The sequence below is a fragment of the Protaetiibacter mangrovi genome (genome assembly GCF_024752305.1).
GTDB lineage: Bacteria > Actinomycetota > Actinomycetes > Actinomycetales > Microbacteriaceae > Homoserinibacter > Homoserinibacter mangrovi.
In genome coordinates this window covers 139,787-251,532 of the sequence record NZ_JANTHX010000005.1, presented here as the reverse complement: position 1 = coordinate 251,532, position 111,746 = coordinate 139,787, and the positions used below count along the sequence as shown (strand labels likewise).

At 73.0% G+C, this 111,746-nt stretch carries 111 protein-coding genes, 2 tRNA genes and 1 riboswitch (2 of these 114 running past the window's edge); of the genes, 64 read left to right on the top strand and 49 right to left on the bottom strand.

Going from position 1 to position 111,746, the window contains the following annotated elements; genetic code table 11:
* Positions 1 to 433: the 5' portion of a winged helix-turn-helix transcriptional regulator gene (locus NUH29_RS06075; RefSeq protein WP_258798134.1), read on the bottom strand. Its footprint begins 68 nt before the window's first position; the window shows 433 of its 501 coding nt (coding positions 1-433); its start codon is at positions 431 to 433; the stop codon falls past the left edge of the window.
* A gap of 188 nt (positions 434 to 621) precedes the next feature.
* Here NUH29_RS06075 and NUH29_RS06070 point away from each other — a divergent pair, with 188 nt between their 5' ends.
* From NUH29_RS06070 to NUH29_RS06060, 3 genes are all read left to right on the top strand, one after another.
* Entirely contained in the window at positions 622 to 1,704 is a 1,083-nt protein-coding gene (locus NUH29_RS06070; RefSeq protein WP_258798133.1) for a fatty acid desaturase family protein, read from the top strand.
* A 115-nt stretch (positions 1,705 to 1,819) separates the two neighbouring features.
* On the top strand, positions 1,820 to 2,026 hold the full coding sequence (locus NUH29_RS06065; protein WP_258798132.1) for a cold-shock protein: 207 nt from the start codon (positions 1,820 to 1,822) through the stop codon (positions 2,024 to 2,026).
* 170 nt (positions 2,027 to 2,196) lie between these two features.
* Positions 2,197 to 2,379, top strand: coding sequence for a DUF2510 domain-containing protein (locus NUH29_RS06060; protein WP_258798131.1), 183 nt, complete (start codon positions 2,197 to 2,199; stop codon positions 2,377 to 2,379).
* Positions 2,380 to 2,577: 198 nt separating this feature from the next.
* On the opposite strand, the gene NUH29_RS06055 is transcribed toward NUH29_RS06060, so the two are convergent.
* The 6 genes from NUH29_RS06055 to NUH29_RS06030 form a co-directional block, all read right to left on the bottom strand.
* Positions 2,578 to 3,216 carry a response regulator transcription factor gene (locus NUH29_RS06055; RefSeq protein ID WP_258798429.1) on the bottom strand — a complete coding sequence of 213 codons (639 nt, stop codon included), beginning with the start codon at positions 3,214 to 3,216 and terminating at the stop codon, positions 2,578 to 2,580.
* A 15-nt stretch (positions 3,217 to 3,231) separates the two neighbouring features.
* Positions 3,232 to 4,584 (bottom strand): sensor histidine kinase, encoded by a 1,353-nt coding sequence (locus tag NUH29_RS06050; protein WP_258798130.1) that lies wholly within the window; start codon positions 4,582 to 4,584, stop codon positions 3,232 to 3,234.
* A 43-nt stretch (positions 4,585 to 4,627) separates the two neighbouring features.
* A complete protein-coding gene (gene cydC / locus NUH29_RS06045) occupies positions 4,628 to 7,912 on the bottom strand; it encodes a thiol reductant ABC exporter subunit CydC (protein WP_258798129.1) in 3,285 nt (1,094 codons plus the stop codon).
* Position 7,913: 1 nt separating this feature from the next.
* Positions 7,914 to 8,963: a cytochrome d ubiquinol oxidase subunit II gene (cydB, locus tag NUH29_RS06040; protein WP_258798128.1), complete on the bottom strand. Its 1,050-nt coding sequence runs from the start codon at positions 8,961 to 8,963 to the stop codon at positions 7,914 to 7,916.
* Positions 8,964 to 8,984: 21 nt separating this feature from the next.
* Positions 8,985 to 10,571, bottom strand: coding sequence for a cytochrome ubiquinol oxidase subunit I (locus NUH29_RS06035; protein WP_258798428.1), 1,587 nt, complete (start codon positions 10,569 to 10,571; stop codon positions 8,985 to 8,987).
* Between the two features lie 102 nt (positions 10,572 to 10,673).
* On the bottom strand, positions 10,674 to 12,326 hold the full coding sequence (locus NUH29_RS06030; RefSeq protein ID WP_258798127.1) for an acyl-CoA dehydrogenase family protein: 1,653 nt from the start codon (positions 12,324 to 12,326) through the stop codon (positions 10,674 to 10,676).
* 152 nt (positions 12,327 to 12,478) lie between these two features.
* Between NUH29_RS06030 and pta the strand changes: the two genes are divergently transcribed.
* Together pta and NUH29_RS06020 are read left to right on the top strand one after the other, a co-directional pair.
* Complete coding sequence (pta, locus tag NUH29_RS06025) at positions 12,479 to 14,566, top strand: phosphate acetyltransferase (RefSeq protein ID WP_258798126.1); 2,088 nt, start codon at positions 12,479 to 12,481, stop codon at positions 14,564 to 14,566.
* Between the two features lie 5 nt (positions 14,567 to 14,571).
* Complete coding sequence (locus NUH29_RS06020) at positions 14,572 to 15,705, top strand: acetate/propionate family kinase (protein WP_258798427.1); 1,134 nt, start codon at positions 14,572 to 14,574, stop codon at positions 15,703 to 15,705.
* 3 nt (positions 15,706 to 15,708) lie between these two features.
* On the opposite strand, the gene NUH29_RS06015 is transcribed toward NUH29_RS06020, so the two are convergent.
* Positions 15,709 to 16,521, bottom strand: a complete 813-nt coding sequence (locus NUH29_RS06015) for a universal stress protein (protein ID WP_258798125.1) — start codon at positions 16,519 to 16,521, stop codon at positions 15,709 to 15,711.
* Between the two features lie 96 nt (positions 16,522 to 16,617).
* On the opposite strand from NUH29_RS06015, the gene NUH29_RS06010 reads away from it, so the two are divergent.
* The 3 genes from NUH29_RS06010 to NUH29_RS06000 all read left to right on the top strand — a co-directional run bounded on the left by NUH29_RS06010 (position 16,618) and on the right by NUH29_RS06000 (position 19,502).
* Positions 16,618 to 18,267, top strand: a complete 1,650-nt coding sequence (locus NUH29_RS06010; RefSeq protein WP_258798124.1) for a GAF domain-containing sensor histidine kinase — start codon at positions 16,618 to 16,620, stop codon at positions 18,265 to 18,267.
* Complete coding sequence (locus tag NUH29_RS06005; RefSeq protein WP_258798123.1) at positions 18,264 to 18,884, top strand: response regulator; 621 nt, start codon at positions 18,264 to 18,266, stop codon at positions 18,882 to 18,884. The genes NUH29_RS06010 and NUH29_RS06005 overlap by 4 nt, the downstream gene beginning before the upstream one ends.
* 123 nt (positions 18,885 to 19,007) lie before the next feature.
* Positions 19,008 to 19,502 (top strand): Dps family protein, encoded by a 495-nt coding sequence (locus NUH29_RS06000; RefSeq protein WP_258798122.1) that lies wholly within the window; start codon positions 19,008 to 19,010, stop codon positions 19,500 to 19,502.
* A gap of 221 nt (positions 19,503 to 19,723) precedes the next feature.
* On the opposite strand, the gene NUH29_RS05995 is transcribed toward NUH29_RS06000, so the two are convergent.
* From NUH29_RS05995 to NUH29_RS05980, 4 genes are all read right to left on the bottom strand, one after another.
* Entirely contained in the window at positions 19,724 to 21,205 is a 1,482-nt protein-coding gene (locus NUH29_RS05995) for an amidohydrolase (RefSeq protein WP_258798121.1), read from the bottom strand.
* A gap of 205 nt (positions 21,206 to 21,410) precedes the next feature.
* The gene (locus NUH29_RS05990; protein WP_258798120.1) at positions 21,411 to 22,034 is read right to left on the bottom strand and encodes an FMN-binding negative transcriptional regulator; all 624 of its coding nucleotides are present in this window, start codon (positions 22,032 to 22,034) and stop codon (positions 21,411 to 21,413) included.
* A 31-nt stretch (positions 22,035 to 22,065) separates the two neighbouring features.
* Positions 22,066 to 23,037, bottom strand: a complete 972-nt coding sequence (locus NUH29_RS05985) for an Fpg/Nei family DNA glycosylase (protein ID WP_258798119.1) — start codon at positions 23,035 to 23,037, stop codon at positions 22,066 to 22,068.
* A 2-nt stretch (positions 23,038 to 23,039) separates the two neighbouring features.
* Positions 23,040 to 23,525 carry a ribose-5-phosphate isomerase gene (locus tag NUH29_RS05980; protein WP_258798118.1) on the bottom strand — a complete coding sequence of 162 codons (486 nt, stop codon included), beginning with the start codon at positions 23,523 to 23,525 and terminating at the stop codon, positions 23,040 to 23,042.
* A gap of 90 nt (positions 23,526 to 23,615) precedes the next feature.
* Here NUH29_RS05980 and NUH29_RS05975 point away from each other — a divergent pair, with 90 nt between their 5' ends.
* From NUH29_RS05975 to NUH29_RS05930, 10 genes are all read left to right on the top strand, one after another.
* Complete coding sequence (locus NUH29_RS05975) at positions 23,616 to 24,287, top strand: hypothetical protein (RefSeq protein ID WP_258798117.1); 672 nt, start codon at positions 23,616 to 23,618, stop codon at positions 24,285 to 24,287.
* Positions 24,288 to 24,355: 68 nt separating this feature from the next.
* Positions 24,356 to 26,914: an aminopeptidase N gene (gene pepN, locus NUH29_RS05970; protein WP_258798116.1), complete on the top strand. Its 2,559-nt coding sequence runs from the start codon at positions 24,356 to 24,358 to the stop codon at positions 26,912 to 26,914.
* A 119-nt stretch (positions 26,915 to 27,033) separates the two neighbouring features.
* Positions 27,034 to 27,909: a DUF2510 domain-containing protein gene (locus tag NUH29_RS05965; RefSeq protein WP_258798115.1), complete on the top strand. Its 876-nt coding sequence runs from the start codon at positions 27,034 to 27,036 to the stop codon at positions 27,907 to 27,909.
* Positions 27,909 to 28,460, top strand: a complete 552-nt coding sequence (locus tag NUH29_RS05960) for a GTP-binding protein (protein ID WP_258798114.1) — start codon at positions 27,909 to 27,911, stop codon at positions 28,458 to 28,460. Before NUH29_RS05965 ends, NUH29_RS05960 begins: the two co-directional genes overlap by 1 nt.
* The gene (locus NUH29_RS05955; protein WP_258798113.1) at positions 28,457 to 28,861 is read left to right on the top strand and encodes a roadblock/LC7 domain-containing protein; all 405 of its coding nucleotides are present in this window, start codon (positions 28,457 to 28,459) and stop codon (positions 28,859 to 28,861) included. Before NUH29_RS05960 ends, NUH29_RS05955 begins: the two co-directional genes overlap by 4 nt.
* Before the next feature lie 152 nt (positions 28,862 to 29,013).
* Positions 29,014 to 30,039, top strand: coding sequence for a DUF2510 domain-containing protein (locus NUH29_RS05950; RefSeq protein WP_258798112.1), 1,026 nt, complete (start codon positions 29,014 to 29,016; stop codon positions 30,037 to 30,039).
* Positions 30,039 to 30,596, top strand: coding sequence for a GTP-binding protein (locus tag NUH29_RS05945; protein WP_258798111.1), 558 nt, complete (start codon positions 30,039 to 30,041; stop codon positions 30,594 to 30,596). The genes NUH29_RS05950 and NUH29_RS05945 overlap by 1 nt, the downstream gene beginning before the upstream one ends.
* Complete coding sequence (locus NUH29_RS05940; RefSeq protein WP_258798110.1) at positions 30,593 to 31,015, top strand: roadblock/LC7 domain-containing protein; 423 nt, start codon at positions 30,593 to 30,595, stop codon at positions 31,013 to 31,015. Before NUH29_RS05945 ends, NUH29_RS05940 begins: the two co-directional genes overlap by 4 nt.
* Before the next feature lie 42 nt (positions 31,016 to 31,057).
* Entirely contained in the window at positions 31,058 to 31,417 is a 360-nt protein-coding gene (locus NUH29_RS05935; RefSeq protein WP_258798109.1) for a hypothetical protein, read from the top strand.
* A gap of 155 nt (positions 31,418 to 31,572) precedes the next feature.
* Positions 31,573 to 32,373, top strand: coding sequence for a DUF2510 domain-containing protein (locus NUH29_RS05930; RefSeq protein WP_258798108.1), 801 nt, complete (start codon positions 31,573 to 31,575; stop codon positions 32,371 to 32,373).
* A gap of 13 nt (positions 32,374 to 32,386) precedes the next feature.
* On the opposite strand, the gene NUH29_RS05925 is transcribed toward NUH29_RS05930, so the two are convergent.
* Genes NUH29_RS05925 through NUH29_RS05915 form a run of 3 tightly spaced genes read right to left on the bottom strand, consistent with a single transcriptional unit; the run spans position 32,387 to position 34,669 of the window.
* A complete protein-coding gene (locus tag NUH29_RS05925) occupies positions 32,387 to 32,665 on the bottom strand; it encodes a metal-sensitive transcriptional regulator (RefSeq protein ID WP_258798107.1) in 279 nt (92 codons plus the stop codon).
* 28 nt (positions 32,666 to 32,693) lie between these two features.
* On the bottom strand, positions 32,694 to 33,002 hold the full coding sequence (locus tag NUH29_RS05920) for a rhodanese-like domain-containing protein (protein WP_258798106.1): 309 nt from the start codon (positions 33,000 to 33,002) through the stop codon (positions 32,694 to 32,696).
* An 11-nt stretch (positions 33,003 to 33,013) separates the two neighbouring features.
* Entirely contained in the window at positions 33,014 to 34,669 is a 1,656-nt protein-coding gene (locus tag NUH29_RS05915) for an FAD-dependent oxidoreductase (protein ID WP_258798105.1), read from the bottom strand.
* A 126-nt stretch (positions 34,670 to 34,795) separates the two neighbouring features.
* Here NUH29_RS05915 and NUH29_RS05910 point away from each other — a divergent pair, with 126 nt between their 5' ends.
* From NUH29_RS05910 to NUH29_RS05895, 4 genes are all read left to right on the top strand, one after another.
* Positions 34,796 to 35,257 (top strand): roadblock/LC7 domain-containing protein, encoded by a 462-nt coding sequence (locus NUH29_RS05910; RefSeq protein WP_258798104.1) that lies wholly within the window; start codon positions 34,796 to 34,798, stop codon positions 35,255 to 35,257.
* Positions 35,258 to 35,324: 67 nt separating this feature from the next.
* Positions 35,325 to 36,296, top strand: coding sequence for a mechanosensitive ion channel family protein (locus NUH29_RS05905; RefSeq protein ID WP_258798102.1), 972 nt, complete (start codon positions 35,325 to 35,327; stop codon positions 36,294 to 36,296).
* Positions 36,293 to 36,709, top strand: a complete 417-nt coding sequence (locus tag NUH29_RS05900; RefSeq protein WP_258798101.1) for a globin — start codon at positions 36,293 to 36,295, stop codon at positions 36,707 to 36,709. The genes NUH29_RS05905 and NUH29_RS05900 overlap by 4 nt, the downstream gene beginning before the upstream one ends.
* Positions 36,710 to 36,768: 59 nt before the next feature.
* Complete coding sequence (locus tag NUH29_RS05895; RefSeq protein WP_258798100.1) at positions 36,769 to 38,424, top strand: FAD-binding dehydrogenase; 1,656 nt, start codon at positions 36,769 to 36,771, stop codon at positions 38,422 to 38,424.
* Here NUH29_RS05895 and NUH29_RS05890 read toward each other — a convergent pair.
* Positions 38,421 to 39,113 carry a DUF8185 domain-containing protein gene (locus NUH29_RS05890; RefSeq protein WP_258798099.1) on the bottom strand — a complete coding sequence of 231 codons (693 nt, stop codon included), beginning with the start codon at positions 39,111 to 39,113 and terminating at the stop codon, positions 38,421 to 38,423. The genes NUH29_RS05895 and NUH29_RS05890 overlap by 4 nt on opposite strands.
* A 51-nt stretch (positions 39,114 to 39,164) precedes the next feature.
* Here NUH29_RS05890 and NUH29_RS05885 point away from each other — a divergent pair, with 51 nt between their 5' ends.
* The 4 genes from NUH29_RS05885 to NUH29_RS05870 all read left to right on the top strand — a co-directional run bounded on the left by NUH29_RS05885 (position 39,165) and on the right by NUH29_RS05870 (position 43,588).
* Positions 39,165 to 40,058 carry an acyl-CoA thioesterase gene (locus tag NUH29_RS05885; RefSeq protein WP_258798098.1) on the top strand — a complete coding sequence of 298 codons (894 nt, stop codon included), beginning with the start codon at positions 39,165 to 39,167 and terminating at the stop codon, positions 40,056 to 40,058.
* Between the two features lie 373 nt (positions 40,059 to 40,431).
* On the top strand, positions 40,432 to 41,730 hold the full coding sequence (locus NUH29_RS05880; RefSeq protein WP_258798097.1) for a quaternary amine ABC transporter ATP-binding protein: 1,299 nt from the start codon (positions 40,432 to 40,434) through the stop codon (positions 41,728 to 41,730).
* The gene (locus tag NUH29_RS05875) at positions 41,730 to 42,617 is read left to right on the top strand and encodes an ABC transporter permease (RefSeq protein WP_258798096.1); all 888 of its coding nucleotides are present in this window, start codon (positions 41,730 to 41,732) and stop codon (positions 42,615 to 42,617) included. The genes NUH29_RS05880 and NUH29_RS05875 overlap by 1 nt, the downstream gene beginning before the upstream one ends.
* 53 nt (positions 42,618 to 42,670) lie before the next feature.
* Positions 42,671 to 43,588 carry a glycine betaine ABC transporter substrate-binding protein gene (locus tag NUH29_RS05870; RefSeq protein ID WP_258798095.1) on the top strand — a complete coding sequence of 306 codons (918 nt, stop codon included), beginning with the start codon at positions 42,671 to 42,673 and terminating at the stop codon, positions 43,586 to 43,588.
* Positions 43,589 to 43,658: 70 nt separating this feature from the next.
* On the opposite strand, the gene NUH29_RS05865 is transcribed toward NUH29_RS05870, so the two are convergent.
* The 3 genes from NUH29_RS05865 to ettA form a co-directional block, all read right to left on the bottom strand.
* Positions 43,659 to 44,078, bottom strand: a complete 420-nt coding sequence (locus NUH29_RS05865; RefSeq protein ID WP_258798094.1) for a hypothetical protein — start codon at positions 44,076 to 44,078, stop codon at positions 43,659 to 43,661.
* 108 nt (positions 44,079 to 44,186) lie between these two features.
* A complete protein-coding gene (locus NUH29_RS05860; RefSeq protein WP_258798093.1) occupies positions 44,187 to 44,660 on the bottom strand; it encodes an acyl-CoA thioesterase in 474 nt (157 codons plus the stop codon).
* 10 nt (positions 44,661 to 44,670) lie between these two features.
* Positions 44,671 to 46,350: an energy-dependent translational throttle protein EttA gene (gene ettA / locus NUH29_RS05855; RefSeq protein WP_258798092.1), complete on the bottom strand. Its 1,680-nt coding sequence runs from the start codon at positions 46,348 to 46,350 to the stop codon at positions 44,671 to 44,673.
* A gap of 87 nt (positions 46,351 to 46,437) precedes the next feature.
* Between ettA and NUH29_RS05850 the strand changes: the two genes are divergently transcribed.
* The gene (locus tag NUH29_RS05850) at positions 46,438 to 46,734 is read left to right on the top strand and encodes a hypothetical protein (RefSeq protein ID WP_258798091.1); all 297 of its coding nucleotides are present in this window, start codon (positions 46,438 to 46,440) and stop codon (positions 46,732 to 46,734) included.
* A 47-nt stretch (positions 46,735 to 46,781) separates the two neighbouring features.
* Here the strand turns inward: NUH29_RS05850 and NUH29_RS05845 are convergent, their stop codons facing one another.
* A complete protein-coding gene (locus NUH29_RS05845; protein ID WP_258798090.1) occupies positions 46,782 to 46,994 on the bottom strand; it encodes a hypothetical protein in 213 nt (70 codons plus the stop codon).
* A 77-nt stretch (positions 46,995 to 47,071) separates the two neighbouring features.
* Between NUH29_RS05845 and NUH29_RS05840 the strand changes: the two genes are divergently transcribed.
* Positions 47,072 to 47,641, top strand: coding sequence for a GNAT family N-acetyltransferase (locus NUH29_RS05840; protein WP_258798089.1), 570 nt, complete (start codon positions 47,072 to 47,074; stop codon positions 47,639 to 47,641).
* Between the two features lie 13 nt (positions 47,642 to 47,654).
* On the opposite strand, the gene NUH29_RS05835 is transcribed toward NUH29_RS05840, so the two are convergent.
* From NUH29_RS05835 to modA, 4 genes are all read right to left on the bottom strand, one after another.
* Positions 47,655 to 50,012, bottom strand: a complete 2,358-nt coding sequence (locus NUH29_RS05835; RefSeq protein ID WP_258798088.1) for an arylsulfatase — start codon at positions 50,010 to 50,012, stop codon at positions 47,655 to 47,657.
* 97 nt (positions 50,013 to 50,109) lie between these two features.
* Complete coding sequence (locus NUH29_RS05830; RefSeq protein ID WP_373317437.1) at positions 50,110 to 50,832, bottom strand: sulfate/molybdate ABC transporter ATP-binding protein; 723 nt, start codon at positions 50,830 to 50,832, stop codon at positions 50,110 to 50,112.
* A complete protein-coding gene (locus NUH29_RS05825; RefSeq protein WP_258798087.1) occupies positions 50,829 to 51,626 on the bottom strand; it encodes an ABC transporter permease in 798 nt (265 codons plus the stop codon). Before NUH29_RS05825 ends, NUH29_RS05830 begins: the two co-directional genes overlap by 4 nt.
* Position 51,627: 1 nt before the next feature.
* Entirely contained in the window at positions 51,628 to 52,443 is an 816-nt protein-coding gene (gene modA / locus NUH29_RS05820) for a molybdate ABC transporter substrate-binding protein (protein WP_258798086.1), read from the bottom strand.
* A 53-nt stretch (positions 52,444 to 52,496) separates the two neighbouring features.
* Here modA and NUH29_RS05815 point away from each other — a divergent pair, with 53 nt between their 5' ends.
* From NUH29_RS05815 to NUH29_RS05800, 4 genes are read left to right on the top strand one after another with little or no spacing between them, the layout of a single operon-like run.
* Positions 52,497 to 53,570 carry a HesA/MoeB/ThiF family protein gene (locus tag NUH29_RS05815; RefSeq protein WP_258798085.1) on the top strand — a complete coding sequence of 358 codons (1,074 nt, stop codon included), beginning with the start codon at positions 52,497 to 52,499 and terminating at the stop codon, positions 53,568 to 53,570.
* A 4-nt stretch (positions 53,571 to 53,574) separates the two neighbouring features.
* On the top strand, positions 53,575 to 54,762 hold the full coding sequence (locus tag NUH29_RS05810) for a molybdopterin molybdotransferase MoeA (protein WP_258798084.1): 1,188 nt from the start codon (positions 53,575 to 53,577) through the stop codon (positions 54,760 to 54,762).
* The gene (gene moaCB, locus NUH29_RS05805) at positions 54,759 to 55,736 is read left to right on the top strand and encodes a bifunctional molybdenum cofactor biosynthesis protein MoaC/MoaB (protein ID WP_258798083.1); all 978 of its coding nucleotides are present in this window, start codon (positions 54,759 to 54,761) and stop codon (positions 55,734 to 55,736) included. The genes NUH29_RS05810 and moaCB overlap by 4 nt, the downstream gene beginning before the upstream one ends.
* Entirely contained in the window at positions 55,729 to 56,163 is a 435-nt protein-coding gene (locus NUH29_RS05800) for a molybdopterin synthase catalytic subunit (protein WP_258798082.1), read from the top strand. The genes moaCB and NUH29_RS05800 overlap by 8 nt, the downstream gene beginning before the upstream one ends.
* 1 nt (position 56,164) lies before the next feature.
* Here the strand turns inward: NUH29_RS05800 and NUH29_RS05795 are convergent, their stop codons facing one another.
* Together NUH29_RS05795 and moaA are read right to left on the bottom strand one after the other, a co-directional pair.
* A complete protein-coding gene (locus tag NUH29_RS05795) occupies positions 56,165 to 56,404 on the bottom strand; it encodes a MoaD/ThiS family protein (RefSeq protein WP_258798081.1) in 240 nt (79 codons plus the stop codon).
* On the bottom strand, positions 56,397 to 57,461 hold the full coding sequence (gene moaA, locus NUH29_RS05790; RefSeq protein WP_308445750.1) for a GTP 3',8-cyclase MoaA: 1,065 nt from the start codon (positions 57,459 to 57,461) through the stop codon (positions 56,397 to 56,399). Before moaA ends, NUH29_RS05795 begins: the two co-directional genes overlap by 8 nt.
* Positions 57,462 to 57,529: 68 nt before the next feature.
* On the opposite strand from moaA, the gene NUH29_RS05785 reads away from it, so the two are divergent.
* Genes NUH29_RS05785 through NUH29_RS05775 form a run of 3 tightly spaced genes read left to right on the top strand, consistent with a single transcriptional unit; the run spans position 57,530 to position 59,116 of the window.
* The gene (locus NUH29_RS05785; protein ID WP_258798080.1) at positions 57,530 to 58,120 is read left to right on the top strand and encodes a molybdopterin-dependent oxidoreductase; all 591 of its coding nucleotides are present in this window, start codon (positions 57,530 to 57,532) and stop codon (positions 58,118 to 58,120) included.
* Complete coding sequence (locus tag NUH29_RS05780) at positions 58,117 to 58,851, top strand: FAD-binding oxidoreductase (protein WP_258798079.1); 735 nt, start codon at positions 58,117 to 58,119, stop codon at positions 58,849 to 58,851. Before NUH29_RS05785 ends, NUH29_RS05780 begins: the two co-directional genes overlap by 4 nt.
* A gap of 1 nt (position 58,852) precedes the next feature.
* Positions 58,853 to 59,116, top strand: coding sequence for a DUF6510 family protein (locus NUH29_RS05775; RefSeq protein WP_258798425.1), 264 nt, complete (start codon positions 58,853 to 58,855; stop codon positions 59,114 to 59,116).
* 4 nt (positions 59,117 to 59,120) lie between these two features.
* Here the strand turns inward: NUH29_RS05775 and NUH29_RS05770 are convergent, their stop codons facing one another.
* From NUH29_RS05770 to msrA, 4 genes are all read right to left on the bottom strand, one after another.
* Positions 59,121 to 59,594, bottom strand: coding sequence for a DUF6993 domain-containing protein (locus tag NUH29_RS05770; protein WP_258798077.1), 474 nt, complete (start codon positions 59,592 to 59,594; stop codon positions 59,121 to 59,123).
* A 48-nt stretch (positions 59,595 to 59,642) separates the two neighbouring features.
* Positions 59,643 to 60,131: a single-stranded DNA-binding protein gene (gene ssb / locus NUH29_RS05765; protein WP_258798076.1), complete on the bottom strand. Its 489-nt coding sequence runs from the start codon at positions 60,129 to 60,131 to the stop codon at positions 59,643 to 59,645.
* Between the two features lie 172 nt (positions 60,132 to 60,303).
* Positions 60,304 to 60,516 (bottom strand): methyltransferase, encoded by a 213-nt coding sequence (locus NUH29_RS05760; protein ID WP_258798075.1) that lies wholly within the window; start codon positions 60,514 to 60,516, stop codon positions 60,304 to 60,306.
* Between the two features lie 122 nt (positions 60,517 to 60,638).
* Positions 60,639 to 61,166 (bottom strand): peptide-methionine (S)-S-oxide reductase MsrA, encoded by a 528-nt coding sequence (gene msrA, locus NUH29_RS05755; protein ID WP_258798074.1) that lies wholly within the window; start codon positions 61,164 to 61,166, stop codon positions 60,639 to 60,641.
* A gap of 81 nt (positions 61,167 to 61,247) precedes the next feature.
* Here msrA and NUH29_RS05750 point away from each other — a divergent pair, with 81 nt between their 5' ends.
* Together NUH29_RS05750 and NUH29_RS05745 are read left to right on the top strand one after the other, a co-directional pair.
* Positions 61,248 to 62,252 (top strand): aldo/keto reductase, encoded by a 1,005-nt coding sequence (locus NUH29_RS05750; RefSeq protein ID WP_258798073.1) that lies wholly within the window; start codon positions 61,248 to 61,250, stop codon positions 62,250 to 62,252.
* A 59-nt stretch (positions 62,253 to 62,311) separates the two neighbouring features.
* A complete protein-coding gene (locus NUH29_RS05745; protein WP_258798072.1) occupies positions 62,312 to 63,028 on the top strand; it encodes a hypothetical protein in 717 nt (238 codons plus the stop codon).
* Positions 63,029 to 63,049: 21 nt separating this feature from the next.
* Here NUH29_RS05745 and NUH29_RS05740 read toward each other — a convergent pair whose 3' ends face one another.
* From NUH29_RS05740 to NUH29_RS05720, 5 genes are all read right to left on the bottom strand, one after another.
* Positions 63,050 to 63,727 carry an ABC transporter ATP-binding protein gene (locus NUH29_RS05740; RefSeq protein WP_258798071.1) on the bottom strand — a complete coding sequence of 226 codons (678 nt, stop codon included), beginning with the start codon at positions 63,725 to 63,727 and terminating at the stop codon, positions 63,050 to 63,052.
* Positions 63,724 to 64,665: an ATP-binding cassette domain-containing protein gene (locus NUH29_RS05735; RefSeq protein ID WP_258798070.1), complete on the bottom strand. Its 942-nt coding sequence runs from the start codon at positions 64,663 to 64,665 to the stop codon at positions 63,724 to 63,726. Before NUH29_RS05735 ends, NUH29_RS05740 begins: the two co-directional genes overlap by 4 nt.
* Before the next feature lie 4 nt (positions 64,666 to 64,669).
* Positions 64,670 to 67,336 (bottom strand): FtsX-like permease family protein, encoded by a 2,667-nt coding sequence (locus NUH29_RS05730; RefSeq protein WP_258798069.1) that lies wholly within the window; start codon positions 67,334 to 67,336, stop codon positions 64,670 to 64,672.
* Positions 67,333 to 69,768 carry a hypothetical protein gene (locus NUH29_RS05725; RefSeq protein ID WP_258798068.1) on the bottom strand — a complete coding sequence of 812 codons (2,436 nt, stop codon included), beginning with the start codon at positions 69,766 to 69,768 and terminating at the stop codon, positions 67,333 to 67,335. Before NUH29_RS05725 ends, NUH29_RS05730 begins: the two co-directional genes overlap by 4 nt.
* Before the next feature lie 29 nt (positions 69,769 to 69,797).
* Positions 69,798 to 69,870 (bottom strand) — tRNA-Arg (locus tag NUH29_RS05720).
* 88 nt (positions 69,871 to 69,958) lie between these two features.
* Between NUH29_RS05720 and NUH29_RS05715 the strand changes: the two genes are divergently transcribed.
* The 8 genes from NUH29_RS05715 to NUH29_RS05680 all read left to right on the top strand — a co-directional run bounded on the left by NUH29_RS05715 (position 69,959) and on the right by NUH29_RS05680 (position 74,187).
* Positions 69,959 to 70,393 (top strand): MarR family winged helix-turn-helix transcriptional regulator, encoded by a 435-nt coding sequence (locus NUH29_RS05715; RefSeq protein ID WP_258798067.1) that lies wholly within the window; start codon positions 69,959 to 69,961, stop codon positions 70,391 to 70,393.
* Positions 70,390 to 71,625 (top strand): MFS transporter, encoded by a 1,236-nt coding sequence (locus NUH29_RS05710; RefSeq protein WP_258798065.1) that lies wholly within the window; start codon positions 70,390 to 70,392, stop codon positions 71,623 to 71,625. Before NUH29_RS05715 ends, NUH29_RS05710 begins: the two co-directional genes overlap by 4 nt.
* Before the next feature lie 31 nt (positions 71,626 to 71,656).
* The gene (gene orn, locus NUH29_RS05705; protein WP_258798064.1) at positions 71,657 to 72,280 is read left to right on the top strand and encodes an oligoribonuclease; all 624 of its coding nucleotides are present in this window, start codon (positions 71,657 to 71,659) and stop codon (positions 72,278 to 72,280) included.
* Positions 72,281 to 72,308: 28 nt separating this feature from the next.
* Positions 72,309 to 72,384, top strand: a tRNA-His gene (locus NUH29_RS05700).
* 53 nt (positions 72,385 to 72,437) lie between these two features.
* Complete coding sequence (clpS, locus tag NUH29_RS05695) at positions 72,438 to 72,662, top strand: ATP-dependent Clp protease adapter ClpS (protein WP_258798063.1); 225 nt, start codon at positions 72,438 to 72,440, stop codon at positions 72,660 to 72,662.
* Positions 72,659 to 73,111 (top strand): DUF2017 family protein, encoded by a 453-nt coding sequence (locus NUH29_RS05690; RefSeq protein WP_258798062.1) that lies wholly within the window; start codon positions 72,659 to 72,661, stop codon positions 73,109 to 73,111. Before clpS ends, NUH29_RS05690 begins: the two co-directional genes overlap by 4 nt.
* A gap of 68 nt (positions 73,112 to 73,179) precedes the next feature.
* Positions 73,180 to 73,461: a metallopeptidase family protein gene (locus tag NUH29_RS05685; protein WP_373317444.1), complete on the top strand. Its 282-nt coding sequence runs from the start codon at positions 73,180 to 73,182 to the stop codon at positions 73,459 to 73,461.
* 96 nt (positions 73,462 to 73,557) lie between these two features.
* Positions 73,558 to 74,187, top strand: a complete 630-nt coding sequence (locus NUH29_RS05680; protein WP_258798061.1) for a hypothetical protein — start codon at positions 73,558 to 73,560, stop codon at positions 74,185 to 74,187.
* Here NUH29_RS05680 and NUH29_RS05675 read toward each other — a convergent pair.
* Genes NUH29_RS05675 through NUH29_RS05660 form a run of 4 tightly spaced genes read right to left on the bottom strand, consistent with a single transcriptional unit; the run spans position 74,165 to position 77,707 of the window.
* Positions 74,165 to 74,689, bottom strand: a complete 525-nt coding sequence (locus tag NUH29_RS05675) for a nucleoside/nucleotide kinase family protein (protein ID WP_258798060.1) — start codon at positions 74,687 to 74,689, stop codon at positions 74,165 to 74,167. The genes NUH29_RS05680 and NUH29_RS05675 overlap by 23 nt on opposite strands.
* Entirely contained in the window at positions 74,686 to 75,489 is an 804-nt protein-coding gene (locus NUH29_RS05670) for an energy-coupling factor transporter transmembrane component T family protein (RefSeq protein ID WP_258798059.1), read from the bottom strand. The genes NUH29_RS05675 and NUH29_RS05670 overlap by 4 nt, the downstream gene beginning before the upstream one ends.
* Entirely contained in the window at positions 75,486 to 77,078 is a 1,593-nt protein-coding gene (locus NUH29_RS05665) for an ABC transporter ATP-binding protein (RefSeq protein ID WP_258798058.1), read from the bottom strand. Before NUH29_RS05665 ends, NUH29_RS05670 begins: the two co-directional genes overlap by 4 nt.
* 11 nt (positions 77,079 to 77,089) lie before the next feature.
* Positions 77,090 to 77,707, bottom strand: coding sequence for an ECF transporter S component (locus NUH29_RS05660; protein ID WP_373317443.1), 618 nt, complete (start codon positions 77,705 to 77,707; stop codon positions 77,090 to 77,092).
* Between the two features lie 61 nt (positions 77,708 to 77,768).
* Positions 77,769 to 77,879: riboswitch (TPP riboswitch) on the bottom strand.
* A gap of 30 nt (positions 77,880 to 77,909) precedes the next feature.
* Between NUH29_RS05660 and NUH29_RS05655 the strand changes: the two genes are divergently transcribed.
* The 4 genes from NUH29_RS05655 (at position 77,910) to NUH29_RS05640 (ending at position 80,513) form a co-directional block, all read left to right on the top strand.
* A complete protein-coding gene (locus tag NUH29_RS05655) occupies positions 77,910 to 78,416 on the top strand; it encodes an EXPERA domain-containing protein (protein ID WP_258798056.1) in 507 nt (168 codons plus the stop codon).
* Between the two features lie 17 nt (positions 78,417 to 78,433).
* Positions 78,434 to 78,733 carry a DUF6412 domain-containing protein gene (locus tag NUH29_RS05650; protein ID WP_258798055.1) on the top strand — a complete coding sequence of 100 codons (300 nt, stop codon included), beginning with the start codon at positions 78,434 to 78,436 and terminating at the stop codon, positions 78,731 to 78,733.
* 78 nt (positions 78,734 to 78,811) lie between these two features.
* Complete coding sequence (locus NUH29_RS05645; RefSeq protein ID WP_258798054.1) at positions 78,812 to 79,528, top strand: YidC/Oxa1 family membrane protein insertase; 717 nt, start codon at positions 78,812 to 78,814, stop codon at positions 79,526 to 79,528.
* Positions 79,529 to 79,616: 88 nt separating this feature from the next.
* Complete coding sequence (locus NUH29_RS05640; RefSeq protein WP_258798053.1) at positions 79,617 to 80,513, top strand: SDR family oxidoreductase; 897 nt, start codon at positions 79,617 to 79,619, stop codon at positions 80,511 to 80,513.
* A 765-nt stretch (positions 80,514 to 81,278) separates the two neighbouring features.
* On the opposite strand, the gene NUH29_RS05635 is transcribed toward NUH29_RS05640, so the two are convergent.
* Complete coding sequence (locus NUH29_RS05635) at positions 81,279 to 82,982, bottom strand: ATP-dependent helicase (protein ID WP_258798052.1); 1,704 nt, start codon at positions 82,980 to 82,982, stop codon at positions 81,279 to 81,281.
* Positions 82,979 to 83,947: an NAD(+) diphosphatase gene (gene nudC / locus NUH29_RS05630; RefSeq protein WP_258798051.1), complete on the bottom strand. Its 969-nt coding sequence runs from the start codon at positions 83,945 to 83,947 to the stop codon at positions 82,979 to 82,981. Before nudC ends, NUH29_RS05635 begins: the two co-directional genes overlap by 4 nt.
* 93 nt (positions 83,948 to 84,040) lie before the next feature.
* Here nudC and NUH29_RS05625 point away from each other — a divergent pair, with 93 nt between their 5' ends.
* Entirely contained in the window at positions 84,041 to 85,033 is a 993-nt protein-coding gene (locus NUH29_RS05625; protein ID WP_258798050.1) for a phosphotransferase, read from the top strand.
* Between the two features lie 284 nt (positions 85,034 to 85,317).
* Here the strand turns inward: NUH29_RS05625 and NUH29_RS05620 are convergent, their stop codons facing one another.
* Entirely contained in the window at positions 85,318 to 86,658 is a 1,341-nt protein-coding gene (locus NUH29_RS05620; RefSeq protein ID WP_258798049.1) for an MFS transporter, read from the bottom strand.
* Between the two features lie 88 nt (positions 86,659 to 86,746).
* On the opposite strand from NUH29_RS05620, the gene NUH29_RS05615 reads away from it, so the two are divergent.
* Positions 86,747 to 87,589: a LysR substrate-binding domain-containing protein gene (locus NUH29_RS05615; RefSeq protein ID WP_258798048.1), complete on the top strand. Its 843-nt coding sequence runs from the start codon at positions 86,747 to 86,749 to the stop codon at positions 87,587 to 87,589.
* Positions 87,590 to 87,592: 3 nt separating this feature from the next.
* On the opposite strand, the gene NUH29_RS05610 is transcribed toward NUH29_RS05615, so the two are convergent.
* The gene (locus tag NUH29_RS05610) at positions 87,593 to 90,799 is read right to left on the bottom strand and encodes an ATP-dependent helicase (protein ID WP_258798047.1); all 3,207 of its coding nucleotides are present in this window, start codon (positions 90,797 to 90,799) and stop codon (positions 87,593 to 87,595) included.
* Positions 90,792 to 93,938, bottom strand: coding sequence for an ATP-dependent DNA helicase (locus NUH29_RS05605; RefSeq protein ID WP_258798045.1), 3,147 nt, complete (start codon positions 93,936 to 93,938; stop codon positions 90,792 to 90,794). The genes NUH29_RS05610 and NUH29_RS05605 overlap by 8 nt, the downstream gene beginning before the upstream one ends.
* Before the next feature lie 102 nt (positions 93,939 to 94,040).
* Here NUH29_RS05605 and NUH29_RS05600 point away from each other — a divergent pair, with 102 nt between their 5' ends.
* Complete coding sequence (locus NUH29_RS05600; protein ID WP_258798044.1) at positions 94,041 to 94,265, top strand: DUF3107 domain-containing protein; 225 nt, start codon at positions 94,041 to 94,043, stop codon at positions 94,263 to 94,265.
* Positions 94,266 to 94,290: 25 nt separating this feature from the next.
* Positions 94,291 to 94,587, top strand: coding sequence for a hypothetical protein (locus NUH29_RS05595; RefSeq protein WP_258798043.1), 297 nt, complete (start codon positions 94,291 to 94,293; stop codon positions 94,585 to 94,587).
* Between the two features lie 280 nt (positions 94,588 to 94,867).
* Here NUH29_RS05595 and NUH29_RS05590 read toward each other — a convergent pair whose 3' ends face one another.
* Entirely contained in the window at positions 94,868 to 95,581 is a 714-nt protein-coding gene (locus NUH29_RS05590; RefSeq protein ID WP_258798042.1) for a ferritin-like fold-containing protein, read from the bottom strand.
* A gap of 59 nt (positions 95,582 to 95,640) precedes the next feature.
* Between NUH29_RS05590 and NUH29_RS05585 the strand changes: the two genes are divergently transcribed.
* From NUH29_RS05585 to NUH29_RS05575, 3 genes are all read left to right on the top strand, one after another.
* Positions 95,641 to 97,098: a DEAD/DEAH box helicase gene (locus tag NUH29_RS05585; protein ID WP_258798041.1), complete on the top strand. Its 1,458-nt coding sequence runs from the start codon at positions 95,641 to 95,643 to the stop codon at positions 97,096 to 97,098.
* 71 nt (positions 97,099 to 97,169) lie between these two features.
* The gene (locus NUH29_RS05580) at positions 97,170 to 97,772 is read left to right on the top strand and encodes a hypothetical protein (protein ID WP_258798040.1); all 603 of its coding nucleotides are present in this window, start codon (positions 97,170 to 97,172) and stop codon (positions 97,770 to 97,772) included.
* A gap of 61 nt (positions 97,773 to 97,833) precedes the next feature.
* Positions 97,834 to 98,490, top strand: coding sequence for a hypothetical protein (locus NUH29_RS05575; protein WP_258798039.1), 657 nt, complete (start codon positions 97,834 to 97,836; stop codon positions 98,488 to 98,490).
* Positions 98,491 to 98,496: 6 nt separating this feature from the next.
* Here NUH29_RS05575 and NUH29_RS05570 read toward each other — a convergent pair whose 3' ends face one another.
* On the bottom strand, positions 98,497 to 99,348 hold the full coding sequence (locus NUH29_RS05570) for a PHP domain-containing protein (protein ID WP_258798038.1): 852 nt from the start codon (positions 99,346 to 99,348) through the stop codon (positions 98,497 to 98,499).
* 55 nt (positions 99,349 to 99,403) lie between these two features.
* On the opposite strand from NUH29_RS05570, the gene NUH29_RS05565 reads away from it, so the two are divergent.
* The 3 genes from NUH29_RS05565 (at position 99,404) to NUH29_RS05555 (ending at position 104,226) form a co-directional block, all read left to right on the top strand.
* Positions 99,404 to 100,423 carry an endonuclease/exonuclease/phosphatase family protein gene (locus NUH29_RS05565; protein ID WP_258798037.1) on the top strand — a complete coding sequence of 340 codons (1,020 nt, stop codon included), beginning with the start codon at positions 99,404 to 99,406 and terminating at the stop codon, positions 100,421 to 100,423.
* A 35-nt stretch (positions 100,424 to 100,458) separates the two neighbouring features.
* Complete coding sequence (locus NUH29_RS05560) at positions 100,459 to 101,910, top strand: aminopeptidase P family protein (RefSeq protein ID WP_258798036.1); 1,452 nt, start codon at positions 100,459 to 100,461, stop codon at positions 101,908 to 101,910.
* 189 nt (positions 101,911 to 102,099) lie between these two features.
* Complete coding sequence (locus NUH29_RS05555) at positions 102,100 to 104,226, top strand: alpha-amylase family glycosyl hydrolase (protein WP_308445749.1); 2,127 nt, start codon at positions 102,100 to 102,102, stop codon at positions 104,224 to 104,226.
* Positions 104,227 to 104,278: 52 nt separating this feature from the next.
* Here the strand turns inward: NUH29_RS05555 and NUH29_RS05550 are convergent, their stop codons facing one another.
* A complete protein-coding gene (locus tag NUH29_RS05550) occupies positions 104,279 to 105,193 on the bottom strand; it encodes a TetR/AcrR family transcriptional regulator (protein ID WP_258798035.1) in 915 nt (304 codons plus the stop codon).
* Positions 105,194 to 105,304: 111 nt separating this feature from the next.
* On the opposite strand from NUH29_RS05550, the gene NUH29_RS05545 reads away from it, so the two are divergent.
* A complete protein-coding gene (locus NUH29_RS05545) occupies positions 105,305 to 106,180 on the top strand; it encodes an ATP-binding cassette domain-containing protein (RefSeq protein ID WP_258798034.1) in 876 nt (291 codons plus the stop codon).
* A 5-nt stretch (positions 106,181 to 106,185) separates the two neighbouring features.
* Positions 106,186 to 106,980 (top strand): ABC transporter permease, encoded by a 795-nt coding sequence (locus NUH29_RS05540; RefSeq protein ID WP_258798033.1) that lies wholly within the window; start codon positions 106,186 to 106,188, stop codon positions 106,978 to 106,980.
* Here NUH29_RS05540 and NUH29_RS05535 read toward each other — a convergent pair.
* Positions 106,977 to 107,459, bottom strand: coding sequence for a general stress protein (locus NUH29_RS05535; protein WP_258798032.1), 483 nt, complete (start codon positions 107,457 to 107,459; stop codon positions 106,977 to 106,979). The two genes, NUH29_RS05540 and NUH29_RS05535, sit on opposite strands and share 4 nt — an antisense overlap.
* Before the next feature lie 36 nt (positions 107,460 to 107,495).
* Between NUH29_RS05535 and NUH29_RS05530 the strand changes: the two genes are divergently transcribed.
* Genes NUH29_RS05530 through NUH29_RS05520 form a run of 3 tightly spaced genes read left to right on the top strand, consistent with a single transcriptional unit; the run spans position 107,496 to position 110,357 of the window.
* Complete coding sequence (locus NUH29_RS05530) at positions 107,496 to 108,803, top strand: magnesium transporter MgtE N-terminal domain-containing protein (RefSeq protein WP_258798031.1); 1,308 nt, start codon at positions 107,496 to 107,498, stop codon at positions 108,801 to 108,803.
* Positions 108,790 to 109,296 (top strand): DUF1003 domain-containing protein, encoded by a 507-nt coding sequence (locus NUH29_RS05525; RefSeq protein ID WP_258798030.1) that lies wholly within the window; start codon positions 108,790 to 108,792, stop codon positions 109,294 to 109,296. Before NUH29_RS05530 ends, NUH29_RS05525 begins: the two co-directional genes overlap by 14 nt.
* Positions 109,293 to 110,357 carry a P-loop NTPase gene (locus tag NUH29_RS05520; protein WP_258798029.1) on the top strand — a complete coding sequence of 355 codons (1,065 nt, stop codon included), beginning with the start codon at positions 109,293 to 109,295 and terminating at the stop codon, positions 110,355 to 110,357. The genes NUH29_RS05525 and NUH29_RS05520 overlap by 4 nt, the downstream gene beginning before the upstream one ends.
* On the opposite strand, the gene NUH29_RS05515 is transcribed toward NUH29_RS05520, so the two are convergent.
* Positions 110,354 to 111,746, bottom strand: partial view of a pyridoxal phosphate-dependent decarboxylase family protein gene (locus NUH29_RS05515; protein WP_258798028.1) — the 3' portion only. Its footprint extends 68 nt past the window's final position; the window shows 1,393 of its 1,461 coding nt (coding positions 69-1,461); the start codon falls outside the window, past its right edge — the gene reads right to left on this strand; it ends in the stop codon at positions 110,354 to 110,356. The two genes, NUH29_RS05520 and NUH29_RS05515, sit on opposite strands and share 4 nt — an antisense overlap.

Genomic DNA, 111,746 nt, shown 5'->3' with positions numbered 1-111,746 from the left:
CGGGCAGCGCCTCCACGTCGTCGGCGTCGTCGAGCACGCCGCACTCCTCGCAGACCAGCCGCATCCGCACCGGATGCTCGCCCCCGTGGTGCCGGTAGAGCACCGGTTCGCCGGCCGGCGCCGCCCAGCGGTCGCCCCACTCGGTGAGTGCGATGAGGGCCGGGGCGAGCTCGCGGCCCCGGGCGGTCAGGCGGTAGCGCGGGGACTCGTCGCCCCCCTCGGCGAGGCGCTCCATCACCCCGGCGCCGACCAGGTGCTCGAGCCGCGTCGCCAGCACGTTGGTGGCGATGCCGAGGCTGCGCTGGAACTCGACGAACCGGGTCGAGTCGGCGAACAGGGCGTTGCGCATGATGAGGAACGTCCACCGTTCCCCGAACACCTCGAGGGTGCGGGAGATCGAGCACACCTGCGTCTCGTAGCCACGACCCAGCATGCTCGGACGCTACCCGCAACCACTTGCATCATGCAAGCGAAACATCCGGCCGAGACTCACAGCCCATCGGCATACGGCGCGGGGTAGGCTGAGGCAAGTCGACAGGCGATCTGCCCCTTGGCTTTCCATCGGCCCGCTCGGGCCGCCAAGCGGACGGACCAGTCATCTCCTCCACCTCTTCGGCGTTCGTGCCGGGGCGTCTCCGCGAGACGCAGCCGCGCACGGGTGACGCCATCGACCCCACCCGTACCTTCACCCAGATCGCCCACACGATCCGCGAGTCGGGTCTGCTGCGCCGCAGCGGATGGTTCTACTCGCTGCTCGGTGCGGGCCTGCTGCTCGCGCTCGGCGGTGCGATCACCGGATTCGTGCTGCTCGGCGAGAGCTGGTTCCAGCTGCTGATCGCCGGCGCGCTCGGCATCATCTTCACCCAGGCCGCGTTCCTCGCCCACGAGGCGGCGCACCGCCAGGTGCTGTCGTCCGGGCCCGCGAACGACCGGCTCGGGCGCATCGTCGGCGTGCTCGGCGTCGGCATGAGCTACCAGTGGTGGATGACGAAGCACACCCGCCATCACGCGAACCCCAACCGGATCGGCAAGGATCCCGACATCGAGGTCGACGTGGTCGCGTTCACCCCCGAGTCGGCGGCCACCCAGCGGGGGCTGTTCGCGTTCATCACCCGTCGGCAGGGCTGGCTGCTCTATCCGCTGCTGCTGCTCGAGGGCGTGAACCTGCACTACCTGTCGGTGCGCTCGCTGCTCGAACGCCGCAAGGTGGAGGGCCGCTTCCTCGAACTCGGGCTGTTCGCCCTGCGCTTCGCCGTCTACTTCGGCGTCGTGTTCTGGGTGCTGCCGCTCGGCATGGCCTTCGCCTTCATCGGGGTGCAGCTCGCGGTCTTCGGCCTCTACATGGGCAGCTCGTTCGCGGTGAACCACACCGGGATGCCGATCATCCCCGCCGATCAGAAGCTCGACTTCTTCACCAAGCAGGTGCGCACCTCGCGCAACATCTCCGGCGGCTTCTGGGCGTCGGCCCTGCTCGGCGGACTCAACTACCAGGTGGAGCACCACCTCTTCCCCAACATGGCGCGCCCGCACCTGGCGCGCGCCCGCACGATCGTGCGCGAGTACTGCGCCACGCACGAGATCCCCTACACCGAGATGAACATCGCCCGCGCGCACGCCGCGGTCGTGCGGCACATGCACGAGGTGGGGCGCGCCGCGCTCGACCCGTTCACCTGCCCGCTTCTCGCCCGATACCGGCGCGCCTGACGCGCCCCAGGACGTCCGGGCCGGCTCGCCGGAACGGATGCGTCCGCCGCCTCCACCGAGGTCGCATCGCCCAGGGCGGTGTCCGGCGGACGACGACAATATGAAGGAGAACAGAATGACCACCGGAACCGTGAAGTGGTTCAACGCCGAAAAGGGATACGGCTTCATCGCCCCCGACGACGGCACCGCGGACCTCTTCGCCCACCACTCGGCGATCGCCGGATCCGGGTACAAGAACCTCGAGGAGGGCCAGCACGTGCAGTTCGACGTCGCGCAGGGCCCCAAGGGTCTGCAGGCGGAGAACATCTCTCCCGTCGCCTGACCTCGCACGGACGGCCCCTCCTCCGAGAGGGGCCGTTTCCGCGTCCGGGGGGACTTCCCGCATTCGCGAGAATTTCCCATTGCGCCCCCGAATGGGGGGCAGTACCATCGGCTCAGCCGCACCGCTCTCCCCCTGCCGCGGCGTGACCCGATCCCCCCAGGAGCGACCCCATGACCGTCGTGAACCCCTCCACGACCGCAGCCCCCGCCGGCTGGTACCGCGACCCCCTCGGCATCCCCCAGCTGCGCTGGTGGAACGGCATCGCCTGGACGAACCACATCCAGGAGAACCGCGCCGAGGTGCCGTCGTGGACGAGCGACTTCGCTGCGACCTCCCACTCGTCGGTGGCCTGACCACCACCGTCACCGACTCCGGCGCATGCCGGACCCCCGGGTACACCTGCTGATACCCAAAACCGATAGCCGGCCCGCCTGACGGGTGGGCGTGCCGACTATCCGTTGACGCGCGGGCGTCGATCTCCGGATCCGCCCGCGCGTCAACTCCCTGATCTCGACACGCGCGCGTCGCGCGCTACTCGATCACCTGGTGGGTCAGCGCTGGAGCCAGGCGACCACCGCGAGCACGCGACGGTGGTCGGTGCCGGAGTCCTCGAGCCCGAGCTTCGCGAAGATGGCGGTCACGTTCTTCTCGACCGCCCCGATGCCGATGAACAGCGTGCGCGCGATGGCCGCGTTGCTGCGCCCCTCCGCCATGAGCTGCAGCACCTCGCGCTCGCGCGGGGTGAGCGAGGCGAGCGGATCGTGGCGACGGCCGATGAGCTGCGCCACCACCTCGGGGTCGAGCACGGTGCCGCCCGCCGCGATGCGGTCGACCGCATCCGTCAGGTCGTCGAGCGAGGCGACGCGGTCCTTCAGCAGGTAGCCCACTCCCCCCGAGCCGGCGCCCAGCAGCTCCTGCGCGTAGGCCACCTCGACGTACTGCGACAGCAGCAGGATGCCGGTGCGCGGCAGTTCGCGGCGCAGGCGGATCGCGGCGCGCACCCCCTCGTCGCGGAAGGTGGGCGGCATGCGCACGTCGAGCACCGCGAGGTCCGGCTCGAGCGCAGGTGCGGCGGCCAGCAGCGCATCCGCGTCGCCGTAGGCGCCCACGACCTCGTGTCCGGCCTCCTCCAGCACCCGCACGAGCCCCTCGCGCAGCAGCACGGAGTCGTCGGCCACCACCACCCGCACGCTCACGCCCCCAGGCTAGGACACCGAGCCGGCGAGCTCGCCGGTGACGGGCAAGTGCGCGATGACGTGCGTCGGTCCGCCGGGCGGGCTCTGCACCTCGACCGTGCCGCCGAGGCCGCGCAGTCGCTCGTCGATCCCGTCGAGGCCGTGCCCCTCGAGCGACGTCGCCCCGCCGACGCCGTCGTCGGTCACCACGACGTCGAGCCAGACGGCGTCGGTCTCGGGGATGCGGCGCAGCTCCAGCCGCACCCAGGCGTTCTGGGCGTTCGCGTGCTTGGCGACGTTGGTGAGCGCCTCGGCGGCGATGAAGTAGGCGTTGCGCTCGAGCTCCGGCGGCAGCTCGAGGTCGGCGGGCAGCAGCGACTCGACGTGGGTCGGCTGCGGCGCCCGCACGGCGAGCGATTCGAGCGCCGGCACGAGTCCGCGGTCGAGCAGGATCGGCGGCGCGAAGCCGCGGGAGAGGGCGCGCAGCTCCTCGAGTGCCTCCTTCGACTGGGCGCGGGCCTGCGCGATCAGCTCCCGGGTGGCCTCCGGATCCTTGTCGAGCTGGCGCTCGGCCGAGGCGAGGTCCATCTGCAGCCGCACCAGTCGCTGCTGCGGGCCGTCGTGGATGTCGCGTTCGAGGCGGCGGAGCGCCGTGCCCTCGGCGGCCACGGCGGCGCTGCGCGACGCGGACAGGTCGGCCATCCGCACCTGCAGCTCCTCGGACCGGAACGCCGAGAGCATGCCGCGCGCGACGGCGTGGTGGATCCAGGTGAGGCCGTGCGTGACGAAGGGCAGCGTCACCAGGAAGACGACGCCGATGACCGTCACGATCGCGATGTGGGTGACGGGGCTCTGCAGCACCGCCGGGACCGCGACCCCCTCGTCGACGAGGTACTGCACGAGCCGTGCGAAACCGCCCGACTCGTCGCCGAGGAACGGCGCGTAGACGGCGAAGAACGTGCCGCCGAGCCCCGCGGACAGCCAGGTGATCGTGATCGACCAGCTGACGATGCCGATGAGCGGGTTCACGAGCGAGCCGTGCAGCAGGTACAGCCAGTAGTGGCCGTCGATGAGCGGGGCGAGCAACTTGCCAAGCGCGTTGCCGCCGCGGGCGGCGCGATCCCAGCGCGGCGGGGTGATCGCCGGGAAGAGCGCTCCGCGCAGCCGCCAGATCTCGAGGATGCCGAACCCGCGGGCGACGAACAGCGCCCCGAGCACGATGAACGCGCCCACGAAGATCGGGATCATGCCGATGCCCGTCCAGAACAGGGTCATCAGGATGCTCAACGCGGCGACGGTGATCGGCAGCAGGGGCAGCAGGTAGCCGAGCTCGGGCAGCACGCCGATCCAGTACCTGCCGTAGCCGCGTCGCGTCTCGTTCATGGCACCAGCATCCCGGATGCGGCGTGGCGGCGGCATCCGGGTGTCAGACCGTGGCGGGGTGGGGGTAGCCCCCGAGCACGACCACCTGGTCGGCGTCGTCGTGGTCGTCGAGGCGGTGCGAGACCAGCACGAGCATGCGGTGGGCGGTCGCGGCGTGCACGTCGCGCATGAGGGCGCGTGCGGTCGGCTCGTCGAGGTGCGCGGTCGGCTCGTCGAGCAGCAGCAGCTCGGCGCGCCCGAGCAGCGCACGGGCGATCGCGAGCCTCTGGCGCTCGCCCCCCGAGAGGGCGCGTCCCGCCTGGCCGACCCGCGTGGAGAGCCCGTCGGGGAGGGAGCGCAGCAGCTCGCCGAGCCCCACCCGCCCGAGCACCTCGGCGAGCTCGGCGTCGTCCGGTGCGTCGTCGCGGCGGCGGCCGATCAGCAGGTTGCCGCGGACGGTCGAGTCGAACACGTGCGCCTCCTGGGGGCACCACGCGACGTGACGCGCCCAGCTCGCGCGCGCCAGCTCGGCGACGGGCACCCCGTCCGCGCGTACCGCGCCCGCGTCGGGGGCGATCGAGCCCATGATGAGGGCGAGCAGGGTGGACTTGCCCGACCCCGAGGGGCCGTCGATGCGCAGTCGACCGCCCCTGTCGAGGGTGGCGTCGACACCGGCGAACAGCGGCGCATCGCGCCCGGGGAGGGTGCGGCCGAGTCCGTCGAGCTCGATCCGCGCGACCGGGCCGGGCAGCGCGCGCACTCCGCCGGGGGCCTCGGGGGCGTCGAGCACGGGCGCGAGCCGCCCCAGCACGGCGGTCAGGGTCGGGATGCGGCGGGCGGCCCCCGCGACCGCGTCCACCGCCTCGACGAGGGCGAGGGCGAGCAGGCTCAGCACCGCGACCGTCGAGACCGGCAGCGCGGTCGGCGCCAGGGTGGGCACGGCGACCGCGAGACCCGCGCAGCCCGCGAGCGCGAGCGCGCTGCCGAGCCCGCTCGCGAGCGCCCCGCGCCGCTCCACGGCCGCGAGCCGCACATCCAGCTCCTCGAGCCGCGCGAGCACCGCGGGCACGAGTCCGGAGCCGCGCAGCTCGTCGGCGGCGCCCGAGAGCGCGGCGGTGCGGCGGATGATCGCCGACCGCAGGGCGACCCGCTCCGCGGCGGCCCGCCGCCCGACCGTGAGACCGGCGAGCGCCGACACCGCGACGGTCGCGAGCAGCACCACCGCGACGAGCGGCGCGAGCGACGGGGCGAGGACGGCTGCGGTGACACCGACGCCCACGACCGCGACGGCACCGGCGGCGACCGGCGGGACCACCCGGGGCAGCTGCTCCCGCAGCTCGGCGGGTTCGGTGACGAGCACGTCGAGCGCGGCCCCTCCCCCGAGCAGTCCGCGCATCGCGGGCCCCTGCGCGGCGAGGCGCCGCCAGAGGCGCAACCGCAGTCCGTCGGTGGCCCGGAACACGGCGTCGTGCGCGAGCAGCCGTTCCGCGTAGCGGGCGACCGGGCGGGCGAGACCGAAGAAGCGCACCCCGACGATCGCCACGAGGAGGTACATGATCGCGGGCATCTCGGAAGCGCGGACGATGAGCCAGCCGGAGACCGCGGTGAGCGCGAGGCCGAGACCGAGTGCGAGGGCGGCCATCGCGGAGGCGCCGATCCAGCGCCAGGTCGCGAAGCCGAGCACCGTGCGGAGGGTGCCGGTGCGGCGAGAGACGGGCGCCTCCGGCGTGCCAGCTGGTCGAGTAGTCCGCGCAGCGGGCGTGTCGAGACGGGTCGGCTCGGGGGTCTCGACACGCCGCTGCGCGGCCACTCGACCAGCGGCGAGGGCGACCACCTCGTCCGCGAGCGCCAGCGTCGCGGCGTCGTGCGAGACGAGCACCGTCGCGACGCCGTCGGCGCGCGCGCGGATGGCGGCGCGCACGAGCTCGGCCGAGCCCGCGTCGAGGTGCGCCGTCGGCTCGTCGAGCACGAGCAGCGTCGCTCCCGCATCGACGCGGACCAGGGCACGGGCGACCGCGGCACGGCGCTGCTCCCCCGGGCTCAGCTCGGCGAGCGGCGCCCACAGCAGGGCGTCGAGTCCGAGCTCCCCCGCGAGGGCGCGCACCGCATCCGGTTCCCCGCCGGCGAACAGCAGCTCGTCGCGCAGCGTCTCCTCGGCGAAGCGGGGCGCCTGCGCCGCGTAGGCGGTGCGGGCGCGATCGCCCGTGACGACGCCCGTGAGCACGGCATCCGCCGGGAGCGCCCCGACGAGGGCCGCGAGGGCGGTGGACTTGCCGGCGCCGCTCGGTCCGGCGAGCGCCGTGATCCGGCCCGCCACGGGCCGCAGCGAGAGCCCGTCGAGCACCGGCTCGCGCCCCGGGAACCGCACCGACACGGCGTCGAGACCGGGGGCACCCGGACTCGGCACCGGCCCGATCCGGCCGTCGGCGAGCAGCGCACGCGCGCGGCGCAGGGCCGAGAGGCCGTCCTGCGAGGAGTGGAACGCCGTGCCCACGTCGCGCAGCGCCGTGAAGCACTCCGGCGCGAGCAGCAGCACGAGCACCGCGACCTCGAGCGTGACCTCGCCCGACAGCAGCCGGATGCCGAGGAAGACCGCGACGACGGCGACCGAGATGGTCGCGATCAGCTCGAGGGCGAGCGCCGACAGGAAGGCGGTGCGCAGCGTCGCCATCGTGCGCCGACGGTAGTCGGACTGGATGCCGTCGAGCGCGGCGAGCTGCTCCTCGAGCCGTCCGAGTCCGACGAGCACCGGCAGACCGCGGGCGAGCTCGACGAGGTGGTCCGCGAGACGGCTCAGGGCGTCGGTGGCCCGCTCGACCCGCTCACGCGTGTGCATGCCGATGAGGGCCATGAACACGGGCACGAGCGGGATCGTGCACGCCAGCACCACCGCCGACAGCAGGTCGACCCCGAGGATGCGCAGGCCGGCGGCGAGCGGCACGACGACGGCCGAGATCGTCGCGGGGACGGCGACGCCGAAGTAGTCGTCGAGGGCGTCGACGCCCTCGGTCGCGAGCACCGCGGTGCCGCCGCCCGCGGCATCTCCGGCGGCGATGCGCGCCGTGAGGTCGCGCCGCAGCTGCGACTTCGCCCGGATCGCCGCCCGGCGCCCCAGCACCGCCTGCGCCCACACGGCGCCCGCCCGCAGCACCACCCCGACCGCGCCCGGCAGCAGCCACGCGGCCGGGTCGGCTCCCGCCGCGAGCGCCCCCAGCTGCCGCGCGACCGACTCGGCGATCAGCAGGATGCCGACGGCGCCGACGACGCTCGCGAGCGCCACCGGCACGAGGGCGCGCGCACCGCCCGGCCCGAGCTCGGGGCCCGGACGGGCGGGGCGGGGCGTGCTCACCTCAGCGCTCGGCGGGCGCCGCCGCGACCCGGACGGCGGGCACGACGTCGTGCGCCTCGGGCAGGTGGTGCGGGGCGATCCGCTTGCGGAACACCCAATAGCTCCACGCCTGGTAGGCGAGCACGAACGGCAGGGCGACGGCCGTCACCCATGTCATCACGGTGAGCGTGTACGCGCCGCTCGCCGCGTTCCAGATGGTGAGGTCGTAGGCCGGATCGATGGTCGAGGGCAGCACCACCGGGAACACCGCCGCGAAGATCGAGGCCGCGCCGAGGGCGCCGAAGACGGCGAAGCCGACGAACGCCCAGCCCTCGCGTCGACCGCGGGCCATCGTCCAGCCCACGACCCCCGCCGCGACGGCCAGCAGCAGCAGGACCCAGCTCAGCACCTTGCCGTCGTTCACCTCGACGAGGATCGCCCAGCCGGCGATCGGCAGCAGCGCGACCGGGGCGAGGCGCGGTACAAGCCGCCCCATCCGCTCGCGCACCGGACCGTCGGTCTTGAGCGCGAGGAAGGTGGCGCCGTGCACGAGGCAGAAGCCGACGAGGGCGAGCCCGCCGAGCACGGCGACCGGGGTGAGCCACACGAAGGGGCCGCCGACGCGGTCGCCGTTCGCGTCGATCGGCAGACCGGTGGTGGTGAGGGCGAGGCCCGCTCCGAGGCCGAACGCGGCGACCGCCGAGCCGAGGCCGATCGACCAGTCCCAGAACCGGGTCCACCGGCGGGCGGTGATCTTGCCGCGGTACTCGATGGCGACCGCCCGCATGATGAGGCCGAGCAGCACGAGCACGAGCGGGATGTACAGCGTCGAGAACAGCGAGGCGTACCAGTACGGGAAGGCGGCGAAGGTGCCTGCGCCCGCCGTCAGCAGCCACACCTCGTTGCCGTCCCAGACCGGGCCGATGGCGTTGAGCATCACGCGGCGCTGCTTCTCGTCGCGCGCGCTGAACAGCATGTGCATCCCGACGCCGAGGTCGAACCCCTCGAGCAGGATGTAGCCGGTCCAGAGCACCGCGATGGCGACGAACCAGACGATGGGCAGAGCGTCCATTTCCGTTTCTCCTGTTCCGGCTCAGTACGCGAAGGCCAGCACGTCGTCGCGGTCGCCCGCGTCGCCGTCCGGATCGGGGGTGTCGTCGTCGTGCGGGGCGAACAGCTCGGGCATGACACCGGCGACGCCCGCCCGGGTGTACCGGACGATGAGCGCGATCTCGACCACCATGAGCACGAGGTACACGAGGCCGAGCGAGACGAGCGAGAACACGATCTCGCCGCCGTCCACCCCCGGGGACACGGCGGCCGCCGTGAACATGAACACCCCGTCGACGCCACTCGGGTTGGGGTTCGGGGCGACCACGAACGGCTGCCGGCCCATCTCGGTGAAGATCCATCCCGCCGCGTTCGCGCCGAACGGGGCGAGGATGCCGAAGATCGCGAGCTGCATGAGGGGCTTCGACGTCGGCACGGTTCCCTTGCGGGTGAGCCAGAGGGCGACGACGCCGGCGAACGCCGCGAGCGCCCCGAAGCCGATCATGATGCGGAAGCCCCAGTAGGTGACCTCCATGATCGGGAGGTACTGGATCGCCTGTCCTGCCCGGTCGCCGTAGAGGGCGTCGTCGGGGAGGTTCGTGCCGTACTGCTCCTCGTACTGCGGGATGAGCTCGTTGATGCCGGGGACGTCGGTCGTGAAGTCGCCCTTCGCGAGGAACGAGAGCAGCCCCGGGATCTCGATGACGGGCGTCACCTTGTCGCAGTCCTGCGCGCCGAGCTCGCCGATCGACAGCACCGAGAAGCTGGTGCCCGTGTGGCAGGCGGCCTCGGCGGCGGCCATCTTGAGCGGCTGCTGCTCGTACATGAGCTTGCCCTGGATGTCGCCGGTGATGGCGACCGCGCCGAAGCCGACGATCGCGACGACCGCCCCGATCCGGAGCGAGGTGATCCACACCCGGTGGTCGGCCGCGTCGCGCCCGGGGATCTCGGGTGCCTCGCCCACGACGACGCGTCCGCGCGCGTCGACGGTGTCGATCCCGTCGCGCCGGCGCTGCCAGAGGTGGTACCAGCTGATGCCGAGCAGGAAGCCTCCGGCCACCGCCACGGCGCCCGCCATGGTGTGCGGGAACGCGGCGAGCAGGGTGTTGTTCGTGAGCACCGCCCCGATGTCGACGAGCACCGGCTTGCCATCGACGAGGTCGACGCCGACCGGATGCTGCATCCAGGAGTTGGCGGCGAGGATGAAGTACGCCGAGATCCACGACCCGATGACCGCGAGCCAGAGGGTCGCGAGGTGCAGGCGCTTCGGGAGCCGGTTCCAGCCGAAGATCCACAGCCCGAGGAAGGTCGACTCGACGAAGAAGGCGAGCAGACCCTCCATCGCGAGCGGGGCGCCGAACACGTCGCCGACGAACCGCGAGTACTCGCTCCAGGCCATGCCGAACTGGAACTCCTGCACGATGCCGGTCGCGACGCCCATGATGAAGTTGACGAGGTAGAGCTTCCCCCAGAACTTCGTCATCCGGAGCCACTTCTCGTCACCCGTGCGCACCCACATGGTGTGCAGGATCGCGACGAGCAGGCCCAGCCCGAGCGTCAGCGGAACCATCATGAAGTGGTAGACGGTCGTGATGCCGAACTGCCACCTGGCGATCTCGAGCGGATCCAAGGGGTCTCCTCCTCCGGGGGTCGCCGCCGCGGCGACCGTCACGAGACAACCTTCCGTCTGCGGAAGGTGGAGTGTCAGGGCCCAAGGTCCCGCGCGCCCGCCTCAGCTGCGCGCCAGCACCGCCCTGAGATCGCGACCGGTCGGCAGGTCGCCGTAGAGGTGCCCGTGGCGGGCGCCGTCGCCGAGGCGGGCGTCGACGAAGAGCTCCGACACCGCCGCGGGAGCCGTGCGCAGCAGCAGCGACGCCTCGAGCGCCAGGGCCAGGTCGCCGACGAGCCCGCGCGCGGAGGCGGCCGCCTCCGACGCATCCATTCCCGCCACGGCATGGATGCGGTCGCGGGTCGCCGCCAGATGGGCGTCGTACACCGGGTGGGCGCCCGCGGCGAGCGCGAGCTCCGCCTCGAACGCGGCGACGGCATCCGGTTCCCGCGCGAGCGCCCGCAGCACGTCGAGGGCGATGACGTTGCCGGAGCCCTCCCAGATCGCCATGACCGGCTGCTCGCGGTAGCGCAGCGCGAGCGGGAAGTCCTCGGAGTAGCCGTTGCCCCCGAGGCACTCGAGGGCCTCATAGGCGTGACCCGGGCCGCGCTTGCAGATCCAGTACTTGGCGACCGCCGTCGCGAGCCGCCGGAACGCGACGTCGTGCTCGGAGGCGTCGTCGTCGAAGGCGCGGGCGAGCCGCAGACCGGTGGCGACCGCGGCCTCCGTCTCGAGCGCGAGATCGGCGAGCACGGCGGTCATGACGGGCTGGTCGACGAGGTCCGCGCCGAAGGCCCGGCGGTGGCGGGCGTGCCACAGCGCCTCGGCGGTCGCCTGCCGCATGCCGGCGGCGCTGCCGAGCAGCGAGTCGAAACGGGTGCGGTGCACCATGTCGATGAGCACCGGAACGCCGCGCCCGGGCTCGCCGATGAGGATCGCGCGGGTGCCCTCGAGCTCGAGCTCGCCGGAGGCGTTCGCCTTGTTGCCGAGCTTGTCCTTGAGGCGCGCGATGCGGAACGGGTTGCGGCTGCCGTCGGGGAGCACGCGCGGCACCAGGAAGGTGCTGAGCCCGCCCGGCGACCCCGCGGACTCCGGGATCCGGGCCGTCATGAGGAACGCGTCGGACCCGGGCGCCGAGCAGAACCACTTGTGCCCGTCGAGCACGTGCACGCCCTCCCCCTCCCCGGGTGCGGGCGTGGCGGTGGTCAGGTTGGCGCGCAGGTCGGAGCCGCCCTGCTTCTCGGTCATCGACATGCCGACGATCGCGCTCGTCTTGCCGGCGCGCAGCTCCGGGTCGTAGCCGCGGCTCAGCACCCGAGGCACCCATTCGGCGGCGATCGCCGCATTCTTGCGCAGCACGGGCACGGATGCGTGGGTCATCGACACCGGACAGCAGTGCCCGGGCTCCACCTGGGCGAACAGCATGAAGGTCGCGGCGCGGGCGACCGCGGCCCCAGGTCGCGGCTCGGCGAAGGCCGCGGTGTGACCGCCCGCGGCGAGGTCGGCGGCCATGATCCGGTGGTACGACTCGTCGTACTCCACCTCGTCGACCCGCACCCCGTAGCGGTCGTACCGGTGCAGCTTCGGCGGCTGCCTGTTGGCGAGCGCCGCATCCCGCTGGAACTCCGGAGTGCCGACGTGCCGTCCCACGCGGTGCAGTTCGTCGGTCGCCCACCCCGCGTCGTAGCGCTCGACCCCCTCGACGAGCGCGGCGTGCGCGGCGAACTCGTCGAGCCCGACCCGCGGCGGCACCTGGTTCACGACATCGTGCGGCATGTCCTGACGCTAGCCGCCCCACCCCCACCCCGCGAGTAGTCGTGTTTCGGGCTCTCCCGGCCGTTCTTGGGGTGGAAATACGACTACTCGCGGAATGGGGGTGGGCACAAGGGCCCGCCCGGGACGCGGGTGAGCGCGTAGCGTGGGGAGACGTGGTGACCCGCATCTACCTGACGAGCGCCGAAGGGCGCACCGGCAAGTCGACCGTCGCGGCCGGGCTGCTCGAGACCCTCACCGCATCCGTGCCGCGCGTCGGGGTGTTCCGCCCCATCGTGCGCGCCGACGCCGAACGCGACTTCATCCTGGAGTTGCTCGTGGAGCACGCGAGCGCGGGGCAGAGCTACGAGGACTGCGTCGGCGTCGACTACGACGCGCTGCACGCCGACCCGGATGCCGCCCTCACCACGATCGTGGAGCGCTTCGCCGACGTCGAGGAGCGCTGCGACGCCGTGCTCATCCTCGGCTCAGACTACACCGACGTCGGGAGCCCCACCGAGCTCGCCACGAACGGCCGCATCGCCGCCAACCTCGCCGCACCCGTGGTGCTCGTGACGGGGGGCCGCCAGCCCGAGGGCGACGAGCCCCGCACGCCCAAGCAGTGCGCCGAGATCGCCCGCATCGCGCTCGACGAGCTGCACGCCGAGCACGCGGAGGTGCTCGCCGCCATCGTGAACCCCGCGGACCCGTCGCGGGTGGGTGACATCGCCTCGCGGGTCGCCGCCGCGACCGGACTGCCCGCGTGGGCGATCGCCGAGGACGCCGAGCTGCAGGCCCCGCTGCTGCGCACCGTGCTCGAGGCGACCGATGCCGAACTCGTGCGCGGCGACGAGGCGGCGCTCGAGCGCCCCGTGATGGGCACGACGATCGCGGCCATGAGCCTGCCGAACGTGCTGCCGCGGCTCATCCCGGGCGGCATCGTCGTGGTGCCGGGCGACCGCTCCGAGGTGCTCGTCGGCACGATGGCGGCGCAGCTCTCGCAGACCTTCCCCGCCCTCACCGGCATCATCCTGAACGGCGGGTTCGAGATCGACCCCGCGATCGAGCGCCTCATCGACGGCCTCGGCACGCCGCTGCCGATCGCGCGCACCGACTACAGCACCTTCGAGACGGCGGTGCGGCTCACGCAGGCGCGCAGCAGGCTCGCCGCCGACTCGCCCGCCAAGCACGCCCGCGCCGTGTCGCTGTTCGCCGAGCACGTCGACGCGGCCGAGCTCGTGCGACTGCTCAGCCTGCCCACCGCGGGCGGGGTGATGACGCCCATCCGCTTCGAGCACACCCTCGTCGAGCGGGCGCGCGCCGCCGCCAAGCACATCGTGCTGCCCGAGGGCGACGACGACCGCATCCTGCAGGCCGCGGCGATTGTCGTGAAGCGGCGGATCGCGACCCTCACGATCCTCGGTGAACCGGATGCCGTGCGGGCCCGCGCCGCCGCGCTCGGCCTCGACCTCGGCGACAGCCGCATCCTCTCGACGAGCGACCCCGAGCTGCATCCCCGTTTCGCCGAGGAGTACGCGCGACTGCGCGCCCACAAGGGCGTCTCGCCCGAGCTCGCCGCCGACACCGTCACCGACGTGTCGTACTTCGGCACGATGATGGTGCACCTGGGCCTCGCCGACGGCATGGTGTCGGGCGCCAAGCACACGACGGCGCACACCATCCGCCCGGCGTTCGAGATCGTCAAGACCGCGCCCGGCGTCTCGGTCGTGTCGAGCGTGTTCCTCATGGCGCTCGCCGATCGCGTGCTGGTCTACGGCGACTGCGCGGTGATCCCCGAGCCCACGGTCGAGCAGCTCGCCGACATCGCCGTGTCGTCCGCGGCGACCGCGCGGCAGTTCGGCATCGACCCGCGGGTGGCGATGCTGTCGTACTCGACGGGGGAATCCGGATCCGGAGCCGAGGTGGAACGGGTGCGCGCTGCGACCGAGCTGGTGCGCGAACGGGCGCCCGAGCTGCCGGTGGCGGGGCCGATCCAGTACGACGCCGCCGCGGACCCCACCGTGGGCGCCTCGAAGATGCCCGGATCGGAGGTGGCGGGCCGGGCGACCGTCTTCGTCTTCCCCGACCTCAACACCGGCAACAACACCTACAAGGCGGTGCAGCGCTCGGCGGGCGCCGTCGCCATCGGCCCGGTGCTGCAGGGGCTCGCGAAGCCGATCAACGACCTGTCGCGCGGCGCGCTCGTGCGCGACATCGTGAACACCATCGCGATCACCGCGATCCAGGCGGAGGGCGGCGAGTGAGCGGCATCCGCACGGTCTTCGTGCTCAACGTGGGGTCGAGCTCGATCAAGTACCAGGTGCTCGACGTGGGCAGCGGCGAGGTGCACGCCTCGGGGCTCGTCGAGCGGATCGGTGTCGCCGGGTCGGAGACCCCCGACCACGCCGCGGGGCTCGCGGTGGTGCTCGCGGAGCTCGCGGGCGTGCCGATCGACGCCGTCGGCCACCGGATCGTGCACGGCGGCACCCGCTTCGTGCAGGCGACCGTCATCGACGACGCCGTCGAGCGCGAGATCGAGGCGCTCGCCGACCTCGCGCCCCTGCACAACCCTCCGGGTCTCGCCGGCATCCGCGCCGCGCGAGCGGCCCTTCCGGAGCTGCCGCACGTCGCCGTGTTCGACACCGCCTTCCACGCCACCATCACGCCCGCCGCCCGCGACTACGCGATCGACGCCGAGGTGGCCGCGCGCACCCGCATCCGGCGCTTCGGATTCCACGGCACCTCCTATCGCTACGTGTCGCGCGTCGCCGCGGGGACGCTCGGCCGCGCGGGCGACCCGGAGCTCAAGCTCGTGGTGCTGCACCTCGGCAACGGCGCCTCGGCCTGCGCGGTGCAGGGCGGCCGCTCCGTCGACACCTCGATGGGGATGACGCCGCTCGAGGGGCTCGTCATGGGCACCCGCTCGGGCGACATCGACCCCGCCATCCCGCTCTACCTGGCGCGCGAGCACGGCTACACGACCGCGCAGCTCGACGAGCTGCTCAACAAGCGCTCCGGCCTGCTCGGGCTCTCCGGCCGCAGCGACATGCGCGAGCTGGTGGCGGCGGCGGAGTCGGGCGACCAGCTCGCCGCGCACGCGCTCGACGTCTACGTGCACCGCGTGCGGCACTACATCGGCGCCTACGCGGCCGAGCTCGGCGGCATCGACGCGCTCGTGTTCACCGCCGGCGTCGGCGAGAACTCGTCCTACATCCGGCGCCGGGCCGTCGCGGGGCTCGGGTTCCTGGGGCTCGCCGTCGACCCCGCGCTCAACGAGGCCCGCTCCGGCGACCCGCGGGCCATCTCGCCGACCGGCTCGCCCGCCGCCGTGCTCGTGGTGCCGACCGCCGAGGAGCTCGAGATCGCCCGCGAGACCCGGGCGGCGGTCGACGCCGCCGTCTGAACGCTAGGGGCGCACCACCAGCACGGGTGCGTTGGCGTTGAGCAGCACGGCGTGCAGGGTGGTGCCGAGGGGCGAGCGGACGTCGCCGATCCACCCCGGACCGACCACGAGCAGGGCCGCGCCCCGCGAGGCGTCGAGCAGCGCCTCGGCGGGCGGGCGGGTCGAGAGGCGGGAGCGGATCTCGAGCACCCCCTCGATCCCGCGGGCGGCATCCGCCGCGATCACGAGCGGGCTCTCGGCGTCGCCGCGCGCGGCGTGCACCGCCTCCGACGGGACCGCGTGGATGAGCGTGAGCCGCATCCCGCGATCGGCGGCCTCGCGTGCCGCACGGCGCCCGAGCTCGGCGGCCGTCTCGACGCGGTCGATGCCCGCGACGACCCCCTCACGGAACCGCGGGTCGACCGCCGGCACGACGGCGACGGTGCAGCGGGCCGCGAGCGCGAACTGCACCGAGCGCGAGCCCAGCATCCGCCCCGAGACGTAGCCGGTCTTGCCGGTTCCGACGACGAGGGTGTCCTCGCCCGTCGCGAGGTCGGCCACCGACCACACCGGCACCCCGCTCAGCAGCTCGGTCGCGACCTCGAGGCCGGGACGCGCCGTGCGCACCCGGGCCGCCGCCTCGCGCAGGAGCCCCTCCCCCGCCGACTCGACCGCGTCGAGCTCCTCGAGCCCGCTCATGTTCTGCTCGGGGTCGACGACGTGCACGAGCAGCAGCGGCGCCCCGTCGCGGCGCGCATGTCGTGCCGCCCAGGCGAGCGCCGCCTCCGACGGCGCCGAGCCGTCGACGGCGACGACGTAGCGCGCGGTGCCGGTCATACGGTCGAGACTCGCACCCGCGCGCGGGAGGGGCACGGGTCCTAGGTCCCGCGAGCGTCTCCCCACCCGGGGGCCGGGTGCTGCGAGACTGATGACATGCCTGACCCGGACGCCCGCGCCGAGCGGATGCGCCGCCTGCTCGAGGCGGTGCCCGACGTGGTCGGCGAGCTCGAGCTGGCGAACGTGCTCGAGCGCATCGTCGAGGCTGCCGTCGAGCTGGTCGACGCGCGCTGGGGGGCGCTCGGGGTCATCTCGCCCGACGGGGGGCTCGAGCAGTTCGTGCACGTCGGCATGACGGACGACGAGGTGAGCGCGATCGGCCACCTCCCCGAGGGGCACGGCATCCTGGGCGCCGTCATCGACACGGGCGAGCCGATCCGGCTGCCCCACCTGTCCGCCGACGCGCGCTCGGTCGGGTTCCCCGCGCACCACCCCCACATGGATGCGTTCCTCGGCGTGCCGATCCGGGTGCGCGAGCGCGTCTTCGGCAACCTCTACCTGACGGGCCGCGACGGCGGACCGGAGTTCACCGACGAGGACGAGCGCCTCGTCGGCTCGCTCGCGAGCGTCGCGGCCATCGCGATCGAGAACGCCCGGCTCTTCGACGAGCAGGTGCGCCGGGAGCGCTGGTCGACCGCCCTCGCCGAGGTCACCGCGGCGCTGCTGTCGGAGGACACCGTCGACGTGCTCGCGGTGCTCGCCGAGCGCGTCGCCTCGGTCATCGACAGCGAGCTGGTGTGCGTGATCGTCGCGGCGGGCGACGACGACGGGGTGCCGATGCTGCGCGTCGACACCGCCCGCGGCGTCGGCGCCGAGGAGCTCGTCGGGCGCCGCTACCCCGCGGACGGCACGCTCTCGGGGCGCGCGATCGCCTCGGGCTCCATCGCCTCCACCGAGTCGGGCGAACCCGGCGAGTCGGTGCTGCGCGACGGGCCGAGCGCCGCGATGGCGCTGCCGGTGCGCGCGGGCGAGGTCGTGCTCGGCGCCCTCACCGTCTACCGCCGGGCCGACGCCCCGCGCTTCAGCGACGCCGAGCGCGCCATGGCATCCGAGTTCGCCCAGCAGGCGGGCATCGCGATCGAGCTGACCCGGGGTCGCTCCGACCGTGCGCGCCTCGCACTCGTCGAGGACCGGTCGCGCATCGCGCGCGACCTGCACGACCACGTCATCCAGCGGCTGTTCGGAACCGGGCTCGCCCTGCAGGCGGTCGGCGCCCGCAACCCCGGCGCCGCCGAGGCGATCGCCGCCCAGGTCGACGCCATCGACGCGGCGATCGGCGAGATCCGCACCGCGATCTTCGCGCTCGCCCCGCGCACCGGAGGCGAGGGGCGGCTGCGGCACCGGCTGCTCGACATCGCCACGGATGCGGCCCCCGGGCTCGCGAACCCGCCGCTCGTGACCTTCGCCGGCCCGGTCGACCTGCTCGTCTCCGGCGAGCTGGCCGACGACGTGCTCGCGGTCGCCCGGGAGTGCCTCGCGAACGCGGCACGGCACGCCGACGCGTCCCGGGTCGAGGTCGCGGTGTCGGTGGACGACGACCTGGTCGTGGTGACCGTCGACGACGACGGCGTGGGCCTGCCCGAGGGGGCACGCCGGGCCTCGGGAACGCGTAACCTCGAGGAACGCGCCCGACTGCGCGGCGGCGGCTTCGAGCTCGGGCCACGACCCGGGGGCGGCACCCGCGCACGCTGGAGCGCACCCGTCTCATCGCCCGCGACCCCCGGATCCGACAGGAGCACCCCGTGACCCGTGTCTTCCTCGTCGACGACCACGAGATCGTGCGCCGCGGCATCGCCGACCTCATCGACGCCGAGCGCGACCTGCAGGTGGTCGGCGAATCCGGGCAGGTGCGCGGCACGCTGGCCAAGATCGAGGTCACGAGACCCGACGTCGTGGTGCTCGACGTGCGCCTTCCCGACGGCGACGGCATCGAGCTGTGCCGGGCGATCCGATCGGCGCTCCCCGAGGTGCGCTGCCTCATGCTCACCGCGTACGACGACGACGAGGCGAGCCGCTCCGCGGTGCTCGCGGGCGCATCCGGATACGTGCTGAAGGACATCCGCGCCCGCGGTCTCGTCGAGGGCGTGCGCAAGGTCGCCGCGGGCGGCACCCTGCTCTCGACGAAGGTCAGCGAGAGCGTCGCCCGCTCGTTCGCCGCACCCCACGGCGACGAGCCGGGCCTGACGCTGCGCGAGCGCCAGGTGCTCGACCTCATCACCGAGGGGCTCACCAACCGGCAGATCGGCGAGCGCCTGGGACTCGCCGAGAAGACCGTCAAGAACTACGTGTCGGGGCTGCTCGCCAAGCTCGGCATGGAGCGGCGCACGCAGGCCGCCGTCTACGGCCTCGAGCACCGCAGGTAGCGCGCCGACCTCCCCGCGTCAACCCCCGGTCAGGCCAGCCTCATCTTCGTTGCGGAATGCGCGCGCGTGAGTACCGTTGAATCAGACGAAGGCCGGCACGACCGGCCGAGAGGAGACGCGATCATGACCGACGCCAAGACCAAGACCATCCCCACGACCTCGCTCGACCCGGATGTCAGTGCCGGAGTCGCCCAGTTCCTCAGCCCCGTCGTCGTGAACCTGCAGGCTCTCGCCGTGGACGGCAAGCAGGCGCACTGGCACGTGCGCGGCGCCAACTTCATCGGCGTGCACGAGTTCCTCGACGTCCTCGTCGACCACGCTCACGCCTGGGCGGACCTCGCCGCCGAGCGGATCGTGGCCCTCGGCCTGCCGGTCGACGCGCGCATCCAGACGATCGCCGACAAGACGACCACCCCGGCCCTCGCCGACGGGTTCCAGCAGTCCGACGCCACGATCGCCGCCGTCATCGCTCAGATCGACGCGACCCTCGCGCTCGTGCGCACCGCGGTGGAGGAGCTCGACGAGCTCGATCTGCCGTCGCAGGACATCGCCATCGAGATCGCGAACGGCCTCGACAAGGACCGCTGGTTCCTCTTCGCGCACGTCGCGACGAAGTAGCGCCCCGCTCCGGCGCCCGGGGCCCCCGCATCCCGGGTTCCTCCGTCCCGAATCAAGGACTCGAGCAACCGAAATCAAGGAGCCCGCGTGGCGGGTGTGGCCTGCGTCGACTCCTGAGGCGAGTCGGCGAGTCGGCGTCCTTGATTCGGGTTGCTCGAGTCCTTGATTCGGGATGAACGGATGCCGACCTGAGCGGGGGCCGACGGGTCCGGTGAGCGGCGTCAGGCGTCGGGGCCGTGGGTGCGGACGCCCGCGACGAGGGTCGCGTGCACCGGCAGGGTGCGCAGGGCATCCGGTTCGACGGCGTGCGGATCCGCGTCGAGCACCGTCAGATCGGCGCGACCGCCGACCGCGACCCCCGCGACGCCGCCCCACGAGGCGCGCAGCGCATCCGCGAGAGGAAGCGCCTGTTCCGGATGCCACGGCGCGCGCCCGTCGCGTGAGCGCGTGACGGCGGCGGCGAGCGTCGCCCACGGGTCGAGCGGCGCGACCGGCGCGTCCGAGCCGAGTTCGAGCGCGGCGCCCGCCTCGACGAGCGCCCGATAGGCGAACGCCCGGTCGGTGCGGCCCGCCCAGTGGTGGTCGGCGACGTCGCGGTCGTCCATCGCGTGCTCGGGCTGCACGCTCGCGTGGACGCCGAGCTCCGCGAACCGCGGAACGTCGCCCGGCAGCACGAGCTGCGCGTGCTCGATGCGCGGTGGGAGCCCCGCGGATGCCGGCACGGCGAGCGCCGCGAACGCGTCGAGCGCCTGGGTGACGGCGCGGTCGCCGATCGCATGGATGGTCGGCACGAGCCCCACGGCCAGCGCGTCGCGTGCGACGGCGATCAGCTCGGCGTCGGCGTAGGTGGGCAGCCCCCGGCTCCCGCTGTCCGGATACGGGTCGACGCACCACGCGGTGCGCGAGTTGAGCGCGCCGTCGGTGAAGAGCTTGAACCAGCCGACCGTCGCGAGACCGCCGGTTCCCGGCACGGCGTCGCCCGAGCGCAGGCCGCTCGACGCCACGCGGTCGCGATCGACCGGGTAGACGCCCGCCCGCACCCGGAGCGCGCGCAGGCCGGCGGCCGCGCGGCGGCCCCAGGCCTCGACGGCGCCGCCCATCTCGAGGTCGACGATGCCCGTCACCCCCCGGGCGGCGGCGGCGCGCGCCGCATCCGCCACCCAGCGGTCGAGCATCGGCTCGTCCACCGCGGACAGCCGCACGTTGAGGTCGAACGCCGCCTGCTCGTTGAGCCACCACGCGTCGGCGGGCAGCCCCATGCGTGCGAGCAGCGCCCGGTTCGCCCACACGGTGTGCACGTCGCCGGAGACGAGCGCGACGGCGACGGCTCCGACCTCGAGCAGCTCGGCGCTCGGCGCATCCGGCCAGAGCGCGTCGCGGAAGCCGTAGCCCAGCAGCACCTCGGACGCGTCCCAGCCGGCGTCGACGCGGGCGCGCACGAGCGCCGCGGCCTCGGCCGCGGAACGCGCGCCCGAGAGGTCGAGCCGCCGCGACACCGCCGCCCACTGGCCCACGTGCACGTGGCCGTCCCACAGCCCCGGCATGAGGTAGCGCCCGTCGAGCGGCACGCGCTCGGCACCCTCGCCGTCGAGCCCGGGCCCGACGCCCGCGATCCGCCCGTCGCGCAGCAGCACGTCGACGGGCTCGGATGCGGTGCCGAGGGCGTCGACGACCCGCGCGCCGGTCAGCAGCAACCCCGTCATCCGCTCTCCGATCCCGCACCGCAGCGCACACGCCGACCCGTAGCGCGGCCGGGCACCGACCCGGATCCCGAATCAAGGAGTCGAGCAACCCATATCAAGGACACGGTGTGACGGATGTGCCCTCCTGTGGCGGGAGACGCCTCCCGGGCCACCCGACTCCTTGACTCGGGTTGCTCGACTCCTTGATTTGGGATGAACCGACCCGTCACGCGCGGCGGTCCTCGGCGCGGCGCATCTCGTCGGCGAGCCCCGGGTGCGCGTACGGCCCGTCGCCCGCGAGCGCGTCGATGATCGTGGCGCGCACCTCGTCGGGCTTGTTCTGGCTGAGCTTCGCGCGGGCGTCGAAGCGGGTGACCCGGATGCGCAGGCCGACGGTGCCCTTGGCGACGCGCTCGGCGTACGCCTCGTCGATGTGCAGCGATCGCGGTGCGGGCATGCGCTCCTCGAAGTGGTCGACCAGGCGGTGCAGGATGCGGAAGTTCTCCTCCGCCGACAGGATCTCGGGAACGCCCCAGAGGTGGGCGGTCACGTGGTTCCAGGTGGGGATGAAGTCGCCCTCGGCGTACCAGCCGGGCGAGATGTAGCCGTGCGCGCCCTGCACGATGACGAGCATCTCGTGCCGGCCCAGCTCGTGGGCGACCTCGTCGGGTCGCCCGAAGTGCGACACGAGCGAGATGCTGTCGTCGTCGGTCTCCTCGAGCAGTGTCGCGTAGTGGGATGCGACGAGCCCGTCCGCGGTGTGCGACACGTAGGTGGTCCACGGGTTCTGGCGCACCAGGCGCTTGACCTCGTCGACGTCGGTCAGCAGGTAGTGGGGGGTGTGACGCATCCGGGCTCCTCGGGCGGTCGGAGGTGCGGCCTCAGACCTGGTCGGTCGGGCACCAGTACAGTTTGCGGCCGCCGAGCTCGGTCATCGCGATGGGGGTGCCGCACACGCGGCAGGGCTCGCCGGTGCGGTGGTAGACCCAGTGCCGGTCGTCGCGCGAGGCGAGGGCGCGGGCGTACGCATCCGGGTCGAGGTCGTCCATGGTGAGCATCTGCCCGGTCTCGACGCCGATCCGCAGCAGGTGCACCCAGTCGCGCCAGAGGCCGCGCACGACCTCCTCGGGAACCTCGCGCCCCGGACGGAAGGGGTCGAGCCGGGCCCGGAACAGCAGTTCGGCGCGGTAGACGTTACCGATGCCCGAGACGACCGACTGGTCCATGAGCAGCAGAGCGATCGGCGTCGGCTTCCTCCGCACGACGGCCGTGAAGCGCTCCTCGCCCGCGGCCGCATCGTCGACCATCGGATCCGGACCGAGTTTCGCGATCGTGCGGTCGACCTCCTCGATGGTCTGCACCTCACACGCGGTCGGGCCGCGCAGATCGGCGCAGGCCGTCTCGGTGAGCAGCCGTACCCGCACGGCGCCCACGGGCTCCGGCGGCCACGTCTCGAGCTCCGGCTCGAGCTTCTCGGACTCCGCCATGCGCAGCCGGGTGCGACGCGGCGCCCCGATCGACCAGGGCGAGTCCTCGTGCGCGCCGACGACGGTGCCGCGCTGGTTGGTCTGCCCGATCCTGCCGCCCGCGGATGCCAGGGTGTCATCCACGCTGATGTCGCCCGCGAAGTCCCACGCACCGTAGATGCCGAGGTGCACCCGCAGCCACAGCCCGTGGTCGAACTCGAGGAAGAGCTGCTTGCCGACGGCCTTCGCCTGCACGAGCTCGTGACCGTCGAGCTGCGCCGCGCCCGCGGCGAAGCGCCCCTGCGGGGAGCTCACGGCGACGGGCGACCCCTCGAAGTTGGCCGCGAACTGCCGCGCGATGCGATGGACGGAATGCCCCTCGGGCATGACTACTCGATGCGGTGGCCGACGATGCGGCCGGTGGTCTCGTACTCGGCCAGCTGCGCGATGCGGCGGGCGTGGCGCTCCTCGCCCGAGAACGGCGTCGCGATGAAGCGGTCGATGTAGGCGATCGCCTCCGCGACGGTGTGCTGGCGCGCACCGATCGAGATGACGTTCGCGTCGTTGTGCTCGCGGGCGAGCTGCGCCGTCGAGTCGTTCCAGACGAGCGCGGCGCGCACCCCCTCGACCTTGTTCGCGGCGATCTGCTCGCCGTTGCCCGATCCGCCGAACACCACGCCGAGCGCCTCGACCCCCGAGCGCTGATCGCGCACCACGGCGCGGGCCGCGTCGATGCAGAACGAGGGGTAGTCGTCGAGCGGGTCGTAGCTCTGCGGTCCGTGGTCGACGACCTCGTGGCCGGCGTCGGCGAGATGCTGCTGCAGGGTCCGGCTGAACTCGAGCCCGGCGTGGTCGGTCGCGATGTGGATGCGCACGGGTCGAGTCTAGAAGCCGGCGCCGACCCCCTAGCCTCCGCCGGACAACAGGAGCAGAATCGGGGAGGAGAGAACGGCGAGGTGACCACGATGCGCCAACGCACCCCCTTCATCCCGGATGTCATGCCCCACCTCTCGGCGGGACGACACCGCAACGCGCGCCGCGGCGCCTGCTTCATGGAGTTCGCCTCCTACCTGGCGGGCGAACGGTGGAGCGACCATCCGGCGTGCACCGACCGAACGCTCGCGGCGCTCGCGCGCGGGGTCAACGACCTGGTGGCCGACGACCGGCGCGACGAGCTCGTCGAGCTCATCCCGCGCGTGGTGGGCCTGCGCGGCGGCGACGAGCTCGGACTGATCGTCGCGCTGCGTGCGGCGATCGTCGCGCTGCCGATCGCCAGCATGGAGCGCCAGCGGGTGCTCGCCGCGGGCGCGATCTCGATCTGCGTGCTGCTGGAGCGCCGCGGCATCCCCTCGGCTGCGCTCCGCGAGGAGGCGCACCGGGTGCTCGATCAGGTTCCGGATGCCGCCCGCTGGGCGCACACGCACGTCACGACCGTCTCGACGCGCTTCCCGGGGCTCGACACCATCAGCTGCGAGCTGGTGGTCGCGACGGCCGTCGTGGGCACCGCCCGGGCCTGCGTGGCGGATCCGGACGCGCACCTGCTGCGGATGCTGCACCTCGCGGTCGACGACGTCGAGCGCCTCGTGCGCCCCGCCGCGCCGGTCGAGTCGCGCGTGGTCGATCCCGTCCTGGTCTGAGGGCGCCGGTCGCCGCCAGCGCTTAGGCTGGCAGGCGGACACGATCCGCCATGCCAGAAGGAGCCCAGGTGCCCGGACAGAACCTCACCCGCGTCGAAGCCCAGGAGCGCAAGGCGCTCGTCGAGGTCGAGAGCTACGACGTCGAGCTCGACCTCACCACGAGCGAGACGACCTTCCGATCGACGACGACCGTGCGCTTCACGGCGACCCCGGGCGCGTCGACCTTCATCGACGCCATCACCGCCGAGGTGCACTCGGTGGTGCTCAACGGGGCGGAGCTCGGGGCGGCCGTCGCCGACGGCAGCCGCATCGCCCTCGCGGGCCTGGCGGAGAGCAACGAGCTCGTCGTGGTGGCCGATTTCGCGTACACCAACACGGGTGAGGGCCTGCACCGCTTCGTCGACCCCGTGGACGGCGAGGTGTACCTCTACTCGCAGTTCGAGGTGCCCGACAGCCGCCGCGTGTACACCGTCTTCGAGCAGCCCGACCTGAAGGCGGTCTTCCGCTTCACGGTCACCGCGCCCGCCGCCTGGCAGGTCGTGTCGAACTCGCCGACGCCCGAGCCGCAGCCGGCGGGCGAGGGCACCGCGGTCTGGCGCTTCGCGCCCACCCCGCGCATCTCGAGCTACATCACGGCGCTCGTCGCGGGACCCTACGAGGTCGTGCGCTCCGAGCTCACGAGCTCCGACGGGCGCACCATCCCGCTCGGCGTCTTCGCCCGCAAGTCGCTGTTCGGCTACCTCGACGCCGACTACGTCTTCGACATCACGCGCAAGGGCTTCGCCTACTTCGAGGAGAAGTTCGGCTACCCGTACCCGTTCGCCAAGTACGACCAGCTGTTCGTGCCCGAGTTCAACGCGGGCGCCATGGAGAACGCCGGCGCCGTCACCTTCACCGAGACCTACGTCTTCCGTTCGAAGGTGACCGACGCCATCAAGGAGCGTCGCGTCGTGACGATCCTGCACGAGCTCGCCCACATGTGGTTCGGCGACCTCGTGACGATGAAGTGGTGGAACGACCTGTGGCTCAACGAGTCGTTCGCCGAGTGGGCGTCGACCATTGCCACCGCCGAGGCGACCGAGTGGACCGAGGCCTGGGCGACCTTCCAGGCGATGGAGAAGAGCTGGGCCTACCGCCAGGACCAGCTGCCCTCCACGCACCCGATCGTCGCGCCCATCCGCGATCTGCACGACGTCGAGGTCAACTTCGACGGCATCACCTACGCCAAGGGCGGCTCGGTGCTGAAGCAGCTCGCCGCGACCGTGGGCATCGACGCGTTCTTCGCAGGCGTGGGGGCCTACTTCCGCGCCCACGCGTTCGGCAACACCGAACTGGCCGACCTGCTGCGCGAGCTCGAGGCCAGCTCCGGCCGCGACCTGTCGACCTTCTCGGCGCAGTGGCTCGAGACCGCGGGCGTCAACACCCTGAAGCCCGAGATCGAGACGGATGCGGCCGGCGTGATCACCGCGTTCCGCGTGCGCCAGACGGCGCATCCGGACTACCCGGTGCTGCGCCAGCACCGCATCGCGATCGGCTTCTACGGCTTCGCCTCCGAGGCGGCCGACGCGCCGCTCGTGCGCCTGCACCGCCACGAGTTCGACCTGCTCGCCGACGAGTGGAACGAGGTGCCCGAGCTCGTCGGCCTGCCGAAGCCGGCTCTCGTGCTGCTCAACGACGACGACCTCGCGTACGCCAAGATCCGCATGGACGAGGGCTCGTTCGAGGTGGCGATCGCGGCGCTGTCGCGGATCGCGGACCCGCTCGCCCGCGCCCTGGTGTGGGGCTCGGCCTGGGATTCGACGCGCGACGCCGAGATCGCCGGCCGCGACTACGTGCAGCTCGTGCTCGCGAACATCGGCCCGGAGACCGAGTCGACCACGATGCGCCTCTCGCTCACCCAGCTGCTGCAGACCGCCCGCCTCTACGTCGATCCGGCCACCCGCGAGGCGACCATCCGCGAGGTCGGCGACCGGCTCTGGGAGCTCGCGCAGAGCGCCGAGGCCGGGTCGGATGCGCAGTTCCAGTTCGTGAAGTTCTTCGCGAACATCGCCTCCACCGACGCCCACGCCGCGGCGCTCGCCGGCTTGCGGGACGGCTCGATCGCGCTGGACGGCCTCGAGATCGACACGGATCTGGACTGGGAGCTGCTCGAGGGCCTCGTGCTCGTCGGCGCCGCCGGAGAGACCGAGATCGCGGCCGCGCTCGCGAAGGACGACACCTCGAACGGCCAGCAGTCGGCGGCCCGCGCCCGCGCGACGATCCCCACGACCGAGGCCAAGCGCGCCGCGCTCGAGGCGGCCCTCGAGGATCTGAGCATCTCGAACGTCGTCCTGCGCAACATGGCGCTCGGCTACACGCACACCCTCGACCCGTCGATCCTGAGCCCGCTCGTCGCGCCGTACTTCGACGCGCTCGGGCGGATCTGGTCGGAGCGCACCTACCACGTCGCCGAGTACCTGGTGCACGGCTTCTACCCCGCGACCCTCGCGTCGCAGGAGCTGGTGGATGCGACGCGCGCGTGGCTCGACGCGAACCCGGAGCCGGCGGCCCTGCGGCGCATGGTGGTCGAGGCCCTCGCGGGCGTCGAGCGCGCGCTCACGGCGCAGGAGCGCGACGCCGGAAGGTGAGGCTGGCCCCCTCACGGGGGTTGCCCCGTCGGAGTTCCGCTCGGATATCGTGAGCGGCACAGACCTGCGCAGTTGTCACGCGGGCCGCAGCGAACCCACAACCCGAAAAGCGAACTGCCGTGACCGACACCCAGGTCCGGGCAGGCTGGTATCCCGACCCGCTGGGCATGCCCCAGCTGCGTTGGTGGGATGGCCGATCCTGGACGAGCCACACCTCCACCGCGCGTCACGCGCCGGTGCGGCAGGCTGCGCCCGCTGAGTTCGCGGAACCGGATGAGTCCCGCCCCCGCGCGCGGCACCGTGCCGCCGACCCGGCGGGCGACGACGAGCACGCCGCGCCCCCCGTGCAGCTGGCGAACGGACAGTCCGCGCTGCCCGCCGGCACCGGCGCGGTCCCGGAGCTCGGCTGGGCGGGCGCCGCGCTGACCCTGCACTCGGTCCAGTCGACGCGCGTGCCGATGCTCATCGAGCTCGGCGTGGCCGGCCACCCGACCATCCGCATCGACCCCCGCTCCCAGGCCTACGACTGGCTGCTCGAGCTGGACCGCTTCCCGGAATCCCCGACGGGCGTCGTGGTGTCGGTCGAACTGGTGGGCGACTCGACGCCCTCCCCGTTCGAGCTGCCGGGCAAGAGCCTCGACGAGCTGCTGTGGAAGGTCGGACGGGCCGCGTTCCCGGAGCGCCTCGCGCCCTGGCTCGAGGAGGGCGACGGCTACTGGCTCACCCGCTGGCCGAACTGGACGACGCTGCAGCCCGAGACCGACCACATCCGCCAGACGGCGATGCTCGCCAACACGCTGCTCACGGTCGCCCAGCTCGCCGCGCTGTCCGGGCGCGGTGTCGACACCACCCGCACGCTCGTCAACGCCCTGAGCCTCATGGGCGTGCTCGGCGTCGCCCCCGCCGCGACGCTCGTGCCGCGGGCCGCCACCCCGGAAGCGCTCGGGGAGAACAGTCTCTTCCAGCGACTCCGGCGGCGCTTCCGGATGATCTGATGGCCGAGTACGTCATCCTCTTCGCGGGGCCGATGGGCGCCGGCAAGACCACGGCCATCCGCTCCCTGAGCGAGATCGAGGTGGTCTCGACCGAAGCCGCGAACAGCGAGCCGGGCGCCGTCGACAAGCCGACCACGACCGTCGCCATGGACTACGGCGAGATCGACCTCGACCCCGACATGGTGCGGCTGTACGGGATCCCCGGTCAGGAGCGCTTCGACTTCATGTGGGACATCCTGCGCGAACGGGCGATGGGGCTCATCGTGCTCGTCAACGCCGACGATCCGGAGCCCGAGCGCCACGTGCACGAGCAGCTCACGGCGTTCGCCGAGCTCGCCACCCGCGGCGGGGTGGTGGTCGGCGTCACGCGCTACGACATCCAGCGCACCGACATCGGCGACCGCATCGTCGCCACCGCCCGGGCCGTGCTGCCCGACCGGGTCACGCCCGTGTTCGCCGTCGACGCCCGCGACCAGGAGCAGATGCGCACACTGCTGCTCTCGCTCATCGCCGACATCGAGACCCGGCACGCGTTGGCGGCGGCCCCGTGACCGGGGCGCTGCCTCCCCACCGGGACCCGGCCGTCGTCTCGGCCGCGGTGGCGGCCCTCGCCGGCCTGGCGGCGGTCTGCCGTCCCCTGCGGGCGGCCATCGTGCTCACCGACGACGGCTTCGAGATCGCCCGCATCCCGCGCGGCGCCGACGAGCATCGTCGCCTCGCCAGCATGGCGAGCGCCATGCAGGCCCTCGCGGATGCCGTGGTGCGCGAGCTCCGCATCGGCACCAACCAGCACCTCGTGATCGACGCCTCGGAGGGCGCCGTCGTGGCGCTCCGCGTGGGACACTTGCCGTGCGCCCTCGTGGCGGTGCTCGACGACGGCTTCGTCCCGGACGACGTGGCCGAGATCGGCGCGACCGCCGACGCCCTCGCACGACGGCTGCATACCCCCTGACTGGGGGCGCACGGAACGGGCGTTCTACCCGTCCACGGGGGCTGTACCCCGACCGACCTCGGGATACCGTGAACATGGCGTGACAAGCCGTCGCGTCGACGACCTCTCCGACCGCTGCGTCGCCACAAGCACTCGAGACGAAGAACCGACCCGTGAACGAAGATTCGCAGGTCCAGGCCGGATGGTATCCCGATCCGCTGGGGCTCCCCCAGCTGCGATGGTGGGATGGCATCGCCTGGACGGAGCACACCTCCGACGCACGCCGTCCGCTCATCCCGCAGACGGTGACCTCCGTCGCGTACGCCGAGCCGGAGGAGCCCGAGCCCGCGCCGGCGGTCGCCTTCGCCGAGCCCGAGGAACCGCGGGTCGTGACGCCCACCGCGCCGCCCGCCCACGCGCCCGTCCCGCCCGCACCCGCGCCGGCGGCGCCCGCACCCGCCGCCGCAGCGGCACCCGCAGCGGCGCCGGTCGAGACGCGGACGGCCCCCGCACCCGCCGCCGCCTCGGTGCCGCCGACGACCACGACCGCCACCAAGACCGGGCCGGCCGCCCTCCCCGTCGGCAGCGCCGCCGGTCCGGAGCTCGGCTGGGCCGGCGCCGCCCTGACCCTGCACTCGGTGCAGAGCGCCGCGGTGCCGATGGTGATCGAGATCGAGGTGGCGGGGCATCCGCCGATCCTCATCGACACCCGCTACCAGGTGTTCAGCTGGGACCTCGATCTCGGCTACTTCCCCGCCGCACCGGCCTCGGTCCGCGTCTCGATCGACCTCGTGGAGGCCGGCGGCGCACCCGCGGTCGTGCTGCCCGGCAAGAGCCTCGACACCCTGCTGTGGAAGATCGGTCACGCCGCGTTCCCGGAGCGCACCGCGCCCTGGCTGCACGCGGGCGAGCGCTACCGGCTCACCCGCTGGCCGAACCTCACGACGCTGCAGCCCGACATGGACCAGATGCGCCAGGCGGCCATGCTCTCCAACGGCGCGTTCAGCGTGCAGGAGCTCGCCGCCTACGCGGGTCGCTCTGTCGAGACCACCCGCACCCTGATCAACACCCTGAGCCTGCTCGGCGCGCTGTCCGTGACCGCGCCGGAGGTCGCCGCCGCGACCCCCGCGATCGTGCGCACCGGCCGCGACACCGGCGGCGGGCTGTTCGGCCGTCTGCGGAAGCGTCTGGGGATCTGATGCCCGAGCACGTGATCCTGTTCGCCGGCCCGATGGGCGCCGGCAAGACGACCGCCATCCGCACCCTCAGCGAGATCGACGTCGTCAGCACCGAGGCGGCCAACACCGACCGCCTCCAGGCCGACAAGGACACGACGACCGTCGCTCTCGACTACGGCGAGATCGCGGTCGGGCTCGACGACAAGATCCGCCTCTACGGCGTTCCCGGCCAGAGCCGCTTCGACTTCATGTGGACGATCCTGCAGCAGCGCGCCATGGGCCTCATGCTGCTGATCCACGCCGACGCCCCCAACCCGGTCGTCGCCGTCGGCGACCAGCTGGGCGCGTTCCTCGACCTCGCCAACCGCGGCGGCCTCGTGATCGGCATCACCCGCAGCGAGCTGGGGCCCCGGGACGTCGTCGACCGCGTGCGCACGGTCGCGAGCGCCCTGCTGCCCGAGCGGTCGATCCCCGTGTTCGCGGTGGACGCGCGCGACTACGAGCAGATGCGGACGATGCTGATGGCGCTGATCTCGGATGTCGAGGAGCGAGCGGAAATGATGAGGGCGAGCCGATGAGCGAGACCGAGACCGAGGTGGTGGCGGCCCATCGCGACCCGGTCGTGATCGACGCCTCCATCCGCGCCCTCGCGGGCCTGCGCGAGCTGCTGCCCTCCCTCGTCGGCGCCCTGCTGCTGACCGACGACGGCTTCGAGATCGCGCGCGCCACCCAGCACGGCGGCACCGACGAGCGCCTCGCGAGCATGGCGAGCTCCCTCCAGGCGCTCGGGGAGGCCATCGCGCGCGAGCTCGGCCTCGGCGACTCGGAGTACGCGCTCATCGAGGCCCACCACGGCCGCGTGCTGCTGCGCCGGATCGCGAACCAGCCGATCATCCTCGCGGGGGTCTTCGACGACGACGAGACGGTCGGCAAGGCCATCTCGGTGTCGCGCAAGCTCGCCGACGAACTCAGCGCCGAGCTCGCCTCCGCGCGCTGACCTCAGATTTCCCTCACCCAACCCGAACCCGAAGGAACCGCTGTGTCCAATCTGTCCCAGACCCTCGCCGGGCTGCTGACGGTCGACGGCGCCATGTGCGCCGCCGTCGTCGACAGCGCGTCCGGCATGCTGCTCGCCGAGGCGGGCAGCGGCCTCGACCTCGAGGTCGCCTCAGCCGGCAACACCGAGGTGGTGCGCGCGAAGCTGCGCACCATGAAGTCGCTCGGCCTCGACGACGCGATCGAGGACATCCTCGTGACCCTCTCGAGCCAGTACCACATCATCCGCCCGCTGCGGGCGACCCCCGAGGTGTTCCTCTACCTCGTGCTCGACCGCGCCAAGGCGAACCTGGCGCTCGCGCGCATCAAGGCGAAGGAGGCGGACGCCGGGATCGAGCTCTGATCCCGCGCCGCCGACGCCCCGAGCCCACCCGGCTCGGGGCGTCACCCGTTCGGGGCACGCGCACCCCCTGCGGGTTCCGCTAGCATGTCGTCGGCGCGCCGCGCGCGCTGATCGGCGCCCATCGGCGCCCCTCCCCCTCGACGACGAAGAACCCCGTGACTGACGACCGACAGGTCCCAGCCGGCTGGTATCCCGATCCGCTGGGCCTCCCCCAGTTGCGATGGTGGGATGGCCAGGGCTGGGCCGAGCACACCTCCGAAGCCCGGCGACCGCTTTTCGCGGCGCCCACGCTCACCTTCGCCGACCCCGCCGACGAGGAGACGCTGCCGGAACCGACCCTCGACGAGGTCGCCTCCGCCGGCGAGCCCGGCGTGCCCGCGACCCCGCTGCCGACCGCACCGGCCGGACCCGCCGCGATCACGGCGGGCACCTCGGCTCCCGCCCGCGGATGGGGCGGAGCCGCCCTCACGATCCACTCGATGCGCGCGGCCGGGGTGCCGACCGTGCTCGACGTGGAGATCGCGGGTCACCCGCCGCTCGAGATCGATCTGCGCGACGGCACCTACACCTGGGAGCTCGGTCTCGACCGGTTCCCCGCCGAGCCGGCGTCCGTGGCCGTGGCGGTGCGCATCGTCGACGCCACCGCGCCGGTCCGGACGGGCGCGCGCCCCTCCGTCGACGGGCTGCTCTGGAAGATCGGGTTCGCCGCGTTCACCGACGGCCCCGCACCGTGGGTGCGCTCGGGCGACGCGTACCGGATGCGCCGGTGGCCGGACCTGTCCGGGATGACCCCCGAGACCGATCCGCTGCGTCAGGCCGCGATGCTCAGCAACGGCACGTTCACCGTCGAGCAGCTCGCGGGGTTCACCGGCCGCTCGATCGAGCCGACGCGCGCGCTCATCAACGCGCTGAGCCTCATGGGCGTGCTCGAGATCGTCGAGCCCGCCGCCCGCTGAGGCGCTCAGGCGCTCAGGCGAGCGTCAGGAACAGCTTCTCGAGCTCGGCCACGGTGAGCTCGCCCTCACCGGGCTCCTCCCCCTCGGGGCGCAGCGCGCAGTCGCGCATCGCCCCGGCGACGATCGCGAAGCCGGCGCGATCGAGCGCGGACGACACCGCCGACAGCTGGGTGACCACCGCACGGCAGTCGTCGCCGCGCTCCACGGCGGTGATCAGCGCACGCAGCTGCCCCTCGGCCCGACGCAGCCGGTTCACGACCGCGCGCCGCTCGTCGCCCGCATCCGTGCTCATCGCCTGGCCCTCTCGCCCGCGCAGGCCATCACTCTGCTCCCTGCTCGATCGGGAGGCCCGCCCCGTGCCAGCCGAGGATGCCGCCGATCACGTTGACGGCGTCGATGCCCTGGGCCTCGAGGAACGCGGTCGCCTGGGCGCTGCGTCCGCCGGAGTGGCAGATCACGTACAGGGTGCGGTCGGCGGGCAGCTCGTCGAGGCGCGCCGGCAGCTCCCCGAGCGGGATCAGCTGCGCGCCCGACACGTGGGCCGCCGCGTACTCGTCGGGCTGGCGCACGTCCACGATCGCGGCGGTGGCCCCGAGGGCCGCGAGCTCGGCGGGTTCGATCGAATTCATGTCGTCTCCGTTCAGGCGAGCGCGGGCTCGCCGGTCAGGGCGCGGGCGGCGTGTCCGTCGCGCCAGGTCAGGTAGCCGCCGTCGAGGTTCACGACGTCGATTCCGTGAGCCGCGAGCAGGCTCGCCGCGGTGTGCGCGCCCTGTCCCACCCGGCAGTGCACGATCACGCGGGTGCCGCGCAGCTCGTCCACCCGATCCCGGAGCTGCTCGACCGGGATCCACTCCGCCCCGGGGATGAGCCCCTCCGCGAGCTGCCCCGCCGCGCGCACGTCCACCAGCCGCGCGCCGTCGGCGAGCGCCGCGTCGAGCTCGTGCCACTGGATCGCGCGCTCCCCCGTCCGGCGGTTGTCGGCGACGTAGCCGAGCATGTTCACCGGGTCCTTCGCGGAGCCGAACTGCGGCGCGTACGCGAGCTCCAGCTCGGCCAGGCCGCTCGCGGGGATGCCGCCGCGCATCGCGGTGGCGAGCACGTCGATCCGTCGGTCGACCCCCTCCCGGCCGACGGCCTGCGCCCCGAGGATGCGGTCGTCGACGAGGTCGACGAGGAGCTTCAGCGACAGGGGGACGGCGCCGGGGTAGTAGCCGGCGTGGTGCAGCGGATGGGTGTGGATGACGCGGTGGGGTCGCCCGGCGGCGCGCAGGCGCGCCTCGCTCGCACCGGCCGTCGCGGCGGTGACGCCGAAGGCCTGCACGATGGCGACGCCGATGGAGGCCGGGGCGACGACGCGGTGCCCGGCGAGGGCGTCGGCGACCAGGCGGCCGTGCAGGTTCGCCGGTCCCGCGAGCGGCAGCGACCGCGTGCCGCCGAGCACGGCATCCGTCTTCTCGGCGACATCGCCGACGGCGCGGATCGCCGGGTCGCTCGAGCGGAACTGCTCATCCACGAGCACGCCGCCCGATGCGCCGAGCTCGAGCCCGGCGCGGCGGGCGAGCCACGACTCGGGGCGCACCCCGAGCGCCGCGATGACGAGCTCGGCGGGGAGCACCGATCCGTCGGCGAGCCGCACCGCGTCCTCGTCGATCGCGACGGCCTCGGTGCCGAGATGCAGCGCGACCCCCGCGTCCCGTGCGGCACGGGCCACGGGCTCGGCCATCTCGGGGTCGAAGCCGGTGAGCAGCTGCGGTCCGCGCTGCACGACCGCGACCTCCATGCCCCGGGCGCGCAGGTTCTCGGCGACCTCGAGACCGACGTATCCGCCGCCGAGCACGACCGCGCGTTGCGGGTGGTCGGCGAGCGCGGCCATGATCGCGTCCAGGTCGGTCGTGCTGCGCAGCACGTGCGCCCGCTCGTCCCCCGGGATGCCCGGCCGTACGGCCGCCGCCCCGGTGGCCAGCACGAGCTCGTCGTAGTCGAGGCGCTCGACACCGTCCGGCCCGTGGAGCACGATCGCCCGCGCCGCACGGTCGATCTCGACGACCTCCGTGCGCACGCGCACGTCGAGCGCGAACCGCGCACGCAGGCGCTCGGGCGTCTGGAGGGTGAGCGCCTCGCGATCCGAGATCACGCCGCCCAGGTGGTACGGCATCCCGCACGTCGCGCACGACACCTCGGCGCCGCGCTCGATCACGGTGATGCTCGCCGTCTCGTCGAGGCGGCGCAGCCGCGTGGCGGCCGACATCCCGGCGGCGACGCCGCCGACGATCACGATGCGACGTGTGGTGCTCATGCCCTCACGATATACCCCCGGGGGTATGCCTGGCTGCGGATCCGCTGGGAGCGCGAGAGCTGCGGACGCACCCCGACCCCCGCTCGGGGGTGAGAGCCCGAGCGTACCCCGTCCCTATCGTCGACCGTGTCGACCACATCGCGGCGGGCGGCCGACGGCCGCCCGCGACCCGATGGCACGGAGGAGCCCATGCAGCCCGAGGAGCTCGACCCGGACGAGGCGCGGAACACGGCGGATGCGGCCGTCGCGGCCCTCCTCGCGATCGAGGGCGCCATGTGCGCCGCCGTCGTCGACAGCGACTCCGGCATGGTGCTCTCGCAGTGCGGATCCGGCATGGACGTCGATCTCGCGGCCGCCTGTCACACCGAGGTCGTGCGCGCCATGCGGCGCACCCTGACCTGGCTCGACCTGGACGACGGGATCGAGGACGTCCTGGTGACCCTCACCAGTCAGTACCACATCCTCCGGCCGGTGGCGGCGTACCCCAACGTGTTCATCCTGCTGGTGCTCGACCGGGCCAGGTCGGACCTCGGGATGGCGCGGATCAAGCTGCGCGCGGCGGACATCACCGAGGGCTGGCTCAGCTGAGCCCCCGTCGCCGCCCCTCCGAGCCCGGCGGGACGGCGCGCACCCCGTGCCCCGTTAGGCTGGACGCATGGACGGACTCGCCGCATGGTGGCAGGGGCTCGGCCCCTGGCAGACCCCCATCGAGGTGCTCCTCATCGTCGTCGTCGCCGTGCTCGTGCGACTCGTGCTGCAGTTCGTGATCAACCGCACCGTGCGCTCCATCGTCACCGGCGTCAAGAAGAAGCAGGGCGTCGAGGACACCCAGGCGCTCAACGCGACCCCGCTCGCCGCGGTGCGCGTCGTGCAGCGCACGCGCACGCTCGGCGGCGTGCTCTCGAGCGTCGTCACGACGGTGATCGTCATCGTGGCGGCGCTGCTCGTGATCACCACCATCGCCCCGGATGCCGTGGGCGCGTTCTCGCTCATCACGGCCGCGATCGGCGCCGGCCTCGGCTTCGGCGCGCAGAACATCGTCAAGGACGTGCTCAACGGCCTCTTCATGGTCATCGAGGACCAGCTGGGGGTCGGCGACGTCGTCGACCTCGGACCGGCGACGGGGGTCGTGGAGGCGGTCGGCATCCGCGTCACCGACATCCGCGACGTGAACGGCACCCTCTGGCACGTGCGCAACGGCGAGATCGTGCGGGTCGGCAACCTCTCGCAGGGCTGGGCGCGCGCCATCATCGACCTCGCCGTGCCCTACGAGTCGGACATCGACCAGGTCGAGGCGCTCATCCTCGCCACCGCGGTCGGCATGACTTCGGAGGCCAAGTGGAAGCGCCTCGTCATCGAGAAGCCGGAGGTCTGGGGGATCGAGTCGATCTCGGCGGAGGCGATCGTCGTCCGCCTGGTCGTCAAGACCCGCACCTCGGCCAAGGACGAGGTCGCGCGCGAACTGCGGATGCGGCTGAAGCGCGCGCTCGACGACGCGGGCATCAAGCTCCCCGCGCTGAACTCCATCGTGCTCACCGGCTTCGAGGGCGCCGGCTCGATTCGGGGGGCGCGCCCCCCGAAGACCGCGCAGCTCCCCGTGCTCGAGAAGCCGAAGGACGAGTCATGAACCTCCAGCTGCGGATGGGTGAGGGCGGCGACGTCGTCGGCTCCAGCTTCTGGTCCGAGGTCGGCGGCCGCGCCACCTTCGAGCGCCTCGTGCGCCGCTTCTACGAGGGGGTGCGCGGCGACGAGCTGCTGTGGCCGATGTACCCCGAGGACGATCTCGAGGGCGCGATCCAGCGCCTGACCGGATTCCTCGAGCAGTACTGGGGCGGGCCCACCGCCTACAGCCAGGAGCGCGGCCATCCGCGGCTGCGGATGCGGCACGCGCCGTTCCCGGTCAGCCCCGAGGCGCGCGACCACTGGCTCGCCCACATGCGCACCGCGGTCGACGAGCTCGAGCTCGCCCCGATGCAGCAGCAGGTGCTCTGGGATTATCTGGAGCGCGCCGCGCACGCGATGGTCAATCGCGCCGGGTAGAAGCCTCCTCCGGATAGTGTTGGACGACTGACCGACTCAGAGGGGACGCGGGGGAACGGATGCCGGAGCAGGCCGACGCCATCATCATCGGGGCGGGACTCGCGGGGCTCGTGGCGGCCTCCGAACTCGTCGACGCGGGCAAGAGGGTGCTCATCCTCGAACAGGAGCCCGAGGCGAGCGTCGGCGGTCAGGCGTGGTGGTCGTTCGGCGGGCTCTTCCTCATCGACTCCCCCGAGCAGCGCCGCATGGGCGTCAAGGACTCGCACGAGCTCGCCCGCCAGGACTGGTTCGCGAGCGCCGAGTTCGACCGCCCCGAGGACGACTGGGCCCGCGAATGGGCGGAGGCATACCTCGCCTTCGCCGCGGGCGAGAAGCGGGCCTGGCTGCGCGAGAAGGGCGTCTCGTTCTTCCCCGTGGTCGGCTGGGCCGAGCGGGGCGGCTACACGGCGAGCGGCCACGGCAACTCCGTGCCGCGCTTCCACATCACCTGGGGCACCGGCCCCGGCATCCTGGAGCCGTTCATCAAGACGGTCCGCGCGGGGGTCGAGTCGGGGCTCGTGGAGCTGCGCTTCCGGCACCGCGTCGACCGTCTCGTGACCAAGGGGGGCGCCGTCGTCGGCGCCGCGGGGAAGGTGCTCGCCCCCGACCCCGCCGAGCGCGGCGAGGCGTCGAACCGCGACGAGCTCGACGACTTCGAGGTGAACGCCGCCGCCGTGGTGGTGGCCTCCGGCGGCATCGGCGGCAACCACGAGCTGGTGCGTGAGAACTGGCCGGAGTGGCTCGGCACCGCCCCCGACCACATGCTGTCGGGGGTCCCGGCGCACGTCGACGGCCGCATGCTGGGCATCGCCGCCAAGGCCAAGGCGCGACTGGTCAACCAGGACCGCATGTGGCACTACGTGGAGGGCATCGAGAACTACGCGCCCGTGTGGCCGATGCACGGCATCCGCATCCTGCCCGGTCCGTCGAGCATGTGGTTCGACGCCACCGGGCACCGCCTGCCCGTTCCGTTGTTCCCCGGTTTCGACACGCTCGGCACGCTCGAGTACCTGCGGCAGACCGGCCACGACCACTCCTGGTTCGTGCTCGACCAGTCGATCATCGAGAAGGAGTTCGCCCTGTCGGGCTCCGAGCAGAACCCCGATCTGACCGGCAGGAGCGTCAAGGAGCTGCTGCGCCAGCGCCTGGGCAAGGGCGCGACGGATGCCGTGGAGGCGTTCAAGGAGCAGGGTGCCGACTTCGTGGTCGCCGACTCGCTCGACGACCTGTTCGCCGGGATGCGGCGCCTCGCCCCCGACGTCGAGCTCGACGTGCAGTCGATCCGGCACGAGCTGGAGGCGCGCGACCGCGAACTCGACAACGCGTTCACCAAGGACGCCCAGGTGACGGCGGTGCGCGGGGCCCGCACCTACCGGGGCGACAAGCTCATCCGGGTGGCGAAGCCGCACAAGATCCTCGACGAGAAGCACCGTCCGCTCATCGCCGTGAAGCTGCACGTGCTCACCCGCAAGAGCCTCGGCGGCATCCAGACCAACCTCGACGCGCAGGCGCTCGACGCGAAGGGCAAGCCGATCCCGGGTCTCTACGCGGTGGGCGAGGCCGCCGGCTTCGGCGGCGGCGGCGTGCACGGCTACCGCTCCCTCGAGGGCACCTTCCTCGGCGGCTGCCTCTTCACGGGCCGCACCGCCGGACGCGCCATCGCCGCGTCGCTCTAACGGGAGAGCGTCCAGGCGCGGCGCTTGACCAGGATGTGGCCGCGCCGGGTCGTGAGGCGGGTCCAGGGACCGGTCTCGTAGGAGGTCACGGCGTCCTCGCCGAGGAAGCCGAGGCTCACGGCGGCGAAGCCCGCGCCGGCCGGGATGTGCGGGGCGTCGGGCATCTCCCGCCCCCACACCTCCGCGCGCACGCGGCGCACGATCGACTCGCCCACCGCATCCGGCACCGCCTCGGCGACCTCGGCGATGCCCGCGCGCGCGACGCGGTCGAGCGACGCGGCGTCCGGGCCGGGAACCGCGCGCCACCCGCCGCGCGGCGGCGAGATCGCCGCCCAGGTGGCGGTGTGCACCTCCATCGGCAGCCCGACGGCGGCCGGCTCCTGACGGCCCTCGTGGATCGCGGCGACGGCGAGCTCCTGCGCGCGCTCGACGCGCAGCAGCAGCGAGCGGATCGGCACCACCGCGTCGAAGTCCCCCGTGCTCGACAGCGCGAGCGTGCGCAGCCCGAGCACCGTCGGCGTCTCGTCGAGCAACCCCACCGGGTAGAGCACCGCGGCGTACACCGCGAGCACGCCGCTGCCGGCGATGAGCCGCACCGAGCCGTCCTCGACGCGCTGGGCGCGCGCGAGGAAGACCTGCAGGTCGTCGAGCGACGCCGGGTCTGCGAGGGTGAAGGAGCGCGCGGTCACAACCGTCCCAGCCTATCCGGACCCGTCGACCGGGACTTCTAGACTGATGCCATGCGCGACCCCCGTTCGGGAATCGACCCGCTCAGCGGCCTCCTGTCGACCCTCGACCTGACCGACACGGGGGCGCGGACCGCGGAGGACATCTTCACGGGACCCAGCCAGTGGACACCCGGCGGGCGAGTGTTCGGCGGCCAGGTGTACGCGCAGTCGATCATCGCCGCCATCCGCACGGTGCCCGAGGATCGCGCGATCCACTCCTCGCACGGCTACTTCCTGCGGCCCGGCGACTCCGACCAGCCGATCACCTTCTCGGTCGATCGCATCCACGACGGTCGCTCGTTCTCGACCCGGCGCACGCAGGCGTACCAGAACGGGCTGCCGATCCTGTCGATGATCGCCTCGTTCCAGGATCACGACCCCGGTCTCGAGCACCAGGTCGAGATGCCCGAGGGCATCACACCGCCCGAGGAGCTGCCGTCGGCGGCCGAGGTGCTGGGCCCGGTCGACCACCCGGTCGCCCAGTTCTGGGCGACGAGCCGCGCCTTCGACATCCGGCACGTGGAGCAGCCCATCTACCTGCGGGCCGACCCGCACCCGGTGCCGCGCCAGGCCCTGTGGATGAAGACCATCGGCACGCTGCCCGACGACGACACCCTGCACCGGGCGGCCCTCGCCTACGCGAGCGACTACTCGATCCTGGAGCCCGTGCTGCGCGGCCACGGCCTGGTCTGGACGCACCCCGGCCTCAGGATGGCGAGCCTCGACCACGCGATGTGGTGGCATCGCCCCGCCCGCGTCGACGAGTGGCTGCTCTACGTGCAGGAGTCGCCGACGGCGACCGGCGGACGCGGGCTCTCGACCGGTCGCATCTTCACGCGCGACGGCGTGCTCGTGGCCTCGGTGGCCCAGGAGGGCATGGTGCGGGTGCCCGAGATCGACGACTGACCGGCATCCTGTCCCCCATTCGATAACCAAGCGATAACGAAACATCCCCCGGATTCGGGCGGGCGACCTCCACGTCTCGCCCGCCAACTCGGGCGAGGAGGGCGTGTCGACGGGGCCGGACGGCGTCGGCCCGCGGCCCACGGCGCTGCTACCGTGGCTGACGGCTCGCTGACGACGCGTCCGACACGACCGGCAGAGCCCCTGACGCCCAGGACCGCGCGTGTCGACCGCTCAGAGTCGGCATGCGTACGGCAACGCGAAACGTGCACCGTCACCCGGCAGTGCCACGTGCGACACGTACGACGTGCACGCACGCCTCGTGGGCCCGGACCGCAACCCGAAAGCCCCGCGCCCGCGGGGATCACAGGAACCCGTGACCGACACCGCCCTTCGCGCCGACGGCCTCTACAAGGTCTTCGGACGCAACCCCCATGACGCCGTGCGCCGACTGCGCGCCGGAACCCCCCGCGACGAGCTCGACGGCGCGACCGCCGCCGTCATCGACGCGAGCTTCGAGGTACGCCGCGGCGAGATCTTCGTCGTGATGGGTCTCTCCGGGTCCGGCAAGTCGACGCTCATCCGCACCCTGAACGGCCTGCAGCCGGCCACCGAGGGCACCATCACGATCCACGGCGAGCAGCTGACCGGCGCCACGGCCGCGCGGGTGCGCGAGATCCGCCGCGAGCGCATCTCGATGGTGTTCCAGCACTTCGCGCTGCTGCCCCACCGCACGGTCGTCGACAACGTCGCCTACCCCCTGGAGCTGCGCGGGGTGCCGCGCGCGGAGCGCCTCGCGAAGGCGGGCGAGATCCTCGCGCTCGTCGGCCTCGACCGCTGGGCCGACGTACCGCCGTCCGCCCTCTCGGGTGGCATGCAGCAGCGCGTCGGCATCGCCCGCGCCCTGGCCGCCGACACCGACATCCTGCTGATGGACGAGGCGTTCAGCGCCCTGGACCCCCTGATCCGCCGCGAGATGCAGGAGCAGCTGCTCGAGCTCCAGGAGAGCCTGCAGAAGACCATCGTGTTCATCACCCACGACCTCAACGAGGCGATGTTCCTGGGCGACCGCATCGCCGTCATGCGCGACGGTCGCATCGTGCAGATCGGAACGCCGGAGGACATCCTCACCGACCCCGCGAACGACTACGTCGAGCAGTTCGTGCAGGATGTCGACCGCGCGCGCGTGCTGACCGCGTCCAACGTCATGGAGCGCCCCCGGCTCACGGTGGCGGAGGGCGCCGGCCCCCGCACCGCGTTGCGCACGATGCGCGACGGGTACTCCTCGGCGGCCTACGTCGTCGGCCGCGACCGCCGGCTGGTCGGCATCGTGCGGGACCGCGACGCGATGAAGCTCGTGCGCAGCGGCGAGAGCTCGCTCGCCGGCATCGTGCGGCCGGTTCCGCAGTCGGTCAGCGTCGACGACGTGCTCATGGACCTCTTCGTGCCCGCCGTCGAGTCGCCTCTCCCGCTGGCCGTGACGGATGACCAGGGACGTCTCGTCGGGGTGATCCCGCGCGTGACCCTGCTCGCCGCGCTCGGCCCCGGCACCACCGCCACCGCGGAGCTGACCCTGCCGCTGCCGCCCGTCGCGACGGGGGAGATCGACCGGCTACTCGCCGAGAGCGAGGCGGTCGGCGCCGCCGACGCCGCAGACCCGGAGGAGGTGCGCTGATGGACGGATTCCGCATCCCGATCGGCGAATGGGCCGACACCGCGATCCGCTGGTTGAAGGACAACCTCGACTCCTTCCTCGACGCCGTCGGCTTCGTGCTGCGCTGGCTGGTCGAGACGCTCTCGGACGAGCTCATCGCCGTTCCGGCCCTCCTGCTCATCGCGATCCTCGCCGCGCTCGGGTGGTTCGTGCGCTCGTGGCGATTCGGCATCGGCTCGGCCCTCGGGCTGTTGCTGATCCTCGGCATGGACCAGTGGGAGCCCGCTCTGCAGACGCTCTCGCTCGTGCTCATCGCCGCGGTGATCGCCGTCGTCATCGCGATCCCGATCGGCATCCTGGCGGCCAAGAACGCGACGGTCAGCGTGATCGTGCGCCCCGTGCTCGACTTCATGCAGACCATGCCGTCGTTCGTCTACCTGATCCCGACCGTGCTGTTCTTCAGCATCGGCTTCGCACCGGGAGTCGTGTCGACCATCATCTTCGCCCTGCCCCCCGGCATCCGACTCACCGAGCTCGGCATCCGCGGTGTCGACCCCGAGAAGGTCGAGGCGGGGCAGGCCTTCGGCGCGACGCCGGGTCAGGTGCTGCGCGGCATCCAGCTGCCCCTCGCCGGTCCGACGATCATGGCCGGCATCAACCAGGTCATCATGCTCGCGCTGTCGATGGCCGTCGTGGCGGGCATCGCCGGAGCCAACGGCTCCGGCAAGGAGGTGGTCGCGGCCATCTCCACCCTCAACATCGCCCAGGGCGTCGAAGCCGGCCTCAGCATCGTCGTGCTCGCCATCTACCTCGACCGCCTCACCTCCGCTCTCGGAGCGCCCGCCGACTACCGGCATTCGCTGCGCTCCGTGATCCGCCGCCGCCGCGCCGCGGCATCGGCGGCCTGAACCCCTGCCCGAAGCCCGTCCATCCGGGCGGGTCCCACACAGAGAGGACACACATGTTCCAACGACGCACTCTCGCGCGCCGCACCGCCGTGATCGGAGGTGCCCTGGGTCTCGCGGTGGCACTCGCCGCCTGCTCGACCGGCGACGCCGACACCGGCGACAACGGCGACGGTGGCGACAAGGGAACCATCACCCTCGGCTTCATCCCCAGCTGGACGGACGGTCTCAGCACCGCCTACCTGCTGCAGGACCAGCTCGAGAAGATCGGTTACACCGTCGAGATGGAGACCCTCACCGAGGCGGCCCCGCTCTACACGGGTCTCGCCAACGGCGACATCGACATCTACCCCTCGGCGTGGCCCGAGGTGACCCACGCGAAGTACATGGACGAGTACGGCGACGACATCGAGGACCTCGGTGCGTACTACGACAACGCGAAGCTCACGATCGCGGTGCCGAGCTACACCGACGTCGACTCCCTCGCGGATCTCGCCGGCAAGGGCGACATGTTCGACGGCAAGATCTACGGGATCGAGCCGGGCGCCGGCCTCACCGGCGTCACCCAGGACTCGATGATGCCGGCCTACGGCCTCGACGACTGGGAGCTCGTGACCTCGTCGACGTCGGCGATGCTCACCGAGCTGGGCGACGCGATCGACAACAAGGAGGACATCGTCGTCACGCTGTGGCGTCCCTTCTGGGCCAACGCGGCGTTCGACATCAAGGACCTCGAGGACCCTCAGGGCGCGATGGGTGAGCCCGAGGCTCTGCACTTCCTCGCCACGAAGGGCTTCTCCGAGAAGTACCCGGAGGCGGCCGACTACATCGCAGGCATCAAGCTCGACGACACCGAGTACGGCGCTCTCGAGGACCTCGTCGTCAACCAGCACGAGGAGGGTGACGAGCCCGCCGCCATCGACGAGTGGATCGCCTCCTACTCCGACGCGTACGACGGCATCCTGACCGACTGACGCGGTCGCGACCACGAGACGCCGGTCGTCCCCTCGGGGGCGGCCGGCGTCCGCGCATTCGGATGCGCGCTCAGCGCGCGGGTGCGATCCGCCGTCCGGCGATCACCGCGGCGGCCACCACCACGAGGTGCATGAGCATGAGCGCCACGACCCCCACCGCGGTCGTCCCGGGGATGAAGCCCAGCGCGAGCAGGGCGATGTCGGGCGCGAACGACACCACGGCGAGCACGGGCACCAGAACGCGCAGCACCGCCCGCGAGCGCCGGACGAGGCGCACGACGAGCACCCAGCCCGCGAGCGCGGCGAGGGTGCCGACGAGCGCGAAGCTCAGGAATACGGCGGGCATGAGCGGCGGGAAGGCACCGGCGCCGAGCGCGCCCGCCGCGAGCGCGAGGAGCGAGGTGGCGATCGCGACCGCCGCGAGGGCGACGAGCACGGTGAGGGCGACGGTTCGGGTGCGGGCGGCGGGACGGTCGGCGATGGCGGTCATGACGAGCTCCTGACGGACGTGGGACGAGATGTCCTCGACGCTAGGAGGAGCTCTCCCGCCGCGGAACCGCCAGGTGGAGTACCCGCGCTGCTCCGGCGGGAGTAGTGCTCAGCCGCGCTTGGCGAACCCCACCGGCGTCTCGACATACGGCGCGAAGAGCTCGCGCAGCTCGTCCGCGATGCGCGAGGGGCGGCCGGTGGTCGCGTCGACCATCACGAGCGTCGTCGAGGCGACGGTGTAGCGCACGCGCGGCTCGACGCCGTCGGGCGAGTACACCTCGTAGCAGATGTCGATGCTGGCTCCGCCGATGCGACCGATCCACAGCTCCACCACGATGGGCGTGCGCTGGAACGGGATCGGCGCGAGGTACTCGACCTCCTGCCGCGCGATGAGGCTCAGCACCGCGGCCCCCGGCCGAGCGTCGAGCACGGCCGTGGGCCGCCCGTCGACGCCCTCGTCGGGACGCCAGAACGCCTCCATCCGCGCCTCCTCGAGGAGGCGCAGCATCTCGGCGTTGTTGACGTGCGCGTACGCGTCGACGTCGCTCCAGCGCAGCCGGATCGGCACGTGGATGCGGGTCATGACAGCTGCGTCAATCCCTCGTGAGCTTGCGGTACACCGAGCGGTGCGGCTTCGCCGCCTCGGGCCCGAGGCGCTCGATCTTGTTCTGCTCGTAAGCCTCGAAGTTGCCCTCGAACCAGTACCAGCGGTCCGGGTTCTCGTCGGTGCCCTCGTAGGCGAGGATGTGCGTCGCGATCCGGTCGAGGAACCACCGGTCGTGGGTGATCACGACGGCGCATCCGGGGAACTCGAGCAGCGCGTTCTCGAGCGACTGCAGCGTCTCGACGTCGAGGTCGTTGGTCGGCTCGTCGAGCAGCAGCAGGTTGCCGCCCTCCTTGAGGGTGAGCGCGAGATTCAGGCGGTTGCGCTCACCACCGGAGAGCACGCCCGCCTTCTTCTGCTGATCCGGGCCCTTGAAGCCGAACTTCGACACGTAGGCGCGGCTCGGGATCTCGGTCTTGCCGACCACGATGATGTCGAGGCCGTCGGAGACCACCTCCCACAGCGTCTTGTTGGGGTCGATCGCCGCGCGGGACTGGTCGACGTAGCTGATCTTGACCGTCTCGCCGATCTTCAGGTCGCCGCCGTCGAGCGGCTCGAGGCCGACGATCGTCTTGAAGAGCGTGGTCTTGCCGACGCCGTTCGGGCCGATGACGCCGACGATGCCGTTCGGCGGCAGGGTGAAGCTGAGGTCGTCGATGAGCACGCGCTCGCCGAATCCCTTGTGCAGCTTCTTCGCCTCGATCACGACGCTGCCGAGGCGCGGCCCCGGCGGGATCTGGATCTCCTCGAAGTCGAGCTTGCGGGTGCGGTCCGCCTCGGCCGCCATCTCCTCGTAGCGGGCGAGACGCGCCTTCGACTTCGCCTGGCGGCCCTTCGCGTTCGAGCGCACCCAGTCGAGCTCGTCGGCGAGGCGCTTGGCGAGCTTCGCGTCCTTCTTGCCCTGCACCTCGAGGCGCTGGGCCTTCTTCTCGAGGTAGGTGGAGTAGTTGCCCTCGTAGGGGTAGAGGTGGCCGCGGTCGACCTCGGCGATCCACTCCGCGACGTTGTCGAGGAAGTACCGGTCGTGGGTGATCGCGATCACGGCGCCGGGGTACTTCTGCAGGTGCTGCTCGAGCCAGAGCACGCTCTCGGCGTCGAGGTGGTTGGTGGGCTCGTCGAGCAGCAGCAGGTCGGGCTTCTGCAGCAGCAGCTTGGCGAGCGCGACGCGACGCTTCTCACCGCCCGAGAGCGGGCCGACCGGCGCATCCGACGGCGGGGTGCGCAGCGCGTCCATCGCCTGCTCCAGCTGGGAGTCGAGGTCCCAGCCGTCGGCGGCGTCGATCTCCTCCTGGAGGGTGCCCATCTCGGCCAGCAGCGCGTCGAAGTCGGCGTCCGGGTCGCCCATGGCGGCCGAGATCTCGTTGAAGCGGTCGACCTTCGCCTTGATGGCGATGCCGTCCTGGATGTTCTCGAGCACCGTCTTCGACTCGTCGAGCTCGGGCTCCTGCATGAGGATGCCGACCGAGTAGCCGGGGGTGAGCTTCGCCTCGCCGTTGCTGGGGGTGTCGAGGCCGGCCATGATCTTCAGGATCGTGGACTTGCCGGCGCCGTTCGGGCCGACCATGCCGATCTTGGCTCCCGGCAGGAACGCCATCGTCACGTCATCGAGGATGACCTTCTCGCCGACCTTCTTGCGGGCGCGCACCATGGAGTAGATGTATTCGGCCATGGGTACGAGTCTAAGAGGCGCGCCCCGGTACTTCGGTCGCTCGCCGCGTCTGCCTCACGCACCCTCCTCGGGCGCCATACTGGCGTCGTGATCGGGAGGATCGTCGCGGCTACCACTATCGTTGCTGTGTCGTCCGTTCTGTCGGGCTGCGCCTACTGGGGCTCAGAGGAAGCGATCTGCTTGCGGACGATGGATGCCGCCGTCCCTGACTTCGTCGCGGCAGAGGTGAATGCGGTCGTCACCGACGGCGGAACGGTGACTGTAGATGGTGTCTATGAAGGCGGCACCTTCGAGTGCGTCCTTGAAGGCGAACCCGCGCGATTCCTTCGCGGATCGGCGACGACGGCCTCAGGGCGGATCGACGTCCCACCCTCCGAGAACTGAGAAGCGACACCGATGGCCGGTCGCGGGGGCGACGTCGGCCACCCACGCTACTCGGAGGTCCGAACGAAGCGGAGGACTCCGACGAGAATCAATGCGATGGCGGCGATCGACTGCATCACGGCGCCCATCGCCATGTACGGGCCGCCATGTTCGCCCCAGCCAGGGAGCGTCAGAACGATCTCGAAGACGGTCAGAAGCGCGAGAGCAGCACCTACAGCGAGGAACACGATGCCTCGCCTTCTCGGGCGCCTCGAAGCCATGCGTCAGATCATACGGACGAGAGCGGATCGTCGGGTCGCCCGTTGCCGCTGACGGGGGTCGCTGGGAGGGTGGCGGTGTGGTGATCGAGGTGCGACCCGCGATCGTGTTCGCGGATGTGGCGACGATGGTCGGGCCGAAGCGGCCCGACGCGAACGTGTGCTGGTGTCTCAGCTACCGCGTCGCCTCGGCGGAGAACCGAGCGCTCACCGGCACAGCGCGTGGGGAACGTGTGCAGCAGCTCGTCGGAGAGCACCCGGCGCCCGGCGTGCTCGCCTACGACGGCGACGAGGTCGTCGGCTGGGCCGCCGTGCACCCGCGGGCCGACACGAGCTTCGCGCGCAGCCGTCTCATCCCGCACGTCGACGACGCGGAGGTGTGGTCGGTGTGGTGCATCCGGGTGCGGCCCGGCCACCGCGGCGAGGGCATCTCGCACGCCCTCCTGGAGGGTGCGGTCGACTTCGCGCGCGCGAACGGCGCACCGGCGATCGAGGGCTACCCGGTCGACAACCGCGGCGAGAAGGTCGACCTGACCATGGCCTACGTCGGCACGCGCCGGATGTTCGAGAACGCCGGCTTCCGCCACGCGGCCGACACCGACTCGGTGCTCGCGGGCTTTCCTCGGGTGCTGATGCGCCTCGAGCTCTGACGCCGCGGCGCGCTCAGTCCAGCCGGGTCGCGAGCTCGAGGCGCTCGTGGCCGGTCGGCCCGACGACGTCGGGGAAGTCGAAGGCGACCTCGTGGATGCGCCCGGTGAACGGGAAGACGCCGCGATCGGCGTAGTCGTCGCACACGGGCGACACGCTGTCCTGCCCGACGTCGAGGCACTCCGTGCCGCAGCGCTGGGGCACCTGCTCCGGCAGCTCGAGAGTCTGCGGCGCTCCCCCGTCGACGGCGAGGCTCACATCCGCCGGACCACCCGGCTGCGGGGTGCGCGGCGCGATCGTGAGCACCACCGTGTGCGTCCCCGGTTCGAGCGTGTCGGACGAGCGGAGGTCGTAGCGCCGGATGCCGAAGAAGTTGTAGTGGAACCGGATGCCGCCCTCCCAGCCGAACAGCGCCCACCCGGCGGCGTCACCCCCGACCGCGAAGACGACCCCCTCGGCGCCGGAGTCCCGCACCTCGATCTCGGCCGTCAGGGTGAGCGGCACGCTCACCAGCTTCGGCCCGCTGCCCTCGGGCAGCCGGGTCATCCCCTCGTGGAAGGTCACGCGGCTGCGCCCCGCGAAGTAGCTCGGCCGCAGCGTCACGTCGAGCCGCTCCGCGAAGCGGTCGTCGAGCGGCAGCACCTGGTAGCGGGCGGCATCCGCCATGAAGAGGTCCTGCAGCTGCCGCAGGCGGGCAGGTTCCTGCGCCGCGAGATCGATCGACTGGCTGAAGTCGTGGGTGATGTCGTAGAGCTCCCACACGTCGTCATCCCAGCTGTAGCTGCCCGAGGTCTCCCAGGGCAGCCGCCCGTGCCGGCACGACGCGATCCACCCGTCGGCGTACATGGCCCGGTTGCCGAACATCTCGAAGTACTGCTGGGTGCGGGTGCTGGGGGCGTCGGCGTTGTCCGCGGCGAAGGTGTACGCGAAGCTCGTGCCCTCGATGGGCTTCTGGATGTAGCCGTTGACCTCCGTCGGCTGCGCCAGCCCGACGATCTCGAGCAGCGTCGGAGTGACGTCGATGACGTGGTGGAACTGGGAGCGCACGCGACCGGTGTCGGTGATGCGCTCCGGCCACGACACGATCATGCTGTTGCGGGTTCCCCCGAAGTGCGAGGCCACCTGCTTCGTCCACTGGAAGGGGGTGTCGCCGGCGTGCGCCCAACCGACCGCGTAGTGCGGCGAGGTGCCGGGCAGCCCCCACGAGTCCAGGAACCCGATGGCCTCCTCGATCGTCGGCTGGCGCCCGTTGAGGCTCATCAGCTCGTTCGGCGTGCCGACGAGCGACCCCTCTCCACTGGATCCGTTGTCGCCGATGATGTAGATCACGATCGTGTTGTCGAGCTCGCCGATCTGCTCGATGGCGTCGACCACCCGACCCACCTCGAAGTCGGCGTGCTCGAGGAAGTCGGCGTAGTTCTCCGCCTGCCGCGCGAACAGGGCGCGCTGCTCCGCGGGGTAGGAGTCCCACGCGGGGATCTGCTCGGGTCGCTCGGTGAGCCGGGTGCCGGGCGGGATGACCCCGCGCTCGAGCTGGTTCGCGTGCACCTGCTCGCGGTAGGCGTCCCACCCCATGTCGAATCGACCCGCGTTGCGTCCCCGCCAGTCGAGCGGCGGCTGGTGCGGCGCGTGAGCGGCTCCCGCCGAGAAGTAGGCGAGGAACGGGCGGTCGGGCGCGATCGACTTCTGCCGCGAGATCCAGCCGATGCACTCGTCCGCGAGGTCGCGGGTGAGCTGGTAGCCGTCCTCGGGGCGCGCGGGAGGCTCGACGGGCTGGGTGCCCCGGTAGAGCGAGGGGAAGAACTGGTCGGTCTCGCCCGAGATGAAGCCGTAGAAGTAGTCGAAGCCCTGGTGGGTCGGCCAGTTGTCGAACGGCCCCGCCGCACTCGTCTGGTTGTCGGGCACGTTGTGGTTCTTGCCGAACCAACCGGAGGTGTAGCCGGCGTGCTTCAACAGCTCGGCGAAGGTCGCGGTGCCCTTCGGGATGATGCCGCTGTAGCCGGGGTAGCCGGTCGCCATCTCCTGGATGACGCCGGTGGCGACGGTGTGGTGGTTGCGGCCGGTCAGCAGCGCCGCGCGGGTCGGCGAGCACAGCGAGGTGGTGTGGAACTGGTTGTAGAACAGGCCGTTCCCCGCGAGCCGCTCCGCCGTCGGCATCCGCACGAGGCCGCCGTTGACGCTCGGCCAGCCGAACCCGACGTCGTCGAGCAGCACCAGCAGGATGTTGGGGGCGCCCTCGGGAGCCTGCTTCGGGCTCGGGAAGTCGGGGGTCGAGTCGGCTGCGTAGGTCGTGATCTGCGCATCCGGATACGCCCATTCCGGCTCGGGGAGGTGATTCCTGTCGAGATTCACCGGGAAGCCCGCATCGGACATGACCCCTCCGTTCGTCGACGAACACCTGCTCACGAGTCTCGACCGAGCGCCGGCACTCCGCTATCGCCCCGAGAGGGTGAATGGACGTCGGCGACGATCATCCGCCCCGGACGAGCCGCGCGACGTACTCGGATGCGGGGGTCGCCTCGAGCTCCGCGAGGGCTCCCGCCTGGGTGATCCGCCCTTGCTCGAGCACGACCCCGCGACCCGCGATCGCCCGCGCATCGCCGAAGTCGTGGGTGATGAGCAGGGTCGCTCCCGCGTACTCGGTCAGGTGCGCGACGAGTTCGCGGCGCGACTGCTCGCGCACACGCACGTCGAGGGCGGCCATCGGCTCGTCGAGCAGCAGCACCTCGGGTTCGGCGGCGAGCGCACGCGCGAGGGCGACGCGCTGGGCCTGCCCGCCCGACAGCTGCGCGGGGTACCGATCCGCCAGCTCGGTGAGACCGAATCGGGCGACCCACGCTGCGGCATCCGCCCGCGCGCGACGACGGCTGCGCGTGCGCATGCGTCCCGCGAACGCGACGTTGTCGAGCACGGTGAGTCCGGGGAACAGCAGCAGATCCTGGAAGACCACCCCCACGCGACGGCGCGCCGGATCGAGATGCACCCCGGCCTCGACGTCGTCGACCGGCCGCCCGCCGATCACGATCCGCCCCCGGGACGGTCGGACGAGCCCGGCGATCGCCGCGAGAGCCGTCGACTTGCCCGCCCCGTTGGGACCCATGAGCGCCGTCGTCGTGCCGGGCGCGACGTCGATCGCGAGGTCGAGCGCGAACCCGCCGCGATCGACCGTGACGTCCACGGCGAGTCCGCTCACCTGGCCACCACCCCCGGCAGCCAGCGGTCGCGCAGCAGCAGCAGCACGGCGATCGACACCGCGAGGATGATCACCGCCAGCGCGAGCGCATCCGCGGGATCCGACTGCAGGGCCAGGTAGCTCGCGATGGGCAGGGTGCGCGTGACGCCCGGGAGGGATCCCGCGAACGTGATCGTCGCGCCGAACTCGCCGAGCGCGCGCGTGAAGCACAGCACCGCCCCCGCGGCGACCGCCGGGGCGACCGCCGGCAGGGTGACCGCGACGAAGGTGCGCACGCGCCCGGCGCCGAGTGTCGCCGCCGCCGCCTCGAATCGGCGATCGGTCGAGCGCAGCGCCCCCTCGACGGCGAACACCAGGAACGGCAGGGCGACGAAGGTCTGGGCGACGACGACCGCGGGCGTCGTGAACGGCAGCGAGACGCCGAAGGCCCCGAGGGCGGGCCCCAGGATGCCGCGGCGTCCGAAGAGCATGAGCAGCGCGATGCCGCCGATCACCGGGGGCAGCACGAGGGGGATCGTCACGGCGGTGCGCAGCAGGCGTCGCGGCACGGCGGGCCAGGAATCCGCCTCGGCGAGCAGGGCCGCCATCGGGATGCCGAGCACCAGGCAGATCGCGGTGGACGCCGCCGCCGTGGCGAGCGACAACCACAGCGCCTCGAGCACCGGTTGCGAGGCCAGAAGGGCGGGGAGCTCGGGCCACGGCACCCGCGCGACGAGGGCCGCGAGCGGCACGACGAGCACGGCGAATCCGATCACGGCGACGACGACGATCGCCGCAGGGAGGCGTCTTCTCACCTCACGGCGCCCCGAACCCGGCTCGACGCAGGGCGTCCCGCCCGTGCGTGCCGGTCACCCACGCCACCCACGCGTCCGCGGCGGGCGCGTTGGCCGAGTCGACGAGCCGCGCGATCAGGTACCTGTTGACCACCGCGTCCGCCTCGGGCACGGGGATCGCCTCGACCGCGTCGCCGGCCGCGATCGTGTCGGTGGTGTAGACCAGCGCGGCATCCACCTCACCGAGGGCGACCTTCGTCACGACCGCCTTGACATCCTGCTCGAGGGTGTCGGGGACCGCCACGACGCCGGCGAGCTCGAGCAGCGATGAGGCGGCCGCCCCGCACGGAACGGCCGGGTCGCAGAGCGCGACCACGAGCTCGGGGCGCGCGAGGTCGGCCAATCCCGTCACCCCGGCCGGATTCCCGGCGGGCACGACCAACTGCAGCACGTTCGTCGCGAAGGGCTGCGGATCGGCGACCACCCCGGCGTCGACGACGGTCGTCATCGTGGCCTCGTTCGCGGAGGCGAAGACGTCGGCCGGGGCGCCCTCGACCAGCTGCGCCGCGAGACCCGAGCTGCCGCCGTAGTCGAGCACCACCCGCACGCCGGGGTGCTCCGACTCGAACTCCGTCGCGAGGGAGTCGAACGTGCCCGTCAGCGAGGCGGCGGCGAACACGGTGACGGTTCCGGTGATCGCATCCGGTTCGGCGCTTCCCGGCGCCTCCGCCGCGCCGGAGCCTGCACAGCCGGCGAGGGCGACGAGCAGCGACGCCCCGAGAAGAGTCGGGGCCGGACGGACGGCTGCTCGCCCGTGAGAGCTGGTCGACCGCGCCATGACGCGAGAGTAGCCGCATCCGCGGTCGAGGGCTCAGGTGGCACAATGCGGAGGTGAGCTCCGCCGACTCGCCTCGCTACGCCCGCCAACGCGTGCTGACCGGCTTCGGCGCGCCGGGGCAGGAGCGCCTCGCGGCCGCACGCGTCGTGGTGATCGGGGCGGGCGGGCTCGGCAGCGCCGTGCTCCCGGCGCTCGCCGCGGCAGGGGTCGGCACGATCGTCGTCGTCGACCACGACACCGTCGACGAGAGCAACCTCCCCCGGCAGACCGTCCACGGCCTGCGCGACGTCGGCCGGCCGAAGGTCGACTCGGCGGCCGATCGGATGCGCGCCCTCACCGACCACGTCACGGTGATCACCGAGCGAGAGCGATTCGACGCGACCACCGCCGCGCGCATCGTGGCCGGCGCCGATGTGCTGGTCGACGCATCCGACAGCCCGGCTGCGCGATCGGTCGCCGATGCGGCTGCGGCCGACGTGGGCATCCCCCTCGTCTGGGGTTCGGCCCTCGGCTACGGCGGGCAGACCGGCGTCGTCTGGGATGCGCGCGGCGTGCGCTACGGCGACCTGTTCCCGGCCGCAGACGAGTCCCCCGACAGCTGCGAGATCGTCGGTGTGCTCCCCACGGTGTGCACGGTCATCGGCGGCCTCATGGCCACCGAGGTGCTGAAGCTGCTCACCGGCATCGGCGATCCGCTCGTCGGCACGGTGCTCGACTACGACGCCCGCGGGGGCCGGATGCGGCGCCTCGAGTTCGCGCGCGGGGCGGACGCCCCGACGGTCCCGTCGCCGCGCCCCCTCCCCCGCGATGCCGAGGAGCTGGCTCCCGCGGAGCTCGCCCGGGAACTCGCCTCGGACGAACCGCCGATCCTCATCGACGTGCGCGACTCGCGCGAAACCCCCGCGAGCCTGCTCGCGGGGGCGATCATCGGCGACCTCGACGAGCTCGCTCTCGCCGTGGACGGCATCGCGCGCGACAGCCGCGTGGTGGCCGTCTGCCGACGCGGCGTGCGTTCGCGACGCGCCGCCGAGCTGCTGCACGACGCCGGATTCACCCGAGCCGCACATCTCGGCGGGGGTCTCGAGGCCTGGGACCGTGCGGGCGTCGAACCACAGCCGCGATACTGACGCCATGGATCGCATCTCGGTCGAGGAATACGCCGATCGCATCGCGGCACTCGTCGCGGATCCGGACCGCGGGACGTCCACCGTCGACCTCCGCGATGCCCTCGATCGGGTCACGGCGGACGCCGTGTCGACCTCCATCGACCTCCCCCCGTTCCGCAACTCGCAGATGGACGGCTACGCGGTGCGGGTCGCCGACCTCCCCGCCGACGGCGCCGCGGTCCTGGTCGGTTCGACGACCGCCGCGGGCGACGCCGGGGCGACCCTCCCCAGCGGGGGCGCGATCAAGGTCATGACCGGCGCGCCGCTCCCCGTCGATGCGGATGCGGTGGTGCCCGTCGAGCGGGTGGAGCGGCTCGACGACGGCAGCATCCGCATCCGCGCCGCCGTCCACGCTGGTGACTACGTGCGCGAGCCCGGCAGCGACGCCCCGGCAGGCACGGTGGTGGTGCCGCCCCGCACGCGCCTGCGACCCCGGCACCTGGCCGCGATCGCGGCAGCCGGGGTCGCCGCGGTGACGGTGACCCGACGGGTGCGGGTCGCCGTGGTCAGCACCGGACGGGAGCTCGTCGAGGTGGGAGCCGAGCTCGGGCCGGGGCAGCTCCCGGACGCCAACGCGATCGCGCTCGCCGCCGCCGCTGCCGCCGACGGCGCCGAGGTGGTGCACGTGGGGCGAGCCCCCGACGACGCGGAGGCCGTCGCGCGCGAGGTCGAGGCGGCGCGCGCCGCCGGGGCGCACCTCGTCGTGACGAGCGGAGGCATCTCGATGGGCGACTTCGAGCCGGTGCGAGCCCTGCTCGGCGAGCACGGCGGAACGATCGGAACGGTCGAGATGCAGCCGGGCGGACCGCAGGCGCACGGATCGATCCGCGGGCTCCCGATCCTCGCCTTCCCGGGCAACCCGGTGAGCGCCCAGGTCTCGTACGCGCTGTTCCTCTCGCCGCTGTTGCGCGCCTGGGCGGGGTTGCCGCCCGCCGTTCGCCGCCGGCTGGCTCTCGCCGAACCCGTCGCGGTGCCGCCCGGGCGCCGGCGATTCCTGCGGGCGCGCCTCGACGAGCGCGGGGCGGTCGTGCCGATCGGCGGCACCGGGTCGCATCTCGTGACCGCGATGGCCGCGGCGGACGTGCTGATCGACCTGCCGCCGCAGTTCGGGGATCTGCCCGCGGGCGCGCTCGTGGATACCGTGGAGCTATGAGCGAGCTCAGCCACCTCGACGCCGACGGACGCGCGCGCATGGTCGACGTCGGCGCGAAGGCGATCACCCGACGGGTGGCGCGCGCGACGGGCGAGTTCCGCACGACGCCCGAGGTGATCGCGCTCATCCGTCGCGACGGGCTGCCGAAGGCGGACGTGCTCGCGACCGCGCGCCTGGCCGGGATCGGCGCCGCGAAGCGCACGAGCGAGCTCATCCCGCTCGCCCACCTGCTGCCGCTCGACTCGGTGCAGGTCGAATTCGCACTCGGCGACGATCACGTCACGATCGAGGCCACCGTGGCCGTGACCGCCCGGACGGGCGTCGAGATGGAGGCGCTGACCGCGGTCGCCGTCGCCGGGCTCACCCTGCACGACATGGTCAAGGCGGTCGACCCGGCGGCGACGCTCGACGGCATCCGCCTGCTCGAGAAGACGGGCGGCCGCCACGGCCGCTGGCACCGGAGCAGCGACCGGTCCGACCACAGCACTCCCACCGCGCCGCCCGTCCGCACGGCGGTCGTGCTGGTGGCGTCCACGTCCGCAGCCGCGGGCGACCGCGCCGACACCACGGGCCCGCTGATCGCTTCCTGGCTCCGGGACCGGGGGTACGAGGTCGGCGATCCCCTGATCGTGCCGGATGCCGATGTCGCGGCGGCGCTCGGGCGGGTTCTCGACGGGGAACCGGACCTCGTGCTGACGACCGGCGGAACGGGTGTGCACCCGCAGGATCGAACGCCCGAGGCCACACGCGCCGTCGTGGAGTTCGAGCTGCCCGGGGTCGCCGACGCCATCCGCGACGCCGGGCGCGCCACGACACCCATGGCTGCGCTCAGCCGGGCGACCGCGGGGGTCCGGGGAGGGACGCTCGTGGTGAACCTGCCCGGCTCCCCGGACGGCGTCCGCGACGGCCTCGCGGCGCTCGACCCGCTGCGCGAGCACCTGCACTCCCAGCTCGCGGGCGGCGGACATGGGTGAGCCCGGCACCCCTCAGCCCGGCACCTTCGCCCGGGTGAGTGTCGACGCGCCCGACCGCGCCGCGCTCGAATCCTTCGTGATGACCCCGGCAGACGGCGCGCTCGTGGTGTTCGAGGGCGTCGTGCGCGATCACGACCACGGCGTCGCGGTGACCGCGCTCGACTACGAGGCGCATCCGGATGCCGAGCGATTCCTCGCCGAGGCCTGTCGCGAGGTCGCGGACGCGACCGGGCTGCGGGTCGCGGTCTGGCATCGGGTCGGCGAGCTCGCCATCGGCGACGTGGCGCTGCTCGCCGCCGTCGCCGCACCGCACCGTGCCGAGGCGTTCGCGGCGTGCGCGCGACTCGTCGACCGGGTCAAGGAGTCCACCCCGATCTGGAAGCGCCAGCACGTCGAGGGCGGCGCCACGGAGTGGGTCGGGCTGTGACTCAGCCGCCCGAGAACGGGGGCAGGATGTCGAGCCGCGCGCCGACCGGACCCCGCGCGTCGCGCACCGCGATGCCGTCGGAGAGCTGCGACCCGGTGCGGATGATGCGCTCCATCTGCGGCCCGTAGCGGTCTCGGAGCTGGTCGAGCACCTCGGCGACGGTCGAGGCTGCGACCACCTCCGATTCGCGGCCCGCGGCATCGACCGCGCCGGCGAAGTACCGCACCAGCACCTCAGCCACCGATCGCGCCCATCGAACGGGCGGGACGGATGAAGTCGTCGCGATCGATGCCGTGCCCCGCGCGCTTGCCCCACATCGCGGCTCGCCATGCGTCGCCGATCGCCGCGTCGTCCGCGTCGCTGCGCAGCAGCTGCCGCAGGTCGACCTCGTCGCCTCCGAAGAGGCAGGAGCGCACCCACCCTTCGGCCGTGATCCGCGTGCGGTCGCAGGAGGCGCAGAAGTCGCGCGTGACGGAGGCGATGATCCCGACCGTCGACTCCCCTTCGTCGACCCGCCACTCCTCCGCCGGGGCCGACGGGTCGTGCCTGCCGATCGGGGTGAGTCGATAGCGGGAGCCCAGCACCTCGAGCAGTTCGGCGGCGGTCACCATCTCGTCGCGACGCCACGCCTCGTCCGCGTCGAGGGGCATCTGCTCGATGAATCGCAGCTGCAGCCCGCGGGCCACCGCGAACGCCAGCAGGTCCGCGGCATCCGGCAGCGTCTCGCGCATCAGCACGGCGTTGACCTTGACCGGCCCGATGCCGGCCGCGATGGCGGCGTCGATGCCGGCCAGCACGGCCGGCAGCCGGTCGCGCCGGGTGAGCGCGTGGAACCGCTCGCGGTCGAGGGTGTCGAGCGACACGTTGACGCGCCCGAGCCCGGCCGCGCGCAGCGCAGCGGCGCGGCGGTCGAGACCGACCGCGTTCGTGGTCATGGCGATCGGGATGCCGGGCGCCGCCTCGCGTGTGCGCCCGACGATCTCGACGAGGTCGCCGCGGGTGAGCGGTTCCCCGCCCGTGAACCGCACCTCCGCCACACCGAGATCCCGCGCCCCGATCCCCACGAGTCGGGCGATCTCGGCAGGGGTCAGCAGCTCGGGGCGCGGAATCGCGGGCAGCCCCTCGGCCGGCATGCAGTAGGTGCACCGCAGGGAGCACTTCTCGGTGATCGAGACCCGCAGGTCGCGCGCCACGCGCCCGAAGCGGTCGACGAGCTCGGGGGTGTCCGGGCGCCCGACCGTGTCGACCGCCCGCGCAGCGGATCGCAGCTCCGGCATGCTGAGCGCGACCCGCGACATGGGAATCAGACTACGGATGACAGTGGTCGCGCGCATGGCTATCGTGAGCAGCAACGGGAGGCGGTGCCATGTCGTTCATCACACGAGGCTTCACCGGACGAGGTCGCGAACGCGACCCCGCCCTTCCCCCCGGCCAGTCGCTCGTCGAGGACTGGCCGGTGCTGTCCGCGGGCCCCACCCCCGAGATCGACACGGCCGACTGGGAGTTCACCGTCGTCACCGAGAACGGCCGCCACAGCTGGACGTGGGACGAGATGCAGGCGCTCGGCGTCGAGGACGTGACCGTCGACATCCACTGCGTCACCCACTGGTCGAAGCTCGGGATGGCGTGGCGGGGAGTGCCGCTCGACAAGATCTTCGAGGAGGTCGAGACCTCGCACGACTACGTCATGGCGCACAGCTACGGCGGATACACGACGAACGTGCCGCTCGACGAGTTGCTCGACGGGCAGGCCTGGATCGCATTCGAGGCCGACGGGGAGCCGCTCGGCGCCGAGCACGGCGGGCCTGCGCGCCTGCTCGTGCCGCACCTCTACTTCTGGAAGAGCGCCAAATGGGTGCGCGGGCTCGTGACGATGCCCGACGACGATCCCGGCTTCTGGGAGCAGAACGGCTACCACCTGCACGGGGACCCGTGGAAGGAAGAGCGCTACTGGTGAGCCCCCGACCGACCGGGTGGCACGCGGGGACCGTCGTCGACATCCGTCAGGAGACCCGCACCGCCAAACGCATCACCCTGGACGTGCCCGGTTGGCCGGGCAACGATGCCGGTTCGCACCTCGACCTGCGCCTGACCGCACCGGACGGCTACCAGGCGAGCCGCTCGTACTCGATCGCCTCCTCCGGGGAGTCCACCCGCGTGGTGCTCGCGGTCGACGAGGTGCCGGACGGCGAGGTCTCCCCGTTCCTGGTGCACGACGTGCGGCCGGGGGACGCACTCGAGGTGCACGGACCGCTCGGCAACTACTTCATCTGGGATCCCGCGGCCTCCGCCTCGCACGTGCAGCTCATCGCGGGAGGGTCGGGGGTCGTGCCGCTCTTCGCCATGGCGGATGCGCACGGTCGCGGAGGAGACCCGGCGGGATTCCGCCTGCTGTACTCGGTGCGCACCCCGGACGACCGCTTCTTCGCGGCGGAGCTGGGCGAGCTCGCCGACCGCGACCGCATCGACGTGACGTACCGCTACACGCGCTCCACGCCCGACGGATGGCCGAGCCCGCCGGGGCGCGTGACGCGCGAGCTCCTCGCGGAGACGACGTGGCCGGCCGATGTCGCGCCCGCCGTCTACGTGTGCGGTCCGACGCCGTTCGTGGAGTCGGTCTCGGACTGGCTGGTGGAGCTCGGGCATGAGCCGCGCGCCGTGCGCACCGAACGATTCGGAGGTGGGTGACATGCGGGTCGACGGGAATGCCGCCACGGGATCCCTGGCCGAGGTCTTCGGCCGCGACGTCTCGCTGGCGATCACCACCTGCGCCCACTGCGGCCACGAGGACCTCCTCGCCCGCTGCATCGCCTATGTGAGCGCCATGGGCACGGTGATGCGGTGCGCGACGTGCCACGAGGTGCTCGCGGTCGTCGTCGGAGACGGGGCGCGGTTCACCCTGTCGCTCGCCGGCATGCGCTCCATCCAGGTGGTGGCCGCCGAGGGCGCCTGACGGCTCAGGCGGGCCGGGCGGTGCCGACGATGCAGCGCCCGGTCGAGAGCACCGCGGTCGTGAGGCTCGTGTAGCCGATGTTGCCCCACTGCCCCAGCAGGCAGGTGTCGCCGAAGCGCACCGAGAACACGATGTTGTCGGCGCCGACGCCGATCGCGGTCACATCGGGGGTGACCTCCATGTCGGCGCGCACGAAGCCGTTCGCCACGAGGTTGTCGACGAACGCCGCACCGTTGAGCGCGACCCCGGAGTCGATGAGCGCGCGGTTCACGTGATCGAAGAACGCCTGGTTGTCGGATGCGGTGCCCTCGGGATGCAGTTCGGGCGTCGGCGTCGGGGTGGGGGTCGGCGCGGCGGTCGCCGTACGCGACGTGCTCGGGGTGGGCATCGGTTCGGGACTCGTGCAGCCGGCGAGCAGCAGCGCCGCGAGCGGGACCGTGGCCAGGGCGCATGCGAGCGCTCGACGCGGTCGGGTCATCGCATCCTCCGGAGCTCCGCTCGCGCGAGCCGCGCGGCACCTCCGAGTCTAGAACGGCACCGGTACCGCCTCCGGCGCCTCCGCGGGGAAGCCCTCGACGTCGGCGGCTGCGCCCTCGTCGTCCGGAGCGGGCGCGTCGGGAACCGCGTGGAGCGCGGGCCGCGACTCGGGCGCCGCCGGGCGGGAGGTGCGCGTGTACTGCGCCTGACCCCAGGCGAGGTCGGGGCCGAGCGCATCGGCGACGACCTCGACGTCCTGGCCGCGCTTCTCGCCGTCCTGCCATTCGCGCACCCGCAGCCGCCCGGTGGCGATGACGCGGTGGCCCTTCTCGATGGAGGCGTGCACGTTCGCGGCGAGCTGCCGGAAGGCGGTGATCGTGAACCAGTTGGTCTCGCCGTCGACCCAGGACTGCGAGGCGCGGTCGTAGCGCCTGCTGGTCGACGCGAGACGGAACGAGGTGATCTCGAGCCCCTCGCTCGTGAACGTGTGCCGGATCTGCGTGGCGACGAGCCCCGCGACGGTGACCGTGTCGGTCATCGGTACCTCCCTGTTCGACGCGCCCTCGTGGACGGCGCCGGATGCGATCGTGCCGGGGAGCGCATCCGGGCGCCGTCAGCCCAGGATCGCGGGCAGGGCGCCGCCGTCGGGCCGCCGGTGCGCGATCAGGGGACGGAGCGCACCGGCGGGGGCGGGGAAGGAGGGGTGCCGCTCAGTGCTCGCGGAAGTCGGGCCACTCCGCGCCGGGTGCCAGCGAGGCGTGCAGGGCGCTCTTGGCCACCTCGAGGCTCGGGTAGCTTCCGCGGTAGTCGTCGTCGTCGACGAGCTTCACCTGGAAGCCCTCGGCGGTGCGGTGGATCGATCCCACGGCTCCCGCCGGGCCGAAGGCCACCCAGCGCTGCTCGACGGTCGTGTTGTCGTTCATGATCGGCTCCCTTGCCTCACTCGACGTCGTCGCTTCGACGGTACGCCCGTCCCGCCCCCGCGTCACCTGCCGCAGACGAAGAGTCGGCGACCGTTCAGGGAACGATCGCCGACCGGATGCCGCTAGGAGGCCTTCACGTACTCCGCGTAGCCCTTTCGGATCTTGTTGACCTTCGGCAGCGCCACCGCGAGGCAGTAGCCCTGGCCGGGGTTCTTGGCGAAGAAGTCCTGGTGGTACTCCTCCGCGCGGTAGAACTCGCCGAGCTTCGTGATCGACGTGACGACCCCGCCGCCCCAGATCTCGTCCGCGCGCCCGCGCGCGGCCTCGAACTCGGCCTTCTGCTCGTCGTCGGCGTAGAACATCGCCGAGCGGTACTGGTTGCCGACGTCGGCGCCCTGGCGGTTGAGCTGGCGCGGGTCGTGGAGGGTGAAGAACACGTCGAGGATGATGCTCGCCGGGATCCTCTCCTCGTCGAAGGTCACGGCGACCGCCTCGGCGTGGCCGGTGGCGCCCGTGCAGACCAGCTCGTAGTCGGGGTCGGGGGTCGTGCCGCCCGTGTAGCCGGACACGACATCCGTGACGCCGTCGAGCGTCCGGTAGACCGCGTCGAGACACCAGAAGCAGCCACCGGCGAGAACGAATGTGCGCATGATGCGACCCTACTTTCCTATGGGGAGGGGGACACCCGGTACAACGCAGCGGATGTCGCATCCGTTCCCTAGGCTGACCGGGTGCCGTACACCGCCGCCGCCGACCGCTACGAGAAGCTCGACTACGCCCGCGTGGGCCGCTCGGGCCTGAGACTCCCCCGCATCTCGCTGGGCCTCTGGAACAACTTCGGCCACGACCGGCCGCTGACCACCCAGCGCGACATCGTGCTGCGGGCGTTCGATCTCGGGGTCACCCACTTCGACCTCGCCAACAACTACGGCCCGCCCGGCGGTTCCGCCGAGGAGAACTTCGGCCGCATCCTGGCGAGCGATCTGCGCCCCTACCGCGACGAGATCATCGTCTCGTCGAAGGCCGGCTACGACATGTGGCCGGGGCCCTACGGCGACTTCGGGTCGCGCAAGTACCTTCTGAGCTCGCTCGACCAGTCGCTCGGGCGCCTCGGCCTCGACTACGTCGACATCTTCTACCACCACCGTCCCGACCCCGAGACCCCGATCGAGGAGTCGATGGGGGCGCTCGCCCACGCCGTGCGCTCGGGCAAGGCGCTCTACGCGGGCATCTCGAACTACGGCCCGGACGACACCCGCCGTGCGTACGACGCGCTGCGTGCCGAGGGCGTGCCGCTGCTCATCCACCAGCCCTCGTACTCGATGTTCAACCGCCTGCCCGAGGAGGGGCTGCTCGAGACGGTCGAGGATCTCGGTATCGGGTCGATCGTGTTCTCGCCGCTCGCGCAGGGGCTGCTCACCGACCGCTACCTCGACGGCATCCCCGCCGACTCGCGCGCGGCCGAGGGTCGGTGGATCACCGCCGACACCATCAGCGACGAGTACCTGGACCGCGCCCGCGGCCTGAACGCGATCGCCGAGGCGCGCGGGCAGTCGCTCGCGCAGCTCGCCCTGCTGTGGGTGCTCCGCCAGCCCGCCGTCACGAGTGCGCTCATCGGCGCGTCGAGCGTGCGGCAGCTGGAGGACAACCTGGGCGCGCTCGACGGCGCGCCGCTCAGCGACGAGGAGATCACCGCGATCGAGCCGTTCGCGGTGCACGGCACGGTTCGCCGCTGATCTCGCGGCGCGCGGGGGAGGACAGCTCGTTCCGCCCCGACGCGACGTATGGTGCCGCCATGCAGTGGTGGAACGACTTCGTGGACTGGTTCTATTCGGAGGACGGCCAGCGGATCCTCGTGACCGCGGTCATCCCGTTCGTCGCGATCGTGCTCGCCGGCATCCTCGGCGCCCTCATCGGACGCGGTGCCGTCAAGCGCCTGGTCGCCCAGCGCGACCACGAGACCCGGGCGGCCGCGGTGTCGGCCCTCATCTCGGCGGGGCAGAACGCCGCCCGCTGGCACAGCCAGTCGCCGGCCGCCCGCGAGCACGCCGAGCATCTCGCCAACGACGCGGATGTCATGGTGCGCCTGCTGCCGATCTCGGGCGCCAACTACGCCGCCGACTGGGCCTCGCACCAGCTCGCCGACATGCGCGTCAACTCGGTGAGCTTCAGCTACCAGGCCGACCAGACCCTCGCCGAGTACCGCGAGCGCCTCGTGCTGTGGCTGCACAAGCCGAACAAGGGGCGCAAGATGTTCGCCGCCGACCTGGAGCGCTGGCGCTACGAGGACCAGGCGACCGATCCGGTGATCATGGAGCAGCAGAAGTGGGCGGAGGAGCAGTACACCGCCGAGACGGAGCAGTCCGTCGCCCACGAGCCTCTCGTCGAGCCCGAGGTGGAGACCGCGACGACCGAGGTCGTCACCCCGGCGGCGACCGCCGAGACCGACGACAGGTACTCGGCCCCCGTCGCGCCCGCGGTGAGCACGGCGGAGCCCATGACCGGGCGCTGAGCGCCCCTCACGCCGTCCGCGTCACGCGTCCAGGCGGCCGTCGTGGATGCGCAGCACCCGATCCGCGCGAGCCGCGAGGTTCGCGTCGTGCGTCGCGACGAGGGCGGCCATCCCGGTCTCGGCCACGAGGCGTGCGATGAGATCCATGATCGCGGAGCCGGTCTCGGAGTCGAGTTGACCCGTCGGCTCGTCGGCGAGCAGCAGCGCGGGCCGCGCGACGACCGCGCGCGCGATGCCGACCCGCTGCTGCTGACCACCCGAGAGCTCCCCCGGGCGCTGGGCCGCATGGTCGGCGAGGTCGACGATCGCGAGCGCCTCCGCCACCCGGCGCTCCCGTTCGGCACGCGGCACCCGCAGGATGCGCAGCGGCACCTCGACGTTCTCGGCGGCGGAGAGCACCGGCAGCAGGCCGAAGGTCTGGAAGACGGATGCCACCCGGGTGGAGCGGAGCTCGCGCAACGCCGCCTCGTCGAGCCCGGCCACGTCGCGCCCCTCGAGCTCGACCCGCCCGGAGGTCGGACGGTCGAGACCGCCGAGCATCGTGAGCAGCGTGGTCTTGCCCGCGCCGGAGCGCCCCTGCAGCACGACGAGCTCACCGGCGGCCACCTCGAGCGACACGTCGTCGACGGCCCGCACCTCGCCGGCGGGGGTGGCGAACACGCGGGTGAGGTGCTCCGCGCGCAATGCGGTCGTCGTCATCGCGACTCCTCATCCCCGGTCGACGCATCCCGGACCGACGCATCCGGTGCGCCCCCGTACGGCTGCCCGGGTCGCACCTCGATCCGATCGGGCTCGAGGGTGAGTCGCACGCGGTCGCGCAGGCCGAGGGCCGTGGCGAATTCGCTCGGCACCTGCATGCGCCCGGCCCGATCGAGCACCGCGAACTCCTCGGCCACCCGCACCCGATCGCCCGCGGCATCCGTGTGGGTGCGGCGCAGCACCTCGGTCGAGGTGCGCCCGTCGCGGATGCGGATGGTGCGGTCGACGTGCTCGGCGACCGCCGGATCGTGGGTCACCACGAGCGTGGTGAGGCCGTGCTCGCGACCGACGGTCTCCATCGCCTCGAGCACCTGAGCGCTCGTCTCCTCGTCGAGCTCGCCCGTCGGCTCGTCGGCGAGCAGCACCCGGGGTCGGTTGGCGAGGGCGACGGCGAGCGCGACGCGCTGCTGCTGCCCGCCCGACAGCTCCGCGGGTCGGCGGTCGGCGAGGGCGGCGATGCCGAGCAGCTCGAGCAGGCCCGAGGCGTGGCTCGCGCGTTCGGCGCGCGGCACCACTCCGGCGACGTGCTGCGCGAGGGCGATGTTCTCGGCCGCCGTCAGGTAGGAGACGAGATTGCGGCTCGTCTGCTGCCAGATGAAGCCCACGCTCCCCCGCCGGTAGGCGACGCGCTCCCGCCGCCGCATCGCGGTGAGGTCGTGACCGGCGACCCGCGCGACGCCCGCGGTCGGCGCGTCGAGACCCGCGAGGATGCCGAGCAGGGTGGATTTGCCCGATCCGGACGCGCCCACGAGGGCGACGAGCTCGCCGCGCTCCATGCGCAGATCGAGGCCCTGCAGAGCCTGCACCTCCACCCCCTGGGCGGTGAAGATGCGCACGAGACCCTCGCACAGGATGTCGGGTTCGGCGAGCGCGGTCATCTGCTCATCCTTCCTCGTCGACGGTACGGACGGCGCGGGCGGCACCCGCGCGACGGGCGAGCAGCGAGGCGAGCAGCACGCCGAGGATCACGACGACGACGAGCGCGCCGACGATCGCCGCCGAGGTGCCGAGACCCACCACGAGCGCCGGCTGCGTGCTGCCCTCGGTGAACACGGTGAGATCGCCGGAGCGGGCCAGAGGGGCGAGCACCCCGAGCCCGGCCGCGAACCCGAGCGGCACCGCGACGACGAGAGCGGGCAGCAGCTCCCACAGCACCAGCCCGTACTCGTCGCGCGCGGGGGCGCCGAGAGCACGAAGCAGGCCGAACGCCCGAGCTCGCGACGGCGCGCCCGCCGAGAGGGCGAGGCCGGCGGCGAGCAACGTCAGCACCGCCGAGGCGAGCACGGCGATCGTCGTGCCGGTCACGAGGGCCTCGACGGCGGGCGCTCCCCGGCGCTCGGCGAGCACCGCGTCGATCGTGCGCACGGTGCCGACCTCGCCGAGGCGGGCGGCGAGCGCGGCGCGGACGGCGTCGGCGCGACCCGGATCGGCGGCGATGAGGAGCGCTCGAGGTCGGGCGTCGAGCCCGAGGTCGGCGGCGGTCGTCTCGGTGACGACCACCCAGGCGCTCGCCCGTCCGAACGGTCCGTCGTCGGGTGCGACGTCGGCGATCGGCAGCGGGGCGTCGGCGACCACGAGATCCGTGCCGTCCAGGCGGTCCGCGACCGTCCGCGAGACGAGGGCCGTGCCGTCCGCGATCTCGAGCGTGCTCGTCGACGCGGCCGCGAAGTCGGCCTCGTCGACGACGTAGACGGTCACGCGCCCGTCGCCGTCGGGGAACTCGACCGTCTGGTCGGGGTCGGAGGCGACGACGGCGACCGCGCGCACGCCGTCGACATCCGCAACAGCGGCGATGTCGTCCTGACCCAGATACCGGGCGTCGACACGCACATCGGCGCCCACCTGGGCGCGCGCGGCGTCGTCCACTCCGCGCTCGACGGTCGCGAGCAGCCCCGACCCGAGCACCGCGATCGTCACGGCGCTCAGCAGCGCGAGCACCGGTACGGCACCGATCGCCACGTCCCGCCCCGCACGTGCGGGCCCGAGCAGCATCACGAGTCCGCGGGCACGGCGGGCGAGCCTCTCGACGCCGCGGACCGCGGGAGGAACGAGACGCAGGGCGAGCACGCACGCGGCCGCGGTGGCCGCGGCGGGCAGCAGCACGGCGAGCGGCGGCACCGCTCCCCCGTCGGTCGTGGGCGTCACCACCACCGCGACGACGGCGGCGAGCGTCAGCGCGACGATCCCGGCATCCGATGCCGCACGCACCCGCGAGCGGCGGCGCTCCGACGCGTTGGCGCGCACGCCGGCGCGGGTGAGCAGTACACCGTCGACGGCGGCGGACGTCGCTGCGATCCCGGTGACGAGAGCGATCGCGAGCACGACCGGCGCGACCGGGCCGCCCGCCACGATCAGCACGACCGTCGCGGCGGCGGCGGATCCGACGAGGGCGAGCGCGCCGACTCCCGCCGCGAGCGCTCCGGAACGGGCGGCGTCGGATGCGCCGCGCGCCGCGAGGAGCTGCAGCAGCCCCCGTCGGCGTGCGACGAGAGCGCGCACCGCGAGGGCGAGTACGGCGGTACCGGCGAGCGCGACACCGGCGGCGATCGCCGTGTGCAGGGCGACGAGGCCGGCGAGCAGCGGTGCGGAGGCCGCGAGGATGGTCGGCGTCGTGCCCGTATACGAGATGTCGGCGTCCCAGCGGCCGTAGTCGGTGACGAGCGGCAGCTCGTGCGGCGTCGATTCGAAGCGACGGATGGCGGCGACCGTCTCGTCGGACGCGTCCGCGTGGATCGTCGCGGGTTCGATCGGCAGCCAGGTCTCGAACGTCGAGGCGGCGGCGAGGTCCTCGAGGGCGGCGATCGAGGCGGCGTCCGCGTAGCCCACCCCCACGTAGGTGGGCGGCTGCTCGAAGTTGTCGATGATCTCCGGGCCGAGGGCGATCGCGGCGTGATCCCACTCGCCGGCGTCGGGGTCGCGGGGGCTGACGAGCCCGACCAGCCGCAGCTGTCGGTCGCCCGCCGAGTAGTGCACGGCGCGCACCTCGCCGAGCTTCCACGCGAATGCGTCGGAGATCGCCTCGGTCAGCACGATCGGGATCGGCTGCCCGGCCTCGATGGGGCCCGGCAGCCGGCCCTCCACGACGTCGACGAGCTGGTCGAGCAGCGGATCGGCGCTCAGGATGATCCGCCCGTCGGGGGCGGACGCGGACGGGTCGACGGGCACGGCGGCCGTGCGATCGAAGCGCACCACCGCCCGCGGCGCGCCGAGGACGGCCGCGGCGGCGGGATCGGCATCCCTGGCGAAGGCGTCCAGCCGGTCGAAGGTGCCGCCCCAGGCGCGGGCGACGTCGGGGGCGAGACCGTGGTCCCCGCGCCCCGGCCCCGTCACCGGGATGCCTCGCGTCGCGTCGCTCAGGTCGCGTTGCGACGGAGGCGATGCGCCGACGGCCGCCTGGAGCACCTCGGTACGGGCGACCGACGCCCACGCGGACGCCGCCGCCGCACCGCCCGCGAGCACGGCGGCGAGCAGCAGCACGAGCACGGACGCGCCCGGCGCGTCGGCCAGGACGGCGAGGGCGATGCGGGTGCGCGACGGACGCCGGCTCATCGTTCCGGCCCCGATCGCCGGGCGACCGACACCGCGGCGGCCGCCGCGACCCCGACGACCCCGACCGCGAGGCAGGCGGCGAGCAGCACGGGAACCCCCGACAGGAGGTCGGCGCCCGCGAGCGATCCGACCCCGGCGGCCGCCGTGGCGGCGGCGCCGGCGAGCGCACCGGCGAGGACGGCGGCGGCCGCGGTGACCACCAGTTCCACCGCACGTGAGCGCGCCTGCGCACCCGACCCGACGCCGAGGGCGCGCAACGGCAGCACCTCGGCGCGACGCATCCGCGCGAGGGCGGCCGACGCCGCCGCGAAGCCTCCGACGCCGACGAGCACCACGAGCACCGCCGCGACGGTGGCCGCGGAGACCCCCACGGAGGTCGCGACCGCGGTGCCGGCACCGTCCGGCGTGAGCACCGTGGCGGAGCGATCGGTCGCCGCGCGCACCTCGACCGCCGCGGCCTCGGGTGCCGGAGCGGCGAGCCACACCTCGTCGACGGTGAGCGCGGGAGAGCCGTCCGGCACTCGGGCGGCGAGCGCGTCGCGCGCGACGAGCAGTCCGGATCCCTCGATCCCGGGCACCGGCCCGACGACGGCGACGACGGCTGTCACCCGTTCCCGGATGCCGGGGATCGCGAGCGGCACCTCGTCTCCCGGGGCCGTGCCGAGTCGGGCGGCGAGCTGCGGGGTGATGCGCACCGCGAGCAAGCCCGCATCCTGCGGAGGCACGATGCCGGTGACCGTGTCGAAGTCGTCCGCGCCGATGACGAGAGTCGTCGCGACCGACCCCGCGTCGACGCCGACCAGGGCGACCTCGGTCGCGGCGGTCACCCCGGTCAGCCCCGCGTAGGCGGATGCGGAGACGGGGTCGGTGTCGACGGAGCCGAAGCCGATGCGCACGTCTCCTCCGACGGCCGCGCGCACGGCCGCGGCCTCATCGCGCGACACCGCCCCGGCGGCGAAGCCCGCGACGGCGACGGCACCCGCGGCGAGCGCCACGACGACGAAGGCGCTCGCGACGGCGCGCGGGCGCCGACCGAGCTGGCGGAGGGGAAGCACCGGCAGCAGGCCGTTCCCGCGCGCCGCGATCCGCTCGGCGACGCGCATGGTCGGCGCGAGCAGCAGACGCAGCAGCAGCACCCCGGCGACCAGCACGAGCGAGGGCACGAGGGTGCGCAGCGGGGAGGCGGGCACGGCCGCGGCGGTCGTGGCGGCGAATACCGCCGCCACCGCGACCGCGAGGGCGGGCACGACCGACTCGGTCTCGGCGACGGCGCGCTCCCGTCGGGCCGTCGACCGCGACGCCGCAGTCATCACCGCGACCCCCGCGAGGCCGGCCCCCACCCCGGCGGGAACCGCTGCCGCCGCGTCGGCGCCGGCGGATGCGCACACGATGACCGCGGCGCCGAGGCCCAGAGCCGTGCCCGTCCCGACGACCGCAGATGCCTCGGCGAGCCGCAGCAGCTGTCCGTGCACGCGTCCGAGACCTCGGGCGACGAGCAGGCGGTCCTCGATGTCGCGCACCTGTCCGATCGAGCGCGCCACGAGGCCGAGCACGAGGCCCGCCGCGACGAGCACGAGCACGGCGGCGGTGTCGCTCAGCACGCGGGAGGCGTCGGCGGCGGCCCGCGCCCGCGCGACCGTCGCGCTCAGCTCACCCTGCACCGTGACGGCGAAGCTGGTGCCGGAGGCCAGTCCGCTCGTCGCCGCGCGCAGCCGCGCGTCGACGGGCGCGAGCGCGTCCAGCGCGGCGACGTCGACGTCCGGGTCGCGCGGCACGAGGGTCCAGCTGACGCGCGGGCGCGCTTCGAGCGCGACGAGGTCGGACTCGTCGACCATCAGCGGGCCGATCGCGTCACCCGCCCGCCCGGATGCGATGAGCGTCTCCGAGAACCACGCCGGGTCGGCGGTGTCGCGGGCGCGCCAGATGCCCACGATGCGATGAGTCCGCCCCGCGACGACGACGACGTCGCCGACGTGTGCACCGAGGATCTCGGCCGCGGGCTCGGCGATGGTGACCTCGTCACCGGAGGCCGGCCAGGACCCCTCGACGAGGTCGCTCAGTTCGGCGAGACGCTGCTGGTCTCCGAGCACGAGCTGCCGCACCGCCCCGCCGACGAGGGCCTCGACCGGCTCGCTGCGTACCGCGCGCACGGTGTCCAGGGGCGCATCGCCGACCGCCGAGGCGATCGCGTCGCGCACGCGGGCGTCCTGGGAGTCGGCGTCGTCGCGCGCGAGAGCGGTGTCGATGCGCAGTGCGCCCGCCGTGGGCTCGGCATCCGCCAGCAGCGCGGACACGCCATGGTCGGTCGCCACGGACGGCACGGCGAGCAGGGTCACGAGCGATCCCGCACCGACGGCGGAGACGACCAGGGCCGCCAGCAGCGCGCCCGCCTGCGTGGCGCTGCGGCGCAGCAGCGCTCGGGCGACGCGCATGTGCCCCCCTCGACCTCGCGTGCGTGGTGTGCCCTCGGCAGGAATCGAACCTGCGACCAAGAGATTAGAAGGCTCCTGCTCTATCCGCTGAGCTACGAGGGCGCCCGACCAGGCTATCCCAGCGCCCTCACGCAACGACCGGCGTTAACATGCGCAAGTTATATAACTCAGGTATATACTTTCTCGAGTGATGAACTCCGACATCCTCGAGTCGCTGCTCGTGTCGACGCACCGCCTCACCCGGGTGGCCGCGCAGGCGACCGGCAGCACGACCCCCTCCGCGCAGTGGCGCACGCTCTCGATCCTCGAGGCCGACGGCCCCATGCGTATCGGCGAGCTCGCCGCCGCGAGCCGCGTCACCCAGCCCGGCATGACCCGGCTGCTCGCGACGATGGTGGAGGAGGAGCTGGTCTCGCGGATCGCCGACCGCGACGACTCCCGCGCCTGGCTCATCGTCGTGACCAAGAAGGGTGCGCAGGCGCTCGCCGACTGGCGCGCGCAGCTCGCGCAGACCCTGGAGCCGTGGTTCGGCGAGCTCTCCGACGACGACTGGGCGACTCTGGCCTCCGCGGCCTCGCTGCTGCAGGCGAACCTCGGCACCGACTCGGCGGCGGTGGCCTCGTGAGCGGGCACGGCGACGGGGCGAACATCCTGAAGCAGCCGAAGGCGGTGTGGGCGGTCGCGTTCGCCTGCGTCATCGCCTTCATGGGCATCGGGCTCGTCGACCCGATCCTGCCGTCGATCGCGGCCGACCTCGACGCGACACCCACCCAGACCGAGCTGCTCTTCACGAGCTACCTGCTGGTGACGGGCGCGATGATGTTCTTCACGAGCTGGGTGTCGAGCCGCATCGGGGCGCGCTGGACGCTGCTCATCGGGCTGGCCCTCATCGTCGTATTCGCCGCGTTCGCCGGCTTCAGCGGCAGCGTCGAGACGATCATCGGCTTCCGCGCCGGGTGGGGCCTCGGCAACGCGCTCTTCATCTCCACGGCGCTCGCCACCATCGTCGGCGCGGCGGCCGGCGGCAGCGGTGCGGCCATCATCCTCTACGAGGCCGCGCTCGGCGTGGGCATCGCGATCGGCCCGCTGCTCGGCGGGCTGCTCGGCACCATCAGCTGGCGCGGTCCGTTCTTCGGCACGGCGGCGCTCATGGCGATCGCCCTCATCGCGATCCTCGTCATGCTGCCGGGCGACGCGAAGGCGCAGCGCCCCGCCCCGGCGAAGCTGTCCGCACCGTTCCGCGCCCTGCGCATCCCGGCCCTCGCCGTGCTCGCGCTCGTCGCGCTGTTCTACAACATCGGCTTCTTCGTGCTGCTGGCCTACACCCCGTTCCCGCTCGGCTTCGACGCGATCGGCCTCGGTCTCACCTTCTGCGCCTGGGGCATCTCGCTGGCCGTGACGAGCGTGTGGGTCGCGCCGATCCTGACCGCCCGGATGCGGCGCACCACCGTGATCGCGACGGTGCTGCCGCTGCTCGCGGTCGACCTGGTGCTCGCCGGGGTGTTCGTCTCCTCCCCCGCCGCCCTCGTCGCCGCGGTGATCGTCGGAGGCCTGCTTCTCGGTGTCATGAACACCGTGCTCACCGAGTCGGTGATGGAGGCGACCGATCTACCCCGTGGCGTCGCCTCGTCGGCCTACTCGGGGGTGCGCTTCCTCGGCGCGGCCGTCGCCCCGCCGCTCGCGACCGTGCTCGCCTACCTCGGCAGCGCGGGTCTGCCCTACTTCGTCGGCGCGCTCTCGCTGGCCCTCGCAGCCGGTCTCGTGCTCGCGTTCCGCGGGAAGCTCGCGCGCATCGACGGCGACGTCGAGCCCCCGCTCGTCGAGGCGGAAGCGATCGGGCTCGGCGACGCCGCATAGCGTCTCGGAGGCCGCGACTAGTGTGGAGGTCATGAGCCAGGGCGCCGAACTCCTCGTGTGGGTCGACTGCGAGATGACCGGCCTCGACCTCGAGATCGACGAGCTCGTCGAGGTGGCGGTGGTCATCACCGACTACGAGCTGGTGCCCGTCGACCCGGGTTTCTCGATCGTCATCAAGCCCGACGAGTCGGCGTTCGCCCACATGGGCGACTTCGTCCGCGAGATGCACACGGCATCCGGTCTGCTCGACGAGATCCCGCACGGCGTCACCCTCGCCGACGCCGAGTACCAGGTGCTCGAGTACATCCTGAAGTTCGTGCCCGAGCACGGCACGGCGCCGCTCGCGGGCAACACGATCGGCACCGACCGCTCCTTCCTGGCGAAGTACATGCCGCGCGTCGACGCCCACCTGCACTACCGCAGCGTCGACGTGTCGAGCATCAAGGAGCTCTCGCGACGCTGGTTCCCGCGCGTCTACTTCCAGGCGCCGGCCAAGAACGGCGGGCACCGTGCGCTCGCCGACATCCTCGAGTCGATCCGCGAACTCGACTATTACCGCAAGGTGGTCTTCGTGTCCGACCCCGGCCCGACGAGCGACGAGGCCCACGCCGCGGCCGACGAGGTCGTGGCGAAATGGGCCCCGCGGATACCGTAGAATCGGCTGGTTGCGTGAGCAGCGTATGGCGGTCGTAGCTCAGTTGGTAGAGCGCTGGCTTGTGGTGCCGGATGTCGCGGGTTCGAGTCCCGTCGATCGCCCCAACTCCTCTCCTCTTCTCGAGGACGACACCCGCATCTCGCTCGATGCCCCGTGGGTGCTGATCGTGTGGAACGACCCGGTCAACCTCATGAACTACGTCGCCCACGTGTTCCGGAGCTACTTCGGCTACCCGCGCCCCGAGGCCGAGCGGCTCATGATGCTCGTGCACCACGAGGGGCACGCCGTCGTCGCGACCGGGCCCCGAGAGGAGGTCGAGCGGCACGCGCAGGCGATGCACGACTACGGCCTGCAGGCGACCGTCGCCCGGGACGCGCCATGATGATCGGGCGCGCCGACGGGGGCGTGCGCATCGAGTTCGCGGCGGAGGAGGCGGGGCTGCTCACCGTGCTCGCCCACCAGTTCGCCGATGTCGTCCGCGACCCGGAGCTCGATGACGCGCCGCTGCTCGCGACGCTGTTCCCGGATGCCTACCGCGACGACCCCGACGCCGCATCCGAGTTCCGGCGCTACACCCGCGACGAGCTGGAGCAGCGCAAGATCGAGGCGGTGGAGGCCATCTCGGCGACCGCCTCCGAGGGGGCCGTGCTGCTCGACGCCGAGGCCGCCGAGACCTGGGCGCGCGCGCTGACGAGCATCCGGATGATGGTGGGCACCCGGCTCGGCATCCGCGCCGACGGCGACGAGCCGGGTTCCGGTCCGCTCGCCGAGATCTACCGGTGGCTCGGCGAGCTGCAATGGGTGCTCGTCGACGCGCTGGAGGGACCGTGAGCCTGGAGCTGTCGGCGGAGGAGTTCGAGCGGATCGTGATCGACGAGCTCGACGAGCTGCCCGACGAGATGGTCGACGGCCTCGAGAACCTCGTGTTCGTGTGCGAGGACCGCCCGGAGGACGGCTCGCTCGACCTGCTCGGCGTCTACGAGGGCACCGCGCTCACCGAACGCGACCGCTACGGATTCGGCGAGCTGCCCGACCGCATCGTGCTGTTCCGCGAACCGCTGCTCGCGATCTGCGCCGACGAGGACGAGCTGCGCGACGAGATCCACATCACCCTGGTCCACGAGATCGCCCACTACTACGGCATCGACGACGAGGAGCTGCACCGTCTCGGCTGGGCCTGAGACGCCGATCACGGTTCGGCTGTCAACCGCGCACGGCCCCTTCCGCGTCGTGAGGACGAGACCGTACGATGCGGTCGACCACCACAGGAGGCCCCCATGATCCGCCGCACCGCCACCGCCCTCGTCGTCCCCGCCGCCCTGCTCGTCACGCTCACCGGTTGCACCTTCGGCGTCGTCGGCGGCGGCTCGGGTTCGGGATCCACGCCCGGTGCCGACGGCGGCGCCTCGCTTCCCGCGGATGCCGCGCTCGCGAGCTGCATCGCCGGCGACTGGCACGCCGACCTCGACGACGCGGCCTCGCAGATCGGCTCGTTCCTGGCCGGAAACGGGCTGAACGTCACGGCGTCGACCGCGAGCGGCACCCAGGACCTGACCGTCGATGCGGACGGGCTGGACTTCGAGAACGCCATGACCTTCGTGATCACGATCGACACCGGCGACGGCATCGTGATGACGGTGACGCAGACCCACGCCGGCACGGTCACCGCGGTGTGGAGCTGGGAGGGCGACCCCGCGGAGACATCCGCCACGATGCACTTCTCCGACTTCGACAACTCCACCTACACGGTGCAGAACACCGTCGACATCAACGGCACCGCCGTCTCGACGCCGATCGAGGCGCCCGACTACGTGGCGGGCGACGTGCCGCTCGAGGTGACCTGCTCGGGCGACACGATGACGACGCATCCGACCGAGTCGCCGTTCACGACCACCTGGCACCGCTGAGTTCGAGGTCGGCCAGCTCGCGCGACCCCTCGGCGGCGGCGAACGCCTCCTCCTGGGCGGCCCACCGCTCCCAGTGCGGTGCGTAGGCGTCGCCGTCGCGGGCGAGCGCGCGGCGCTTGCGCTCGGCGTCGTCGAGCTGGAGCCACCACGCGTGGTCGGCCAGTGACCGCGACGCACGGGAGATCGCGCCGCATCCCTCGACGATGAGCGAACCCGCGCGGTCGACGGATGCCGACCCGCCGGGTGAGGCGGCGACCCAGTCCCAGCGTGTCCATGCGCCGTCGCGCACGATGCCCGGCACCGCCGTCGCGCCCTCGGCCAGACCGTCCCAGCCGGGGTAGACGTCGTCGAGCGACACGAGCGCGGCACCGGTCGCGGCCGCGATGCGGGTCGCGAGCACGGTCTTGCCCGCCCCCGAACGCCCGTCGACGAGCAGAACCCAGGGCTGCGGGCCGGAGCCGAGCCGGTCCAGCAGCGGCCCCAGCTCGAGGTCGTCGCTCATCCGCGCGGCCCCAGGATGAAGTGGAAGGTGCCGGCGGCGAGCGACGCCGCCAGCGCGCACCCCGCGATGGCGACCCCGATCGCGACCAGCGCCCACTCGGCGGCGCCGAACCGTGCGACGCGGGCGGAGCTGCGGGGGCCGTCGCCGCCGAATCCGCGCGCCTCCATGGCCGTCGCGAGCGAGCCGCCGCGGCGCAGGGCGAGCACGAGCAGCGCGAACGCGACCGAGCCGAGGAAGCGCAGCCGTCCGAGCGCGCCGCCGGCGTCGCCGACCCCGCGGGCGCGACGCGCCAGCACGAGGGCGCGCCAGTCGTCGACGAGCAGTCCGACGAGGCGGAACGCCGCCAGCGCGCCCAGCACGAAGCGGGCGGGCAGGCGCCAGGTCTGGATGAGCCCGTCGGCGAGGTCGGTCGGGTCGACGGTCGCGACGAGCAGCACCGCCGGGAGCCCGATCGCGAGCACGCGGAGGGCGGCGGCGGCGGCGAGCTGGAGCGAGCCCTCGCTCACGGTGGCGAGCAGGAAGGTGCCGTAGACCTCGCCCGAGGGGGCGCCGTAGAGCGCGATCGTGACCGCCGTGAGGGGCGCCGCGACCAGCAGGGGCAGCATCCGCACCGCGAGCGCACGCAGCGGCACCCCCGCGAACGGCACGAGCAGCAGTTCGAGGGCCAGGGCGACCGCGCCCGAGACCCAGTCGATCGTGACGAGCAGCGCGACGCCGATCGCGGCGGATGCGGCGATCTTCGCCACCGGGTTGATGCGGTGCACGAGGCGATCGCCCGTGACGGGTGCGAGCAGCGTCACGATGCCACCCCGTCGATGCGGCGCGGAGAATCGTGCGAGATGGTCGCTTCACGCTCCCGGAAGCCACCATCTCGCACGATTCTCGGGGCATCCAGCGTGAGCTCGTCGGCGTCGAGGGCGCGCACGAGGGCGCGGTCGTGGGTGACGACGACGACGGCGCGACCGGCGTCGCGCTGCTCGGCGAGCAGGGCGACGAGTTCGCGCCAGGTGCGGGCGTCCTGCCCGAACGTCGGCTCGTCGAGCACGAGCACGCGGGGGCTCGTCGCGAGCACCGTCGCGACCGACAGCCGCCGCTTCTCGCCCCCCGAGAGGCTGAACGGATGCGCCCGCGCGAGGCGGGCGAGCCGCAACCGCTCCAGCAGCTCGTCGACAACCCGCGCGGTCGCCTCCTGGTTCATCCCGAGTGCGTGCGGGCCGAGCTCGAGCTCCTGCCGCACGGTGGGGGTGAGGAACTGGTGATCGGGACTCTGGAACACGAAGCCGATGCGCGTGAGGAGCTCGCGCGAGCGCCAGGCGGCGGGGTCGCGGGTTGCCCCATCCGCGAGCTCCACCGACGCGTCGACCTCCCCCGCGACCGGCGGGATCAGGCCCGCGATCGTCAGGGCGAGCGTCGTCTTGCCCGCGCCGTTCGGCCCCGTGAGGGCGAGAACCCGGCCGGCGCGCACCTCCACCTCGACGTCCCGGGCGGCGGCCGCGGCGAGCTGCTCCGGTGTCGCTGGACGCCCCCGGCGGATGTCGCGTCGCGTGCGCCCCGCACGTCCGACGGCGAGATGCGTGCCGCGCAGCAGCGCGGGCCCCGGTGCGCCCGCGGGGCGGGCCGGCACGGCATCCGCGGCGCCGGGCAACCAGACGCCCGCCTCTTCGAGCTCCGCGCGCGCCGCGGCGACCACGGCATCCGGGGAGCCGTCGGCGATGACGCCCTCCGGAGCGAGCACGACGACCCGCGTGATGTGCGGCCACCACGCCTCGACCCGGTGCTCGACGACGACGAGCGTGCGGGGTCCCGCCGCCGCCACGACCGCGTCGACGACCTCGCTCACGCCCTCCGGGTCGAGGTTCGCGGTCGGCTCGTCGAGCAGCAGCAGCGACGGCCGCATGGCGAGCACCCCGGCGAGCGCGAGTCGCTGCTTCTGCCCCCCGGAGAGCGCCGTGGTCGAGTGGTCGAGCGGGAGCTCGCCGAGTCCCACCGCGGTGAGCGCCTCGGGCACGCGACGTCGGATCTCGTCGGGCGCCACGCCCTGGTTCTCGAGCCCGAAGGCGACGTCGTCGCCGAGTCGGGCCAGCACCGCCTGCGTGTCCGGATCCTGCAGCACGAGCCCCGCCGCCCCGCGGACGGTCGCCGCGGGGGAACCGTCGAGGAGCAGCGCGCCCGTCTGCTCCCCCTCCTCGGCACCGCCCAGGATGCCGGCGAGTCCGTGCAGCAGCGTCGACTTGCCGGCCCCGGAGGCGCCGAGCAGCAGCACCCGCTCGCCCGGTTCGATCACGAGGTCGAGGCCGGAGACGGCGGGGTCGCGGCGACCGGCGTGCCGCCAGCCCCACCCGCGTGCCTCGACCCGGGCGCCGCGCGCCCCGGTCTCCGCCGTCTCCATCGCCTCGCCCGTCAGACCAGCTCGGCGCGCTCGCGTCCCGCGGCGAAGCGCGAGAGCACCCCGGTCGCCGCGAGCGCCCGCACGAGCAGCCACGAGAGCAGCCCGGCGATCACGGCGCCCGTGACGATCGAGGAGACGAGGTAGATGATCGCGAACTCGGGGGTGAGTCCCGCGGCGTACCAGACGACCAGGTCGTTGATCGCCATCGCGACCCCCGCGCCGACGCCGGCGAGCACGGCCGCGCCGAGTCCCCAGCGGCGGTAGAGCAGCAGCGCGAACACGAGCTCGGCGCCGAGGCCCTGCACGAGGCCGGCCTCGATCGTCCACCATCCCCACTCGTTCGGCACGATGATGACGCTCACGGTCGCCGCCACGAGCTCGGTGAACAGCGCGGCGCCGGGCTTGCGCACGATGAGCCCGCCGAGCACGCCCGGCAGCAGCCAGATGCCGGCGAGCAGCGCGCCGAGCCCCGGCAGCAGGGCGCCGACGGCGTCGCGCAGCGGCGAGCTGGTGGCGTTCCAGAGGATGAAGACGAGCCCCAGCGCGACGCCGAGGACGCTCGCGATGACGATGTCGATCACCCGCCAGCGGCGGGTGGGTGCGGATGCGGATGGTGCGGTGGTCACGATGCGTGCCCTTTCTGCGACTGTGTCGCTGCAAGTGGCACGGGTGGGCGACCGCGGATGCGGTCGGACCCTGAGATGGCCTCCCTGCGCCGGCATGATCCGGATCAGGTTCGACGGTCGAAGCTTGGATGAGCTTCCTCTCAGCCCGGCACACCGGACTCCCGTGTTCGCATCCAGCCTATCCCCCACCCGCTACGCTCGCGCCATGCCCGACGCCGTCGTCAACCTGCCGCTGCGCAGGCGCCCCATCGACATCTTCTTCGCCGTCATGTTCACGCTCTTCATCGTGACGTCGTGCATCGCCGACATGCTGCCGACCGTCGGCGTCGACTTCTCGCAGCCGACCGGGCAGTTCCTGGTCGACTCGAACTACTGGTACGCGCACGACGCCGACCCGCTGTTCATGCATCCGCCGGTGTGGATGCGCATCGTGACGGGCCTGTCGGCGTTCGTCTACCTCGCCTTCTACCTGGTGCTCGTGCCGGCGCTCATCCGCGGCTGGAACCGGATCCAGCTGCCCGCCGTGATCTACGCGACCGCCATCAGCGTCATCACGGGCGTCATCGTGTTCGGCGTCGAGTTCTTCGGCGAGCCGGAGTTCCAGACCCAGAACCCGGTCAAGTTCCTGGCCTTCAACCTGCCGTACGTGCTCATCCCGCTGCTGCTCCTCATCCGGATGCGGAAGCCGCTGCCGTTCACCCGGCGGTTCTGAGCCCGTAGGCTGAGCGCGTGACCGGGTTCCTCGCGCCGCTGCTGCACGGCATCGCCATGCTCGCGGGGTACGTCGGCATCACGGAGCCGGGCGAGACGCTCGCCACCCTCGGCGCCCTCGCGCTCGTCGGGGCCCTCGCGGCGGTCGTCGTCGCGCTCGTGCGCGCCACCCTCGCCGCATCCCCACGCCACCTGGCGGTCGGGCTGCGCGCCCGCCGTCACGCGGTGCTGCTCGGGCGGCTGCCCGACGCCTCGCATCCGGATGCACGCGGCCACGTCCGCTCCCGCGCTCCGGGGCTGTCGGCCTCGGCCGCCTGACGCGCACCCTCGCGCCCCTGCTCTTCGAGCCGGGCGGCCAGACGCATCCGCCTGCCCGCATCCGACCCCGGAGCACCCATGAACATCTTCGATCTGCCCCCCATCGCCGCGATCCTCGCGGTGTCCGCCGACGCCCTCGCCGCCCTCGGCGGGCTCGTCACCCCCGCCGGCGCGGTCGTGCTCGTCACGCTCGCCGTGCGCGCCGTCCTCATCCCGGTCGGCATCTCGGTCGCGAAGGCGGCGCAGGGGCGCCGCCGCATCGCGCCCCGGCTCGCCGAGCTGCAGAAGCGCTACAGGAAGCGCCCCGAGCAACTGCAGAAGGCGACCCTCGAGCTGTACGCGAGCGAGAAGGTCTCGCCGCTCTCCGGCTGCCTCCCGATGCTCGCGCAGGCCCCGGTGATCTCGCTCGTCTACGCGCTGTTCGCCTCGGCGACGATCGCCGGTGCGCCGAACCACCTGCTCGACGCCTCACTGCTCGGAGCGGGACTCGGTCGTCACCTGATCGACCTCGGCTCGGGCTTCCAGCCGAGCGACCTCGTGTTCGTCGCGCTGCTCGTGGTGATCGGCGTGGTGGCGTGGCTGAACCGACGGATGGCGCTGCGCGACGCCGCCCCGACCCTCGCGACGGAGGTGCCCGGTGCCGCGTTGCTGAGCCCCCGTGGTCCGCTCGGCTGGGCGCCGTTCCTCACCCTCGTCGCGGCCGCGTTCGTGCCGCTCGCCGCGACGCTCTACCTCGCCGTGTCGGGCGTGTGGTCGTATACGGAGCGGCGGGTGCTGCGGAGCGTGTACGCGTGACTCCCCGCAACTTTCGAAATTCCGCGCGCATCTTTCGGCCGTGCACGATCTCCCCTAATGTTGTGACCCACAACAAAGGGAGAAGACGATGGCGTCGGACCAGCTCACCTTCGACAACCCCGTGCAGCGGCACGCGCACATCAAGCCGCACGCCTCGTGGCAGCCGCTCCCCGGGCTCGACGCCGAGCTCGACCCGAAGGCCGACCACGGCGAGACCAGCTACCGGGGCACCGGGCGCCTCCCCGGGCGCAAGGCGCTCATCACCGGCGGCGACTCCGGCATCGGCGCGGCCGTCGCCATCGCGTTCGCGCGCGAAGGGGCGGATGTCGCCCTCGGCTACCTCCCGGAGGAGCAGGTCGACGCCGAGGCGATCGCCGAGGTGGTGCGCGCCGAGGGTCGCACGGCGCTGCTGCTGCCCGGCGACATCCGCGACCGGGAGTTCTGCCGCCGGCTCGTGGCGGACGCCGTGCAGGGGCTCGGCGGCCTCGACATCCTCGTGAACAACGCGGCGCACCAGGTGTACCACCAGAGCTTCGACGAGCTCGACGAGGCCGACCTCGACCGCACCATCCGGACCAACCTGTATGCGATGAACTGGATCACCCGGGACGCGCTGCCGCACCTGCCGGCCGGCGCGACGATCATCAACTCCACCTCGGTGCAGGGCTACAACCCATCGCCCATGATCATCAACTACGCCTCGACGAAGTTCGCGATCATCGGGTTCACCAAGGCGCTCGCCGCCGACCTCGCGCCGCGCGGCATCCGCGTGAACGCCGTCGCACCCGGCCCCGTGTGGACACCGCTGCAGGTCTCGGACGGCCAGCCGGCCGAGAAGCTCGACGGCTTCGGCGAGTCGTCGTGGCTCGGCCGCACGAGCCAGCCCGTCGAGCAGGCGCCCGCCTACGTCTTCCTCGCCTCGCCCGAGTCGAGCTTCGTCGTCGGCGAGGTGATCAACGTCAACGGCGGCGCCAACGTGCCCTGAGCGCCTGTGGACAGCGCACGACCCGGCCGCGCCGCGCCCGGCAGGGTGGGCGCATGGTGCTGCGCCTCGACCCCGCGATCCCCCTCGTCTGGCGCGACCCGCAGACGCTGCAGTTCGGCGTCGACCCGGTGGTGACGGTGCTGCCCGAGGTCACCCCCGGTGTGGAGCGCCTCGTGTCGGTGCTCGCCGCCGGGGTGTCGGCGTCGGGATATCGGATGCTGGCGGGCACCCACAAGGTGACCGAACGCCAGCGCGACCGCCTGCTCGAGACCCTGCGCCCGTGCCTGCTGCCCGAGAACCCGGATGCCGCATCCGCCCGCAAGGCCCTCGTCCTCGGCGACACCCCGACCGCCCGCTCCCTCGCGCGGCTGCTCGACGAGCTCGGCGTGCGCACCGACGACCCGACGGCGCCGGCCCTCGTGGTGCTCGTCGCCGACCGCATCGTCACCCCCGCCGACCATCGCGGGTGGCTGCAGCGCGACATCCCGCATCTTCCGATCATCACCGGCGACACGGCGATCACCGTCGGCCCCCTGGTCACGCCGGGTGAGTCCGCGTGCCTGCACTGCACCGCCCTCCACGAGCGCGACGCCGACCCCGCCTGGCCGGCCATCGCCGCGCAGTTGACCGGCCTCCGGCCGCCCGCCACGCACCCCGTGCGCACCGCGAGCGCACTCGCGATCGCGGCGCGCGTCGTCGTGGCCGCGCTCGACGGGGTCGCCGACGCCGGCCGTCGCATCCGCATCGCCGGCGACGGCGCCGAGATCACGGAGCGGGTCGTCGCCCCGCACCCGGAGTGCCGCTGCGCAGCTCCGCCAGGAACCGACTGGGCTCCCGGGGACGGGAGCGCAGACCCTCCGCCGACCAGTGCAGCGCGAGCGTCCGCCGCGCGCGCGTGAGCCCCACGTAGAGCAGCCGCCGCTCCTCGTCGATCGCCTCGAAACCGCGGGCGTGCGAGATCGGCAGCAGTCCCTCGCTCAGCCCGACCACGTGCACGTGGTCCCACTCGAGGCCCTTCGCGCCGTGCAGGGTGGACAGCGCCACGGACGCCATGGTCGGCTCGTGCCTGCTGCTCTGGCGCTCCTGCAGCTCGGCCACGAACTCGGCCAGGGTCGTGCCCTCGGACGCCTGATCCGCCAGCTCGACGAGCGCGTTCAGCGCCTCCCAGCGCTCCCGCACCGCGCCCTGGCTGTCGGGCGGCTGAACCGTCCAGCCGATCGACAGCGCGACATCCGCGACCGTCTCGTAGAGGCCCTTGGGCGACCCGGTGCGCGAGAGGCTCGTCAGCTCGAGCACCGCGCGCCGCACCACGTCGAGCTCGAAGAAGCGCGTACCGCCCTGCTGCCTCGAGCTGATGCCGCGGTCGGCGAGCGCCTTCTCGAGCACCCCGCCCTGCGCGTTGACGCGGTAGAGCACGGCGATCCGCTCCGGCGCGACACCGGCCGCGAGCTGGGCGGCCACCGCCTCCGCGACCCCGCCTGCCTCGTCGGCGTCGGAGTCCCAGCGGGTCACGGTCGGCTCCGCCGACGCCGCGTCGCCGTCGGCGGCGACCAGCTCGAGCGCGCCCGGGCGACCCCGCATGAGCCGGTTCGCGGCCGCGAGGATCGCGGGAGTCGAGCGGTGGTTGCGCTGCAGCCGCACCTCGGTCGCATCCGGGTACCGGCTCGCGAAGCCGAGCAGGTACTCGCTCGAGGCCCCGGCGAACGAGTAGATCGTCTGGGACGCGTCGCCCACCACGCACAGGTCGGTGCGGGGCCCCAGCCACAGCTCGAGCAGCTCCTGCTGCAGGGGCGACACGTCCTGGTACTCGTCGACCACGAAGAAGCGGTACTGCTCGCGCACCTGCTCGGCGACGCGGCGCTCCGCGTCGAGCATGCCGGCCGTCACGAGCAGCACGTCCTCGAAGTCGATGCGCCGCTGCTCGTCCTTCAGATCCTCGTAGCGCTGCTGCAGCTCGACCACCCCGCCGACCCCGAGGCCGGGCGGAAGGGCCCGGGAGACCGCGATCCGGCCGTATTCCTCCAACGGGATGCGTCGCACCTTGCGCCACTCGATCTCGGCCGCGACGTCGCGCAGCACCGCCGAATCGACCCGCATCCGCAGCGACTCCGCGGCCTGGCCGAGCAGGCGCGCCTTCCCGGGCAGCACCTCGGGGGTGCGCCCGCCGACCAGCTGCGGCCAGAAGAAGCTCAGCTGGGCGAGCGCCGCCGAGTGGAAGGTGCGCGCCGCGACCCCGCCGGCGCCGAGGGCGCGCAGCCGCCCGCGCAGCTCGCCCGCGGCACGGGTCGTGAAGGTGAGCGCCATGACGCGATCCGGCGCGTAGACGCCCGTCGCGACGCCGTGCGCGATGCGGTGCGTGAGCGTGCGGGTCTTGCCGGTGCCGGCACCCGCCAGGATGCACACCGGCCCCAGCAGGCGCGTGGCGGCCTCGCGCTGCTGCTCGTCGAGACCGTCGAGCAGCTCGCTCACCGCGACACCACGATCGGCCCGCCGAACCAGTCCTCGATGATCGCGCGCGCGATCGACGCGCCGCCCGGCAGCAGCACCGTGCCCGCGGCGGCCTCGGATGCCAGCTGCTCGCGCGTGAACCACCGCAGCTCCCGCAGCTCGGTGCCGTCCGGGCGCGGCTCGGTCGCCGAGCCCGGCGCGATCCGCGCCTCGAAACCGAGCATCAGGGAGGCGGGGAACGGCCACGGCTGGCTCCCCCGGTACTCGGGGTCCACCACCACCACCCCCGCCTCCTCGAAGATCTCGCGGATCACCGCCGCCTCGAGCGACTCCCCCGGCTCGACGAACCCCGCCAGCAACGAGAAGCGCCCGGCGTCCCACTCGACGTTCGAGCCCAGCAGGATGCGGTCGTCGTCGTCGAGCACCGCCACGATCACCGCGGGATCGGTGCGCGGATAGTGCTCGCGGCCCGTCGCGGGATCGACCCGCACCCAGCCCGCCTGGGCGACCGACGTCGGCTGACCGGTGGACGGCGAGAACGCCGCCGCCCGGTGCCAGTTCGCGAGCGCGAGCGCCTGCGTGAACAGTCCCGCATCGCGGGGGTCGAGCAGTGCGCCCACCCGCCGCAGATCGAGCCAGCTGCCCTGCGCGCCGAGGCGCACGGCATCCGCCTCCGACACCACCACCGCGATCACCGCCGCCCGCTCGTCGACGTCGGCGGATGCGGTGCGCGCGCGACCGAGGAAGACGGCTGCCTCGGGATCGACCTCCACGACGCTCGGGTCGACGAGCGCGAGAGCCCCCTCCGGCGTGCCGAGCGCGCGCCCCTCGTGCAAGACGAGGATGCGGGTCGCCGGATCCTCGGCGAGCGCCTCGATGCCGCCCGCACGCGAGAGGTAGTCGCGGTCGAGGTCGGAGCGCGAGAGGGCGGGCGCGAGCGGAGCGCGACCGGACGGGGTGCCGGGCTGCCGGGTCGAAGCGCTCATCCCATCCCATCCTGGCCGTGAGCCCACCGCGAGAACCGCGCATCGGGCGTGGCGTGCCGGGTGCCCGGGGCGGGGCAGACCTACCCTGTCGCCATGGCCAGATCCCACCTCACTCTAGCGGCGCTCGCCACCTCGGCCGTCGCGGAGCTCGACGTCGTGGGCGCCGCGCCGTTCGGCTCCGCCGGGCGCGGGGACTTCGACGCGGCCGTCATCACCGGACGCGACGGACGCCACTGGATCGTGCGCGTGCCGCGCTCCGAACGGGCCGAGCAGCAGCAGTCCGCCGACCTCGTCGCGCTGCGGGCGCTCAGCCAGGGCGTGCGCGCCCGACTGCCGTTCGAGGTGACCACCTTCGCCGGCCAGACACCCGTCGACGGCACGCGCGCCGTCGTCTCCGAGTTCGTCTACGGCACCCCGGTGACCCTCGCCGGGATCGACCTCGCCCTCGCCGACTCGATCGGCCAGGCCATCGCCCACCTCCACGCCCTCCCGACCAGCCTCGTCACCGACGCCGGACTCCCCATGCGCACGGCCGTCGACGCCCACCGGGCGGCCCTCGCCATCGTCGACCGCGCCGCCGCCACCGGGCTCGTGCCCGCCGCACTGCTGCAGCGCTGGGAGCAGGCCGGCGAAGACCAGGGACTGTGGCAGTACACGCCTGCGGTCGTCAACGGCGACCTCGGCGCCGGATCGTTCCTCGCCTCCGCGGGCGACGTCACGGGCGTGCTCGGCTGGCACGCGCTGCGCGTCGACGACCCGGCGCGCGACCTGTACTGGGCGCTCGGCACCCGACGCGACGGCATCGCCGACGCCGTCTTCGACGCCTACACCCGCGTGCGCGGCAGCGTCGACCGCCGCCTGCGCCAACGCGCCACGCTGCTCTCCGAGCTCGACGTGGCCCGCTGGCTGCTGCACGGAACCGAGCAGCGCGACACCACGATCGTCGACGACGCGGTCACGATGCTGTCGCGGCTCGTCGACGAACGCCTCGGCGACGCGACCGAGTCGATCTCGCCGCCGACCCTGCCGATCCTCGCGGTCGACGAAGTGGAAGCGCTGCTCGACCGCGCCGAGCGCGTCTCGTAGTACCCCTCGACGCTTCGCGGCGACGGGGATCCCCTTGCGCGGCGCATGCCCCCGCGCGCCTGGACGGCGCGCTCCCGCCCGGCCCGATGCCAGCGCCCCGCAAGCGAATCCCCGCCCCCGCTCCGCTCGGGTCCAGCCCGCGCTGGCGCGGCGCGAGCGAAGCGGAGGTGCGGGATCGTTTCGCGGACGCTGGCATCGGGACTGGCGGGAGCGCGCCACCGAAGGTGGCACGCGGGGGCATGCGTCCGCGAAACGATCCCGCGCCTCCGCGAAGCGTCGAGGGACTATGCGCGGACGATCGTGAGGAGGCGGCGGGGGCGGCGCAGGTCGACGCGGATGCGCAGCTGGTGGCGGCGGGCGAGCACGAGGCCGACGATCGCCGCCACGAGGACGGGCACGGCGCCCGCCACGAGGAAGGCGACGCGGCCGCCGAACGCCTCGGCGATCGCCCCCATCACGACGCCGCCCGCGGCCTGCCCGCCCATCAGCACCATGATGTAGAACGAGACCACGCGCCCCCGGATCGCGGGGTTCGTCGAGAGCTGGGTGAGCGCCTCGGCGCTCATCGCGAAGAGCAGCCGGCTCACGCCGATGCCGACGAGCGCCGACAGGAACACGGGATACCAGCCGTCCCAGCCCGCCAGCATCGTGATGCCCCCGTAGAGCAGCGCGAACCCGACCACGTCGCGCAGCCGCAGACTGCGTCGTCGCGACGAGAGGATCGCGCCGAGGAACGCACCGCCCGCGCACAGGGAGTTGTAGAGCCCGTACCCGGTGGCGCCGGTGCCGTAGGTGTCGTCCGCCGCGGCGGCGAGCAGCACGGGCAGGTTCATCCCGAACACCGACACGGCCGCGAGCAGCACGAGGGTCCAGCGGATGGCGGGCTTGCGCCAGGCGTAGCGCATCGCCTCGCGGATCTGGCCGCGCGAGCGCGGCTGCTTCGGGGTGGGCACCAGCTCGTGCCCGCGCATGAGCGAGATCGCGAGCACGGCGATCGCCGTCGTCCCCGCGTTGATGGCGATCGACCAGCCGGACCCGAGGGCGGCGATCAGCACCCCCGAGATCGCCGGGCCGAGCAGGCCGCCGAGGTGGAAGGTCGTCGCGTTGAGGCTGATCGCCCCGCGCAACCGCCGGGTGCCGACCATCTCCGAGACGAACGCGGAGCGGCTCGGGCCCTCGATCGCCCCCGCGACCCCGGTGACGGCCGCGATCAGCAGCACCTGCCACACGAGCACCGCACCGCTCAGCACGAGCACTGCGAGCACGCCGTTCGAGATCGTCGCGACCACCTGGGTGGTCAGCAGCACGTAGCGACGCGGCAGCCGATCCGAGAGCACGCCGGCCCAGGCGCCGAGCAGCAGGGTCGGCGCGAACTGCAGCGCCACGGCGAGCCCGACGAGGCGCACGTCGCCTGTCAGCTCCAGCACGAGCCAGTCGATCGCGACGCGCGCCATCCATCCGCCGGTGCTGCCCAGCATGAGGGCGCCCAGGTAGAGGCGGTAGTTGAAGACGGCGAGGGCGGCGAAGCTCTCGCGCAGGGTCGGGCGGCGGTCGAACACCGGGATCGGCTCGGTCAGCACGGGATAGTCGTCGCCGGATGCGGGGGGCGGCGGCGCGGATGACACGTCCTCCAGGCTAGGCAGGCGCGCCCATTATCTCGACTTATCCTGACTATAACTACCATTCGATTACCGAATGAGCGGAGGAATCCGGATGTTCGACCCCGCACTGCTGCGCACCTTCGTCGCCGTCGCCGACACCGCGAGCTTCACCCGCGCCGCCCAGCTGCTGGGCATCAGCCAGCCGACCGTCAGCCAGCAGGTGCGCAAGCTCGAGAACGCGGCGGGTCGCGTGCTCGTCGCCCGCGACACCCGCGCCGTGCGCCTCACCGACAACGGCGACGCGATGCTCGGATTCGCGCGCACCATCCTGGCGGCCCACGACGAGGCGGCGGCCTACTTCGTCGGCTCTGCGATGCGCGGGCGGCTGCGTTTCGGCGCGGCCGACGACCTCGCCCTCACCCACCTGCCGCAGGTGCTGCGCGACTTCCGGCAGCTGTACCCGCAGATCAACCTCGAGCTGACCGTCGGCCAGAGCGGGCAGCTCTCCCGCCGGCTCGACGCGGGGCATCTCGACCTGGTCTACGTCAAGCAGCAGCCGGGCAGCACCGAGGGGCGCACCGTGCGCCGCGAGCGACTCGTCTGGGTGGCGCACCGGTCGCTGCGCCTCGACCCGGATGCGACCGTGCCGCTCATCGCGTACCAGGCGCCCAGCCCGTCCCGGGACGCCGCCATCCACGAGCTCGAGGCCGCGGGACGCACCTGGCGCATCACCTGCAACGTGCGCGAGGTGAACGGCGCCCTCGCGGCGCTGCGCGCCGGCATCGGCGTCGCGGTCTTCCCCCGGGTGCTCATCCCCGACGACCTCGTCGAGGTCACCGGCACCTTCGACCTGCCGCGCCTCGGCGAGATCGACTTCGCACTGCTGTCGAATCCCCGGTCCGCGCGGGAGGCGGCCGAGGCGCTCGCGAACGCCATCCACGCCACGGCGCGCTAGCCGTCAGACCGGGAACGCCGCCCGCCAGCGTCCGAGCAGCTCGGCCTCCGTGTCGATGTGCTCGGGGCGGATGACGCGGTCATCGGCCACGAAGTAGAAGGCGGCGTCGATGAGGCTCGGATCGATGCCCGTCCAGTGCGCGTACGCGAGCCGGTAGAGGGCGAGCTGCAGCTGCTTGCGCTCGAGGTCGGCCTCGTCCTTGGGCGCCTTGCCGGTCTTCCAGTCGACCACCTCGAAGCGGTCGCCGTGCCGGTAGACGGCGTCGATCTTGCAGATCACCACCCGCCCGTCGAACGGGAGGTGGATCTCGCGCTCCACCTCGACCGGCTTCAGCTCGGCCCACGGCGACCGCTCGAAGGTCGCCTGCAACGCGGCCAGCCGCTCCGCGTCGACGAGCTCCCCGTCGTCGTCGCGCTCGAACGGTGCGGCGTCGAGTTCGTCCGAGCCGCCGATCCGGCCGTAGCGCTCCTCGACCCACGAGTGGAAGAGGGTGCCGAGGCGCGTCGCGCGGTAGGGGCGCTCGGGCATGGGGCGGCGCAGTTCCGCGGCCACGGCATCCGGGTCGGTCACGTAGTCCTTGAACGCGGATGCGGGGATGCGCACGGGAAGCGGCACGACGCCCTCGCGCGTGCGGCGGCGCTCGCGCTCCTCCAGCAGCAGCTCCGCCTCGCGCGCCCACGGTCCGACGAGCGCGGGACGGGCACCGCGGACCGCCGCCGCCGCCGCGTGCACGGCCGCGGCGCGGGTGCCGAAGGGGTCGTTCGGCCAGCGGGTCGACTGCGCCTCGCCGCCGGCGGGCGGCTCCTCGCTCGACGAGGCCGGCGGCGGGGCGTCGACGACCCCCGCCTGCGCGAGCTCGAGCAGGAAACCGCTCGGCGTACGCGGGCGCAGCTGCCCGCCCCAGAACGAACCGGTGACCAGCAGGCGGTCGCGTGCCCGGGTGACGGCCACGTACGCGAGGCGGCGCTCCTCGGCGCGGTAGTGCTCGACCACCTCGGCCCGGAACCGCTTCACCTCGTCGACGAACGCCTTGCGGCTGTCGACGGCGTCGAGGTCGAGGCGCGGCAGCTGGGCGCTGTCGCCGCGTTCCGGCCACGGGAAGCGACCGAACCCCAGCCAGCCGCCGTATCCCTCCACGGGGGCGGCGGGCAGCTCGCCCTCCACCCATCGCGGCACGGCCACCAGATCCCACTCCAGGCCCTTCGCGCCGTGGATGGTGAGCACCTGCACGGTGCCGGGCTCCGGGTCCTCGGGGCGGGGCGTGAGATCCTCCCGCTGCTCCGCCTCGCGCAGCCAGGCGAGGAACCCGCCGAGCGTCGCCGTCTCGGCGATCGCGAGGTAGCCCGACAGTGCGTCGAGCAGCGCGTCGAGGTTCGCCTCGCCCGCCGTGCGGGTCTCGTTGGCGGCGACCTCGATGTCGAGCCGCAGCTCGTGGGCCGTGAAGACGAGCAGGTCGGGGAGCTCGAGCCCGGTGCGCGCACGGAGCCGGTCGAAGGTGTCCGCCGCGGCGCGCAGGCGGGCGAGGCCCTCCGGGCTGAAATCAGCCAGAGCGCGATGACCCTCGGCGGCACGCCCGACGAACTCGAGGGCGTCGACGATCGAGCCGGTGTCGTCGCCCGCCACCGAGGCGCGCAGCCGCTCCTGCACCTCGTCGGACAGGATGCCGCTCTCGGCGCCGTCGTGACGGGCGAGCCAGCCCGCCACCTCGTGCAGCACGTCGAGATCGGCCACCCCGATGCGCCAGCGCACCCCCGCCAGCAGCCGCAGCAGCTCGAGTCCGGCATCCGGGTCGTCGAGCACCCGCAGCGCGCTCACCAGGTCGGCGATCTCGGGCTCGGCGAGCAGCCCGCCGACGCCGAGCACGTGATACGGAACGCCGGCCGCGCGCATCGCCTCCAGGAAGACGGGCTGGGTCTTGCGCGCCCGCAGCAGCAGGGCTGCGGATGCCGGCCGGCCGGACTCCCGCGCCGCCACGTCGAGCCGCGACCGCAGCCACGTCGCGACCGCGGTCGCCTCGTCGGCGACCGTCTCGGGGTACGCGGTGTCGACCGCGAAGCCGCTCGCGCCCGGACGGGGCGAGAGCGTGGGCACCTCGGCACCCTCCCCCGCGTCGGCCCCGACGAGCGTGTTGGCCGCGTCGAGGATGCGCGTGCCGTTGCGCCAGCTCGTCGCGAGGGTGAAACGGTCGGCGGGGCCGCCGTCGCGCCGACGGAAGCGCGGCCGGAACTCCCGCAGGTTCGCCGCGCTCGCCCCGCGCCATCCGTAGATCGACTGGTTGGGGTCGCCCACCGCCGTGACCGGCGTGCCCGCGAAGAGCTCGGCGAGCAGCTCGGTCTGCACGACCGAGGTGTCCTGGTACTCGTCGAGCAGCACGACCCGGAAGCGGGACCGCAGCTCGTCGACGGCATCGGGCCGGGCGCGCACGGCGTGCAGGGCGAGCACCACCTGGTCGGCGTAGTCGACGGCACCCCGGTCGCGCTTGGCGCGGTCGTAGGCCGCCGCCAGGTCGACGAGCAGCTCGAGCTGCGCGATCTCGTCCATCTGATCCAGCGCGTCGGCGTACTCCCCGCGGCCGCCGAGCGGCAGCTCGGACATCGCGGCGAAGCGCCGCCCGAGGGCGCGCACCCGCTCGGGATCGGCGTCGTTGTCGGCGATGCCGCGGGCGATCTGCAGCGTCGCCTCCACGACCCGGTCGAGCCGCTTGTCGAGCGTCTCGAGGCGCTCGTCCGTGCTGCGCACGACGACCGAGCGGGCGAGCTGCCAGGCGGCGGCCTCGCCCAGCACGACCCCGTCGCCGTCGCGCCCGAGCACGAGCGCGTTGTCGCGGAAGACGGCGCTCGCGAAGGAGTTGTAGGTCGAGATCTCGGGGGCGTCGAACAGGTCGTGGTCGTCGGGCGCGAGGCCCGCCGCGTGCAGCTCGCCGAGGCGCACCCGGATGCGCTCCGCGAGCTCGCCCGCCGCCTTGCGGGTGAAGGTGAGGCCGAGCACCTCCGCCGGCTTCACGTGTCCGTTGGCGACGAGCCAGAGCACGCGGTTCGCCATCGTCTCGGTCTTGCCCGACCCGGCCCCCGCGACGACGAGCGCCGGCTCGCGCGGATCCGCCTCGATGACGGCCTGCTGCTCGGGCGTCGGGTAGCGCACCGGCTCGCTCTGCACCTCGGCGAGCGCCTCGGCGATCCGGCGCGCCGACACGGGACCGACCTCAGTCATGGGTCACCTCCGGCACCCGGGGGAGCAGCGACTCGGGCACCGGCTTGCCGCGGAACTCCCGTGCCTCGCGCGGGCCCTCGAAGCTCGCGGCGGCCATCAGGCGGGAGGCCGAGAGGATGCGCTCCCGGAACCCGTCGAGCGCCGCGTCGTCGAGCACGAGCTGCACCCCCTCGCGGTAGAGCTTGCCGTTCACGCCCTGCTTGACGAACACGAGCTTCGCGCCCCCCGCCCGGTGCGGGCCGTGCGGCGCCAGGAACGCGTCGAGCACCCCCTCACGGTAGGCGAGCTGGTAGGTGGCGAGCTGCGGGTGCACGTCGATGACGGCCTGCTTCGTCTCGGGGCTCCCCGTCTTGAGGTCGACGATGACCACCTCGCCCGTGGGGGCGAGCTCGACGCGGTCGATGCTGCCCGAGACGAGCACGTCGTCGACCAGGGGGAAGCGGAAGCGCCCCTCCGCCGCGACGAGCTGCTTGCCGGCGGCCGCGAAGTCGCGCAGGTACTCGGAGAGGGCCCGCACGAGCGCGAGCGTCGCGCGCCGTTGGAACTCGGCGATCCACGCGGCGTCGAACGGCAGCTCCGGCCAGCGGCGCTCGACCTGCGCCCACAGCGCCTCGACATCCGGCGACTCGGCGGTCTCCATCGCCCAGTGCACGATCGTGCCGACGCTCATCGCGATCGACGAGCCGCCCCCCGCGAGTCGCGACACCGCCCAGTCCAGCGGCGACTCCTCGACGTTCGCGAGCTGCGACGGCGACACCGGCACCGGCTCGTCGGCGAACAGGGGCCGATCGGTCGAGGGCTCGCGCATGCCGAGCCACTCGTCGGGATCCGCACCCGGCACCCCGGCCTCGGCGAACCGCGCGAGCACGGATGCCGCCTCGCCCCGGTCGCGCGGCGCGCGCGGCGCCACGAGCTCGCGGCGCAGCATGCCCGTCAGCCCCCGCAGGGTGAGCGGTGCGGTGCTCAGCCGGGAGGCCGTCGGATCGCCCGGGCGCAGCAGCTCCTCGGCATCCGGGGCGAGCGAGAACAGCACGCTCGCCGTCTCGTCGTCGTTGTCAACCGCGGCGAGCACGACGCGCTCGGAGGCGCGCGACACCGCGAGCGCGAACATGCGCAGCTCGTCGTCGAGCACGAGCTTGCGCTCGTCGATGGCGGCGATGTCGCGGCCCTCGAGCGCGCGCACGAGGCGCTGCGGAGCGAGCAGCGAGCCCCGCGGCCGCAGGTTCGGCCAGGCACCGTCCTGCAGGGCGGCCACCACGACCGTGCGGAACTCGAGCCCCACGAGGGCCGACGGGGTCGCGACGAGCACGGCCTCCTCGGCACGGGTCGGGGCGAGCAGGTCGTCGGCGATGTCGGAGTCGAGCACGTGCTCGAGGAACTCGAGCGCCCCCTCGGTGGGGCGCTGCTCGACGAAGCGCTGGGCGGCCGCGAACAGCGCCACCACTCCGTCGAGGTCGCGATTGGCCTCGGCGGCCTCGATGCCGGCGCCGAGGGCCTGCCGACGCCAGCGCTCGGCGACCCCGCTGCGCTCCCACGCCGTCCACAGCAGCTCCTCGATGGTCGCCGTGGTCGCGGCGTCGCGCAGCACGGCGAGGGTCTCGGCGAGACGGGCGGCCCGCCGCGCCGCGCGCCCCTCGATCGTCGCGAGGCGGCCGGGAGCGGCGAGGGCGTCGACGACCAGCTCCGCACCCGGCCGGATGCCGCCGCCCGCGAGCTCCTCGTGGCGCAGCGCCAGCCGCAGGCGGCGGAGCCCCAGCGGGTCGAGGCCGCCGTAGGGCCCCGTGAGCAGCTCGGCGGCGACCTCGGCGTCGAGCTCGCGTCGGCCGATGCCCACCTCGACGAGCGCGAGCAGCGCGCGGGGGGCGGGGTCGTCGCGCAGCGGGGTGCCGCGACCCGTCGTGCGCGTCGGAACCTCGGCGCGCGACAGGGCGCGCGCGATCGCCGGGATCTGCGCACCCGACCGCACCACGACGACGAGGCTCGACCACGGCGCGCCGTGCAGCAGATGCTCCTCGCGCAGCACGCGGGCGATCGCCGCCGCCTGCCGGGCGGGGGTGGTGGCGCGGATGGTCGCCACCGGAGGGCGGTCGGCCGACGCGTCGCCGGTCTCCGGCGGGGAGGCTCGACGCTGCGGACCCGCGGCCGCGGTGCCGATGCGCTCCACCGTGCGCGAGACGAGGGCGCGCAGCTGCGCACCCCCGCGGTGCACGGTGCCGAGCACGAGCCGGTCGCCCGCGGCGAGGCCGAGCGCCGCCGAGAAGCGGCCGACGGCATCCGCCTCGCCGCCGCGGAACGCGTTGGCGGCGACGTCCGGGTCGCCGAAGGCGATGATCGCGACACCCCGCTCCGCGAGCGCGCGGAGCACCGCCATGGTCGACTCCGTCGCCTCCTGCAGATCGTCGACGAGCACGAGACGCAGGGCCGAGATGCGGTCGTCCGCACCGCCCTCGCGGATGGCGCGCACCGCGAACCCCACGAGCTCGGCGGCGTCGAACTGGTCGGGACGGTTCTGCGCCTGCAGCGCCGCGTACTCGCGCATGAACTCGGCGGCCGCCGCCCAGTCCGGGCGCCCCGCCTCGCGCGCGAGCCGCGCCACGCCCGCGGCGTCGGCGCCGTGCTCGCTCGCGCGAGCCATGAACTCGCGCAGCTCGCTGCGGAAGCCGCGCAGGCCCCGCACCTCGGGCACGAGCGGATCGGGCCACCGGGGGCCGGTGCCGTCGGCGAGGTGGCCGGCGAGGTAGGCGGCGATGTCGGCGTCCTGCTCGGTGCCGGTCAGCAGCCGGGGTGCGGGGCGCCCCGCGGCGCGCGCCGCAGCCCCCACCACCTCGAAGGCGAGCGACGCGACGGTGCGCGCGAGGGGCCCGTCGGTGGGCACGCCGATGCGGCGCGCCAGCCGGTCGCGGAGTCGGGCGGCCGAGGCGCGCGACGGCGCGAGCACGAGCAGCTGCTCGGGCCGCCACCCGCGCGCGACGCGATCGGCGACGAGCTCGACGAGGGTCGTGGTCTTGCCCGTGCCGGGTGCACCCAGCACGGCCGCGGATGCGTCGTCCGGCAGGGCGACGACGGCGGCCTGCGAGGTGTCGAGCACGACCTCGTCGTCGCTCGCGGGCGCGTCGACGCCGAAGCGGGTACCGGGCATGCCGCTACCGTATCGGGCCGCTGCGACACCGCATCAGGGCGCCGGTTTCCGCCCACGGTGAACGCTCCCGACGCCGCCTCCGGCATCCTCTACGCTCGACACGTGGACATTCGCATCGGTATCGCCAACACCGCCCGCGAGCTCTCGTTCGAGAGCGCGCAGACCGCCGCAGAGGTCGAGAAGACCGTCGCCGCGGCGCTCGACTCGGACGCGAAGTTCCTGAGCCTCACCGACGACAAGGGCAAGCTCTACGTCGTGCCGGTCGCCGCACTCGCCTACATCGAGATCGGCGGCGGCGAGTCCCGTCGCGTCGGCTTCGTCGCGTAGCGCCCGGGCCGCATAGGATCCTCGCGTGGAGATCGTCTTCGTCACCTTCATCGGCGCGGGCATCGGCGCGATCCTGCGCTACCTCGTGCCGGGACGCCGCTCGTACGGCCTCGCCCTGCTCCCCGCGGTGGGGGCGGCGCTGACCGCGGGCGTCTGGGCCGTGCTGGTCTGGTTCGGCTGGCCGTTCGACGGCGGCTGGATCTGGACCGTCTCGATCACCGCCGGGATCGTCGTCGACCTGCTCGTCGCCGTGCTGCTGCCGCGAGCCCGCGACGCCGCCGACGCCCGCGCGCTGCACTCCCTCACAGGCGGCCGCCTCTAGGCGCTGCGCGCCCGCGCGGCGGCCGCCTCGAGGTCGCCCGCCGGTTCCGCCACCCGTCGGCACGGATCCCGCTCGAGTCCGTCGGCATCCCGAATCAAGGAGATGCGCAACCCGAGTCAAGGAACGCGCCTCGCTCTGGGGCGACATCCGCCACTCCCGTCGACTCGGCTCACACCGACTCCTTGATTCGGGTTGCCGGGATCCTTGATTTGGGAGAACGAGACCGGACCGAGAACCCGACCGGGACCGGCGTCGACCGCGGATGCGGCTGCAGCGAGCGCTACGCGGTGAGGCCGAGCTTGTCCATGCGGCGGGTGTGGGCCGCGATGAGCTCGGTGAACACCGGGTCGACGCGCTCCTCCACCGAGACGGTCGGATGCTGCTCGATCGCGAGGCGCGCCACCAGCATCGTGTCGCCGACGAGACGACGCCCCCACATCGCCAGACGCGAGGCGAGGCGCGGGTTCTCCTCGATGGCGAGCCGCAGCTCCTCGACGAGCACGTCCTCGCCGTCGCGGCTCTGCAGCAGCTCGGCCGAGCGGTCGTCGAGGTCGTCCGGCAGCCCGGCGGCGAGGCCCGCGAAGAAGTCGAGCAGGAAGCCGTTCGTGAGGTAGCAGGTCACGAGGATCTCGTACCAGTCGGCGCCCTTGGTTCGGCGCTGGTACTCGTCCAGCGGCACCCGGAACGGCTCCATCTCGACGGCGGGGTCGACGCCGAGGCGGGTGAGCTCCGCCGCGAGGCCCTCGTGCATCCGCAGCATCTCGGCTGCGGCACGCGCGAGGCGCGACTTGGCGTCGGTGGAGGGGGCGGTGGTGACGGCGCGCCCGAGGTTCTCGAACAGCACGAGCGTCAGATACGCGGTCTGGCCGAGGAATCGGGCGGGAGACGGGGCGAGCTCGCGCAGCTCCACGCGGGCGACGGCGACCGCCTCCGACCGCGGGGCCACATGCAGGGTCCCCGGGCGCGGACGCGAGCGACGACGGAACCAGGCCACCGGCCCAGTGTAGGCGAGCCCGGTAGACTGGAATCCTCCCCTACCCAGACAGGTATTCCTTGACTTTCCGCGATCTCAACATCGACGAGGACATCGTCGCCGCGCTCGAGGCGAAGGGCATCGTCGATCCCTTCCCGATCCAGACGCAGACCATCCCGCTCGGCCTCTCCAAGCAGGACATCATCGGCCAGGCCAAGACCGGCACCGGCAAGACCTTCGGCTTCGGCCTGCCGGTCATCCAGGCGCTCGGCGAGAACCCCGAGCCGGGCGTGAAGGCGCTCATCGTCGTGCCGACCCGCGAGCTCTGCGTGCAGGTCGCCGAGGACCTCGAGCTCGCCTCCTCCAACCGCCCCACCCAGGTCGTCGCCATCTACGGCGGCAAGGCCTACGAGGGGCAGGTCGAGGCGCTCAAGGCCGGCGCGCAGATCGTCGTCGGCACCCCCGGGCGCCTGCTCGACCTCGCCGGCCAGCGCCTGCTCTCCCTCAAGGAGGTGCAGGTGATGGTGCTCGACGAGGCCGACAAGATGCTCGACCTCGGCTTCCTGCCGGATGTCGAGAAGCTGTTCGCGCAGACCCCGCCGGCCCGCCACACCATGCTGTTCTCGGCCACGATGCCCGGCCCCGTGGTCGCCCTCGCCCGCCGCTTCATGAACCGGCCGATCCACATCCGCGCGAACGACCCCGACGAGGGGCTCACGCAGGCCAACATCAAGCACGTCATCTACCGGGCCCACGCGCTCGACAAGGACGAGGTGATCTCGCGCATCCTGCAGGCCGAGGGCCGCGGCAAGACCGTGATCTTCACCCGCACCAAGCGCGCCGCAGCCAAGCTCGTCGAAGAGCTCAACGACCGCGGCTTCAACGCGGGCGCCGTGCACGGCGACATGAGCCAGGATGCGCGCGAGCGCTCGATGGCGGCGTTCAAGGCCGGCAAGAAGGACATCCTCATCGCGACGGATGTGGCGGCGCGCGGTATCGACGTCAACGACGTCACCCACGTCATCAACCACACCGTGCCCGACGACCCCGACACCTACCTGCACCGCGCGGGACGCACCGGCCGTGCCGGCAAGACCGGCATCGCCGTGACCTTCGTCGACTGGGACGACATGCACAAGTGGGGCCTCATCAACCGCGGTCTCGACTTCGGCATCCCGGAGCCCACCGAGACCTACTCGTCGTCGCCGCACCTGTACACCGATCTCGACATCCCCGAGGGCACCAAGGGGCGGATCGCGCCGCCGAAGCCCGTCGCGGCGCGCCCGCCCCGCGACGGCGCCGCATCGGGCGGCTCCGGCTCCGGTGAGGGCCGCAGCCGCACGCGTCGCCGCACCCGCGGAGGCTCGGGCGGCGGCACCGCCGCCACGACGGCCGCCCCGCGTGCCGAGGGCGCGGGCACCCACGACGGCAAGGGCACCGAGCACCACGACGGCAACGCGGCGCCCGCGAAGCGCCGGCGCCGTCGCCGCAGCGGCTCGAGTGCGGGCGGCGCGCCCACTCCCCCGCCCGCCGGCTGAGCGTCCGCGCTTTGCCCGCGCGGCGCGGCTCGCGATACTGAGAGCTCAGCCGCACGCGAGGAGGTCCGCCCATGCGCGTCCTCCGCGCGTCCGGTGTCGCGGCGGCTGCGTGCGCCGTGCTCGTGCTGACGGGTTGCGGCGCCCCCGACGACGCGGAGACCCCGATCGGCCGCGACGCGGCCTCCGACTACCGCTGCCTCGCCGAGCACTCCCCCTGGATCGTCGACCTGGACGCCGCCTACGACGCCTGGCGGGATGCCGCGGCCCAGGGGGTGGGCGTCCGCGCCGGCGACGTGACGGGGAGCGCCCGGCTGAGCTTCACCGGTTCGGCCGACCCGCGCTGGCGTTTCAGCGCGGAACGGGTCGCCTACGAGCTGTTCCTCGACGACGGCAGCCGTGAGTCGACGACCGTCTCCGGTGAGTACTCGGGCGACTACCGCCTGAGCCCCTCCGGCGGGATGCTCGTGCTCACGAGCGTGCGGGTCGACGCGGCGGACTCCGCTGCGACGGCGACCGCCGCCGACGGCACGAGCGGAGCGGTCACCGTGCCCGCACCCGCCTTCCCCTGGGATGCGGGAGCCGGCGCCTCGCTCGCCTTCACCTGCACCGAGCACCGCCTGATCGTCGACGCGGTCGGCGGGATCCCGAGCAACTGGAACCTCTACCCGGAGTGAGCGTCAACCTCGGCGGGCCCGGGCTCCGTCGGTGGGGTGACACCGATCCGAGGAGCAGACCATGGCCGTCCGAACCCACGCCGCAGGCGCCGCGACCGCGCTCGCCGCCGCGGCGCTGATCCTCGGCGGATGCACCGCCCCCTCCGGCGGCACCGCCGACCCCGCCCCCGACTCCGCCGGCGGCGAGGGCGCGGGCGCCCGCGACTGCCTCATCGCCCACGAGCCGTGGTCGCTCGACCTCGACCGGCTGCTCGACGAGCACCTGCAGTACTTCTCCTCGCTCGCACCCGACGCCACCCCGAGCGCCTGGTCGGCGGAGGGCACCGCGACGATGGAGTTCGACGACGCGAGCAGCTCCTGGGTCTTCACGGCCGACGGCGTCGTGTTCACGGCGACGATCCCGACCGACGACGGGCCGATCGTGCCCCGCTCGGTGCAGGCCGAATCGCAGACGGGCGAGTTCGAGGTGGTCGACGACCGCTGGCTCACGGTGCGCGTGCCCACCTCCGAGGTGCACGTGGACGAGGCGACGACGGCCCTGCCCGACGGCTCGGTGGCCGACGGCTTCCTGCCGATCGGCTCGCCCCCCGTCTTCCCCTGGTCGCGCGACATCGTCACGGGCGAGACCGAGGTCACCTACGGCTTCACCTGCTCGCCGAGCGAGCTCGTGTTCACCACCTCGGCGCCCTACGGCTGGCACTTCGTGCCGGGCGTGTGAGCCCCCTCAGCCGCGCACCGGCCGAGAGCCCGTCGCACGGGCCACGATCGCCGCGTAGACCTCGGGCGAGGTGGTGTTCTCGGCGAGCCGGTTCGGCTTGCCCGCCCCGTGGTAGTCGCTCGATCCCGTCGTGAGCAGCCCGAAACGGCGGGCGAGATCCGACCAGTGCGCGCGGGAGGCGGGCGGGTTGTCGCGGTGGTCGAGCTCGATGCCCGCGAGTCCCGCGTCGACCAGCTTCCGCATGCGCGCATCCGACAGCACCCGCTGCGGTCCGCGGGCGCCCGGATGCGCGATCACGGCCACGCCGCCCGCGCCCGTGATGAGCCGCACCCCCTCGACCGGCGGCGGCGCCTCGTGCGGGCGGTAGTACCCGCCCTGCCAGTGCAGGATCGTCTGGAACGCGGCGGTGCGGTCCGGCACGTGCCCCCGCGCGACGAGCGCATCGGCGATGTGCGGGCGCCCGACCGTGGCGCCCGGCGTGGTCTGGGCGAGCACGTCGTCCCAGCTGAGCGCGTAGTCGACCGAGATGCGCCGCACCATCGACTCCGCTCGATGCAGGCGCTCGGAGCGGATGGCGGCCGTCGCCGCCACGAGATCCGCATCGGCGGGGTCCACGAGATACCCGAGGATGTGCACGCTCGCGTAGTCTAGCTGGGTCGACAGCTCGATCCCCGGCACCAGTTCGAGCCCGGTGCCCGCGGCGGCGGCGATCGCCTGATCCCAGCCGGCCGTCGAATCGTGGTCGGTGATCGCGAGCGCACCGAGCCCCGCGACGACGCCCGCCGCGACCAGCTCCCCCGGCGACTCGGTGCCGTCGGACACGCTCGAATGGGCGTGCAGATCGATCGGACCGGGCATCCCCTCATGCTAGGACGCCCGGTGCGGCCGCGCCGGTCGCCTAGGCTCGGAGACGATGATCGGACGCCTCCTCGCCGCCGCGGTCACCCTCGCCGTCGCCGCCCTGCTCCTCGCCGCCTGCTGGCCCCAGCTGTTCGGGCTCGAGCAGGTGTTCGGGGTGGCCCAGCTCGTCTCGCTGCGCGGGCTGGCGGCGCTCGTGGCCGTGCTCGCCGGCGTGCTGCTGACCCTGTTCGCCCTGCTGCTGTACCGGATCCGGCGCTTCCTCGCCGGCCTCGCGGTGCTGCTCCTCGTCTTCGGCGTGGTGACCACGGGGGTGCTCGCGGTGCGCGGCGTCGGCGGGGGCGCGTTCCAGACGACGGCGTCGGGCGATCTGATCGTGCTGTCGTGGAACACGCTCGGCGACGCCCCCGGGCCCGACGCGATCGCGGGCCTCGCGATCGACCAGGGCGCCGACGTCGTCGCGCTCCCCGAGACCAGCCACGAGGCGGGCGTGGCGGTGCAGGCGCTCCTCGCGGTGGCCGGCCACCCCATGCAGCTCGTCGACCGACAGCTCGACACGATCTCGAAGGCGCGCTCGACCGTGCTGCTCATCAGCACCGAGCTCGGCGAGTACCGACGTGACGACGACGCCGGCACGACGCCGACCCTGCCGAGCGTCGTCGCGGTGCCCGTCGACGGCACCGGTCCGACGATCGTCGCGGCGCATCCGGTGGCCCCCGTCCCGGGCGAGATGGACAACTGGCGCGACGGGCTCGCCTGGCTCGCCGAGCGCTGCGCCGACGCCGACGCCGACGTGGTGGTCGCGGGCGACCTGAACTCGACCCTCGACCACTGGGCGCATCTCGGCTCGGACGCCGGCATCGGCGCCTGCGACGACGTGGCACGGGCGGTCGGCGCGGCGGCGCTCGGCACCTGGCCCGCCATCATGCCGCCGTTGCTCGGCTCCCCGATCGACCACGTGCTCGCCACGTCCGCCTGGCAGCCGATCGGGTTCCGCGTGATCGAGTCGCTCGACGGTTCGGGATCCGACCACCGGCCGGTCGTCGCACAGCTGCGCCCCGACCCGGGATCGTAGAGGCGGCTCCCGGCGTCGGGTGGGAGGATGGGGGCATGGCTGACAGCACCCCCGTCGACACCGCCGCGCCCGCCGCCACCCCCTCGGCGACCGCGAACCGCTCCACCACCCCCACCTCCGACGCCTTCCGCGAGTTCATCTTCGGCGGCTGGGCCGACCGGCCCGACGTCGCCCCCTCGCCCCGAGCCCAGGCGGCGTTCGCCGCGGCGCGACGGCTGCGCCTCGCCGCCGCCTTCCCGACGGCGACGCTCGTGATCCCGGCGGGGCCCGCGAAGGTGCGCTCCAACGACACCGACTACCCCTACCGCGCCCACTCCGCGTTCTCGCACCTCACCGGCTGGGCGAGCGACACCGTGCCGGGCGCGGTGCTCGTCATCGGCCCGGGCGAGGACGCCCCCGCCACCCTGTTCTTCACGCCCACCGCCGGGCGCGACTCCGACGAGTTCTACGCCAACGCGGCGATCGGCGAGTTCTGGACCGGCCCGCGCCCGTCGCTCGCGCACGTCGCCGCCGACCTCGCGCTCGCCACCCGCCCCCTCGCCGAGCTCGCCGTCGCAGGCGACGAGGTGCTCGTGCTGCGCGGGGTCGACCCGGCGGCCGACGAGCTGGCGTCGGCGAGCGCCGCCGAGGCCGAGCTGCTGCGCACCGTCAGCGAGCTGCGCCTCGTGAAGGACGAGTACGAGATCGCCGAGATGCGCGCCGCCGTCGAAGCGACCCGCACCGGCTTCGACGACGTCATCGCCGACGTGCCGCAGATCGTCGCCCACCCGCGCGGCGAGCGGCTCGTCGAGGGCACCTTCAACCGTCGCGCACGCGCCGACGGCAACACGGTCGGCTACGACACGATCGCCGCCTCCGGACCCCACGCCTGCATCCTGCACTGGACCCGCAACGACGGCCCCGTCGTGCCGGGCGACCTGCTGCTGCTCGACGCGGGGGTCGAGCTCGACTCGCTCTACACGGCCGACATCACGCGCACGCTGCCGATCTCGGGCACCTTCACCGAGGTGCAGCGCCGCGTCTACGAGGCCGTGCGGGAGGCGGCGGATGCGGCGTTCGCGATCGTGCGCCCCGGCATCCGCTTCCGCGAGGTGCACGCCGCGGCGATGAAGGTCATCGCCGCCCGCACCGCCGAGTGGGGCTTCCTGCCGGTGGCGGCCGAGGAGTCGCTCGAGCCCGACGCACAGTTCCACCGCCGCTACATGGTGCACGGCACGAGCCACCACCTCGGCATCGACGTGCACGACTGCGCGCAAGCGCGGCGCGAGCTCTACCTCGACGGCGTGCTCGAACCGGGCATGGTGTTCACGATCGAGCCGGGCCTCTACTTCCAGCCCGACGACCTCACCGTGCCCGAGGAGTACCGCGGCATCGGCGTGCGCATCGAGGACGACATCCTGGTGACCGCCGACGGAGCAGAGAACCTGTCGGCCGGCATCCCGCGCACGGCCGACGAGGTCGAGGAGTGGATGGCGTCCGCGCGCTGAGCTGAGCCGCTCCGCGGGCGTGGGGTGCCGCTTTCGCGACGCATGCCCCCGCGTGCCGCCTTCGGCGGCGCGCTCCCGCCCGACCCGATGCCAGCGTCGCGAAAGCGGCACCCCACGCCCGCTGCGCTCGCACGCGGATCCGAGTGGAAGCGTTTGCATCGGGTGGGTGGGCGCTGTTAGCGTCGCGGCGTGCGCCGACGCCTCCCCCGCCCCGCGACCCTCGCGATCGTCGGGGCGGCGGTGCTCGCGCTCGTCGTCGGGCTCACCGGGCTCGCCGCCACCGCGGCCCCTCTGCTGCCCCGCGGGGCCTACACGGACGCGGATGCGGCCCTCATCCGGGATACGGCGCTGCCGGCGGGCGCCGGGCAGTCGTTCTACTTCGTGATGACCGACCGGTTCGCGAACGGCGACCCGACGAACGACACGGGGGGCCTCACGGGCGATCGGGACGCGACGGGGTTCGACCCCGCCGACACCGCCTACTACCAGGGTGGCGACCTCGCCGGCCTGCTCGACCGGCTGGACTACATCGAGGGCCTCGGGGTGAGCGCGGTGTGGCTCACGCCGAGCTTCGTCAACAAGCCCGTGCAGGGCATCGGAGCGGGCCGCTCGGCCGGCTATCACGGCTACTGGGTCACCGACTTCACCCGCATCGACCCGCACCTCGGCACGGATGCCGAGCTCGACGAGCTCGTCGACGCCCTGCACGCGCGCGGCATGAGGCTGTACTTCGACATCATCACCAACCACACGGCCGATGTGATCTCGTACGGATCCGCGGGCCACGGCTACATCGCCACCGCCGCGAAGCCCTACCTCGACGCCGACGGGAACCCGATCGACCTGGGGGCGGTCGCCGAGTCCGACGACTTCCCGGTGCTCGACGCCGCCACGAGCTTCCCCTACGTGCCCGAGGTGGACCCCGCGGAGGCCGACCTCAAGGTGCCGTCCTGGCTCAACGACGTCACCAAGTACCACAACCGCGGCGACACGACGTGGGCGGGCGAGTCGGTGACCCTCGGCGACTTCGCCGGTCTCGACGACCTGATGACCGAGGACCCGGCGGTGCTCGACGGCTTCGTCGACGTGTACTCCGCCTGGATGGATCGCGGGGTCGACGGGTTCCGGATCGACACGGTCAAGCACGTGAACTCGGAGTTCTGGCAGGGGTTCACCTCCGCGCTCGACACGCACGCGCAGGCGATCGGGCGCCCGGACTTCTTCGTCTTCGGCGAGGTGTACGACGCCGACCCCGCCGTGCTCGCGCCGTATGTGCGCGACGACGGCCTGGATGCGGTGCTCGACTTCCCGTTCCAGGCGGCCGCACTCGACTTCGTCAACGGCGCCGGGTCGCAGCACCTCTCCCAGGTGTTCTCCGACGATCCGGCGTACACGACGCCGTCGGGCGACGCCCGCGCCCTGCCGACCTTCCTCGGCAACCACGACATGGGCAGGGTCGGCTACCTGGTGCGCGACCAGGACGCGCTCGCCCGCGACGAGCTCGCGCAGCAGCTGCTGTTCCTCGCACGCGGCCAGCCCGTCGTGTACGCGGGCGACGAGCAGGGCTTCACGGGGGTCGGCGACGGCACCGACCGGCACGCGCGGCAGAGCCTGTTCGCGACGCGCGCCACCGAGTACGCCGACCAGACCCTGGTGACGGGCGAGACCGCGGGGGCGGTCGACCGCTACGACACCGACGCCCCGCTCTACGCGCTCGTCTCCGAGCTCGCGAACCTGCGCTCCTCGCATCCGGCGCTCGCGACCGGCGCGCAGCTCGAGCGCCTCGCCGACGGGTCGACGTACGCCTTCAGCCGCGTCGACGGCGACGAGAAGGTCGAGCACCTCGTGGTGCTCAACGCGAGCGCGAAGCCGGTGACCGTCGAGGTGCCGACGCTCACCCGCGGGGCCCGGTTCTCCCCGCTCTCCGGCACCGCGGACGAGGTGGGCGCCACCGCGGACGGCGTCGTCTCGGTCACGGTCCCCGCCATGTCGGCGGCGGTGTGGGTCGCCGACCGCGAGGTGACGAGCCCGGCGGCGGCCGTGACCCCGGTGTTCACCTCACCCGCCGCATCCGATGTGGACGGCATCGTGCACCTCGACGTCGACGCGGGGCCTCTGTGGAGCGAGACCTCCTTCGCGTGGCGCGTGGTGGGCACGGACACCTGGCACGCCATCGGCACGGCGACCGGCCCGGATCCGCGGGTCGTGCACGATGTGCGCGGCCTTGCCGGCGGCACGCGCCTCGAGTACCGCGCCGTCACCGTCGACGCCGCGGACCACCGCTCGGCGGCATCCGTCGTCGTGACGGTCTCCTGAGGCGTCACTTCGTGTCGCCTCAGGCATGGCCGAGGCGACACGAAGTGACGCCTCACCCGCGGCGGAGGCGCTCCCGGGCGTCGCGCAGGCGCTGACGCTCCCGCTGCCGCGCCTCGCGCAGGTGCTTCTCGGCCTCACGGCGGGCCTTGACCGCCTCCTTGACCTTCGGATCGCGTGCGGCCTGCTCCTCGAGCGGGTCGACCTCCGGCGGCTCGGGCGGCACGGTGCCGGCGGCGAGATAGGCCTCGACGCCGTCGAGCAGCCGGTCGAGCCCGAACGCGAAGGGGTCGCCTCCGGGGGTCGGGTCGAACGCGCCGGCGTCGAGCGCCCGCCGAACGAACGGCAGCTCCTCGGCGGTCACGAGCTCGCCCAGCATCCGCTCCGTCGCCGCGTCGAACGCATCGGGATCGCCCCCGCTCGCCACGACCGTCGAGTAGCCGCGCATGATCGTCGCCTGCCAGCGCACCTGGGCGATGAGGGCGAGCACCACGCCGAGCTTCGCGTCGTCGTCGACGGGCGCGTCGGCGAGCGCCGCGAGCGCGGTGTCGAGCCAGGCGAGGTTGTTCGGCGTCGAGGGGGTGCCGAGGATGGGGATGTCGAGCAGCCACGGGTGCTCGACGTAGGTCTCCGCCGAGGCGCGGGCCCACTCCCGCAGACGGGCGCGCACGCCCTCCTGTTCGAGCACGCTCTCGGGCGGCAGTCCGATCCCGCGCTCCTGCATGAGCACGAGCAGGTCGTCCTTGGCGCTCACGTAGCGGTAGAGCGACATCGGGGTGAACCCGAGCTCGCTCGCGACGGCCGCCATGGAGACGGATGGGAGTCCGCCGGCGTCGGCCAACTCGACCGCGACGTCGACGATGCGCTCGATCGAGAGCTCCCGTTTCGGCCCGCGCTGCGGGTTCGCGGCCACGCCCCAGGCGAGCGCGACGGCGCGCGGAAGCTCCGGGTCGGTCGGCATGTCGCTCATCGAGGCCTCATCGTATCCGCGCTTGACACGCGCTCCAACAACTGTGTATGTGTTAAACAGTAACGCATACGTCGTAAACAGTTTACGACGAAAACAGAGAAAGGAGACGTCGTGGACGCGATCACCGTGCGCGGCATCCGCAAGAGCTTCGGCGGCACCGAGGTGCTGCGCGGGGTCGAGCTGAGCGTGGCGGCCGGTACCGTCTTCGCCCTGCTCGGGCCGAACGGGGCGGGCAAGACCACGCTCATCAACATCCTCAGCACCCTCGTCGCCCCCGATGCCGGCACCGCGACCGTCGCGGGTCGCGACGTGGCGCGCGAGCCCGAGGAGGTCAAGCGCCGCATCAGCCTCACCGGGCAGTCGGCCGCCGTCGACGAGGTGCTCACCGGCCGCGAGAACCTGCGGATGATGGGCCGCCTGTCGGGTCTCGGCCGCCGGGCCGCCTCCCGCCGCGCCGACGAGCTGCTCGCCCGATTCGGATTGGACGACGCCGGCCGCAGGCGCGTCGCGACCTACTCGGGCGGCATGCGCCGACGCCTCGACCTCGCGATCAGCCTCATCCTCACGCCGCCCGTCGTCTTCCTCGACGAGCCGACGACCGGCCTCGACACCCGCAGCCGGCAGGCGCTGTGGGAGGAGATCCGCGGCCTCACCGCGAACGGCACCACGGTGCTGCTCACCACCCAGTACCTCGAGGAGGCCGACCGGCTCGCCGATCGCATCGCCGTCATCGAGCACGGCGCCGTGGTGGCCGAGGGCACCCCCGAGGAGCTCAAGGCGCGCGTCGGCGGCGAGGTGGTGACCCTCAGCGACCCGGAGGGCGCGGTGCTCGCCGAGCTGCCCACCGACGGAACCCTCGCGGGACTCCGCCGCGCGATCGCGGCGATCGACCACGAGTCGGCATCCGTCGCCCTCCGCTCCCCCAGCCTCGACGACGTCTTCCTCGCCGTCACGGGCACCCGCGAACCCGCCATCACGAAGGGATGACGACCATGACCGCACTCACCACGACCCCGCTCGCCTCACCCCCGCGGCCGACCACCGTGTTCGCGACCTTCGTGGCTCGCAGCATGCTGCACACCCTGCGCACCCCGGACGCGCTCATCATGGCGATCGCCCTGCCGACCATCCTCATGGTCCTGTTCACGCAGGTGTTCGGGGGCGCCATCGACCCGTCGGGCGGCTACGTCGACTACGTGGTGCCCGGCATCATCCTGCTGTGCGCCGGATTCGGTGCCGCCTCGACCGCGGTCGACGTCGCGAACGACATGAAGGCGGGCGTCATCGAGCGCTTCCGCACGATGCCGTTCCGTGCCGAGACGGTCATCGCGGGGCACGTCGTGGCGAGCCTGGTGCGCAACCTCGTCGCGACGGCGATCGTGATCCTGGTGGCCGTGCTGCTGGGCTTCCGCCCCTCGGCGACGCCGCTCGAATGGGCGGCGACGTTCGCGCTCGTGGCCGCCTACATCCTCGCCATCACCTACCTGTTCGCGGCGATCGGGCTCGCGGCGTCGAGTCCCGAGGCGGCGAGCGGCTACGGCTTCTTCCTGATGTTCCTGCCGTACCTCTCGAGCGCGTTCGTGCCGGTCGACACGATGCCCGAGTGGCTGCGCTGGATCGCCGACAACCAGCCGCTGACCCCCATCATCGAGACCATCCGCGGTCTGCTGCTCGGCACCGAGATCGGCGCCGACGGGTGGTGGGCGATCGGATGGTGCGCCCTCATCCTCGCGGTGGCGCTCGTGCTCACGCGCGTGCTGTTCCGCGCGAAGGCCGGGCGCCGCTAGGGGTTGCGCGCCAGCACGTCCTGGGCCCGGGTGAGGAACCCGGGTTCCAGGACGATCTGGTAGTTCGCCGCGAGCACCTGCGACACCGACTCGAAGTCGCGGTTGCGACGGCTGAGCGCGTAGCCGAACAGCTGCAGGAAGAGCCCGAGCGCCGCACCGATGAACACGGCCGCCGCGAACAGCTGCCACGAGAAGGTCGGCGAGAGGAAGCTCAGGAACAGCCCCAGGAAGATGCCGAGCCAGGCGCCCGACAGGATGCCGGAGAGCGCCGCGCGGTTCCAGGACCGCTTGCGGGTGATGACCTCGACGCTCGTGAGGCCGTTGCCGACGATCGCGAGCTTCGCCACCGGGAAGTCCGCCTTCGCGAGCCGGTCGACGACCTTCTGGGCCTCGGGGTAGCTGTCGTAGGTGCCGAGCACGTCACCGTGCGGCACCGATGTCGGCACCCCGGGGCGCGCGAAAGGCGAAGGGCTGGTCACCCCGTCATTCTGACATCCGACGGGTAGGGTTTTCCCGTGAGCGCCACGAGAGTCTTCGTCGCCCGTCTGGCCGGGTGCTCCGTCTTCGACCCCAACGGCGACCGGGTCGGCAAGGTGCGCGACGTGCTCGTCGTGTACCGCACCACGGGCTCCCCGCGGGTCGTCGGGCTGATCGTCGAGATCCCCGGACGCCGGCGCGTCTTCGTCTCGATCGGACGCGTCACGAGCATCGGAGCCGGTCAGATCATCACCACCGGCCTCATCAATCTGCGCCGCTTCGAGCAGCGCGGTGGCGAGGTGCGCGTGATCGCGGAGCTGCTCGGCCGACAGGTCTCGCTGCGCGACGGATCGGGGCGCGCCTCGATCGAGGACGTCGCCATCGAGGAGGCCGGCCCGGGCGAGTGGGTCGTGGGTGAGCTGTTCCTGCGCCGACCGCGCAGCAACCCCGCCCCGTTCGGCAAGGGCGCCACGGTGCTCGCCGCCTGGGACAAGGTGAGCGAGGTCACCGCACCCGGCGAATCGCAGTCCGCCGAGCAGCTCATCGCCACCTACGCCGACCTGCTGCCGGCCGACCTCGCCTCGACGCTGCTCGACCTCCCCGAGGAGCGCCGCATGGAGGTCGCCGAGGAGCTCTCCGACGACCGCCTCGCCGACGCCCTCGAGGAGATGCCCGAGCAGGAGCAGGTCGACATCCTGACCCAGCTCGACGACGAGCGCGCCGCCGACGTGCTCGACCAGATGCAGCCCGACGACGCGGCCGACCTGATCGCCCAGCTGCCGGAAGAGCGCGGCGAGGCGCTCCTCGAGCTCATGCAGCCCGAGGAGGCCGAGGATGTGCGCTTCCTGCTGAACTACGCCCCCGAGACCGCGGGCGGGCTCATGACGACCGAGCCCATCATCGTCTCGGCCGACGCGACGGTCGCCGAGGGGCTCGCCCTCATCCGCCGCCACGAGCTGGCCCCGGCGCTCGGCGCGGCGGTGTGCGTGACCCTGCCGCCGTACGAGCCGCCGACCGGCCGGTTCCTCGGCGTGGTGCACTTCCAGCGCATGCTGCGCTACCCGCCGCACGAGCGGCTCGGCACCCTCATCGACCCGAGCCTCGAGCCGGTCTCCCCCGACACCAGCGCGGCCGAGGTGTCGCGCATCCTGGCGTCGTACAACCTCGTCTCGCTTCCCGTCGTCGACGAGAAGCACCGGCTCGTCGGGGTGGTGACCATCGACGACGTCCTCGACTACCTCCTGCCGGATGACTGGCGAAGTACCCCGGCTGAGCCCGAACCCGTGAGCACGGGTACCGCAGCCATCCCGACCCGAGGAAGGAGGATCTCGCATGGCACGTCGTAACGAACCACGACTCGACTCGCCGAAGGGCATCCGCCCCGCGTTCGGCTTCCGCCCCTCGGGGCGCGACCGGATGGGGCGCTTCTCGGAGTCGTTCGCGCGCGCCATGGGAACCAGCTGGTTCCTCATCGGCATGACGGTGATCGTGGTGGTCTGGTTGACCTACAACACCCTCGCGCCCGAGGAGTACCAGTTCGACCCGCGCACGCAGAACTTCACCCTGCTGACGCTCATCCTGTCCCTGCAGGCCTCCTACGCCGCACCCCTCATCCTGTTGGCGCAGAACCGGCAGGACGACCGCGACCGCGTGCAGATCGAGCAGGACCGGCAGCGCGCCGAGCGCAACCTCGCCGACACCGAGTACCTGGCGCGCGAGGTGGTGGCCCTGCGGCTCGCGGTGAAGGAGATGGCGACGAAGGACTTCATCCGGGCGGAGCTGCGGGCGCTGCTCGAGGAGCTCGACAAGGAGAAGGAGCCGGACGAGGTCGCGAGGTGACCTCGTCCGGTCCCCTCGCCGACGCCGTGCGGGCCGCGCTCGCACGCGTGCAGGACCCGGAGATCCGTCGGCCGATCACCGAGCTCGACATGGTCGGCGCCGTCGAGGTGGCGGATGCCACCGCCCGCGTGGCGCTGCGCCTCACGATCGTCGGCTGCCCCGCCGCCGACCGCATCGAGCGCGACGTGCGGCAGGCGGTGCTCGCGGTTCCGGGGGTCGAGGCGATCGACCTCGAGATCGGCGTCATGACCCCGGCCGAGCGCGACGCGCTCGTCACCCGCCTGCGGGGCGAGCGCCGGATGCCGTTCGGCCCGGGCACCCTCACGCGCGTCGTCGCCATCACCTCCGGCAAGGGCGGTGTCGGCAAGTCGACCGTCACGGCGGAGCTCGCGGTGGCCCTCGCGGCGCGCGGGCTCGCGGTGGGCCTCGTCGACGCCGACGTGTTCGGCTTCTCGATCCCCGGCATCCTCGGCATCCCGGATGCGAAACCCACCCAGGTGGGCGACATGATCCTGCCGCCCGTGGCGCACGGGGTGAAGGTGATCTCGATCGGCATGTTCGTCGAGGACCGCACGCCGGTCTCGTGGCGGGGGCCCCTGCTGCACCGCACGATGCAGCAGTTCCTGACCGACGTCTACTTCGGCGACCTCGACGTGCTGTTGCTCGACCTGCCGCCCGGCACCGGCGACGTGGCGATCACGCTCGGACAGCTGCTGCCGAACGCCGAGGTGCTGGTCGTGACGACACCGCAGGCGGCCGCCGCCGACGTGGCGGAGCGTTCGGGCCTCGTCGCCCGGCAGACCGGGCAGACCGTGATCGGGGTCGTCGAGAACATGGCGGGCGGCGTGTTCGGCTCGGGCGGGGGCGACGAGGTCGCACGGCGCCTCGAGGTGCCGGTGCTCGCCCGCATCCCGCTCTCGGGCGCCGTCGCCGCGGGGGGCGACGCGGGCGCGCCGGTGGTGCTCGGCGACGGCTCCGACCCGGCGGCGGACGCGCTGATCGGCCTCGCGGACGCCCTGGTCGCGCGCGGCCGCGGCCTCGCGGGCCGCTCCCTGCTCTAGCGGGGTTCGACGAGCCGGCCCAGCAGCTCGACGAGCAGCCGCTCGGCGATCGGCGCCGGGAGCGCCTCGATGAGCGCCAGCAGCGGCGCCTGCGCGTCCGGCAGCTCGCCGCCCCCGCCGATGCCGATGCCCTGCAGCAGCGCCCACGCCGTGTCGGAGTCGAGCGCGCCGAGCGGCGGCAGCCCCGCGAGCAGCGCGGCGCCGTCGACGTGCGGCACGCCGCGCACGGCATCCGCTCCCGCCACCAGGGCGGCCGAGAGCTCGTCGACCACCGACTCGGTGACGGGGGTGATGGTGAGGTGCGTGGTCGACGGCAGCAGCTCGCCGCCCTCCTGGGCGAGAGCCGGCTGCAGCTGCAGCACGAAGCCGTGGCGCCGCACGGCGTCGGCCCAGTGGTGCGGGTCGACCCGGCGCTCGGCGGGCACCGAGTCGTCGACCGCGACCGCGAACAGCGGGCCCGTGGGCTCCCCCACGACCCGCAGCCCCTCGATGCCGTCGACGGTCGCCTGGAGCACGCGCGTGCTGCGCAGACACGACGCCGTCAGCTCGGCGAAGCCGCCCTGACCGAGCCACTGCGCGATCGCCCAGCCCGCGGCGAGGGGCGACGCCGACTTCGAGCCGAGCAGGGTGGGGTTGACGACCGGATACCCCGGCCAGCGGGTGGTCGCGAAGTACTGGTGGCGCTGGCGGTCGCGCCCGCGCTGCAGCAGCACCGAGACGCCCTTCGGCGCGTAGCCGTACTTGTGCAGATCGGCGCTGATGCTCGTGACCCCGGGCACCCGGAAGTCCCACGCCGGCAGCGGCTCGCCCGCGTCGTCCTCCCAGAACGGCAGCACGAGGCCGCCGATGCACGCGTCGACGTGCACGGGGATGCCGCGGGCCGCGGCGGCCTCCGCCACCTCGGCGACCGGATCGAGGGCGGCGAACGGGTAGTTCGGCGCCGACACCACGACCAGCGCCACGTCGTCGTCGAGACGCGCCACGAGGTCGCGGGCGTCGACCTCGCCCTCCGGCGACACCGGAACCAGGTCGAGCACGAGGTCGAAGTAGTGGGCCGCCTTCTGGAACGCCGCGTGCACCGTGACGGGCGCCAGCAGTCGCGGTCGCCCCTCGGGGTGCGCCTCGCGCCACACGTCGCGCGCGGTCTTGACGGCGAGCAGGCAGCTCTCGGTGCCGCCACTCGTCGCCGACCCGACGACCTCCGCGTCGCCGTTCAGCAGACCGCGCGTGAAGCCGACGAGCTCCGACTCGAGCACCCCCACGGAGCGGAACGTCGTGGGGTCGAGGCCGTTGACCGGCAGCACCTCCTGGATGGCGCGCTTCATGACGCGCTCGAGCTCGTCGAGGCCCGGGTCGTAGACGTAGCTCAGCACCCGGCCGCCATGCGTC

What these genes read in the sequence shown, in the direction of transcription:
- NUH29_RS06000 (WP_258798122.1), top strand. Translation starts at nt 19,008, where the DNA reads ATGACCGACGCCAAGACCAAGACCATCCCCACGACCTCGCTCGACCCG.
- NUH29_RS05875 (WP_258798096.1), top strand. Translation starts at nt 41,730, where the DNA reads ATGGACGGATTCCGCATCCCGATCGGCGAATGGGCCGACACCGCGATC.
- cydB (WP_258798128.1), bottom strand. Translation starts at nt 8,963, where the DNA reads ATGGACGCTCTGCCCATCGTCTGGTTCGTCGCCATCGCGGTGCTCTGG.
- NUH29_RS05775 (WP_258798425.1), top strand. Translation starts at nt 58,853, where the DNA reads ATGCGGGTCGACGGGAATGCCGCCACGGGATCCCTGGCCGAGGTCTTC.
- NUH29_RS05770 (WP_258798077.1), bottom strand. Translation starts at nt 59,594, where the DNA reads ATGACCCGACCGCGTCGAGCGCTCGCATGCGCCCTGGCCACGGTCCCG.
- modA (WP_258798086.1), bottom strand. Translation starts at nt 52,443, where the DNA reads ATGGCGCGGTCGACCAGCTCTCACGGGCGAGCAGCCGTCCGTCCGGCC.
- NUH29_RS05865 (WP_258798094.1), bottom strand. Translation starts at nt 44,078, where the DNA reads ATGACCGCCATCGCCGACCGTCCCGCCGCCCGCACCCGAACCGTCGCC.
- NUH29_RS05845 (WP_258798090.1), bottom strand. Translation starts at nt 46,994, where the DNA reads ATGGCTTCGAGGCGCCCGAGAAGGCGAGGCATCGTGTTCCTCGCTGTA.
- NUH29_RS05605 (WP_258798045.1), bottom strand. Translation starts at nt 93,938, where the DNA reads ATGCCCGGTACCCGCTTCGGCGTCGACGCGCCCGCGAGCGACGACGAG.
- NUH29_RS05675 (WP_258798060.1), bottom strand. Translation starts at nt 74,689, where the DNA reads ATGAGCGACGACCTCGAGCTGGGGCCGCTGCTGGACCGGCTCGGCTCC.
- NUH29_RS05940 (WP_258798110.1), top strand. Translation starts at nt 30,593, where the DNA reads ATGAGCGAGACCGAGACCGAGGTGGTGGCGGCCCATCGCGACCCGGTC.
- NUH29_RS05885 (WP_258798098.1), top strand. Translation starts at nt 39,165, where the DNA reads ATGCGCGACCCCCGTTCGGGAATCGACCCGCTCAGCGGCCTCCTGTCG.
- NUH29_RS05565 (WP_258798037.1), top strand. Translation starts at nt 99,404, where the DNA reads ATGATCGGACGCCTCCTCGCCGCCGCGGTCACCCTCGCCGTCGCCGCC.
- NUH29_RS05915 (WP_258798105.1), bottom strand. Translation starts at nt 34,669, where the DNA reads ATGAGCACCACACGTCGCATCGTGATCGTCGGCGGCGTCGCCGCCGGG.
- NUH29_RS05575 (WP_258798039.1), top strand. Translation starts at nt 97,834, where the DNA reads ATGGCCGTCCGAACCCACGCCGCAGGCGCCGCGACCGCGCTCGCCGCC.
- ettA (WP_258798092.1), bottom strand. Translation starts at nt 46,350, where the DNA reads ATGGCCGAATACATCTACTCCATGGTGCGCGCCCGCAAGAAGGTCGGC.
- msrA (WP_258798074.1), bottom strand. Translation starts at nt 61,166, where the DNA reads ATGCGCACATTCGTTCTCGCCGGTGGCTGCTTCTGGTGTCTCGACGCG.
- NUH29_RS05665 (WP_258798058.1), bottom strand. Translation starts at nt 77,078, where the DNA reads ATGGAGACGGCGGAGACCGGGGCGCGCGGCGCCCGGGTCGAGGCACGC.
- NUH29_RS06050 (WP_258798130.1), bottom strand. Translation starts at nt 4,584, where the DNA reads ATGAACGAGACGCGACGCGGCTACGGCAGGTACTGGATCGGCGTGCTG.
- NUH29_RS05745 (WP_258798072.1), top strand. Translation starts at nt 62,312, where the DNA reads ATGCAGTGGTGGAACGACTTCGTGGACTGGTTCTATTCGGAGGACGGC.
- NUH29_RS05835 (WP_258798088.1), bottom strand. Translation starts at nt 50,012, where the DNA reads ATGTCCGATGCGGGCTTCCCGGTGAATCTCGACAGGAATCACCTCCCC.
- moaCB (WP_258798083.1), top strand. Translation starts at nt 54,759, where the DNA reads ATGAGCGAGCTCAGCCACCTCGACGCCGACGGACGCGCGCGCATGGTC.
- orn (WP_258798064.1), top strand. Translation starts at nt 71,657, where the DNA reads ATGAGCCAGGGCGCCGAACTCCTCGTGTGGGTCGACTGCGAGATGACC.
- NUH29_RS05895 (WP_258798100.1), top strand. Translation starts at nt 36,769, where the DNA reads ATGCCGGAGCAGGCCGACGCCATCATCATCGGGGCGGGACTCGCGGGG.
- NUH29_RS05725 (WP_258798068.1), bottom strand. Translation starts at nt 69,768, where the DNA reads ATGCGCGTCGCCCGAGCGCTGCTGCGCCGCAGCGCCACGCAGGCGGGC.
- NUH29_RS05860 (WP_258798093.1), bottom strand. Translation starts at nt 44,660, where the DNA reads ATGACCCGCATCCACGTGCCGATCCGGCTGCGCTGGAGCGACGTCGAC.
- NUH29_RS05690 (WP_258798062.1), top strand. Translation starts at nt 72,659, where the DNA reads ATGATGATCGGGCGCGCCGACGGGGGCGTGCGCATCGAGTTCGCGGCG.
- NUH29_RS05680 (WP_258798061.1), top strand. Translation starts at nt 73,558, where the DNA reads ATGATCCGCCGCACCGCCACCGCCCTCGTCGTCCCCGCCGCCCTGCTC.
- NUH29_RS06060 (WP_258798131.1), top strand. Translation starts at nt 2,197, where the DNA reads ATGACCGTCGTGAACCCCTCCACGACCGCAGCCCCCGCCGGCTGGTAC.
- ssb (WP_258798076.1), bottom strand. Translation starts at nt 60,131, where the DNA reads ATGACCGACACGGTCACCGTCGCGGGGCTCGTCGCCACGCAGATCCGG.
- NUH29_RS05580 (WP_258798040.1), top strand. Translation starts at nt 97,170, where the DNA reads ATGCGCGTCCTCCGCGCGTCCGGTGTCGCGGCGGCTGCGTGCGCCGTG.
- NUH29_RS05800 (WP_258798082.1), top strand. Translation starts at nt 55,729, where the DNA reads ATGGGTGAGCCCGGCACCCCTCAGCCCGGCACCTTCGCCCGGGTGAGT.
- NUH29_RS05640 (WP_258798053.1), top strand. Translation starts at nt 79,617, where the DNA reads ATGGCGTCGGACCAGCTCACCTTCGACAACCCCGTGCAGCGGCACGCG.
- NUH29_RS05645 (WP_258798054.1), top strand. Translation starts at nt 78,812, where the DNA reads ATGAACATCTTCGATCTGCCCCCCATCGCCGCGATCCTCGCGGTGTCC.
- NUH29_RS05550 (WP_258798035.1), bottom strand. Translation starts at nt 105,193, where the DNA reads ATGAGCGACATGCCGACCGACCCGGAGCTTCCGCGCGCCGTCGCGCTC.
- NUH29_RS05735 (WP_258798070.1), bottom strand. Translation starts at nt 64,665, where the DNA reads ATGACCGCGCTCGCCGAACCCGACATCCTGTGCGAGGGTCTCGTGCGC.
- NUH29_RS05975 (WP_258798117.1), top strand. Translation starts at nt 23,616, where the DNA reads ATGCGCCAACGCACCCCCTTCATCCCGGATGTCATGCCCCACCTCTCG.
- NUH29_RS05810 (WP_258798084.1), top strand. Translation starts at nt 53,575, where the DNA reads ATGGATCGCATCTCGGTCGAGGAATACGCCGATCGCATCGCGGCACTC.
- NUH29_RS05715 (WP_258798067.1), top strand. Translation starts at nt 69,959, where the DNA reads ATGAACTCCGACATCCTCGAGTCGCTGCTCGTGTCGACGCACCGCCTC.
- NUH29_RS06015 (WP_258798125.1), bottom strand. Translation starts at nt 16,521, where the DNA reads ATGACCGGCACCGCGCGCTACGTCGTCGCCGTCGACGGCTCGGCGCCG.
- NUH29_RS05925 (WP_258798107.1), bottom strand. Translation starts at nt 32,665, where the DNA reads ATGAGCACGGATGCGGGCGACGAGCGGCGCGCGGTCGTGAACCGGCTG.
- NUH29_RS05685 (WP_373317444.1), top strand. Translation starts at nt 73,180, where the DNA reads ATGGTCGACGGCCTCGAGAACCTCGTGTTCGTGTGCGAGGACCGCCCG.
- NUH29_RS05730 (WP_258798069.1), bottom strand. Translation starts at nt 67,336, where the DNA reads ATGAGCCGGCGTCCGTCGCGCACCCGCATCGCCCTCGCCGTCCTGGCC.
- NUH29_RS05995 (WP_258798121.1), bottom strand. Translation starts at nt 21,205, where the DNA reads ATGACGGGGTTGCTGCTGACCGGCGCGCGGGTCGTCGACGCCCTCGGC.
- NUH29_RS05985 (WP_258798119.1), bottom strand. Translation starts at nt 23,037, where the DNA reads ATGCCCGAGGGGCATTCCGTCCATCGCATCGCGCGGCAGTTCGCGGCC.
- NUH29_RS05615 (WP_258798048.1), top strand. Translation starts at nt 86,747, where the DNA reads ATGTTCGACCCCGCACTGCTGCGCACCTTCGTCGCCGTCGCCGACACC.
- NUH29_RS05610 (WP_258798047.1), bottom strand. Translation starts at nt 90,799, where the DNA reads ATGACTGAGGTCGGTCCCGTGTCGGCGCGCCGGATCGCCGAGGCGCTC.
- nudC (WP_258798051.1), bottom strand. Translation starts at nt 83,947, where the DNA reads ATGAGCGCTTCGACCCGGCAGCCCGGCACCCCGTCCGGTCGCGCTCCG.
- NUH29_RS05870 (WP_258798095.1), top strand. Translation starts at nt 42,671, where the DNA reads ATGTTCCAACGACGCACTCTCGCGCGCCGCACCGCCGTGATCGGAGGT.
- NUH29_RS05945 (WP_258798111.1), top strand. Translation starts at nt 30,039, where the DNA reads ATGCCCGAGCACGTGATCCTGTTCGCCGGCCCGATGGGCGCCGGCAAG.
- NUH29_RS06010 (WP_258798124.1), top strand. Translation starts at nt 16,618, where the DNA reads ATGCCTGACCCGGACGCCCGCGCCGAGCGGATGCGCCGCCTGCTCGAG.
- NUH29_RS05540 (WP_258798033.1), top strand. Translation starts at nt 106,186, where the DNA reads ATGACCGCACTCACCACGACCCCGCTCGCCTCACCCCCGCGGCCGACC.
- NUH29_RS05740 (WP_258798071.1), bottom strand. Translation starts at nt 63,727, where the DNA reads ATGACGACGACCGCATTGCGCGCGGAGCACCTCACCCGCGTGTTCGCC.
- NUH29_RS05625 (WP_258798050.1), top strand. Translation starts at nt 84,041, where the DNA reads ATGGCCAGATCCCACCTCACTCTAGCGGCGCTCGCCACCTCGGCCGTC.
- moaA (WP_308445750.1), bottom strand. Translation starts at nt 57,461, where the DNA reads ATGTCGCGGGTCGCGCTCAGCATGCCGGAGCTGCGATCCGCTGCGCGG.
- NUH29_RS05525 (WP_258798030.1), top strand. Translation starts at nt 108,790, where the DNA reads ATGGCACGTCGTAACGAACCACGACTCGACTCGCCGAAGGGCATCCGC.
- NUH29_RS05570 (WP_258798038.1), bottom strand. Translation starts at nt 99,348, where the DNA reads ATGCCCGGTCCGATCGATCTGCACGCCCATTCGAGCGTGTCCGACGGC.
- NUH29_RS05900 (WP_258798101.1), top strand. Translation starts at nt 36,293, where the DNA reads ATGAACCTCCAGCTGCGGATGGGTGAGGGCGGCGACGTCGTCGGCTCC.
- NUH29_RS05785 (WP_258798080.1), top strand. Translation starts at nt 57,530, where the DNA reads ATGTCGTTCATCACACGAGGCTTCACCGGACGAGGTCGCGAACGCGAC.
- NUH29_RS06065 (WP_258798132.1), top strand. Translation starts at nt 1,820, where the DNA reads ATGACCACCGGAACCGTGAAGTGGTTCAACGCCGAAAAGGGATACGGC.
- NUH29_RS06030 (WP_258798127.1), bottom strand. Translation starts at nt 12,326, where the DNA reads ATGCCGCACGATGTCGTGAACCAGGTGCCGCCGCGGGTCGGGCTCGAC.
- NUH29_RS05905 (WP_258798102.1), top strand. Translation starts at nt 35,325, where the DNA reads ATGGACGGACTCGCCGCATGGTGGCAGGGGCTCGGCCCCTGGCAGACC.
- NUH29_RS05560 (WP_258798036.1), top strand. Translation starts at nt 100,459, where the DNA reads ATGGCTGACAGCACCCCCGTCGACACCGCCGCGCCCGCCGCCACCCCC.
- NUH29_RS05920 (WP_258798106.1), bottom strand. Translation starts at nt 33,002, where the DNA reads ATGAATTCGATCGAACCCGCCGAGCTCGCGGCCCTCGGGGCCACCGCC.
- NUH29_RS05760 (WP_258798075.1), bottom strand. Translation starts at nt 60,516, where the DNA reads ATGAACGACAACACGACCGTCGAGCAGCGCTGGGTGGCCTTCGGCCCG.
- NUH29_RS05990 (WP_258798120.1), bottom strand. Translation starts at nt 22,034, where the DNA reads ATGCGTCACACCCCCCACTACCTGCTGACCGACGTCGACGAGGTCAAG.
- NUH29_RS05960 (WP_258798114.1), top strand. Translation starts at nt 27,909, where the DNA reads ATGGCCGAGTACGTCATCCTCTTCGCGGGGCCGATGGGCGCCGGCAAG.
- NUH29_RS05655 (WP_258798056.1), top strand. Translation starts at nt 77,910, where the DNA reads ATGCCCGACGCCGTCGTCAACCTGCCGCTGCGCAGGCGCCCCATCGAC.